This is a genomic window from Draconibacterium mangrovi, from assembly GCF_010586825.1.
Lineage (GTDB): Bacteria > Bacteroidota > Bacteroidia > Bacteroidales > Prolixibacteraceae > Draconibacterium > Draconibacterium mangrovi.
Genome location: NZ_JAAAGB010000004.1, coordinates 230,686 through 346,028 on the forward strand (window position 1 = coordinate 230,686; position 115,343 = coordinate 346,028).

At 40.7% G+C, this 115,343-nt stretch carries 75 protein-coding genes and 2 tRNA genes (2 of these 77 only partly in view); 42 read left to right on the forward strand and 35 right to left on the reverse strand.

Annotation, left to right across the window (positions count from 1 at the left end; all coding sequences use genetic code 11):
• The 3 genes from G4420_RS12665 to G4420_RS12675 form a co-directional block, all read left to right on the forward strand.
• Nucleotides 1-462, forward strand: the end of a protein-coding gene (locus G4420_RS12665) for a glycoside hydrolase family 9 protein (protein WP_163324004.1). The gene continues 1,992 nt to the left of window position 1, outside the view; 462 of the gene's 2,454 nt are visible here — the last part of the coding sequence; its start codon lies beyond the left edge, outside the window; the stop codon is at nucleotides 460-462.
• Nucleotides 463-491: 29 nt separating this feature from the next.
• The gene (locus G4420_RS12670) at nucleotides 492-2,333 is read left to right on the forward strand and encodes an MFS transporter (RefSeq protein WP_163324005.1); all 1,842 of its coding nucleotides are present in this window, start codon (nucleotides 492-494) and stop codon (nucleotides 2,331-2,333) included.
• A 747-nt stretch (nucleotides 2,334-3,080) separates the two neighbouring features.
• On the forward strand, nucleotides 3,081-5,303 hold the full coding sequence (locus G4420_RS12675) for a tetratricopeptide repeat protein (RefSeq protein ID WP_163324006.1): 2,223 nt from the start codon (nucleotides 3,081-3,083) through the stop codon (nucleotides 5,301-5,303).
• Nucleotides 5,304-5,415: 112 nt separating this feature from the next.
• On the opposite strand, the gene G4420_RS12680 is transcribed toward G4420_RS12675, so the two are convergent.
• Nucleotides 5,416-7,320: an AMP-dependent synthetase/ligase gene (locus G4420_RS12680; RefSeq protein WP_163324007.1), complete on the reverse strand. Its 1,905-nt coding sequence runs from the start codon at nucleotides 7,318-7,320 to the stop codon at nucleotides 5,416-5,418.
• 307 nt (nucleotides 7,321-7,627) lie between these two features.
• Nucleotides 7,628-8,665, reverse strand: a complete 1,038-nt coding sequence (locus tag G4420_RS12685; protein ID WP_163324008.1) for an aldose epimerase family protein — start codon at nucleotides 8,663-8,665, stop codon at nucleotides 7,628-7,630.
• A gap of 343 nt (nucleotides 8,666-9,008) precedes the next feature.
• Here G4420_RS12685 and G4420_RS12690 point away from each other — a divergent pair, with 343 nt between their 5' ends.
• The 8 genes from G4420_RS12690 to G4420_RS12725 all read left to right on the forward strand — a co-directional run bounded on the left by G4420_RS12690 (nucleotide 9,009) and on the right by G4420_RS12725 (nucleotide 15,733).
• Nucleotides 9,009-10,016 (forward strand): GntR family transcriptional regulator, encoded by a 1,008-nt coding sequence (locus G4420_RS12690; RefSeq protein WP_163324009.1) that lies wholly within the window; start codon nucleotides 9,009-9,011, stop codon nucleotides 10,014-10,016.
• Nucleotides 10,017-10,141: 125 nt separating this feature from the next.
• Nucleotides 10,142-11,431 carry a galactokinase gene (locus G4420_RS12695; protein WP_163324010.1) on the forward strand — a complete coding sequence of 430 codons (1,290 nt, stop codon included), beginning with the start codon at nucleotides 10,142-10,144 and terminating at the stop codon, nucleotides 11,429-11,431.
• 172 nt (nucleotides 11,432-11,603) lie between these two features.
• Nucleotides 11,604-12,647, forward strand: coding sequence for a UDP-glucose--hexose-1-phosphate uridylyltransferase (locus G4420_RS12700; RefSeq protein ID WP_163324011.1), 1,044 nt, complete (start codon nucleotides 11,604-11,606; stop codon nucleotides 12,645-12,647).
• A gap of 30 nt (nucleotides 12,648-12,677) precedes the next feature.
• A complete protein-coding gene (locus G4420_RS12705) occupies nucleotides 12,678-13,979 on the forward strand; it encodes an MFS transporter (RefSeq protein ID WP_163324012.1) in 1,302 nt (433 codons plus the stop codon).
• 168 nt (nucleotides 13,980-14,147) lie between these two features.
• The gene (locus G4420_RS12710; protein ID WP_163324013.1) at nucleotides 14,148-15,062 is read left to right on the forward strand and encodes a metallophosphoesterase; all 915 of its coding nucleotides are present in this window, start codon (nucleotides 14,148-14,150) and stop codon (nucleotides 15,060-15,062) included.
• 157 nt (nucleotides 15,063-15,219) lie between these two features.
• Nucleotides 15,220-15,293, forward strand: a tRNA-Asp gene (locus G4420_RS12715).
• A gap of 41 nt (nucleotides 15,294-15,334) precedes the next feature.
• A tRNA-Asp gene (locus G4420_RS12720) sits at nucleotides 15,335-15,408 on the forward strand.
• A gap of 67 nt (nucleotides 15,409-15,475) precedes the next feature.
• A complete protein-coding gene (locus G4420_RS12725; RefSeq protein ID WP_163324014.1) occupies nucleotides 15,476-15,733 on the forward strand; it encodes a hypothetical protein in 258 nt (85 codons plus the stop codon).
• A gap of 184 nt (nucleotides 15,734-15,917) precedes the next feature.
• On the opposite strand, the gene G4420_RS12730 is transcribed toward G4420_RS12725, so the two are convergent.
• From G4420_RS12730 to G4420_RS12755, 6 genes are all read right to left on the reverse strand, one after another.
• Nucleotides 15,918-17,972 (reverse strand): DUF2264 domain-containing protein, encoded by a 2,055-nt coding sequence (locus G4420_RS12730; protein WP_163324015.1) that lies wholly within the window; start codon nucleotides 17,970-17,972, stop codon nucleotides 15,918-15,920.
• 306 nt (nucleotides 17,973-18,278) lie between these two features.
• Nucleotides 18,279-20,171 (reverse strand): RagB/SusD family nutrient uptake outer membrane protein, encoded by a 1,893-nt coding sequence (locus G4420_RS12735; protein WP_204273677.1) that lies wholly within the window; start codon nucleotides 20,169-20,171, stop codon nucleotides 18,279-18,281.
• Between the two features lie 12 nt (nucleotides 20,172-20,183).
• Complete coding sequence (locus G4420_RS12740) at nucleotides 20,184-23,318, reverse strand: SusC/RagA family TonB-linked outer membrane protein (protein ID WP_204273678.1); 3,135 nt, start codon at nucleotides 23,316-23,318, stop codon at nucleotides 20,184-20,186.
• A 393-nt stretch (nucleotides 23,319-23,711) separates the two neighbouring features.
• Nucleotides 23,712-24,623, reverse strand: a complete 912-nt coding sequence (locus G4420_RS12745; protein ID WP_163324017.1) for a ThuA domain-containing protein — start codon at nucleotides 24,621-24,623, stop codon at nucleotides 23,712-23,714.
• A gap of 121 nt (nucleotides 24,624-24,744) precedes the next feature.
• Nucleotides 24,745-26,109 (reverse strand): Gfo/Idh/MocA family protein, encoded by a 1,365-nt coding sequence (locus tag G4420_RS12750; protein ID WP_163324018.1) that lies wholly within the window; start codon nucleotides 26,107-26,109, stop codon nucleotides 24,745-24,747.
• Between the two features lie 30 nt (nucleotides 26,110-26,139).
• The gene (locus tag G4420_RS12755; RefSeq protein WP_163324019.1) at nucleotides 26,140-27,381 is read right to left on the reverse strand and encodes a DUF6807 domain-containing protein; all 1,242 of its coding nucleotides are present in this window, start codon (nucleotides 27,379-27,381) and stop codon (nucleotides 26,140-26,142) included.
• 361 nt (nucleotides 27,382-27,742) lie between these two features.
• On the opposite strand from G4420_RS12755, the gene G4420_RS12760 reads away from it, so the two are divergent.
• Complete coding sequence (locus tag G4420_RS12760) at nucleotides 27,743-28,612, forward strand: AraC family transcriptional regulator (RefSeq protein ID WP_163324020.1); 870 nt, start codon at nucleotides 27,743-27,745, stop codon at nucleotides 28,610-28,612.
• A 133-nt stretch (nucleotides 28,613-28,745) separates the two neighbouring features.
• Here the strand turns inward: G4420_RS12760 and G4420_RS12765 are convergent, their stop codons facing one another.
• Nucleotides 28,746-29,915, reverse strand: coding sequence for a Gfo/Idh/MocA family protein (locus G4420_RS12765; RefSeq protein WP_163324021.1), 1,170 nt, complete (start codon nucleotides 29,913-29,915; stop codon nucleotides 28,746-28,748).
• A gap of 471 nt (nucleotides 29,916-30,386) precedes the next feature.
• On the opposite strand from G4420_RS12765, the gene G4420_RS12770 reads away from it, so the two are divergent.
• The 5 genes from G4420_RS12770 to G4420_RS12790 all read left to right on the forward strand — a co-directional run bounded on the left by G4420_RS12770 (nucleotide 30,387) and on the right by G4420_RS12790 (nucleotide 36,270).
• Nucleotides 30,387-31,928 carry a Gfo/Idh/MocA family protein gene (locus G4420_RS12770; protein ID WP_163324022.1) on the forward strand — a complete coding sequence of 514 codons (1,542 nt, stop codon included), beginning with the start codon at nucleotides 30,387-30,389 and terminating at the stop codon, nucleotides 31,926-31,928.
• Nucleotides 31,929-32,190: 262 nt separating this feature from the next.
• On the forward strand, nucleotides 32,191-32,853 hold the full coding sequence (locus tag G4420_RS12775) for a porin family protein (protein WP_163324023.1): 663 nt from the start codon (nucleotides 32,191-32,193) through the stop codon (nucleotides 32,851-32,853).
• A 29-nt stretch (nucleotides 32,854-32,882) separates the two neighbouring features.
• Nucleotides 32,883-33,764, forward strand: coding sequence for an AraC family transcriptional regulator (locus G4420_RS12780; RefSeq protein WP_163324024.1), 882 nt, complete (start codon nucleotides 32,883-32,885; stop codon nucleotides 33,762-33,764).
• 234 nt (nucleotides 33,765-33,998) lie between these two features.
• Nucleotides 33,999-35,474 carry a ketol-acid reductoisomerase gene (gene ilvC, locus G4420_RS12785; RefSeq protein WP_163324025.1) on the forward strand — a complete coding sequence of 492 codons (1,476 nt, stop codon included), beginning with the start codon at nucleotides 33,999-34,001 and terminating at the stop codon, nucleotides 35,472-35,474.
• Between the two features lie 118 nt (nucleotides 35,475-35,592).
• Nucleotides 35,593-36,270, forward strand: coding sequence for a 3-keto-disaccharide hydrolase (locus G4420_RS12790; protein WP_163324026.1), 678 nt, complete (start codon nucleotides 35,593-35,595; stop codon nucleotides 36,268-36,270).
• A gap of 3 nt (nucleotides 36,271-36,273) precedes the next feature.
• Here the strand turns inward: G4420_RS12790 and G4420_RS12795 are convergent, their stop codons facing one another.
• The 4 genes from G4420_RS12795 to G4420_RS12810 form a co-directional block, all read right to left on the reverse strand.
• Complete coding sequence (locus G4420_RS12795) at nucleotides 36,274-37,515, reverse strand: DEAD/DEAH box helicase (protein ID WP_163324027.1); 1,242 nt, start codon at nucleotides 37,513-37,515, stop codon at nucleotides 36,274-36,276.
• Nucleotides 37,516-37,765: 250 nt separating this feature from the next.
• Nucleotides 37,766-38,179 (reverse strand): threonyl-tRNA synthetase editing domain-containing protein, encoded by a 414-nt coding sequence (locus G4420_RS12800; RefSeq protein WP_163324028.1) that lies wholly within the window; start codon nucleotides 38,177-38,179, stop codon nucleotides 37,766-37,768.
• Between the two features lie 144 nt (nucleotides 38,180-38,323).
• A complete protein-coding gene (locus tag G4420_RS12805; RefSeq protein WP_163324029.1) occupies nucleotides 38,324-38,797 on the reverse strand; it encodes a heme-binding domain-containing protein in 474 nt (157 codons plus the stop codon).
• Between the two features lies 1 nt (nucleotide 38,798).
• On the reverse strand, nucleotides 38,799-39,179 hold the full coding sequence (locus G4420_RS12810; protein WP_163324031.1) for a heme-binding domain-containing protein: 381 nt from the start codon (nucleotides 39,177-39,179) through the stop codon (nucleotides 38,799-38,801).
• A gap of 250 nt (nucleotides 39,180-39,429) precedes the next feature.
• On the opposite strand from G4420_RS12810, the gene G4420_RS12815 reads away from it, so the two are divergent.
• Nucleotides 39,430-41,610: a T9SS type A sorting domain-containing protein gene (locus tag G4420_RS12815; protein ID WP_163324033.1), complete on the forward strand. Its 2,181-nt coding sequence runs from the start codon at nucleotides 39,430-39,432 to the stop codon at nucleotides 41,608-41,610.
• 3 nt (nucleotides 41,611-41,613) lie between these two features.
• Here G4420_RS12815 and G4420_RS12820 read toward each other — a convergent pair whose 3' ends face one another.
• The 3 genes from G4420_RS12820 to G4420_RS12830 form a co-directional block, all read right to left on the reverse strand.
• Entirely contained in the window at nucleotides 41,614-43,266 is a 1,653-nt protein-coding gene (locus G4420_RS12820) for a mechanosensitive ion channel family protein (protein ID WP_163324035.1), read from the reverse strand.
• Between the two features lie 88 nt (nucleotides 43,267-43,354).
• Nucleotides 43,355-43,828 carry a phosphoribosyl-AMP cyclohydrolase gene (locus G4420_RS12825; RefSeq protein WP_163324036.1) on the reverse strand — a complete coding sequence of 158 codons (474 nt, stop codon included), beginning with the start codon at nucleotides 43,826-43,828 and terminating at the stop codon, nucleotides 43,355-43,357.
• Between the two features lie 41 nt (nucleotides 43,829-43,869).
• Entirely contained in the window at nucleotides 43,870-45,264 is a 1,395-nt protein-coding gene (locus G4420_RS12830) for a thioredoxin-like domain-containing protein (protein ID WP_163324038.1), read from the reverse strand.
• Nucleotides 45,265-45,377: 113 nt separating this feature from the next.
• On the opposite strand from G4420_RS12830, the gene G4420_RS12835 reads away from it, so the two are divergent.
• A complete protein-coding gene (locus G4420_RS12835; protein ID WP_163324040.1) occupies nucleotides 45,378-46,280 on the forward strand; it encodes a glycosyltransferase in 903 nt (300 codons plus the stop codon).
• A 44-nt stretch (nucleotides 46,281-46,324) separates the two neighbouring features.
• On the opposite strand, the gene G4420_RS12840 is transcribed toward G4420_RS12835, so the two are convergent.
• From G4420_RS12840 to G4420_RS12860, 5 genes are all read right to left on the reverse strand, one after another.
• Nucleotides 46,325-47,368 (reverse strand): DUF4097 family beta strand repeat-containing protein, encoded by a 1,044-nt coding sequence (locus tag G4420_RS12840; RefSeq protein ID WP_163324042.1) that lies wholly within the window; start codon nucleotides 47,366-47,368, stop codon nucleotides 46,325-46,327.
• A 54-nt stretch (nucleotides 47,369-47,422) separates the two neighbouring features.
• Nucleotides 47,423-48,019, reverse strand: a complete 597-nt coding sequence (locus tag G4420_RS12845) for a hypothetical protein (protein WP_163324044.1) — start codon at nucleotides 48,017-48,019, stop codon at nucleotides 47,423-47,425.
• 4 nt (nucleotides 48,020-48,023) lie between these two features.
• Nucleotides 48,024-48,578, reverse strand: coding sequence for an RNA polymerase sigma factor (locus tag G4420_RS12850; protein WP_163324045.1), 555 nt, complete (start codon nucleotides 48,576-48,578; stop codon nucleotides 48,024-48,026).
• 250 nt (nucleotides 48,579-48,828) lie between these two features.
• A complete protein-coding gene (locus G4420_RS12855) occupies nucleotides 48,829-49,524 on the reverse strand; it encodes a hypothetical protein (protein WP_163324047.1) in 696 nt (231 codons plus the stop codon).
• A gap of 24 nt (nucleotides 49,525-49,548) precedes the next feature.
• The gene (locus tag G4420_RS12860; protein WP_163324049.1) at nucleotides 49,549-50,250 is read right to left on the reverse strand and encodes an aspartate/glutamate racemase family protein; all 702 of its coding nucleotides are present in this window, start codon (nucleotides 50,248-50,250) and stop codon (nucleotides 49,549-49,551) included.
• An 86-nt stretch (nucleotides 50,251-50,336) separates the two neighbouring features.
• On the opposite strand from G4420_RS12860, the gene G4420_RS12865 reads away from it, so the two are divergent.
• From G4420_RS12865 to G4420_RS12875, 3 genes are all read left to right on the forward strand, one after another.
• Nucleotides 50,337-52,313, forward strand: a complete 1,977-nt coding sequence (locus G4420_RS12865; RefSeq protein WP_163324051.1) for a peptidase U32 family protein — start codon at nucleotides 50,337-50,339, stop codon at nucleotides 52,311-52,313.
• 423 nt (nucleotides 52,314-52,736) lie between these two features.
• Nucleotides 52,737-53,057 carry a hypothetical protein gene (locus tag G4420_RS12870; protein ID WP_163324053.1) on the forward strand — a complete coding sequence of 107 codons (321 nt, stop codon included), beginning with the start codon at nucleotides 52,737-52,739 and terminating at the stop codon, nucleotides 53,055-53,057.
• Between the two features lie 87 nt (nucleotides 53,058-53,144).
• Complete coding sequence (locus tag G4420_RS12875) at nucleotides 53,145-54,395, forward strand: hypothetical protein (RefSeq protein ID WP_163324055.1); 1,251 nt, start codon at nucleotides 53,145-53,147, stop codon at nucleotides 54,393-54,395.
• 512 nt (nucleotides 54,396-54,907) lie between these two features.
• Here G4420_RS12875 and rho read toward each other — a convergent pair.
• The 8 genes from rho to G4420_RS12915 form a co-directional block, all read right to left on the reverse strand.
• Entirely contained in the window at nucleotides 54,908-56,812 is a 1,905-nt protein-coding gene (rho, locus tag G4420_RS12880) for a transcription termination factor Rho (RefSeq protein WP_163324057.1), read from the reverse strand.
• 337 nt (nucleotides 56,813-57,149) lie between these two features.
• Nucleotides 57,150-57,743 (reverse strand): class I SAM-dependent methyltransferase, encoded by a 594-nt coding sequence (locus tag G4420_RS12885; RefSeq protein ID WP_163324059.1) that lies wholly within the window; start codon nucleotides 57,741-57,743, stop codon nucleotides 57,150-57,152.
• 157 nt (nucleotides 57,744-57,900) lie between these two features.
• Nucleotides 57,901-58,587, reverse strand: coding sequence for a TonB-dependent receptor plug domain-containing protein (locus G4420_RS12890; RefSeq protein WP_163324060.1), 687 nt, complete (start codon nucleotides 58,585-58,587; stop codon nucleotides 57,901-57,903).
• A gap of 227 nt (nucleotides 58,588-58,814) precedes the next feature.
• Nucleotides 58,815-59,741, reverse strand: a complete 927-nt coding sequence (locus tag G4420_RS12895; protein WP_163324062.1) for a hypothetical protein — start codon at nucleotides 59,739-59,741, stop codon at nucleotides 58,815-58,817.
• 485 nt (nucleotides 59,742-60,226) lie between these two features.
• Nucleotides 60,227-62,725, reverse strand: a complete 2,499-nt coding sequence (locus G4420_RS12900) for a PKD domain-containing protein (RefSeq protein ID WP_163324064.1) — start codon at nucleotides 62,723-62,725, stop codon at nucleotides 60,227-60,229.
• Between the two features lie 262 nt (nucleotides 62,726-62,987).
• A complete protein-coding gene (locus G4420_RS12905) occupies nucleotides 62,988-63,941 on the reverse strand; it encodes a hypothetical protein (RefSeq protein ID WP_163324066.1) in 954 nt (317 codons plus the stop codon).
• Nucleotides 63,942-64,264: 323 nt separating this feature from the next.
• Nucleotides 64,265-67,186, reverse strand: a complete 2,922-nt coding sequence (locus G4420_RS12910; protein ID WP_163324067.1) for an FAD-binding and (Fe-S)-binding domain-containing protein — start codon at nucleotides 67,184-67,186, stop codon at nucleotides 64,265-64,267.
• Between the two features lie 89 nt (nucleotides 67,187-67,275).
• On the reverse strand, nucleotides 67,276-68,331 hold the full coding sequence (locus G4420_RS12915; protein WP_163324069.1) for a zinc-dependent alcohol dehydrogenase: 1,056 nt from the start codon (nucleotides 68,329-68,331) through the stop codon (nucleotides 67,276-67,278).
• 257 nt (nucleotides 68,332-68,588) lie between these two features.
• Between G4420_RS12915 and G4420_RS12920 the strand changes: the two genes are divergently transcribed.
• From G4420_RS12920 to G4420_RS12930, 3 genes are all read left to right on the forward strand, one after another.
• Complete coding sequence (locus tag G4420_RS12920) at nucleotides 68,589-69,674, forward strand: DUF6588 family protein (RefSeq protein ID WP_163324071.1); 1,086 nt, start codon at nucleotides 68,589-68,591, stop codon at nucleotides 69,672-69,674.
• Between the two features lie 398 nt (nucleotides 69,675-70,072).
• Nucleotides 70,073-70,669 (forward strand): hypothetical protein, encoded by a 597-nt coding sequence (locus G4420_RS12925; protein ID WP_163324073.1) that lies wholly within the window; start codon nucleotides 70,073-70,075, stop codon nucleotides 70,667-70,669.
• A gap of 45 nt (nucleotides 70,670-70,714) precedes the next feature.
• Entirely contained in the window at nucleotides 70,715-71,155 is a 441-nt protein-coding gene (locus G4420_RS12930; protein WP_163324075.1) for a hypothetical protein, read from the forward strand.
• Between the two features lie 222 nt (nucleotides 71,156-71,377).
• Here G4420_RS12930 and G4420_RS12935 read toward each other — a convergent pair whose 3' ends face one another.
• The 5 genes from G4420_RS12935 to acs all read right to left on the reverse strand — a co-directional run bounded on the left by G4420_RS12935 (nucleotide 71,378) and on the right by acs (nucleotide 79,866).
• Nucleotides 71,378-72,505: a hypothetical protein gene (locus tag G4420_RS12935; RefSeq protein ID WP_163324076.1), complete on the reverse strand. Its 1,128-nt coding sequence runs from the start codon at nucleotides 72,503-72,505 to the stop codon at nucleotides 71,378-71,380.
• A gap of 153 nt (nucleotides 72,506-72,658) precedes the next feature.
• Entirely contained in the window at nucleotides 72,659-73,426 is a 768-nt protein-coding gene (locus G4420_RS12940; RefSeq protein ID WP_163324078.1) for an SIR2 family NAD-dependent protein deacylase, read from the reverse strand.
• 67 nt (nucleotides 73,427-73,493) lie between these two features.
• Entirely contained in the window at nucleotides 73,494-76,187 is a 2,694-nt protein-coding gene (locus G4420_RS12945; RefSeq protein ID WP_163324080.1) for a bifunctional acetate--CoA ligase family protein/GNAT family N-acetyltransferase, read from the reverse strand.
• A 300-nt stretch (nucleotides 76,188-76,487) separates the two neighbouring features.
• Entirely contained in the window at nucleotides 76,488-77,783 is a 1,296-nt protein-coding gene (locus tag G4420_RS12950; RefSeq protein WP_163324082.1) for an L-lactate MFS transporter, read from the reverse strand.
• Between the two features lie 160 nt (nucleotides 77,784-77,943).
• Nucleotides 77,944-79,866 carry an acetate--CoA ligase gene (gene acs, locus G4420_RS12955; RefSeq protein ID WP_163324084.1) on the reverse strand — a complete coding sequence of 641 codons (1,923 nt, stop codon included), beginning with the start codon at nucleotides 79,864-79,866 and terminating at the stop codon, nucleotides 77,944-77,946.
• A 627-nt stretch (nucleotides 79,867-80,493) separates the two neighbouring features.
• On the opposite strand from acs, the gene G4420_RS12960 reads away from it, so the two are divergent.
• Both G4420_RS12960 and buk read left to right on the forward strand, forming a co-directional pair.
• Nucleotides 80,494-81,414, forward strand: coding sequence for a phosphate acyltransferase (locus G4420_RS12960; RefSeq protein ID WP_163324086.1), 921 nt, complete (start codon nucleotides 80,494-80,496; stop codon nucleotides 81,412-81,414).
• An 8-nt stretch (nucleotides 81,415-81,422) separates the two neighbouring features.
• On the forward strand, nucleotides 81,423-82,502 hold the full coding sequence (buk, locus tag G4420_RS12965) for a butyrate kinase (RefSeq protein ID WP_163324088.1): 1,080 nt from the start codon (nucleotides 81,423-81,425) through the stop codon (nucleotides 82,500-82,502).
• A 66-nt stretch (nucleotides 82,503-82,568) separates the two neighbouring features.
• Here the strand turns inward: buk and G4420_RS12970 are convergent, their stop codons facing one another.
• On the reverse strand, nucleotides 82,569-86,606 hold the full coding sequence (locus tag G4420_RS12970) for a hybrid sensor histidine kinase/response regulator transcription factor (protein WP_163324090.1): 4,038 nt from the start codon (nucleotides 86,604-86,606) through the stop codon (nucleotides 82,569-82,571).
• A gap of 496 nt (nucleotides 86,607-87,102) precedes the next feature.
• Between G4420_RS12970 and G4420_RS12975 the strand changes: the two genes are divergently transcribed.
• From G4420_RS12975 to G4420_RS13045, 15 genes are all read left to right on the forward strand, one after another.
• Nucleotides 87,103-88,287, forward strand: coding sequence for a glycoside hydrolase family 88 protein (locus G4420_RS12975; RefSeq protein ID WP_163324091.1), 1,185 nt, complete (start codon nucleotides 87,103-87,105; stop codon nucleotides 88,285-88,287).
• Nucleotides 88,288-88,341: 54 nt separating this feature from the next.
• The gene (locus tag G4420_RS12980; RefSeq protein ID WP_163324093.1) at nucleotides 88,342-91,527 is read left to right on the forward strand and encodes a SusC/RagA family TonB-linked outer membrane protein; all 3,186 of its coding nucleotides are present in this window, start codon (nucleotides 88,342-88,344) and stop codon (nucleotides 91,525-91,527) included.
• 21 nt (nucleotides 91,528-91,548) lie between these two features.
• The gene (locus G4420_RS12985) at nucleotides 91,549-93,351 is read left to right on the forward strand and encodes a RagB/SusD family nutrient uptake outer membrane protein (protein ID WP_163324095.1); all 1,803 of its coding nucleotides are present in this window, start codon (nucleotides 91,549-91,551) and stop codon (nucleotides 93,349-93,351) included.
• Nucleotides 93,352-93,586: 235 nt separating this feature from the next.
• Nucleotides 93,587-95,449: a heparinase II/III domain-containing protein gene (locus tag G4420_RS12990; protein ID WP_163324097.1), complete on the forward strand. Its 1,863-nt coding sequence runs from the start codon at nucleotides 93,587-93,589 to the stop codon at nucleotides 95,447-95,449.
• Nucleotides 95,450-95,545: 96 nt separating this feature from the next.
• Nucleotides 95,546-97,759, forward strand: a complete 2,214-nt coding sequence (locus G4420_RS12995; protein WP_163324098.1) for a polysaccharide lyase family 8 super-sandwich domain-containing protein — start codon at nucleotides 95,546-95,548, stop codon at nucleotides 97,757-97,759.
• A gap of 30 nt (nucleotides 97,760-97,789) precedes the next feature.
• Entirely contained in the window at nucleotides 97,790-99,265 is a 1,476-nt protein-coding gene (locus tag G4420_RS13000; protein ID WP_163324100.1) for a sulfatase, read from the forward strand.
• On the forward strand, nucleotides 99,262-100,494 hold the full coding sequence (locus G4420_RS13005; protein WP_163324102.1) for an alginate lyase family protein: 1,233 nt from the start codon (nucleotides 99,262-99,264) through the stop codon (nucleotides 100,492-100,494). Before G4420_RS13000 ends, G4420_RS13005 begins: the two co-directional genes overlap by 4 nt.
• A gap of 3 nt (nucleotides 100,495-100,497) precedes the next feature.
• Complete coding sequence (locus G4420_RS13010; RefSeq protein WP_163324103.1) at nucleotides 100,498-101,898, forward strand: BNR repeat-containing protein; 1,401 nt, start codon at nucleotides 100,498-100,500, stop codon at nucleotides 101,896-101,898.
• Between the two features lie 27 nt (nucleotides 101,899-101,925).
• Nucleotides 101,926-103,974 (forward strand): alginate lyase family protein, encoded by a 2,049-nt coding sequence (locus tag G4420_RS13015; protein WP_163324105.1) that lies wholly within the window; start codon nucleotides 101,926-101,928, stop codon nucleotides 103,972-103,974.
• Nucleotides 103,975-104,064: 90 nt separating this feature from the next.
• Nucleotides 104,065-106,179: a polysaccharide lyase 8 family protein gene (locus G4420_RS13020; protein ID WP_163324107.1), complete on the forward strand. Its 2,115-nt coding sequence runs from the start codon at nucleotides 104,065-104,067 to the stop codon at nucleotides 106,177-106,179.
• Between the two features lie 2 nt (nucleotides 106,180-106,181).
• Nucleotides 106,182-107,570 (forward strand): BNR-4 repeat-containing protein, encoded by a 1,389-nt coding sequence (locus G4420_RS13025; RefSeq protein ID WP_163324109.1) that lies wholly within the window; start codon nucleotides 106,182-106,184, stop codon nucleotides 107,568-107,570.
• A 20-nt stretch (nucleotides 107,571-107,590) separates the two neighbouring features.
• On the forward strand, nucleotides 107,591-111,073 hold the full coding sequence (locus G4420_RS13030) for an alpha-L-rhamnosidase-related protein (protein WP_204273679.1): 3,483 nt from the start codon (nucleotides 107,591-107,593) through the stop codon (nucleotides 111,071-111,073).
• Nucleotides 111,074-111,141: 68 nt separating this feature from the next.
• The gene (locus G4420_RS13035; protein WP_163324112.1) at nucleotides 111,142-113,070 is read left to right on the forward strand and encodes a heparinase II/III domain-containing protein; all 1,929 of its coding nucleotides are present in this window, start codon (nucleotides 111,142-111,144) and stop codon (nucleotides 113,068-113,070) included.
• A gap of 23 nt (nucleotides 113,071-113,093) precedes the next feature.
• Nucleotides 113,094-114,296 carry an alginate lyase family protein gene (locus tag G4420_RS13040; RefSeq protein ID WP_204273680.1) on the forward strand — a complete coding sequence of 401 codons (1,203 nt, stop codon included), beginning with the start codon at nucleotides 113,094-113,096 and terminating at the stop codon, nucleotides 114,294-114,296.
• A gap of 216 nt (nucleotides 114,297-114,512) precedes the next feature.
• On the forward strand, nucleotides 114,513-115,343 hold the 5' portion of the coding sequence (locus G4420_RS13045) for a mannose-1-phosphate guanylyltransferase (RefSeq protein WP_163324114.1). 249 nt of this gene lie beyond the right edge of the window; only the first 831 of its 1,080 coding nucleotides appear in the window; the start codon lies at nucleotides 114,513-114,515; the stop codon falls past the right edge of the window.

A 115,343-nucleotide genomic window follows, 5' to 3' on the forward strand; every position in this document is an offset into this window, starting at 1 on the left:
GGGGCACATTCCGATAAACACCTCTTATATTGCGATTGGTCGAAACGGGATTCGTTGCTGGTTGACCGAACTACTTTTGAGCAGGATTTGAAAGAAAACTACAAGGCTTTACAGCAACACGGTATCAACAGCGAAAATGCAAACTGGTTTCTGCCGCCGTACGAATGGTACAATTCAGCAACGGTAAACTGGGCTTCAGCAATGGGATTAGGCACCATCAGTTTTACGCCCGGAATAAGAAGCAATGCCGATTATACAACGCCCGATATGGCGAATTATATGTCTTCCGATAAAATCTTTAAAAGCATTTTACAGGTAGAGGAGGAACAAGGCTTAAACGGGGCAATTATGCTGATTCATCCCGGAACGGAAGAAAAAAGAACAGATAAATTTTATCTTCGTTTGGAAGAATTGATAGAAACATTACAGGCAAAAGGATATCGTTTTGAACGATTGCCGTAGAACTCAAAAAATAAAACCGATCAACTAAAATGGCTAAAACAAAAACTCAACGCAATCCCTGGTTTTGGATTCCCACACTCTATTTTGCAGAAGGATTACCCTACGTAATTGTAATGACCCTCTCGGTGATTATGTACAAACGACTGGGTATTTCAAACACCGACATTGCTTTATACACCAGCTGGCTGTATTTGCCATGGGTGATAAAACCGCTGTGGAGTCCGATTGTGGATTTGCTGAAAACCAAACGTTTTTGGATTGTGATCATGCAATTGGTGGTTGGCGTTGGGCTGGCCGGTGTGGCATTTACCATTCCTGTCAGTAATTTTTTTCAGTATACTTTGGCGTTTTTCTGGTTGCTGGCTTTTAGTTCGGCAACGCACGATATTGCCGCCGATGGTTTTTATATGCTGGGCTTGTCGCAGGGCGATCAGTCGTTTTTTGTGGGCATCAGAAGCACCTTCTACCGCTTTGCCATGCTTACAGGGCAGGGGCTTTTGGTAATTGTTGCAGGAGCTTTGGAAACTGCAACAGGTTTGGAACCGCTGGAGGTAAATGTTACCGCCCAGAATATTCCGGTTCAGGAAATTTCGTTTAATCCTGAAAGTTATCAGCAACTGCACGAAGCTGGCGATATTTATTTTGTGTCGGAGAATGAGGTGAAAGTGCCTATTGGTCTGCTAACAAAAGAGCAGGCGGCTGACATTAAAAGCAAGGTGGACGAATGGAACATCAATAATAACTTTTATGCCAGCGAAACTCCGGTAGCTACAAAAGATGCCGGTTGGTGGACACGAAAAGTGTCAACTCCATTAAAAGAGACGTTAAAAGAGAAATTCAATAAAGAAACGGTTGACCGGAGTTCGGAGGTAGGTAACCTTGCAATCATTCCAATTCAGCTTTCAACAATACCTGCAGCCGGCGAAGAGGTAGTGCTGAATTTTGGTTACGAAAAAGGTGACGCCAGTATAAAACTGGTACAGACTTATCGTTATGTGTTTAACGATACGAACTGGGATAAACCTGCTTTTGCCGTTGTTCAACTCGATCCGAAACTGAAAAAAGCCACGCAGGCTACTTTTGTGGGGCGCTCGGGGAATATCCGCTTTTCCTGGTTGGTGGTTATGGTTTGTATTGCCGTTTTGTTTGTGGCGTTTTCGCTGTATCACCGTTTTGCTTTGCCATATCCGGCAAGCGATGTATCCAACAAAACCGTAGGCAAAAGTGTAATGGGCGAGTTCTTCGAAACCTTTGCTGCTTTTTTCCGCAAAAAAGAAATTGTGTCGATAATGCTGTTCCTGTTATTGTACCGACTGGCCGAATCGCAGCTGGTAAAAATGGCCTCGCCGTTTTTGCTCGATGCCCGCGAAGCAGGTGGACTGGGACTTACAACCGGAGATTTGGGATTGGTGTACGGAACAGCCGGAATGATCGCACTCACCATTGGCGGAATTTTAGGCGGTATTGTAGCCTCGCGCAAAGGACTAAAACACTGGCTGTGGTGGATGGCACTGGCCATTAACCTGCCTAACCTTTGTTATTTGCTGCTGTCGTTTTTAAACCCCACATCGTTGTGGTGGATTTCAGCGGCAGTCGTTATCGAGCAGTTTGGTTACGGTTTTGGATTTACGGCTTATATGCTCTTCTCCATCTACGTTTCGGAAGGGAAACATAAAACTGCACATTACGCTATTACAACCGGTTTTATGGCACTGGGAATGATGATTCCAGGAATGCTGAGTGGCTGGTTGCAGGAAATAATCGGCTACCAGAGTTTCTTTGTTTGGGTGATGATCTGCACCATCCCGATTTTCCTAGTACTGCCGTTTATTAAAGTCGATCCTAAGTTTGGGATTAAGGAGAAGGATTAATTTCCCTGTTTTTTATAGGCGCTAAACGGTTTAAAACCGCTAAGCGCATGGTTTGCAGAACAGAAGTTTCGTAAGGGATGTCATCTCTCTGAGTTTTATTTAGAAAGATGACATCCTTGTTTGCGCCAGAAATGGTGAGTTTTGTCCTGAAAGGAAAGCTAATTTGAGCCCAGGGCATCGCCCTGGGGATATTCGAGAAGTGATATCGGGCTGAAAGCCCGGCTTATTAATTTGCCCTTTCAGGGCGATGGGAAAACAGGCTGTCGGTTTCACAAGGCGTCCCATTCGCTTTGCCGTTGGGTTCAACTAAATTGAGCTTTCAGCCCGCAGTGTTTCTGTATAAGTTTTTTAAGAGAGATGGCATTCTTTCTTTCCTTCCTGTAAGGATTTTGCTAATCCTGCAGACTTTCTACCCATCCTGTAGGTTATTTATCCACCCTGCAAGGTTCAAAGTCGTCCTGCAAGGGGGTGCCCCTTTCCTGCGGCGCAGGACAGCGAAATAATGTTGCAGGACGCCCAAAAGTGCTGCAGGATTTCGAAAAACCATCGCAGGACGCCTGGATATGTCGCAGGATTCTGCAAAAGTGGTGCAGGACGATAGTAAAAGTTAGCAGGACGGGAAATAATCCCGCAGGCCGCCCTTTTTTGAAACTTTGTCAGCCCCAAAGCCCGTTTTACGCCAAATCCGCCGATAACAATTCTTGGAAAGCTTTTTGATTATCTATGGTCTTTGTAACTTTGATAAGCATGAACGACAAAGATCTTAAAATAAAATACGATACTATCTGTCAGTATTTGGCTGAGCGGAAATTAAAACCTGCTTTCGATCTGCTGGAAAATCTGATCCGTGAAAGTGGTTTGCTCATTCACCTCGATGAATGGCGCAACCTGGAGCAGAACTACAGCTACATGTTAAAATATACGGTTGAAGGAATTCAGGATCCGGAGCGTCAAAAAGTATATCGGAAGCTGATTGTTTCGGTTTTTGAGCTGTGCGACAAAATTTACGATGAGCTGAGATTGAAAATGTCGTCGTCGGTTACTTACGAGAAAAAACGCGGATTTAAAACAACACTTCAGTTTCATACGCTATTAGATGAGCTGGAAGATTTTTACCTGCAGGAGCAACTTGTTTCGCTGGTTGACGATGCCGAGGTACAACGATCATCGAAGCGAATCAGTGCGCGCGACCATCAGCAAAAAATGGTGACTTTGTTTTATTTCGTATGGTTTCAGAATGAATTAAATGATGAGCACCGTACATTTTTAAAGTCCTTTTTAAACAGCGATCTGATTGAAAAATCATACAAGTCGTTTATCGTTTCAGCGCTGCTGATGAGTTTGTTGCGATATTTCGATGAGGCCAAATTTTCGGTGCTTTTTGATGCCTACGAACACGAAATGCCTGAAATCAATCAGCGGGCAATTGTAGGATTGCTCATCGGCTTTTACCGTTACGACAGTCGTTTGGGGTATTACCCGTCGATTACCGGCCGGCTGACATTGCTGAACGAAAATCCCGAATTCAAACAAAATCTGGAGCAGGTGATTATTCAGCTCATCAGAAGTAAGGAGACGGAAAAAATTCAGAAGAAGATCACCGACGAGATTATGCCGGAAATGATAAAGATAAGTCCGAATCTGAAGGACAAAATCAATCTTGACAGTTTGATGGATGATTCGCTAGGCGACGATGAAAATCCGGAGTGGGAAAAGATTTTTGAGGATTCGCCGGGTCTGATGAATAAAATGGAGGAGTTCTCGGAACTTCAGATGGAAGGAGCCGATGTGTTTATGAGTTCGTTTGCCATGCTGAAAATGTTCCCGTTTTTTAGCGAATTTACCAATTGGTTTATGCCATTCTATATCAAAAATCCGGAGATCGATTTTGTAGTAAATCGCGCCGATTCGGCTACCGATCAGTTTCTGAAAGCCATTGCTACGGCTCCGGTGTTGTGTAATTCGGATAAATATTCGTTCTGCTTTAGTTTACAAAATATCCCGGCTGAAAACCGCGAGTTTATGGCTGAAGGACTAAAAGCTGAAATGCAGCAGTTTGATGAACTGCAAAGCGATGAGGTGTTGACTGATCCGGGTAAAAAGGCGGCTTATATTTCAAATCTGTACATTCAGGATTTGTATCGCTTTTTTAAATTACATCCGCGCAAAACCGATTTTGAAGATATTTTCAACTGGCGTTTCGATTTTCATAACAAACAAGTGCTTGGCGAAACGCTGAAAGAAGATGCAAACATTGTTCGGAATATTGCTGAATACTATTTCTTGAAAAACTATTATAACGAGGCCGCCGAAGTTTTTAATTACCTGCTGAGTGAGGAGAAAAGCGGGGAGTTGTTCCAAAAACTGGGTTACTGCTTCCAAAAGCTGGGCGATTTTGAACTAGCGTTGAAAGCGTATAAAAGTGCCGAGTTGTTTGAGCTTAATAAGAAGTGGAACCTGAATAAAATTGCATTGTGTTACCGCAATTTAAAACAGCCGAAAAAAGCCCTGGAGTACTACCGCGAGGTGGAACTGCTGGATGAGGAGAATTTAAATGTTCAGCTGAATATTGGCCATTGTTTGCTGGAGCTGGATCGTTTTGAGGAGGCTTTAAAAACCTATTTTAAAGTGGAATACCTGATGCCGGATAACAAAAAGGTTTGGAAGCCTATTGGCTGGTGTTCATTGGTGTCCGGTAAGTTTGAGCAGGCAGAGAAATACTTTGCAAAACTGATTGACGACAGTCCAAACAAACACGACCTCATGAATATGGGACATGTGCAGTGGTGTTTGGGCAAACGAAAAGAGGCGCTGGATTATTACAAGCAGTCGATTGTAAAGACTGAATTTACCGAGAGCGAGTTTTTCGAGGTTTTCCACGAAGATTTACATTATTTAATTGGATTGGGAATTGATAAGGATGATGTACCAATCATGCTTGATCAGCTGCGGTATTTTGTTGAAGAATAGGGGAGAATATAGAATGATGATTAACGAATGCTGATTTTAGATTTAAGAGAAAGACCGTTCGTATTTCTCAATCGTCAATCGCCATTCGTTAATCGAAAATTCATCATTCAATTTATTTCATCCAGTTTTTCATCGCCTCAATATTCATCTCGTTAACGATGTTTTTTGCCCCGGATGTGTACAGAAATTCCAACTCTTTGGCAAAGTGTGCTGTTACTTTATCACGAACCATTTTCATGGTGGCGTTCAGCATTTTATTTTCGGTTGTAAATGCTTCGGGTAAAATAGCAACTGTTGCCGGTAGCCAGCGCTCGGGGAACTCTCCCTGGTACTTACCGCCTTTTTTGTATTCGTTAATTTCTTTCTGAATAATTTCTATTGCTGCAGTTGCCGCGTCATAGCTTCCTTTTTCAATGCCATGGCGTTTAAGTTCGCGGTTTATGGCTTCCATTTCTGGCACAATCATTCCAACAGTATATGGATTTTGGTTGTTGTAAAGCATTACCTGCTGAATATATGGCGATTGGTCAACCAGTGCTTCTTCTATGCCTTCCGGGCTGTATTTTTCACCATCGTTACCAATCAGCAAACTTTTAAAACGCCCCAGAACATAAAGAAAGTCGTCTTTGCCCATGTAACCCATATCTCCGGTGTGCAACCAACCGTCTTTCAGACTTTCAGCAGTGGCGGTAGGGTTATTCCAGTAACCTTTCATAACGTTGTCGCCTTTAATCACAATTTCGCCTTTTTCGCCAGCCGGAAGTTCGTTACCGTTATCGTCAAGAATTTTTATTTCGAGATTTTTCACAAGTTTACCCGATGAGCCAAAAACTACGTCGTGCGGAACGTTCGACGAAATAACCGGAGCTGCTTCGGTAAGACCATAACCCTGACAAATGGGAAGCCCCACAGCATAGAAAAAGCGTTGCAATTCAACGTCGAGCAGGGCACCTCCGCCGATAAAGAATTTCAGGTTTCCACCAAAACCATCGCGTACTTTGGCAAACAGAATCTCGTCGAATAGCCAATACAGCGGTTTCAGGAAAAATCGCCAGCCTTTGCCACGGTTGTTGCCATAGCCATTGTGTGCATACGCAACTTTAAGGGCAAACTGAAAAACTTTATACAGGAATTCTCCTTTTTTGCGAATACCCGCTTCAATATTTTTTCTGAACGTTTTTGAATAAGCTGGTACGCTCATCATTAGCGTTGGCTTAATCTCCTGAATGTTTTTTGGAATATTTCGAAGCGTTTCCATTGGCGAGTTGCCAATTTCAACCGATGCAATACTGGCACCTTTGTACATAAACACATACAAACAGGTGGTGTGTGCAAATGCGTGATCCCATGGCAAAATGGCTAATGTAATCCATTCGGATTGTAAATCGAGAAGTGAATTGGATTGTACCACGTTGGCCGCATAATTCAAGTGGGTAAGCATAATTCCTTTCGGATCGGCCGTGGTTCCGGAGGTGTATGAGATGTTTGCCACATCATCAGGCTCAATTCCTTTCCAAACCTGTTCTGTCAGCTCGGTATTTTCTTTTCTGAATTTTGCTCCGGCAGCCAATAATTCCTTGTAATCAATATCATTTTCCCCCGGGTTCTCTTTGCCGTCGATGTAAACTACTTTCTCCAGTTCCGGCAATTCATCGCGAATCTCCTCTACTTTTGCAGCATGTAGTTTTGAAACAAATATGTACTTACTTCCACTGTGTTTTATACGGAAAGCCAGCTCGTTGTTTTGCAAACGAATAGAAAGCGGAACGTTAATACCACCAGCGTAAAGCATACCCAGTTCGCTGATGATCCAATCGTTGCGGCCATCGGCGATTAATGCAGCACGGTCACCTTTTTTAAAACCCAATTGAATTAATCCTGCTGCCAGGTCTAGCACCTTCTCGCGGGTTTGTTTGTATGTAGTGGGCTGGTATTCGCCATTTGTCTTTTCCCAGAGATATGGATTATCAGGGTAGTTAGCAACAGCGGTTTCAAATAACGCAACAATGGTTTTCATAAGTTAATAATTGTATTAAAAAGATCCCGGTCAGACCTTCTATTCATATTCACACAAAATGTTCTTATTCAAAAATAGAAAAAATACCGTTATACCAAATTTGTTTCAAGGTGAGCCTTAAATTGTTTTGAATATTTTGTGCTTAAGCAAGGCGAAAAATTGAGCCATAGCCTTAGTTACGGCGATATTTTTCAACGAAGCATAAGCGCAAAAGAACGAAAGAATACGATTTGCATTGAGATAATTTTGGTAATAAGTGGTTTTATTCGGTGCAGATCAAAAAAAAATGCCCTTTCGGGCATTTCCTTTATTCGGTAATAAATTTATAAATCGTTTTCTGATCGTAAAGTTCTCCCGGCTTTAAAAATGTAGTTGGAAATTTTGGGTGATGTACCGAGTCGGGGTAGTGTTGCGTTTCCAATGCAATGCCCGAGAAGCTGCCGAACTTCTTTTTACCCTCGATGGTAAACTCCGGAATCCAATAGCCGGTATAAACCTGCATTCCCGGTTGGGTGGTATATACTTCTACTTTGCGTCCGCTTTTTGCTTCGCTAAGTGTTCCTGCCATAATCAGATCGCCATCTTCGTTGTCAAAAACAAAGTTGTCGTCGTAACCCATTTCCAGCCCGCCGGCATTAATCTTTTTAGGCGAGGTAAAATCGAAAGCAGTTCCAACCACCGGAAGAATCTTTCCGGTTGGAATTTGCTCTACCATATCAGTTATTTTTGTAGCGCTTAACTCCAACTCGTGGTTCAGAATGTTCTCTTTTCCACCGGTTAAGTTGAAATAAGTGTGGTTTGTCAGGTTAACCACGGTTGTTTTGTCTGTTTCGGCGTAATACTGAATGGCCAGGTCATTTTCTTCGTTCAGTGTATAAATACAGGTCACTTTTAAATTGCCCGGGTAGTTTTCTTCCCCGTCAACACTCAGGTAGCTCAATTTTACGCCAACTTCGTTTTCCGATTCAATAACCTCGGCATCAAATAATTTTTTGTCAAATCCTTCCAATCCTCCATGCAAATGGTTGGGGCCATTGTTAATCGCCATTTCGTAGGTTTTGCCTTCAATTTCAAGGTGCCCTTTGGCAATGCGGTTTCCGAACCTGCCAATAATGGCTCCGAAATACGGATAGCCTGCCAGGTATTCGTCACTTTGGTAGGTTTCCAGTTTGTCGAAACCACACACAATATTATCTATCGAACCATTTTTATTTGGCATATCAATAGCTGTAATAATTGCCCCGTAGTTGGTTATTTTAATTTTAATGTTATCGTTGCTAAGCGTAAAAAGCTGGGCTTCGCGTCCGTCTTTTAACGTTCCGAATGGTGTTGCAGTTATTTTCATTTTAATATTTTATTTTTTTTGAGAAGCCGGTAATCTCCGGTCTTCATATTTTGATTTTATCCTACTAAATTAGTTAGTGCTATTTTACTCTTTTTTCCTGAATTTTCAATCAAAGTTAGTAAAGCCAGACATTATATTTTAGTTTTGGTTAAAATAGTGGTTTTAATGTCTGTAAACAATTGTAGCGTGATATACGCGTGCTTAGTATACAGACCTACTTCTATCGGAAAATTTTGAAAGGACAAAAATGCAAAAATCAACAATTTAACTGGTAGGTACTGGTGGTGTTTTAAAACATCATTTTGTAATAAAAAACTACTATTTTTGTGAAAAGCTTAACTAAATGCCAAGAAGAAGAGTAATTTCGATTAACGCCAAATCATCGGTGCCGAAATATCGCCAGATAATAGATTCGGTGCTAAATTCAATTGAAAAACGACATTTAAAGAAGGGAGATAAAGTTCCGTCGATAAATCAGATATGTTCAGAATTTAATCTTAGTCGCGATACGGTGATGTTTGCCTTTAACGAGCTAAAAGCGAAAGGCATATTAAAAAGTCAACCCGGAAAAGGGTATTATATAGCCAGTACCGAGATAAAAGTTGAAGAGCGTGTTTTTGTATTGTTCGATGAGCTGAATGCATTTAAAGAAGACCTGTATAATTCGTTGATCAATTCACTAAGAGGCAAGGCTACGGTTGAGGTGTATTTTCACCATTTTAACTACAAGGTATTTAAAAACCTGATCACGGAAAGTATCGGGAATTATACATCGTATTTAATTATGCCGGCTACTTTCGATAATACGGGGCATTTATTATCGAAACTGCCGCAAGACCGAGTTTATATTATCGACCGCTTAAAGCCCGAATTATCAAAATACCCGGTGGTTTACCAGGATTTTGAACAGGATTTTTACGACGCTCTGGTAGAAGGGAAGGAGATGATTGAGAAATATCGAAAACTGGTGTTTGTAAACCCGGGAGGGAAAGAACCTGCTGAACGATCGGAAGGATTTCGCAGGTTTTGCGAGGAAAATAATATTAGGTACGAGATCGTAAAATCGCTTATCGGCGTAAAACCTTCGTTATGGGAAGCTTACTTTCTGATATCAGACCGCGACCTGGTGGAAATGGTGAAGATTGCCAAATACTGCAAGTTTAAACTGGGAAAAAAATTTGGTGTAGTTTCCTTTAACGATACCATGTTAAAAGAAGTGGTTTCAGGGGGGATTACAACCATTTCGACGGACTTTACTGAAATGGGAAAAATGCTTGCCAATATGGTTGTAATGCGCGACAAATCGCAGGTTCGAAACAAAGCTCGAATGATTGTCAGAAATAGTTTATAAATGTTAAATCTGTTGTGCAACATCTTTTTGAGGTGTTTGTAGGCGGCTTTAAAAACTATATTTGTACCCACCAGTACCTACCAGTTGAAAAATAGAAATTAAAGTATATAAATCAATAACAGATTATGACTAAGATTAGCACATTAAATGAGAAAATTAACGGAGGAGATAATCCGTTATTCAAGGAGTTATACGGCAGTGATGTTGCCGAATTAAAAGTTCAGGCAGATCGTTATGCCGAGCTGATGGGGGAGTTTGAAAAAACTTTTGGAACTGATGATGTTTCATTATATAGTTCTCCGGGGCGTACAGAAATTGGCGGAAACCACACCGACCATAACTACGGACGTGTTTTAGCAGGTGCCGTAAACCTCGATAATATTGCAGTAGCAGCGCAAAACGGAACAAATACCGTACGTATTAAGTCGGCCGGTTATCCTCAATTTGAAGTAGAGTTGAGCGATTTTCAACCCAACGAAGATGAGTTCTATACATCAACTTCGCTGGTGAAAGGTATTGCTGCCAAAATGAAAGAGAACGGTTACGAGATTGGTGGTTTCGATGCCTGTATTGAAGGGCGTGTACCAAAAGGATCGGGTTTGAGTTCATCTGCATCATTTGAAGTGTTGATCGGGGCTATTTTTAACCAACTTTTCAACGACGGGAAAATGGATGCTGTTGAAAATGCAATCATCGGTCAGTGGAGCGAAAACAACTATTTCGGAAAACCATGTGGTTTAATGGATCAAACAGCATGTTCGGTTGGGGGATTGATTACTATAGATTTTAAAGATCCGGCCAATCCAATTGTTAAAGAAGTTGATTTTGATTTTGTGTCAACCGGCTTTTCATTGGTAATTACCGATGTTGGTGGTGGCCACGACGATCCTGCTTCTCAGGCTGAATATGCATCACTTCCAACTGAAATGAAATCGGTTGCTGCTGAGTTAGGTGCAAATGTTCTTCGCGAAGTTACTTTGGAGCAGATCGTAGAAAAAATTCCTGAAATCAGGGAAAAAACAGGTGATCGTGCAATTCTTCGTGCTTACCACTTCCAGGGCGACAATGCACGTGTTGTAAAACAGGTTGAGGCTTTGGAGAACAATGATTTTAAAGCTTTCCTTGAAATGGTTGTTGAGTCGGGTTACAGCTCGTACATGTACAACCAGAATATTTTTGATGTCGTTCATAAAGACGAACAAGTGGTTTCGCTCGGACTTGCATTAAGTGAAATGGTGCTGAAAGGCAGCGGAGCATGGCGTGTTCACGGTGGTGGATTTGGTGGAACTATTCAGGCATTTGTACCACAAGAAAAACTGGATGAATACGTAGAAGTTTTAGAACATGTTTACGGAAAAGGCACTTGTCATAAATTGTTTATTCGCTCTAAAGGTTCGATTAAGCTTGACTTGTAGGCTATCCTGCTAAGTAGATTATGACAAAAAGATAGTGCGAAAAAAAACAGCTTAATTGTGCACTATTTCAATTGATATTTTAACTTTGAGGCCGAATATTTGACTTATCCCGATTCTTGAGTCGGGATAAGTTAGTTTTTCGACCTAAATTATAACTGACATAATAAATCAGATGAGTTTTAACATAGAAGACCATCCGCATAAAAGATATAACCCATTAAATGGCGATTGGATTCTTGTGTCGCCACACAGGGCCAAAAGGCCCTGGCAGGGACAGGTTGAAAAACCGGTTGTTGAAGAACGACCAAAGTACGATCCGAATTGTTACCTCTGCGCAGGTAACGAAAGAGCCGGAGGAAAAGTTAATCCCGATTATAAAGGAACCTTTGTTTTTACCAACGATTTTAGTGCTTTACTTACCAATACTCCAGAGGGAGGTATTGATGATGGCGAACTGTTTCAGGCGCAAAGCGAAAGTGGCATTTGTAAAGTAATTTGCTTTAGCGAAGATCACAGCCTTACTATTCCAGAAATGGAAGTTGTTGATATTCGCAATGTGGTTGATTTATGGTGTGAGCAATATGCTGAACTGGGTGAAAATCCAAATATCAACTATGTGCAGATATTTGAGAATAAAGGCGCCATTATGGGATGTTCAAATCCGCATCCGCACGGGCAGATCTGGTCATCGAAAGGCATTCCTACCGAACCGGCAAAAGAAAGTAAAACACAAAAAGCATATTTCGATAAACATGGAAAAACCATGTTGGTCGATTATGTAAATGCAGAACTGGAAAAGAAAGAGCGTGTGCTCGATCAGAATGATTCGTTTGTGGCATTAATTCCGTTTTGGGCAGTTTGGCCGTTCGAGGCCATGATTATCAGTAAACGTCCGGTTAAGAATATTTTGGAACTGACGGAAGCTGAGCGCACCGATTTGGCAGATATTTACAAAAAGCTAACCGTAATGTACGATAACCTTTTTGAAACATCGTTTGCTTATTCGGCTGGTTTGCACCAGGCACCAACCGATGGCGAAGACCATCCGGAATGGCATTTACACATGCATTTTTACCCACCTTTATTGCGCTCGGCGAGCGTTAAAAAGTTTATGGTTGGTTACGAAATGCTTGGAACTCCGCAACGCGATATCACTGCGGAAGGAGCAGCCAAAAGATTGCGTGATTTGCCTAAAACTCACTTTAAAAAGAATTAATTATTAATTACTTAAATCAATAAAATTATTATGGAAGCTAAAAAACAAAATTACACAGTGCCTATTATCATGATGATCCTGCTGTTTGGTATGATTGCATTCGTTACCAACCTTGCAGCTCCAATGGGTGTTGTGCTTAAGTCTCAATTCGGTGCAAGTAACTTTCAGGGAATGTTGGGTAATGCCGCAAACTTTATTGCTTATGCAGTAATGGGAATTCCCGGTGGTCTTTTGCTTCAGCGAATTGGATATAAAAAGACTGCTTTAATTGCAATTGCAGTTGGATTTGTTGGTGTTGGAATTCAATATTTATCGGGTCATGCAAGTGAATCAATGGCATTTACTGTGTACCTGATCGGTGCATTCGTAGCAGGTTTCTCAATGACTTTGTTAAACACTGTTGTAAACCCAATGCTTAATACCCTTGGTGGTGAAGGTAATAAAGGAAACCAGTTAATTCAGGTTGGAGGTTCATTCAACTCAGTAATGGCGACTTTTACTCCTGCCTTTGTAGGTATTTTAATTGGATCTCAGGTAGCTAGTGCCCGTATAACCGACATTTTCCCGGTGATGTACATCGCACTTGGTATTTTTGCTTTGGCTTTCTTTGTTCTAATGGCAGTTAACATTCCTGAGCCTCACGTTAGTGCTGCATCAGAATCAATAAAAAGTCTGATGGCAGGCGCTATGCAATTCCGTCACTTCATTTTCGGTGCTATCGGAATTTTTGTTTACGTAGGTGTTGAAGTAGGAGTACCGGGAACACTTATTTTCTGGTTGACTGATCCGGGTGCCGCTTTTGGTATGGATGCAGGTACCGCAGGTTCTGTGGCTGGTACTTATTGGTTACTAATGCTTGTCGGCCGATTGATCGGTGCATCTATTGGTAGCAAAGTGTCGAGTAAAACGATGTTAACGTTTGCTTCATTCGTGGGTATGATTTTAGTTCTTTTAGCTATTCTTCTGCCTACATCTACTGTGGTAAGTATGCCGGTATTCCAGGTGCAAGGTAGTTCATTGTCATTTGTGTTCGCACAAGTACCAATTAACGCTATGTTACTTGTTCTTGTAGGTTTGTGTACATCAATTATGTGGGGTGGTATATTTAACCTTGCTGTTGAAGGTTTGGGTAAATATGTTGCAGCAGCAGCAGGTATCTTTATGACACTTGTAGTAGGTGGTGGATTGCTTCCTTTGGTACAGAATGCTGTTGCCGACGGAATCGGATTCCAGCCTTCGTTCTGGGTACCATTCTTAGGATTGGCTTACTTGTTCTTCTACGCAGTAGTTGGCAGTAAAGTAACTAAACGCGCCGAAAGCGTTAAACTTTAAAGACTATTAAAACCTCACTTGTTGGGGATTTAAATATCAATTCGGGATCATCCCGGAAAGCCATCCGTTAGCTGACGGATGGCTTTTTTTATGTCTTGGTAAAAGAAGTTTCGAAAAGTAAGGTGTTGCATGCACTTTTTTTTATTTTCGCATCACTTAATCACTACTATGTACGACATTATAGGAGATGTTCATGGATATGCAGCCCAGCTAAAAAAGCTACTGACAGAAATGGGCTACCAGAAAACGAATGGTAGTTATTCGCATCCTACCAGAAAAGCAATTTTTGTGGGCGATTTTATCAACCGAGGGCCTGAGATCAGAAAAACAATTCGAATCATTAAGGCGATGGTTGATAACGGCCATGCTTATGCTGTGCTTGGTAATCACGAACTCAATGCTATTATTTATCACCTGAAAGACAAACAGGGAAGATCAATTATATCAAAACCGAGTAAATACTTCTTATCGCTTTTTAAAACCATCAACGAGTATTCGTCGGGATCAAAAGAACTGAATGAACAGTTGCGATGGATGCGTACTTTGCCACTTTATCTCGATTTGGGCGAAATCAGGGTGGTGCACGCCTGTTGGTGTGAGGATGCTATTAAAGTTGCCGATTCACTGTATGAAGATGGCAGAATAAGAAAGAGTGTGTTTCGTAAGGTATATAAGAAATCAAGTTCAGATGAAGCACAAAGTGTGTGGCGGCTTACAAAAGGTGTTTACCTGAAATTACCGCCCGATCTAAGGGTGATGAATAATAAAGGTGTTTCGCCCCGTTCGTTCCGAATTCGCTGGTGGGATAATCTGGAAGGAAAAACATTTAAAGACGCTTCGTTTGAAAGTAAGTTCACGATGCCATCGTATACTATTCCTCCTGAAATTGTTCCGGAGACCTTTCCTTACCCCGATGATGCGCCAATTGTTTTCTTCGGACACTATTGCCGGGGGGCCGGACCGCACATAATAAAACACAATGTTTGTTGCGTTGATTCGTGTGTTGCGGGTACAAAAACACTTTTGGCCTATCGGTGGAGTGGTGAAAAGGAGCTATATATGAATCATTTAGTGAAATTATAGAATTCTATTACTCTGTATCTGGCTGATATTCAGTGAAGTAAAGAAAAAATCAAAAAATTATTTTTTTGTATTGCAGGTAAAAAAAGAAAGTATATATTTGCATCACCTTTGCAAAGGGTACCAAGCCCGAAAAAAGGTAAAAGTTCTAAAAAAAAACGGTGGCGTAGTTCAGTTGGTTAGAATATCGGCCTGTCACGCCGAGGGTCGCGAGTTCGAGTCTCGTCGTCACCGCTTGTTTTTTTTTGACAAAAAAGTTTAGAACATCAATTTTTGGTGGCGTAGTTCAGTTGGTTAGAATATCGGCCTGTCACGCCGAGGGTCGCGAGTTCGAGTCTCGTCGTCACCGCAAAAGCAGCTCATAAGGCTGCTTTTTTTGTTATGAAATATACGTCTACATCATCTATTCTCAGGGAATGGATTCAGAGCTCTGGCAGATGGACAATGAGTTGGAGATTAAAGTTTCGAATATGATGGCCAATCGTATAATTTGTATGGATAATACAGGTGAGAATTATAAAAAATTCTACAATATAATCTTTGCAGCAAACAAGCGTGAAAACATTATCGAAGACGGACTTTTTACAGCCGCAAATTGGGATCCGATGATTTCTGGCTTTATGGGGCCCGTTAGTTTAACTCCGGTAATAAAAAATGACGTGCAAATCAGATGACAAATAACTTATTTGCCATTCAAAAATTAAGTTGCGAAGGCAATTCTCAAGATTTGAGATTAACAGAAATAGTTCATAAGTGGTTCTTTTTTCAATCTCAAAAACTCAATTAATTTCAAACGACATAAAAACTTCGTATGGCTTTTGGGAGTTAGAGGTCATATTCTGGAAAATGTTAATACGCTTAACACGTTTTTTTCCCATCAATATCTTTAAAATCCACATGGTATTTTTCGTCGTTATTAAGTGTAATTGTTGCTCCAAGTGGCGACATAGTTGCTGTTATTTCATTTATCTCAATATTTTTAACCGGCATTAATTCTTCTGCTGTCCACTCGCTGTTATCTGTTTTATGCAACAGGGCAGTAATCATCAATTCCATGGGTGGATTTTTTTGCAGCCGTTTTTTGTAGGCAAAAATAACGGTACTTTGATCGGCTTCAGCATTCTTGTTTTTATGGGTCATCCAGTCCAGCTTATCCCATCCCCTGTAGTTAATCATTGCAACCTGCCGGCCATCTATTTTTGCTGTAATTATTTGGTTGCCATTCAATTCAAATGATTTTATCTCCGCTTTTTTACCGGCAAGGTGAGGAAGTCCAAAATGGCCCAAAGTTAGTTCGTATTCGAAGGCCAAACGTGATCTGTCAACCCGTATAACGCCACCAGATATGGTAATATCGGCCAGGTCAATAATGTACCCAACGCCATTGTTAGGAGGACGACGCATAATGGCTTGACGGTATAGAATGTTGTTTTCAACACCATTAAAGAGCATATTCTGCGAAGTGGTGTATCGTTGGTTTTCTTCTGAATCGTTATCAACCGTTAGTCCGGTTAAATAGAAGTTTACATCATCGCCTCTAAGATCTCTCGGGTCCTGACTACGGAAACTGTATTCCATAGATGTTCCCCCGTGTGGGTTTTGATCTTCCCAGGGGAAGTGCGTATTGTAAGTAAGTTTTGAATAATTGGGATCATCGTAATAAACTTTTCCCGGAATAATTTCCGAAGTTCCTGTTTTTCCATGATTTACCAGTACCAGACCGGGGTGCTTAAGAACTACTTTGTTGGATTTGTCGCCCAATGTTTCCCACATTCCTTCGTTTTCGGTTGCCGTCCAAAACGGCGAATCTTCAGGTAGTGCCAGACAAATAAAAGGTAAGAACATAAGAAACGGACTGCCAGAGCAGCTATAATTTTGAACCATATACTCCTTCTGACCATAAAAGCCCAAACTTGGTACATCGTTGCAAAAGAATTCTTCGCGGCTAACAAACTGTAACAGCGATCCGGAACATAGTCGTCTGGCCCATCCGGCATCAAGTTCGGTTTGTTCTTTTAGCATAAAAGCAACAGGAAAAGCACCGGAAACCCAGGTGCGATAACAAATGCTTCTCGACCACATATTTATATAACCGTTACGCCCAAAGAAACTGGTAATACATTTCATGAGTTTTTTGGCCGATTCTTCTATAATAGTCCCAATCTCAGGGTAATAATCGTCACCAAAAGTTCTGTTCCAAATAGTTGTATACACAATGAACAGGCTAATGGAATAGTAATTATAGGTTTGTTCGAGGTACCAACCATCGCCTGAGTGATAAGAAGCTACCCAAAGCAAATGGCTTTTAAGCAGATCGTCATCGATAGGGTAGCCATGTTTTTTTAAGAAAGAGAGTGTTACAATATTAAAGATTCGCCAATTGTTTTGCGTCGTTCTGTGGTGGGCCCATTTAGTAATACATTCAAGCATATCATTTTTTTCCGATTCGCTGTATAGCGACCAAACCGAATCAGGCAAAAGCAGAAGGGTTTTAAATAAACCGCCAAATTCGCAGGTGAACTGATAATTTGAATCGGGCAAATCTTCAGGCAAGGGTAGCGAATTGGAATTGCCGGAAGTAAAAGTACGATAGAAATGCAACTTATAATAATCACGCAGTTTTATATTATTGATTTCTACCTCAGGATCCACATGAATTAGTGGCCCTGCCAATGTGAAAGTTCTTTCCAGTGCTTCAAATTCAGCCGAACGATAACGCCAATCCGGCGCATTAGGCTGGGGGTAAGTTTTTCCGGGAATTATAGGAAAAGTTAGCGGTGTTTCTATCGAATCAACATATTTGAAAGCCCGGGTCAGCATATATTTGGCTAACTCAATGTAATGCTCTCTGGTCATTCCTGTGTAAGGACTCCGGGTAAAATCTGGATTTTCTATTTTAAAGGCGTTAGTCATCGAGAGTGATTTTAATTTTTATGAGTTTCAATTCTTTATGCTCCTGATTAGATATTCATTTCCTTGAATACAAATTAGAATTTTGCATATGCGGCAATATTAGCTGTACAGAGGATATTGTAAATGGTATTGATTAACCTATTACAATAAGTTAATTCTTCCATTAATGCGTGTATAAATGAACGATGCGATTAGATTGGATTGGATAGCTTTTTGGGGTAAGCGCCGTCCGTCGGACGACGAACAGCGCTTTTAGATTAAATCTAACTAAACTTTCACATTCAATGAATGCAAAATCTACTTTTTCTATTCAGTTGCATTTGGATCAACAATGATTCCTTCACCTTCACCATCTTGCCAGTAAACCGGTTCTCGGTAATTTTCTTCACCAGGGTAACCTTTGTTTTGATTAATTACACCCATAGTGTTTGAATTAATAGCAGAAGCAGGTATAGGCCAGAGTGCAATCCATGGTGCAGCGCGGTAGGTGTAGTGAGGTGCCACCACATTGTCGCGATAAAAACTATTTTTCTCCATTACACGGTCATACCAGAAATTGTCCTCTGTAAAATTACTCATGTTGTATGTTTTTCCGTTATAACAGGTTTTACCACTTTCTGCTAACATGAATGCCATACGGGTAATTTCAGATTTACGTGGTTCTTCGTAGTACAATTCACGTGCACGCTCATCCAGGATAGTTCCCAAATTTATTTGGTCAGCAGAATAAGGTGCAGCATTGGCACGTGTACGAACAGCATTTAAATCATCTGCAGCTTTTTGTGATTCTCCTTTCCAGAAATAAGCTTCGGCTCGTAATAAGTAGGTTTCTGCCAATCGGTAGCAGTACCAGTCTCCATTACCGCCGTCAGGAGTATTGTCAGTTGGATCAGCAACATATAATTTGTAATGAGGCCATCCAAACCACGAACGAATGGTATCAGTACAAAGGATTCCACCGGCATCGTTATACAACTGTAGGTTCTTTCCATAGTAGTCGTCGTTTTTGTTTTTTAAGTCCGGATTGTTGTATACCATGTCTTCCATATTCATCCAGTTGCCAGGTGCATGACGATAATCATTCGGATCGTCCCAGTTTCCGGTATGGCTATAAGGCGTTTGGCGACAACGGCCAATTCCACGACCGTAAGTTGTAACGTTATCAATTTCAACCAACTGACCACTAACTTTACTACCCAGTGGTTTATCTGACATTCCGTTATTACCATTAGGTGTTTTAATGTTTTTAGGCCAAAAGGGAACATTCTGGCGCATCATACTTATACGCTCGCTGGCTCCATCTTCAGTTAACTCTTCCCGCGATGTTAACAAATAAATTCTTTCGCGGTTTTCGGCTATCGACTTGTTAGGTACCTGGTGTAAATCCCAGGTTACGTTTTTTTCCGGGTCATCTTTATCAATTCCGAAACGATCAGTCATCAAATGATGGTAACCATCGTCAATAACAGCGCTGGCAGAAGCAACCGCATCGTCGTATTCGTGCAAAGCAAGGTTTATTTTTGTCAACAGGTGATTACAGGCAGCTTTGTTAATGTCGCCAATAGGTACTCCATCAGCCTCTGTTTTTACCCACTGTGCAGCAAAGTCCATGTCCTTTTTGATCTTACGCAAAATGCTTTCGCGTGTACAAGTATAAAAGTCCAGTTTCGGAGCAGTTACTTCTTCCAATAATAGAGGCACGTCGCCAAATTGTTGGGTTAGCCGGTAATATACCCGCGCCCTGTGGAAATAAGCTTTTCCCAATATATTGTTTCGATCAGCTTCACTATCCCATTCCGCAACATCGATGCGCGAAATCACCGTATTGGCATATTTAATCCGGTAGTAACCTTCCTGCCAATACCATCCAATTCGGTTGTAATCGGTACCATTCAAGTTTGCATCAGGTAAAATCTGTGCAGGTAAATCCATAGCCGGTCCCGATTTGTCAGTGGTTCCTTCCACCGCCACATCCGAAAAGATATTTTCCGTAATCATTGGGTTACCATCGCCGTAGTACTCATGACGGGCATTTCGTAAACAGGCTACCAATGCCGCATTTAAACCGTCTTCGTTGACAAAGGTATTTTCGGGAGCATAAAATGATAGTGGTTTAGGCTCCAGAAATTCTTCAGAACAACCGGACCACATTAAAACCATTACCAGGGTTACAATTGAAATTATATTAATCTTTTTCATTGTCTTCATCTTTTAAAGTGTAAGGTTCAGTTTAAGTGTATAAGTCGATGGAGTAAAACCCCATGTAGAGTTTCTTTCCGGATCCATCCACGACCAAGACGTAAATACATACGGATTGGATGCTACAAAAGATATCATGCAGCGATCAACCTGAATGCGTTCTAACAGGTTCTCAGGCACATTATACGATAACGATACATTGTCGATACGCAGGAACGAATTGTTTTCGTAAACTGTAAATCCTGATTCATAACTTTCAACACTTGCCCATTTATTATTTGGGTTCTCAGGTGTCCAGTAAGGAACATTAAAAGAAGAACCTCTGTCATAAAATACGTCGTTATTACGTAAATGGTTGTTGGCTGTTTTATATCCGGTATAAGCATACATTTTGATCGAAGCTGCCCAGTTTCTCCAGCTGAAATCATTTCTTAAGTTCCAACGCCAGGGTGGTCTTGAATATCCCTGGAATACCTTATCATCATTGGTATAATAACCGTCAGGTGCATCCGGAACTCCGTCTCCGTCAGTATCTTCGGTTAATTGGTCAATAATTTTATAATCACCAGGTTTACGCGAATATTTGGCTGCCTCTTCTGCTTCATCCAGTTGCCAAATTCCATCGGTTTTGTAATTCCAGATTTCATCTAATGCATGGCCAATAAACCATCCGTTAGTCGGGTCGTCCAATTCATTGCCATCTTCGTCGTAGTCGCCATAAAGGCTAACAATCTCATTCCGGTTAAAAGACACTGCAACATTGGTATTCCATTCGAAGTCGTTTTTCTGTATGTTAATCGACGTTAACGAGAGTTCGAATCCGCGGTTGTTAATTTGCCCTAAATTGGAGAATACACTGCTATATCCTGTAATAGAAGGTAATTTACGTGGAATAAGAAGATCAGTTGTTTCCATCAGGTACGTTTCAATATTACCTCTTAAACGGCCGTCAAAAGTTGAAAAATCGATACCAAAGTTGTAAGCAGTTGTTCTTTCCCATTTGAGATCGGCATTGGCCATACGGTTTGCATACAATTGCGATACATAACCTGCAGTTCCATCGGTTTGTAATACGTATTTACCTGTTGCCAGTGACGACATGGCATCGTAAGTACCAACTCCGCGGTTACCATTGTCTCCGTATGATAGCCGTAATTTAAACATGTCCATCCATTCAACATTAAAGAAGTCTTCTTCGCTAACGGTCCAGGCAAATGCAGCCGATCCAAAGTTGGCACGAGGATTAGCTTGTCCAAATGCCGAGTAACCATCGCGACGCCAGGCACCTGTAAAAAGGTAACGCCCTTTATAGATATAATTCAAACGTGCCATTAGGGCATCAGCTGTGCTGTAAGTGTCGTTACTCGAGATTTCTACGTCTTCGGTAGCTGCCTGCATACGGTGATAACCTAATACATCACTGGGCTGGAATTGACGACGTACCATATAACTACGCCAATATAGATTTTTTTCAGCATTTTGAAGGAAAGTAAAATCGAAAGAGTGATCTCCATACGTTTTGTTCCATTTCAAAATGTTGTTTAATTGCCATTGGAAACGTTTTGTGTGTCTTCTGCGTGCAATACCACCTTCTTTTCCCCAGTCAGGGTGTTCCGAAGAATCGTGTCTGTACCATTCTTCCCAAGAAAATCGTGGAATAAACTCAGAAGTGAAGCTAAATCCGTAAGGTAAGGTTAACTGTGCATATAGTTTACTATATAAGTTCGTATACTTATCAACCTGATCCTGGTGTACAAGATTCAACCATGGGTTACGCGATGCAGAAATGTTACCTGTTGGAGCGTATTCCAATACGTCGGTAAAATTACCTTCGGCATCTCTTTCATACATTTGCGAGTATGGAGTAACTTGTCCCCAGTTGTCGCTTGCAACCACATTACTTTGGTCTCTAACAGAGAATTGTGTATTGGTTCCTACTTTTAACCAATCGTTTACTTTTGCTTCAAGGTTCATGCGCGAACGATAGGTTTCGAATTCTTCGTTGTAACGAATACCTTCGTTGTTCGTGTATCCCATCGACCAATAATAATTTACATTACTGGTTGCACCACTTAAACTTATATTATAGTCCTGGCGCAATCCGGTTTGATACAAAATGTCTTTCCAGTTTTCCTGATAACCACTTTTGTAGTTGGCAATTTCCAGAGGATATAAGCCTAAACGGTTCAACCAAATCTGGTCGATATCAGCAACGGAACCTGAGCCATCATATTCTTTCCAGGTCTGTAAATCAACACCAGCATCATCCGGATGTCTGTAGTACCCTGGTTTATCAATTTGGTGTCTTTCTTTGTTTTCGAAACCAGCAATACGCCAGTCAAGAAATTGGTCACCAGTCATCCAGTCGAGTGCAGTGTGTGCAATTACGGCTACACCCACACTGGCACTTGCAGTAATCATTGGCTTACCAACTTTACCTTTTTTGGTTGTAATAATGATAACACCATTCGAAGCCCTTGATCCGTAAATCGCAGCCGATGATGCATCCTTTAAAATGTCGAAAGCCTGAATGTCGTTTGGATTGATATCGGCAAGGTCGCCGTTATAAATCATTCCGTCAACAACAATTAACGGGGCATTTGCACTTCGTTGATCAGCTGCATCAGAACGTACGGAGGTTTCACCACGAATAAGCATGTCGCTTGCGCTGCTTACTCCTTTTGCACTGCTGCTAAAGCTTACATTTAAGCCGGGAACTGCACCGCGAAGTACATCGGTCATGTTCGAACTTGATTCTTTTTCAAGTTTTTCGGCATTTACTTGTGTAACAGCTCCGGTTAAGTCTTTTTTCTTCACAGTACCGTAGCCAATGGCAACTACCTCTTCGAGTCCGATAACATCGGCCTCCATTTTTACATCAATCAGTGTACGGTTACCAATTTCAACTTCCTGGGTTTTCATTCCAACAAACGAAAACAGCAGAGTATTTTCCTGTTCCGGTACTTCCAGTGAATAAGTTCCATCAGCAATGGAAATTGTTCCGGCAACAGTTCCTTTTACTATAATGGTCACTCCCGGTATTGGAACGTCATCGGGACCAGTTACAGTACCTGTAATGGTTTTTTGTGCCAAGGCACTACCTGCCGTAATGAACAATACGGCTAAAAACAATAGTGTTTTTTGCATAAGATTTAAGTTTTAGTTAAAAAAAATAGTATGGGAAATAGTTTCTTTCTATAGAATTTATTTAAGTCTTAGTTTTGTATGAATTCAATTCGCTGACTAGCGATTCAAGTGAAGAAAAGATCGTTTCATTTTTCATAATTAAGTAGTTTAGTTAATACGTCTTCTAATTAGTTCAGTTTTAGTTAATCATGCAATCGATTGCAGCGTCGGTCAAGTTAAAATAAAAATATTTACTATGCTAATAGTCATTTAGCAAAGTGTGATGTTTAATTTGCAAATAAGTAATTGCTGTAACTTATTTTAAATTTATAAACGTCTGTATATGAGTGACTAATAAATATATCCTGCCTTTTTTTATTGTATGCAGATTGTTTTTGCCTAATAAAATGGCACTTACAAATCAATAGGTGAGTCATCACATTTCAAATCACCCAAAACATACTGTGCTCCGTCCAAGTAGAATTTAAGTAAATGTTCATCCTCAAAGCTTTGTGCATTATGCGATGGTGAAACATAAAACACACGGCCTTTCCCATGTTTTTTTATCCAAGAAACATAACGAATGTTTTCTTCTATTGGTTTTCTTTTCCCTTCAAGTTTGTCAGTATCCATATATAGAAGTGGTTTGAAGTTCTTCTGATCGTATGCTTTATTGAATAAGTAAGGTTCATCAACATGTACAAATGGTTTTCCTTCAAAGGCTTTTGCCAGCGGATGATTTGGGTCGCACAATTCTAAACTGATTTCTTGTTGGCGGGGGTGGTAATCAAAGCTTCCACCAACCATTTCGCTAAAGGGCATTGAGTTGTTTTGCATAACAATGGCACCATGCGTAACCATTAAACCACCACCTTTTTTTACAAAGTTGATCAGGTTGGCTTCCAATTCTGCTGCTTTTGCTTTCTTTTCTTCATCGTCCATACTTGTATCTATATCCAGACAATCCAGGATAAGATCGCGTCGCGGACCAATTGAACAGGCGCTGTTTAACACAACCGCATCGTAGTTTTGCAGGTTGTTTTTCTCAAAACAAAATACATCTTTGGTTATTCTTACTTCGTAAGCGCCGGTTTTTTGACCCAGAACTTTAATTACCTGGGTGGTATGTGGAATAACCCAGTGGTCGAAACCTGTAAACCGGTCGAATATTAATACCTTCCTTGTTTTTTGAGGTTGAACTTCTGCTTTAGCGGGAGCAATTTTCTCGATTTTCTGCACCCATTCGGGAGTACAGTCAAACTGTTTCTGGGCATTTACTGCAGTTACGCCAAGTATAAGCAGTAGTGTTGCTATTATTCTTGTCATTATTTCGCTGAATTATGTTGGGCTGAAGCCCATGTTCTTGTAATTTATGATTCACCCCGGAAATAATCTCGGGGTGAATAAATTTCTATCATATTGGGATTATTAGTCCTTAATCGATTTTTTATCTTTTAACATAACTGGTTCCGTATGGATAGCGTTGCGGACGGCTTAACATTGAATTTGCCAGGTCGTTGTTTTTAAATCGTTCTATAGCCGGATCCCATTCAAGTACTCCCGGAATTTGCATTGCGATGTCGCTGATCAAACAGATGGTACAAGTGCGGTGACTTATTTCTGCAGGAGAAATTGGAGTTTTACGCGATTGAATACAGTCTAACCAGTTTCCGTGTTGTTCGTGACTAACATAGAGTTTGGTTTCGTCGTCGCCAATTACCGATTTTAAAATATCTTCGCTACTGGCATCCAGTGCTTTTGTCGAACCTGCAGGAATCGGATCAGATGGTGTTGCACGGTATGCACCACGGGTAACAAAAACCCATCCATCTTCGCCCTCAAAACGAATACCATTTGGATAACCACCACTGGTAAATACGGTTGCTCCGTTTGCGTATTCCTGTTTAACCATAAAATCACCATGAACATTCCAGTCGCCCGATTTTGGGAATTGTGCAACAGCTTCTACTGAAATAGGTCCGGTATGTTCGGTATCCATACCCCATGCCGCAATATCATAGTGGTGTTGGCCCCAACCGGTAATCATTCCGGCACCGTAACTTCGGTTACGCAACCAACCCGGACGGCTGTAATCGTGTTGCGGATGAACCATTTTTTCTTTGTATTCCACTTCTGGAGTTGAGCCCAACCACATATCGAAATTGAATGTTGAAGGAACCGGGCTTGTTTCGAAAACCGGGCCGCCTGGATCACCGGGAAGACCAATTTTTACGGTATGAATTTTCCCAATTCGACCGTTACGTACCAGTTCGGCCGCACGAAGGAATTGCGAAGAAGAACGCTGCTGGGTGCCTACCTGGAGAACTGTTCCCTGGCGGTTAACTATGTCGCTTAATAAACGGCCTTCTTCCACAGTTAACGATGTTGGTTTCTGCAGGTAAATATCTTTACCGGCTAATGCTGCTTCAATGGCAGGTTGCGAGTGCCAGTGGTCTGGAGTACTAATTACAACCGCGTCAATATCTTTATCAGCCAGCATGTCCTTGTAATTGGCATACATTTTAACTTCAACACTGGTTCCTTTTTTCTTGTAATAGTCTTCCACCAGTTTTTTTCCTTTTTCCATACGAATGCTGTCTAAGTCTGAAACAGCAATCATACGGGCGACATCGTGTTGCATGGTGCCTGGCATATCGTGGGTTACCGCAATACGTCCACAGCCAATCTGACCTATATTGATTTTGTTACTGGGGGCTGATGCGCCAAAAACGGAGGAAGGTACAATTGTCGGTATTACCATTGCACCGGCTGTTGTAGTTGCCGCATTTCTTAAAAATACTCTTCGTTTCATATTTAAGTTTTATTGGTTATAGTAATTTGACTAATTTAAGCTGGTTATTGGGATACTCGCAAAACTGTTCCAGTATTTCTCTGCTGTTTCGGCATCAAGCTCGCCGTCAAAAATAAGCATACGGTATTTTAAGGTATACGTTTGCTTTGGCTTCAGCTGCCAGTCATCATGTCGTATCGGGACGAATTCGAAATACATATCACCCCGGCCTCCATTTGCATCAAGAGGCCAAACACGCATTGGCTCCGGATGCATTCTGTTTGAAGGATGGCTCATAAACAGAATTCCTGAACGGCCTTCATCAACATCAGACTGGCCTTCTACCAAACACCAGCGGGCATATGAACCGTCTGCATCAACTCTTGTTTTTCCATCAGATGTGAGAACGGTACAATTGTCTTTGTGCCAGCTTTCTGTTGCGCGGAAACCAATTCCTCCTCCATAGCGATATGCATCAAGCATAATTCCGTTTTTTAGCGGGCTGTTTAACGAAGTGGTGTAGTCAACCATCCAAACATCTTTGCCAATATTCCAGGCGCGTACATCCAGAATTTCATTCATAGCAATTTGATCTTCACCACGAGCTCCAAAATCAATATGTTGTTGTAAAACTTTGAATCCGCTATATATTGCTCCTTCTGATTCTGACAGAAAACCAGCAAACTTAACCGTTCCCTGTCCGCCTTTCAGGTTCCAAAAATCGACAGATCTGTCATCGATGTGCGTTTTTGTCCATGGCCCCCATATGCCGTAATGGTGGTAATGATCGGGCGCCTGAATACGCGTAAGGACTTTTCCTCCGGGTGAGCTTAACGGATGGATGTAGCCAGAGCGTTTATAGAGTGGATCAATGCCATCGGGGGGGAAAGTAACAGCATGTCTGTATTTCAGTATGAGATTTTCACCTTTTTGCAAACTGAGATCTTTGTGATCACGTTTTAATGTTATAGGTGTATTAGTGTTTGCCGACTTCTCTTCTGCTTTTAACAGAAACTTGCAAACAGTTCCTTTTTTAGTTTCTCCATTTAACAAAAACCAAAGACGCGCCGAATGTCCTGTTTCAAGCTGGCAGGGAATAGGATTTTCTTTACCATCGATTATTTCATACAGTACGAGTGAATTATTATCGGTGTTGTAATTTATGCCATTTAAAGAAAAAGATACAGGAGTGTTTAAACAGTCTTCCGAAAATTCGATGCTGAATTCGGTAAGCGGTTGAGCAAATAATGTTTGAGATAGCAGAAGGAGTGTACTTAATAATACAGTTTTCATTGCAGTCAGTTTTATTAGTAAATAAAGTTGAACGAACTATTAAGCTCGTTGAATTAAATTTCTTCCGAAATTACTTCTCCGGACCTAACTTTTAAAAGGTGGTTTTAAAAGCAAATTTAAGTTCTGTTTATCGACGAAAATTTGAATTGTGAGGGCAAATAAAACTGCTTAAATATATTTGTAAAGTACGTATATTGCCAGCTGATGGCAAAGAGTAACATCGTTCATAAGTCATAAGTTAGGTTCTAAGTTCTAGCAGTAAATCTACATTTTTTCATGATTCAGATATAGTACTAATTTTGCAAGTGTTTGTATTTGTTTTGCAAATTTGTATTTTTAGCATCAATCTAACGGCCAGACTATGAAATTGATGCACGAACAAATTGATTTTCCCGGGAAATCAGTTGTTAAAGTAAAAGTACAAGAAAAAGAGAGGTTTACATACCCCTGGCATTTTCATTCGGAGTACGAAATTGTTTATGTGTTGGAAGGAATTGGGACACGTTTTGTCGCCGACAGTATTGAAGAATTTTCGTCGGGTGACTTTGTTCTAATGGCAAGTAATTTGCCTCATTTCTGGAAATCTGAAACAGCTCTTTATAAAGGAAATTCTTCCAAACGTTTAAAGTATATTGTAATACAATTTCCAAATGAGTTTTTTCGGGAAGCCATGGCAGATTATCCTGAGTTTTATAAGATTAAAGAGCTTTTAAAAAGATCGGGCAGGGGAATAAGCTTTACAAAAGAGTTTGCAGATAAAGCCCGAAAGAAAGTGATGAAGGTAGCCCGTTCTGATGGATTTGACCGCTTATCTCACATGCTTCAGTTATTACAGTTTATGGCTAAGTCAAATGAGTATTATTTATTAGCCGGGCAGTATTATCAGTTAGAAAGGCATAATTTTACAAGCGATCGGTTAACAAAAGTTATTCATTATTTAAATACAAATTACTTAGGTAAAGTTGAGCTAAAAAATGTTGCAGCTGTAGCAAATATGCACCCTTCAGCATTTTGTCGTTATTTCAAGGAAAATTCAGGTAAGTCGCTCTCCGAATTTATCAGTGAAATACGAATTGGATATGCGTGTAGATTGCTCTTGGAGGGAAAAATGACAGTGTCACAGATTTGTTTTGAGAGTGGATTTAATAATATTTCGAATTTTAACCGGGCGTTTAAAAAGAATACCGGCTATACACCTTCTTCTTATTTTGAGGAATTTCAACGAAAATAATTTTATTCGAGTGATACCTCAAGGAGAATTACTGCTGTGAAATTTATCAAACCCAATTCAATCTATTACTGAATTGGGTTTGATAAATTTCATCGTGGAGTTCCAAAGTTTTAGTATGCAAAAATAATACAACTTATACATTAATCTTCTTTGCCATTTTTTGGGCGGTTAAAGCCAATTCAGTGGCCAGGAAACAGTGGTTTTGCGTCATCGCTGTTTCAGTACGATGGACTACATCATTAACCAATTGTTCTCCGTATGGCAAATATACCTGCGAGCAGTCGAAATATTTCATTTCCTTTTTATTTACCAGAAATAAATGATTATCACCTTTTCTACCAGATATGTCAACATATTTTCTCAGCTCAATATAACCTTCAGTTCCAAGAATAAATGTTCTGCCGTCGCCCCAGGTTGGTAAACCTTCGGGGGTAAACCAATCTATTCGTATATATCCTGTAGCGTGGTCGCTTTTAACACTCATATCCCCAAAGTCCTGATAGTTGGGGTAATCTTTGGTATTAAAATTAGCTATTTGAGAAAAATTAACATCGGCCTTTTTAGAATTGGTGTAGTATAAAAACTGATCGCATTGATGGGAGCCGATATCGGTAAGTATACCTCCAGCTTTCTCCGGATAAAAGAACCAGTCGGGACGGGATTCAGGTCGCATGCGATGAGGTCCGAGTCCTATTGTTTGAACCACTTTGCCGATAGCACCTTGCTGAACTAATTCTCCGGCTTTTACCGATGCCGGATTTCCAAGTCTCTCACTGTACATTATAGAATAGATCCTGCCGGTTTCCTTTTGCACTTTTTTTACCTCATTAAACTGTTTAAAGGTAGTAATGCCGGGTTTATCCGACATGTAATCCTTTCCGGCTTTCATGACGCGAATTCCAAGGGGGGCCCTCTCTACCGGAATGATCGAACTTGCTACCAGCTGGATGGATTTATCTTCGAGAATCTCTTCTTCGCTTTTTGCAACTTTTACATCCGGAAACCGAGCCGTGAATTGCTTTAATAAGTCGGGCTCTTTTACGTAAACCGAAACCAATTTGCCGCCAACTTGTAACAACGCACCAACCATACCATAAATATGTCCGTGATTTATACCAATTACTGCAAAGTTTATTGATTCTTTTGGAGCAGGTCGATTTTCAGGCTTTAGGATAATTTCTTCGGGGTGATAAGAGGAGTGTAGACCGTTGCCGTAAATGTCATAAGGTAAAAGAGAAGCAGCAGTAATTCCCGCTGCCGATGCAAATGATCGCTGAATGAAATTTCTCCGGTTAAAATTCATAATTCAGGTTTTTAAGTTTTATTGAATAGTTAAACTTACAATATTTTTGGAATATTGGGTTAAATGCAAATGAATATCGTTTGTGCACTCTATTTGATTCGTTGCATAAGGCATTTATCATTCACTAAACAACATCGAATAAAATAGTGGTGGAACGAGTTTTGTCGTCACCGCAAAGGCAGCCCATAAGGCTGCTTTTTTGTTATTGAAATACTTGTCGAATCCAATACTTTCATACCTCTTCATATAATATAAAAGCTTCAGCCAATTTGATTGAAAGCCGTCCTGCTGGCAAGTAAAACGAAAACTTGGGAAATGAATTAATAATAATCTGTCAGCAGATATTGAATTAAATTAAAATAGGAAAATGTTTTTTTACTATCATGTCTGACTTATTGTTTTAGATTTTCTGATACATTTTATTTCAATCGGATTATATTTAGCACCATAAATCAACTAAATTTTTAATAGATGGATAAATCAGATCAATTACCTAGACGTGATTTTATAAAATCAACTGCAATTGTAACCACGGCAGCGGCCGTTTCCGGAGCACTTATTTCAGGATGTACTGAAAAAGACAAAGGGGCAACTGCTATTTCAAACAATGAAAAAAGAGAATGGGAGAAAGGCAAATTAAATATTGCTGTTGTTGGCGTTGGCATGGGATGGGGAAATATGAGACAGAGTGCCGACGAAAATATCGTGGCAGTTTGTGATGTAGACCTGGGCAGACTCGGAGGAAGAATTGAAAGCTTTATAAAAGATTATCCGAACAAACCAGTTCCTTATCAATATCAGAGTTATGTTCAGATGTTCGAGGAAAAAGGCGATGAAATTGATGCTGTGATTATTGCGACTCCCGATCACACACACGCGAAAATTACCCTCGAAGCCATGAAGCGAGGCAAGCACGTATATTGTCAGAAACCGCTAACTCACACAGTTTACGAATCGAGGATGCTGACGAAAGCGGCCGAAAAATATAATAATGTGGTAACGCAAATGGGTAACCAGGGAGCATCTGGTGATGATACAGCCTGGGTTTGCGAAGCTATTTGGAGTGGAGATATTGGTGAGGTGAAGGAAGTTCATGCCTGGACCAACCGTCCTATTTGGCCACAACGTTTAAACCGCCCCGAAGAAACACCGGCTGTGCCTAATGGTTTGAATTGGGATTTGTGGCTAGGACCTGCTCCTGCGCGTCCGTATTCACCTCAATATCATCCGTGGAACTGGCGTGGCTGGTTCGATTTTGGAACCGGCGCTCTTGGCGATATGGCTTGTCACATCTTAGATGTGGTTATGCGTGGTTTACGTCTACAATATCCAACAGGAGTTCAGGCTACCTCTTCTAAATGGACTGTTGAATCACCTGCTGAGTCGGAAAAGGTTACTTTCTATTTCCCTGAAAGAGAAAAATACCGCAATGTTGATATGCCCGAAGTAAGTGTAACCTGGTATGATGGTGGCTTAAAACCCGATCGCCCTTTCGAGTTGGAAGATGGAGAAATGATGGGGGATAACGATGGCGGAGTTTTGTTTATCGGAACAAAAGGAAAGATAATGTGTGGATGTTATGGTAAAAACGCAAAACGTTTACCATCGAAAGAATTTAAAGATTATTCTCCGGAAATAAATGAACGTTTGGTGCCAGGCGGAATCGATGGACACGAGAAAGACTGGATCAGGGCTTGTAAAGAAAATCCTGAAGAACGAGTGCAACCTAAATCTCATTTTGGTTATGCCGGGCCGTTTAACGAGGTTGTTGTTATGGGAACAGTGGCACCTCGCTTATCTTTCCTTGAACGCATATTGAAATGGGATGGAGAAAATATGAAATTCACAAATATTAGTTCTGATGATAAAGTTAGATTACCAAAATTTGTGAAATTGGATACGAGCAGCGGAATTCCAAGATATCAATCAGAATATGAGATTGTAAATGCATTGGAATATGCAAAAGGTCTGATTGATATAAAACCTCGCCCGGGCTGGGAATTGGAGCTATAAGTCAGTTTCGGTGCTCCTATTATTAAATGAATAATTTTTAAAGAGGGTATAGCCATTTGCGGCTAAACCCTTTTTTTATGCCAAGAAGAATTTACAATAACTGGCTAAAGTAAAAAGGAAACAAGAAAACTCTTTTAACCTTGAACTTTAACGATTGTCTAACCGGAAATCGCATGGTATGGAAATTAGGCACTTTCTCAGCTTTCCATAAAATTTTATATCTTTCGCCTAGTATTTATAAACCCACTTTAAGTTAATTACCATGAAAAGAACCGCTTCGCTTTTTTTTATTGCATTATTATTGCTTTGCTCCGCCAGTGTTATGGCACAATATCCTTCTGTTACTTTCTTTGGAGGTGCAAATATGGCCACCACTGATATGAAATTTGGAACGGGAGAAACCGATGCCGAAGATTCGTATAAGGCTTTGTACGGAATGAATATTGGCGCACTATACGAATATGTGTTAAACAAAGATAAATCCCAGGAATTCGCTGTGGAAGGCGGTTTGATTTTTGAAAATAAGGGTTTTCACAGAAAACCGACAGGCACACAAATTATCGATAACAAAACAAGATTGTACTTTATTGATGTTCCGTTGTATGTGAAATATCTGCATCGGTTCAGGAGCAGAAATAAATTATACTTTGGAGCCGGTCCTTTTGTCGGAATGGGATTGTTTGGTAATGCAGATCTCTCCAATGATTCAGGATCACTTAATTTCGGGAATGATCCCATCGAAGATGATTTTAAAAGACTGGATTATGGTGTTACCGGAAAAGTAGGTTTCCTGTTTTTAAACGGCTTAAATATGTGTGTGTCGTATGATTATGGTTTTGCCGATATTAAACCCCTCGAGAATCAGGAAGCAAAAACAAAGGTTTTACGTTTATCGCTTGGTTATACCATAAGATTAGACGATTAGAATTAAACAGGTGCAACATTTAAAATTAAGTGAAAGCAGGTTCTGAAAATTTACCGGTATACAGCTTACACAATTTTAGTTCGGAAGAACGTGCAAGCCAGCAGTTTCAGGTAGAAGTATTTGACGCCAACCGGCATTTTGCTGTAAAGTACCCGCATCGTCACGATTTTTTTGAAGTGTTGTACCTCCAGAAAGGAAGCGGCTCGCACGTTATCGACGGAAATAAATACGATATCGAGCCGCCCTGTATATTTTTTATGTCGCCAGGACAGGCACACAAAATTGAGTTTTCGCACGATATCGATGGTTTCATTTTTATTTTCACCGCTGATTTTTACCTCCTCAATCAACGAAATCCAAATCGTTTAATCGAGTTCCCTTTCTTTTTTACCATTCGGCAGGATAACCCGCCACTGGTTTTAAAGGATGAGAATGATAAACTTTTTTTGGAGAGTTTGTTTAAAAAAGGTGTTAACGAGATTCGCCGGCCCGAAGGTTATTCCATTGATATTTTACGATCAGCACTTGATCTTATTTTAACAACCTGTGCATCGCTTTATCCTTACGATAAGAATCGTTGGAAAGGAAAAGGACACATTGTAGTAAAAAAATTCTTTCAGTTGTTGGAAGAGCATTTTCACGAAAACCTTTCGGTAGCGCAATATGCCGATATTATGGCGCTAACTCCAAATCATTTAACTCAAACCGTAAACCAGCTGACCGGAAAAACTTCGTCGCAGATTATTAAATCGAAACAAATTATAGAGATCAAACGCCTGCTGGTCCACACTAACCTCAGTGTTTCCGAAATTGCTGTAAAAATGAACTTCCCCGATCAGAGTTACTTTGCCAAATTCTTTAAACGCGAAGTAGGTCTTTCTCCTCTTCAGTTTCGTTCGCAATCACTCTGAATGGGGTAAAATTCCATATGTTTAACATTGTTTAAGCCGTTGAAAATTAGTAGTGTAATTTTAATCCTTAAGACAGAGTTAAAACCCAAATCCATGAAAATTACCTAAAAATCATGTAATTTTACATTTCAGGCTAACAGAAATTTTGTTGCTTTGTATTCAGGTTCGTGCATTTGGGTATGAACAACAGTGATACAGCTTAAAAGTATATTAATTGTAAAAAAATAAAGGATCATGGAAAATTATTTCAATACATTGCCGCTTCGTCTTCAGTTAGACCAGTTGGGAAAATGCGACTTTATGGATGAGTCGGAATTTGCAGACGGAGTTGAAAAACTGAAAGGAAAACAGATTGTGGTATTGGGTTGTGGAGCACAGGGTTTGCACCAGGGTTTGAACCTTCGCGACAGCGGATTGAACGTGGCTTATGCATTACGTCAGACTGCCATCGACGAAAAACGTGCATCGTATGTAAATGCTACTGAAAACGGTTTTGAAGTAGGTACTTTCGAAGAACTGGTGCCTAAGGCCGACCTGGTATTGAATCTTACACCAGATAAACAACACACTCCGGTAGTAAACAAGGTGGTTCCTTTAATGAAAAAAGGTGCTTGTCTGGCTTACTCACACGGTTTTAACATTGTTGAAGAAGGAATGCAGATTCGCGACGATATTACCGTAATTATGGTGGCTCCAAAATCTCCGGGTTCTGAAGTTCGTGCCGAGTACCTGCGTGGATTCGGTGTACCTACATTGATTGCTGTTCACCGCGAAAACGATCCGAATGGTGATGGTTTGGAAATTGCAAAAGCTTATGCAGTTGGAACAGGCGGTCATAAAGCAGGTGTATTGCTTTCGTCGTTTGTTGCCGAAGTAAAATCAGACCTAATGGGCGAGCAAACTATCCTATGCGGATTGCTGCAAACCGGTTCTATTTTGTGTTTCGACAAAATGGTTGAAAAAGGAATTGATGCCGGTTATGCATCAAAACTGATTCAGTACGGATGGGAAACAATTACCGAAGCACTGAAGCTTGGGGGAATTACCAACATGATGGATCGCTTGTCGAATCCGGCAAAAATTGAAGCTTACAAACTTTCTGAGGAACTTAAAGAAATTATGCGTCCGTTGTTTGAAAAACATATGGATGATATTATGTCGGGAGAATTCTCGTCGACTATGATGGTAGACTGGGCGAACGACGATAAAAACCTGTTGGGATGGCGTGCTGCTACCGGCGAAACTGCTTTTGAGAAAACTCCGGCTGGCGACGTTGAAATTAGCGAGCAGGAATATTTCGACAACGGTACTTTAATGGTAGCCCTTGTAAAATCGGGTGTTGAGCTGGCATTTGAAGTGATGACAGAATCGGGAATTAAAGAAGAATCGGCTTATTACGAGTCATTACACGAAACTCCGCTTATTGCCAACACCATTGCACGTAAAAAACTGTTCGAAATGAATCGTACAATTTCAGATACTGCAGAATATGGTTGTTACCTTTTCGATCACGCTTGTAAGCCGTTACTGGCCGACTTCATGAAAAAAATTGATACCGATGTTATTGGTAAGAATTTCAACGAAAGAAAAAGTGCTCATGTTGATAACAAAGAGTTGATTGAAATTAACGACGAAATTCGTTACCACGATGTGGAAATTATTGGTGCCGAATTGCGCGAGGCTATGGAATCAATGAAATCGATTATCTAAGAAGATTATTCTTGAAATAATAAAAACAGACGATCATATAAATTCGAAGCTGGCTCTGCCTTTTAGGTGGGGCCAGTTTTTTGTAGTGCGCTTCATCTTTTGTAATTTTAAATAAAAAATGGCACGTTCAGGACTTATTTATCTGTGTTGCATATTGGCTTTTTCAACGCTGTTTACATCTTGTGGAAATACGGACAAGAATAACAGTAAACAAATCAAATACCATACTCCAAACATTCCTGAGGGCTGGGAGGCTTTATTCAACGGGAATACGCTGGAGAATTGGGAAATAACCTCATTCGGAACCGAAGGGCCTGTAAAAATCTCGGAGGGAAGCATTGTTATTAATTACGGCGATGGTTGCAGTGGAATTACCTGGACGGACACTTTCCCTAAAGTAAATTACGAAGTGCAGCTGGAAGCCCGCAAAATGGTTGGTAATGACTTTTTCTGTGGAATGACTTTCCCGGTTTACAACGAGTTTTGCTCGTTGATCGTAGGAGGGTGGGGAGGTCCCGTGGTAGGCTTAAGCAGTATTGATGGTGTTGATGCTTCGGAGAACGAAACACAGGTGCTAAAAAACTTTGAAAAGGAGGTGTGGTACACCATTCGGCTGCAGGTAACAGAAACTACAATTCGCGTCTGGATTGATGATGAAAAGCTGGTGGATTTCAGTTATGCCGGTCACAAATTGAGTATCCGGCCGGAAGTTTCGCTTTCAAAACCGTTCGGAATTTGCACCTGGATGACAACCGCCGAGCTGCGTAATATAGCCATGCGAAAAATAGAAAGTTAGGAACTACTTTTTCTTTTTCTTCTTCTTTTTCACCTCTTTTAATTCGCGTTCGTTTTCGCGCATTAGTTTTTGCCAGTTGTAATCAGTGTCTTTGGTAAAATCAAGTGTTTCTTTGTAAAGGTTTTTGTCAATCTCCAAACGATGAATGTCTTTGCCCAAAAAGCTTTCAATTTCATCCAGAATTTCACGTTCTTCTTCACTACAAAACGAAACCGCTTTTCCTTTTTGGTTGCCGCGGCCTGTTCGTCCTACACGGTGTACGTAGTTTTCAGCCACTTCCGGCAGGTCGTAATTCACCACAAAATCAACGTTCGGGATATCAATTCCGCGGGCACTAACATCAGTAGCAATAAGCAATTTAAGCGCACCGCTTTTAAAACGTTGCATGGTTTCATCGCGTTCCGCCTGATCTTTGTCGCTATGTATGGTGTCGCTTTCAATTTCAACACGTTCCATCGCTTTTTTCACGCGCTCGGCACGTACTTTTGTTCGTACAAAAGCCAGAATTTTTGCTTGCGGATTTTCACCCACAAGCCGTTCCATGAAAGCTCTTTTGTCATCCATTTCAATAAAAGCCACCTGGTGCTCGATGGTTTTTGCTACCGGGTCTTTGGGCGAAATCTGTATGCGAATAGGATTGCTAACCAGTGAATAAGCAAGCTTTTTAATCTTTTTATTAATGGTTGCCGAGAAAAACAAAGTTTGTCGCTTTTGAGGAAGAAAACGTATCAGATCGTTGATGTCTTTTATAAAACCAAGATCTAGCATGTGGTCGGCTTCGTCCAAAATCAGTGTTTTTACACCTTGCAGTTTTAGGTGTCCCTGGCTAACCAAGTCGAACAACCGACCTGGAGTAGCAACCAAAACATCGGTACCACTTTTTAAACGGTCGATTTGAGGATCCTGATCAACACCTCCAATAATTACGGTAGTTTTTACTCCCGTATTTTTTGAAATGGAAACAAACACTTCGCTGATCTGTTTGGCCAGTTCATGTGTTGGAGCCATAACAAGGCAACTTATTCCCTGAACATGTTGATTTAACTTAGCCTGTTGAATGTTGTGAATTACCGGAATAGCAAATGCCGCGGTCTTCCCGGTTCCTGTTTGGGCAATGGCCAAAACATCTTCGCCTCTTAATACCGGCGGAATAGCTTTAAACTGAATGTCGGTAGGACGACGGAATCCGTTCTTTGACAGGTTGGTTTTTATAGTGTTGGATATCGAATAATCCTCAAATTTCATGTAAATATATTTTCGGCAAAGATAACTGAATTTATTCAGCAGCAGCTAAAAACAATTATTATGAGATTTGAGTGCTGAGAGGAGGGATTGAAGGAGATTGAAAAATTGATAAACTGTAAAATTGTAAGATTGTGATCTGAGACTGAATACTGAAAACTTTGCTTCCTTATGCTATTCGTCGGGGGATTCCAACAAAGCTGTTCTCAACTTTTTACTTTAAACTTTGTCCTATTACCTTTTTCCTTTGCTGTTATAGCGTTGCCCAAATGCGAGCCAACGAAAATCCAGGCGCTTTAATATTCAGATCGAGAAAATAACCAAATGGTGTTTGTGCCGTTGTAAAATCGGCGTTTTGCAGTCGTTTTTCAGCCAGATTGAAAAGTTCTTTGGTAAAATCAACCGATGCTTTCGATTCGGAAAGGTGTGCAAACGAGTGAAGAATCACACTTTTACAATCGTTTTTTCGTGCTGTCCATTTCAGGTGATTAACCAGTTTTTTCTCCCGGCTTTTCACGTCTTTTTCTTCGTCGCTTTCTTCAACCTGAATAAAGGCTAAAATCGAATTTGAAAATTGGGCCCCCTCCGTAATATCTTCAACTTCCTCCAGGTTTTTCTCTGCCGGCTGATACGAAAACTCATCAACATACATTACCAATACTTTCATACTATTAAAACTGTTTTTTTTTAAAGGTATAGTATGGAACTCGCATGAATTTTAATCATCCTCTTGAGGATAAACAATTGACATGCTCGTTTCATTTCTTCGGTTTTGGGTAAAGATAATATTTGTAAGAGTTATAGTAAAAACTTAATCACCGGCAGCATTAGCAAGTAATTCTTCAGCCAGTTTTGTGGTCCAGTCGCAAAGTTCGGCAATTTGTTCGTCGTTTAATTTTGCTTTTGTGTGAATGGCCCGGTACGATTTTAACGGCATGGATTTTCGTTCTGTTTCCTGGCAAATTTTTTCCAGTATCGTAATCTTTTCAAAAATATCCATGCTTCCCCATTCCGAAAAGTTAAGCTCGGATTTTCCTTCTGAAATATGATCGGCTACCATCCAGGAAACGGGAGCAATGTGGTTATACCACCAGTAGCCCGTATGGTTCGAGTGGCAATCCAAACAGGAGGTTGATAGCAGCGTTTGAATATTTTCAGGTACTTCTACCTGGTTGAAAATATGATTGCTGCTTACTCCTTCGTTATTTTTTTCGGGTTGAAAAAACTGGATAACGATAAAAGCAAGCAGCAATATTATGATTACAAATCGAAGTATTCGGCGCATATTACATTCCTTTTACCAATGCCTCTGCTTCTTTTTTCGACCAATCCAATAACAATTGTTTATGATCATCACTTAAAGCTTTGTCCGGAAATCTTTCCAAAAACTTTTTGGGAGGCATTTCATTTTTTTCAAGCACTTCACCAATTTCTTTGTAAGTACTAATCATTTTAATTTTCGAAAGACTGTCGAGTTTATTAAAATCAAGCTCCTTTTTCCCGTCTTCATTCCGTGAGTCGGTATTGTGGCATCCAAAACACGAATTCTGAATTACTTCTTTAACATCATCGGGCATGGCTTGGGTCTTTGTTGGTTTATTGGTGCCCAATGCAACCAAACTAAGAACAAAAAAGAGTGTAACGAAAATTGATAATGACTTTTTCATCTGTTTAAATTTTTAATTTTTTAAGGTAATTCGTCAGTTGACGGAGATTTCGAATGAGATTTTGTCACGTTGTTTGGTATGAATTCCATCTCACTTTCATTTCAAAATTTTTATAATAGTTACGGTTATGTGCAATATAAAACACAATACTTGAGTTTTTGTTGAAAAGTTACGTGATTGATTTGAATTGATTAAAAAATAAGTAATTTTCGCGGTAGTAATTTATTTATCCTGCAAAAACCTTTTAAGAATGCGTTGGTATATTCCAATTTTAACAGTACTCATTTTTATATGTAATTCGGTAAGTGCACAGTTGTCGGAAGGAGGATTTCCTTTGCAGGTTGTTACTTTAAAAAGTTCCGACAGGGCGTTTATAAAAATGCCGTTGTTAAAACAAAGTGTTATTGAGGCTGCAATGGCAGCAAATAAAACATCCGATGCGCAGTTAAAGGCATTAACTTTTGCGCATGCTTTTAATGTCGATTTTAGCCCGTCAAATTCAGGTGTGTGGTATTCAACCAACGCCGGTTTTAATGTTTGGCGCATTACCATTTCTTCAGAAAATGCTTATTCGCTCAATCTTATTTTCGATGATTTTGAGTTAAACAACAAGGGGCGTTTATTTATTTACAACGAACAAAATAACCATTACCTTGGTGCCTTTACCGCACGAAACAATAAACCTTCGCATAAATTTGCAGTGGCACCGGTTGCCGGCGATGAAATTACCGTGCAATACGAGGTTCCCGAAGACGAAGGAACGCCGGATGATTTTAGAATAACCCGCGTTAACCACGACTTTATGGGTATTCTGAAGTTTGATCGTCGGCCTATTCAGGGGAAAACAGCCGGAGATTGTAATATTGATGTGAACTGCGAAATTGGCGACCGCTGGAACCAATTAAAAGATGCCGTTTGCCGTTTAATTGTTGATGGACGAGAAGTATGTACGGGTACACTACTGAATAATACTGCTGAAGACAAAAAGCCTTATGTTTTGTCGGCATCGCATTGTTACGACAAATGGGAATATGCCAAGACCACAGTTTACACTTTTAATTACGAAAGCCCTTATTGTGCTCCTTTGGATGGCGACCCCATTCATTCGCTTTCAGGAGCGATTATGAAAGCCCATTATGATAGTCTGGATTTTGCATTGGTAGAATTAGACGATCTGCCACCGCCCGATTTCCGACCGTATTATGCCGGCTGGGACCGATCGTCGGCAATACCCGATTCATCAGTAAGTATTCACCATCCGCAGGGAGATATTAAAAAGATATCTTTTGATAATGATGCCCCTGATATTCAGACATTTACGTCATCAACGATTAAAAATCCAAGATACGGCTCGTTTAATATATTGCGTTGGGACGGTGGAGTTACAGAAGTGGGTTCTTCAGGAGGTGCGTTGTTTAATATGAAAGAACAGGTTATTGGCACTTTATCAGGAGGTGCTGCGTATTGCGGAAACCCGGTGAATGATTATTTTGCCCGTTTTGCAATGCAATGGGATTATAGTTCCGACACAACAAAACAATTAAAATATTGGCTTGATCCCCTGGGAACAGGCGCTACGGAGTTAAACGGAAAACAATTTAATACCAACGAGGATTTGTGTAACGCTTTTACAAATTTGACCGATACGGATGAGCATGGAAATATTGCTCTAACCGTTTCAGGTGAAACTAAAGGCTATTGGGGAGGAACCAATTCGTTGGGAATAACTGAAATTGTTGAACACTTTAACATTTATGGTAATGAAATTCTGGATGGTGTTTCGTTTGGTGTTGGAAAACTGGTTACCAATAATAACAACAGCCGAATAACAGTGAAAGTGTATGAGGGCGATTCGTATCCCGAATATCTGCTGTACAGCAAACAGGTAACAATTGATAACTGGGCTGAAGATGCCATGAACTTTGTAAGTTTTAATCAGATGGTTGAGCCTGCCGGCGATTTTTTTGTTGGTTTTGAATTGAGTGACATTAATACTGCCGATACCTTTGCCATCTATCAATCGTTGCGCGAGTATGAAGATGCCACAAACCATCTCTACGTAAAGCAAAACGGAAGCTGGGAAAGTTTTACATCGCTGAATCCCCAAAACTACGCCATGGTTAATGTTATTGAACTGGTTGCTTGTAATTACAGTCTGCTAACTGATACTCCAACCGTAGAGCAACCAAAAAACGTTTGGGTATATCCAAACCCAACCGCCGGAGAGCTAAACCTGGAGTCGGATAAAGAGATTGAGCCGGAGAATGTTGTGGTGTATAATTTAATTGGGCAGGAAATTAAAACTTCAGTTGTAAAGACAGATAAATTCCGTATAAAACTCAATCTTCATGGAAAAACAGCCGGTGTTTATTTTGTGCGTTTTCCCTATGGAAATACATTTGTTACCCGAAAAATCTCGTTCGTACCGTGATAATTATTTCTGTCCTGTGGCTTTTTTTATGACCTCGCCAACCGGATCGGATGGAGGGTTTTCGTTTTTCTGCTGAGGAATTGTAGAGGCATTGCCATCTCGGAAAGCCGAGTAATGCGGCGATAATATTTCTACTCCGGCTTTATTAAATTCATTCAAAATACTTTTATTGAGCTCTGAATAAAAATGCGCCATTTTTCCGGCTTGTTTGGTGTAAACATTTAGTTCGTATTCCACATAAAAATCGCTAAGGCTTTTTTGAAGTACAAAAGGTTTAAAATCGCGGGTTAGGTTTTTGGTGTTTTTTGCCGCGTCGAGCAATAGTTTTATTACCGTGTCGGCAGGAACATCGTAGCCTATGGTTACGTTAGGGTGAATAATTATCCCCAGCTGACTGGCATTTTTTGTATAATTCCACAAATGCGTATTTATAATGGTGGCGTTGGGGATGGTAACATCTTCGTTTTTAATTGTTTTGATGCGGGTCACCAACAGGTTTTTTTCAACGATATCGCCCATGGTGTCGCCAATTTTTACCCGGTCGCCAATTTGAAACGGCCGCATATAAGTGATTACAATTCCGGCAACGATATTGGCAATGGCCGAAGTGGATCCGAGCGTGAAAATTACCCCAACAAAAATGGATACGCCCTGAAAAGCTTTTGAAGAAGGAAGGTATTGTACAATAAAAACAGCGGTGATAATGTAGATAACGATTTTAACCAGGTTAAAAGTTGGCTTGGCCCAATCGCTGTGAAATCCCTTAATCCGCAACTTTCCTGTTTCAAGCTCCCGAACCACCACTGAAAGTATTTTTAAGAGATAACGAGTGATAATGATGATGACAAAAATGGAAAACAGATTGGGGATAAAACTTACAAAATCGTTGGCAATTTTCTTTACCGGATCGGCAAGATAACCATAGAATTTATCTGCTAAATCTCTGGTCCAGGGTAAAAAACTAAATAAAAAGGGCAGGTATAAAAACAGTACCAATAGCACTAGTGCAAACTTTACTACCTTCGAAATAAGCAGAAAAATGTTTCCGCCTTTACTTGGCAGAAGGTATTTTAAAAAACTCTTTCTTTTTTGTTTTAATCCCTTTTCGTAATGTTCCAGCTTAATGTTTAGTGCTGTAAACAATCTATTGATCAGGAATATAATCAGGACTAATCCTCCTAAAGCTAAGAGCGTATACAATGCCCGTAACAGCCAGTATGTTAGCTCATTTCTCTCGGATGCTTTGTTAAATGCAAGTTTTATATTTTCAAGATATTCATTGGCCACATCACTTTTTGTTTTTCCAAAGAATGCGGCATCTGCCTCACTCACGCTGGCTAACGGAAGCTCGTCATAAGAAATTATTGAATAATTGTTTTTCTCAGTAATTGAAAATAAATCTCCATCAATCTGAAAACTGGCCATGGTCGTTTCCAATCTTTCAATTATCATGGCAGCTCTTTCTGCAGGAGAATACGGCCCCAGATTGGCGTATACTGGAAATAGGGTATCGGAATTAAAAACTACGTAAGCAACCTCTGCTTTTTGCAAATTTTTGTCGGCAGCAGAATTAGGAATGGAATCACGTACTTCAGTTTGAGAAAATACCTGAAGAAAAAATGTTACAAGGGCAATGAGGATAACAGCTTTTCGCATGATCTGGATTTTAGATGCTAAAAGTTACGACAAAATTTCCAATCATCGAAAGGGGGAAACTGCGTAAAAGTTATGTTTTAAGATTTACCTATTCCGGCTTAAAAGGAAACGAAGAATGATGTAGATTCAGCTTTAACGAGTTGTCGGCAGCTCTGAAAAATCCCATTGTATATTCTACCTTTGTTTCGGCTCCGTTAGTATCATTAAAAAAGTAGTTTCCCATAATGATTGCCTGTTTAAAATTGGCTATAAAACCATGTACCTCAAAACGTACCTTTTCCCAGGGCTGAAGTGCAAATCCCAGGTCTTCCGGGAAATTGTCGTTTCCACCAACAAAGTAAGAAAGCGCCTCTTCTTTGCTTGCCCTGAATTGTGGGTCGGTAGCTTTTGTAGGCTTAAAAAGTACTTTGCTTTCGCCGTAACCATACAAATCGTCAATGTGCTCTTTTGCGGCTTTCACATAGTCGCCTTTTGCAGTGTAAATTTTACCAATGCGAATAATGCCGTTACCCCAGTCGTACTGTCTTTTTAAAATATCTTCTTTACTGAATTGTTCATTCATTTTTCTACAATTTTTATTCAAGTTAACAGCTTTTTATAAGCTTAGTTCAATTCAAGCGGAATAATTTCTTTTAATTGTTCGACGGTCATTTTTTTACCGATGATTTTTTTGTTTTCATCGAGCAGGTAAATGGCTGGTGTTTTTCGGGCATCGTACTTTATTTTAAAACGCGATATATGTTGCGGATCCCAAACATTTATCCAGTCGAACATATCGTGTTTCGCTAAAAATTCAGTCCATTCTTCCTTGTCGTCCATCGAGTAAATGGCATATACCTTCAGTCCTTTATCCTTGTTGGGCAGGTATACTTCTTTGTAAAATTCAGGTACAAAAACCTTACAATGCGAACAGTTGGGCTCGTAAATGAGAACAACTGTTAACTTCGAATCTATTTGATGCAGGTTAATAAATTCGTCATCAAAACTTTCCAGTGTGAGGTCGGGACCAATTTCTCCTATCAGGTTATCTTGCATAAAAAGTACATTCTCTCGAATGGTCTCAAGCGATTCTTCTGTTGCCCAAAATGCTTCGCCGTTTAAGTAATAGTCGCGGGCAATATCAACAAAAAGGGCGTCCATACCCATGATATTACTGTTAATGCTGCTGTTCAGGAAAAAAGACGTGACAAACTGAAACAAACGTTTATTTGGTTTCACATCTTCAATAAATTGGTAAACATAAGGCTTCACCGAATCATAGCCCGGATACAACACTTTGTTGAACCAGTTTTCAAGTTTAGTCTTATAGAAAGGAGTGAACAGATAACGTTCGTCGGTATAATCGAAATAATCCCAAAAATGTTCTTTCTGATAGTTGAATTGAGCCAATAGCAGCAAAGAATCGTTTTCCTGAATTTCTTTTGGCAACGTTGATTCATCAAGTTTGGGAACGTAATTCGCCGTTAAAAATTTGTAGAGAAACGAGTCGGGGAACTTTTTATCAATCATTGCCCAATAATCGTACATTTCGTTGTTCAAAGCCTCGCGTTGTTGAGCTATTTTTTCTCTTTCTGCGGCATCGGCATTTTGGTAGGTATTGCTTAAAGAGGCACTCTGTTGTTGCAGGTTTGCCAGAAAAATCATGTAATCGACAAAAGCTTCAGATTCGGGTGCTCCTTCTATTTTAGCATTCTTACCCTCATAGGAGGAATTGCTTATTTTAAAATACTGGTCGGCACCCAACAGAAAATCAAAATGGTGGTCTTTATTAACCAGTATTTTATACAATCCTTGCGATAAAATACTGTCGCCTGTAAATACGCCTTTCCCTTTTGCATCAAGTATTGCAGAGTCGGCCGCATATATTTTTCCGAGGTAATGATACGCCAGTTGAACCGTTTTGTTGGGAGCTCCGTCAAGCTGCACTTCAATATTATAGTGTTGTGCGCTAAGTCGGAAACTAAAGAACAGAATAAACAGAAATACGAATCGAATCATAAGCAATTTCAGATAAAGTCTTAAAAATAGAATAATTCCACGAAATGTCATTTCTACAGTATAATTGTTTTAAACCCGAAATATTGTAAATTCAGGGCCTGTAAAAAGAAACTATGCTTTCGGTAAACATCCCGGTATATAACATTGAAGTGGTGGATTTGGTAAACGACCTACACCAACAGGCTACACGTTTAGACATTGATTTTGAGATAAGAGTGTACGACGATGGTTCGGATGAGATATTTAAGTCGTTGAACCGCATTCTTAAAAGTAAGTCTAATGTTGTGTATATCGAGATGGAGAAAAACCTTGGCAGAGCCGGAGTTCGTAACAAAATGGGAGCCGACTCTGTGTTTGACTGGTTACTGTTTATTGATGCCGATTCGAAAGTTATAAGCGCTGATTATTTAAAAAATTATCTCGAAAACCGGAACGAGAGTCGGGTGTTGTGCGGTGGAACAGCTTATGCGAAAGAAAAACCGGCAGATCAGGAAAAGCTGCTTCGATGGACTTACGGAACAAAACGTGAGGCGGTAACGGCAGCAGTTCGTAACCGAAACAAAGGATTTATTATTACCTCTAACAACTTCTTTATTGCGAAGGAACTTTTTGATCGGGTGAACTTTCGGGAAGAATTACTCGAATACGGACACGAAGATACCTTACTGGGCTACGACTTGTTTTGTGCCGGAGTAGAGATCTTTCATATCGATAATCCGCTGGAACATACCGGCCTTGAAAGTGCGCAGGCATTTTTGAAAAAGAGCTGTATGGCGCTCGAGAACCTGAAAAAAATAGGAGAGGAACTGCTTGATGGCGACCAAATGTTTTACCGCCAGGTAAACTTCTTGCGGAAATATAAACGGATAACTTTTTTTATTCCATCGCGAACTGTCGGGCGGCTATTCAGAAAATATCGTGACAAAATGGAAGAGAATTTAAAAGGTGCCCGTCCATCGTTATTGGTTTTCGATTTGTATAAGCTGGGTTACTATGCAGGCATAAAAAACCGCTGACAAATATTGCCAACGGTTTGAAAATATGTTGTATAGTCTAAACGTTATTCATCCAGTTTAATATCGCCGTAACGGCTTACAACCGTAACTTTGCCGCCCTCTTCCGAACCAACTTTTCCAACAACCGTGTTTTTGTGGTTATCTTTGATACGGTTTCCTGCAAATTCATCTTCAGGGTATGAAATACCGCAGTAATCGCAGTCGGCATCAAGTGAATAACTGGCATCGTCGAGTCCCAGTGAAATTTGTCCGTAGCTGTTGGTAATGTCGATAAACTCGAAGTCGGCCCCAACTTCGTCTACTTTAATGCCTCCGTAACCCGATTCAACTTTTAAGCTTTTCGCCAATTCTCCAATTTTAATATTGGTGTACTTAATTTCTGCTACCAGCGACTCCAGTTCTTCAAATTTAAATTTATCATATTTCGATTCGATTATTACCGATTTACATTCTTCAACGCTTATGTTCGAGTATTTCGATTCGATATTTAACGAAGAAGCTTCTTCAATATCAAGAGGCGAGTAGCTCACATCAACATCCATGTGCGAAACCTGGCCAATATTTGCGTTTCCGTAGGCCAGCGATAAGCTGAGCGAGCCACTTTCGGGTGTAGTGAGTTCGTAAGCGGTAAAGTTACCGTATTTACAAATGAACTCGCCGTTTCCGGTAAGCCGGGCAACAATGGTGTTACCGTACTTGTTGTTGATTTTCAGATCTTTGTCGGAAGGAATATTTACTTCGTAATCGATACTAAACTGTCGGTTACTTTTAAAGTTCTTTTCAATTTCTGTAACCGCTTTTACGGCACTTCCCGTTTTTCTGATATACACTTCCAGCATATCCAATAAATCATCAGCCTTATTCTCGTTAGGTGCATCAACGGTTATTGTTACATGAATAACTACCGAGTCGCCGGTTGAATTATTAATTTTTACTTCGCCAAAGCGGTTGTCGATTTCCAGTGACGAAACCTCATTGTTTAACCATGATTCATGGTACTCTTTTGTTTTTTCCTCTGCAAATACTGTTGTTCCGGCGGCTAAAACGCCGATAATAAACAGTGCTGCAATTCTTTTTAATGCCTTCATTTTATTCTGGTTTTAATTTTTAATACTAATTCTTTCCAGCCAATTTGTTTTGTATTATATGGCCGTTGTCTCCAGTTCAAATTCTTGTGTTTTCTGTTGTACTTCTTCTAATTTGGTAATGATTATATTGATTACACTAAGCTTAGCCTGATAATATTCTAACATGGCGTTTATTACACGCTCGTCGTTTGGGGTGGCTGTTAAATCCTTCTGCAGGTTTTGGTAAAGTGTTTCAAACTCAGCCAACTCATTGTTCATCATATTTTGTTCGTCTTCCGAAATCAAACCTTCTTCAATCCATTTATTCCATTGCTCCATACCGGTGTTTATCGAGTTGGTGTAATAATATTCAACTTCCTGGTATTCCGGCGAAATAGATGCAAGAGTAACGCTTGCCGATTCTGTTTTCGAATCAAAAATTCCCTGATTGTTTGGCGAAAAATAGATAAACGCCTGGTTGGTTGCCAAAAATACAAACACAACAGCGGCAGCAACTTTCAGAATCATATTCAGACTTATCGTTCTTTTCTTTTTATGTTGCTCGTTAAGTTTTGCCTCAAATCGTGCAAAGTGGCCTTCCATTGGTTCGTTATCATTTAACGTTTCAATGTTCTCCAGTATCAGTTTTTCTATGTTATCTCTTTTTTCCATAATCTTAATTGTATGAAAATATTTCCTTCCCTCTTAATATCTCTCGTAACTTATTTTTAGCTCTCAGCAGCTGGGTTCTCGAAGCTGAATTCGATATGCCCAAAATCTGGCTGATCTCTTCGTGGTCGTACCCTTCAATCAGGTAAAGACTTAACACAACCCGGTAGCCGTCAGATAGTTCCTGTATCGCCTGTTTTAACACCCGGGCGTCCAGCTCGCATGTATCCATCCGGCTATCGGCAATTTCTGTGGTACGTTCGTTTACCTCTTCAAATTGTACTTTTCGTTTCTTTAAATAATCCAATGAACGGTTTACAACAATACGCTTTAACCAAGCCCCGAAACTTACTTCGCCTTTGTAGGTGCCAATCTTTTTAAATGCACTTAAAAAGGCCTCCTGCATTACATCTTCGGCTTCCATCTGATCATTTACGATCCGCAGGCTTACACTGAACATGGCTTTGTAATAAAGCTTGTACAGCTGGAATTGTGCCTTCTGGCTTCCTTCCTTACACTGATCGATGATCTCCTGATGAATATTTTTATAAAGTGTATTCAATCTTTTATTTTTCTGATTCAATGACGACGGCAATATTTCAATGTTGCATACCTTACGGAAATATTCTTTGTTTTTCGGTATTTTTTGCGAAATGTATTGGGGATTTACTGAATATCAAGGTGTTTAGAAGGTACTTTTCAGCTAAAAATTATGAAGCAGAGATAGATTTAACAACGAGCTGAAAATGGTTTAAGGAATTAGTTGTGAGCATCGAGCATCAAGTATCCAGTATCCAGTATCCAGTCTACAGCTACAACGAATTATAGTATTCAACCAATTCTATCAGTTTGTCTGCCTTACCCGGTTTTATTTTATTCTCTCTTATAAAATCTTCAATTTGATCTTGATGATCGGTGAAGAAATTCTGTAAATCCTTTTTCGATTCAATTTTAACAGCAGCTTGCTGGTTTAATCGCAAGTAATAAGAATCGGGACGTTTTATAAATTTTGCCGGTTCCGGTTCTTTATACGCAGCGGCTTCTTTAGGTTTTTGGTAAAGCACTTCAGGCCGGGCATATAAACTAACTTTGCCTTCGGTTAAAAGAATGAAATAGGCACGTTTTACTTTGTTGCCCAGTTTATACGGAATATTAGAAAAAGTATTTTCACCAACTACGGCTTTCTCAACAATTTCAGGTGCGGCTATGGCCAGGATCTGCTCGTCGGGTGTTTGAAATTCCATTTCGTCGTTGAAAATATTGTAACGTAGCGGAATATCGTTGTACTGAATTTTTTGGTACGTATAAATGGTGCCAGGTATAAATTCATCGTTTAAATAGGGCGATCCTTCAATATCGCTTTCAGTAAGCCTGTTCCTGTGTTCTCCCTTCGAGATTTTGTTCAGCTCAAAAAAGTCGATAGCATTTCGCAAGTCATAGATACTTTGGGCGTAGAGTCCGGCAGAAGAAAATAATAGAATAACGAATAGGGAGATGTACTTTTTCATGGCTAATAGTTTATTCGGTTAATATTAACGATTTTCATCTGATGTTGCAAATTCGGCAATGGCTTTCGCATGTAGCTCAAGGGTGTTGAACAGCGGTTGTTCAAAGTCATCCTGACTGACCAGTAGAGGTATTTCAGTGCATCCCAAAATCATACCTTCGGCACCTTTCTCGGACAGTTTATTCATAATTTCCAGGAAGCCGGTTTTGGTTTCCGGAAGAAAAATTTCTTTCAGTAGTTCGTTCATAATGGAGGAGTGGATAAATTCCCGTTCCGGTTTTTCGGGCACAATTACCTCGATGTTGTGCCTGCCCAATCGTGTTTTATAGAAGTCGAGTTCCATGGTTTCGCGTGTTCCCAGTAAACCAACTTTGCTAATTCCTTTTGCTTTTATGGCAGCGGCTGTTGCATCGGCAATGTGTAAAATTGGAACATCAATTTCTGTTTGTAGCTGCTCGTAGGTAAAATGAAGCGTGTTGGCACAAAGGGCTACAAAATCGACACCCGCATTACAAAGCGTTTCGCTTGCTTTTTTAACGATGGAATAAACACCTTCACGGTCGTTTTGCTGGTTGCAGGCATAAATGTCGCCATAATTTACCGAGTACAAAATAATCTCAGGAAAGGTTAATCCACCCTGGTTTTTGTTGACGGTTTCGTTAATGATTTTGTAGTATTCCTGTGATGATACCCAGCCGGTTCCTCCTACCAATCCAATTTTCTTCATTTGTCATAATTTTCTTCTTCTCAAAAGTGCTAATTTATTTGAGATAGTTAAAATTTATTATTGCTAATTTTGCGCGAAAATAGATTATGCAAAAACCGGAACTTCTTTTACCTGTTGGAAATCCAGAATCGTTTTATGCTGCATTGCGCGGTGGGGCCGACGCAATTTTCCTGGGATTAAAACAATTTAACGCCCGTGGAAGGGCAAAGAATTTTACCAACGGGCAATTGGTTACCATTCTTGAAGAAACCAAAAAGAAGAACATCCAGGTTTACATTACCCTGAATACGGTGATCAAAAACAATGAAATTCCGGAGTTGCTTGATTACCTGAATTTTTTGAATCAGGTTGGCGTTAACGGAGTGATCATTCAGGATTGGGGCGTTTTTTATATTGCACGTACCTATTTCCCGAAATTGGTGCTGCATGCCAGCACACAAATGGCCATTCATAATTCAACCGGAGCTAATTATGCCCATAAAAAAGGGATAGAGCGAGTGGTTCTGGCCCGCGAACTCACTTTGCGCGAACTCAGCAAAATATGCAAAAAGAGTAAGGTCGAAACCGAAGTATTTATACATGGTGCGCTGTGTTATTCTTTCTCGGGGATGTGTCTCTACAGCAGTTATGCCGGGGGTAGGGGAGCCAACCGCGGACTTTGTACCCAACCTTGCCGACGCACTTACACGGCCCAAAATGCACAGCAGTATCTTTTTAATTTGAAGGATAACCAGCAAATTGATTTAGTCGACCGTTTTACAAAAATGGGAGTAACCAGTTTAAAAGTTGAAGGGCGTATGAAATCGGGTGAATACACTTACCGCGTGGCACAGGCATACCGAACTGCACTCGACGAACCCAATCAAATGGAAAAGGCCAAGGAGCTTTTGTCGCTCGATTTTGGACGCGAGAAAACAGCCTATTTTATGGGTAAAGATGTAAACGAGGCCATTTCTGAAAAAACGGTGGCCGGCGTCTTTCTTGGCAAAGTTGAGCAGATAAAAGGACAGGATATCTGGTTAAGCTCGCAAATGACCATTGAATCGGGATTTCGTTTGCGTTTTCATATTCCGGGTACTGAAAAGCAGGAAACAGTAAAGGTACGCGAAGTAGCCGAAGAGAATGGGTTGTTTAAAGTTCATTCGGGCGGAAAACAGGTAAAACCCAACAGCGAAGTTTATTTGTCGGGGATTAGTGATGTTAAGTTCCCCTCGAAGCTCGATGATACAAATACTCAATTTAAGCAGTTGAAATACGGACAGAAACAAAAGATATTAGGTGATTTAAAAGGCAGGGAAAATGGCCGCAAAGAAGAGTTTTACTTTCGTGTAAACTCAATGGAGTGGCTAAAAAAGATGAACCTGAACGAAATGGAAGGTTTGTTTCTTGCCTTTTCAAAAATTACCTGGAGCCGCTTTGATCCGGAAGTACCTTTTATTCAAAAATTTAAAGAGAAGATCTACATCGAACTACCGAAGTTTATTCAGCAGGATGCTTTGCAGTTTTACCGCGAGTTAATTACCAAAATGGTAAAATGCGGACTGCGCAACTTTGTAATCAGTCATATTTCGCAGCTGGATTTGATTCCGCCAAAGTGCCGCATTATTGCCAACGAAAATGTATATGTTTTTAACGATGCAGCAGCGTGTTTTGTAAAAAACGAAGGTGTGAGTATGTTTTCCTATCCGCAGGAAATTGATTTTGAAACCCTGTTTTCACTATCGCACAAAGATGGGATTGTACCGGTTTATTTCTATCCCGAACTTTTCCATTCGCGAATGCCAATAGCCATGAAAGAAGGCAATGATGAGCTGGTGGATGATATGAACATTAAGTTGCAACGCTTCCGCCGCAATGGAATTACTTCGATTGTTCCGCAGGTTCCGGTTTCCATTTCGCAATCTAAAAACAAATTGAAAAATAGTGGCTTCTACCGGTTTTTAATTGATTTAAGTTACGAGCCGGTTTCAAAACACCGGGCAAAAACTGTTAAAAGCCGTATTCTTCGTTCGGAGCAAATTCAACCATCGAATACCTTTAACTTTAATAAGGGATTGAAATAGCCCCCTTTTATCTATTCTGACATATTACTTGTACTGAAAAGCGACTCCCCATCATCTCCACACCTGAAGATAGTAGTCCGCACCCAGCCACTGGTATATAAATTCCCATACTACCCGGTTACATAACTATTGTAAACTGATGGAGCAGGGGATGTAGTTAGCTAGAACACCATATCTCCTGATGTCATATTTACTATAAAAAAGTTGTTCTATAGCATTTTTCTTGAAATGCTGAACATAAAACCGTAATTTGTAAACGAAATACCTGAGAGCACCATTTATTCAGAAAGAAAATTTACAAAAGCCCGACCAAGCTCAACGTGTTTCCATAATAGACAATAAAAACCACCTGTGCCATGGTAAGCAATACAGGTGGTAGTATTAATAAACCAAAATTATTAACAGTCTAAATTTAGAAAAATTATGACAACACTAAATGAAAAAGAGAAACGCGATTTTGCTACGCAAGTAGCAGTAATTACAGAACAAAATGCACAACAGCTTATCGATGCCGGTTTCGATCCTGCCACCCGGGTAGGTGGTTTACGAAGCAAAATAACCGAAGCCGATGAAGCTGAAGGACGCCAGAAAGATGCACAAGCGGCGGCACTTGATGCCACCAAAGCTTCTAACGAGGCACTTGCAAGCATGTATGCTGACGCATCAGCTTTCGTAAAATTAATAGAAGGATTGTTAGGGAAAGACAACAGCCTGGTACGTAAACTGAAACAATTAAGAAGCTGATAGATCTGCTCAGTTTCCCATATTTAAGCTAACAAAACCGTGTTGCTTATAAAGCGCACGGTTTTCTTTTCCAAAAAAACACTAAAAATGGCCCGCAAAAAGAATAACCGAAAGAAAAAGCCTGCACAACAAGCAAATGGCGGTTACAAAAAGTTTATCAGAGAGTTATACGATACTTTACGTCTGGCTGGAATAGACCAGATGTGGGACGAAAATACTGATGCTGACAAACATCTGATGTATAGTATGCGAATACGTATTCAGAATCCGGTGGCATGCAACGAATTGGTAAGTTCTGCCGAGCTCAAACGAATTGCAATGCAAACTAAAAGATACTATAGAGAGCCCACAGTTGAGCGAAAGAAGGACAAGTTTTCAGCTTATCAGCTCATGTTACTCTATTGTTATCTTGCTGTTAGGGAACAGGTGATTGCACGAAATCTGGGGAATAAAAACGATCCCGTGGTTTTAGAGCGAAGAGAACACAAGAATAAAATGCTGGATCAATTCGGGATAAACTGCATACTTGGTCATTTCAGAATAATGATTCAACTGGGTAGCCCCGATTATAAATATTTTGGTTTAGCCCTGCGGCATGCTGCAATTTATAAAGAAAACCCAAGTATGGAAATGGTGCCCGATATTTATGGAATTCCGGCAGAAAAGAAAATAATCTGCCTGGATGGCCATAAACGACCGGCTTATCGTTTAGGGAAACCCGACGGCATGGAGATTTTTACATGGAGCGTTACTGCTGCCAATATTCTTGGTGACGCTTATACCGGAGATAAGGAAAAACTCGATATTTATATTCAGTCTCATGCTTTGAAACGAATGGCACAACGGTTGGACTTGCTGAAACGCCCTGCCATAAACTATGCATTGTGGGAAAATACCATTACTATCACCAGCTTCGTTCATCATCGCGGAAAATTACTGTTGCCCGTAAAAATATACGACATTAAAATTGGCTATCTGGTAGCCGAGGTGGTCGACGATGTGTTACTGTTTAAAACCTTCCTGTTTATTACCCATAATTTTACGCCCGAAGGCGATACTTTGCGCCGCATAACGGGTTTGGGGAAAGAAGATATCAGCTATTGGAAGATCGACCGGCTGAGTACTTTTGTAAACCTCGATACCGGAAAATATCGGGCCCTAACTGAGTTGTTTGAACAGGCCGGTCTTGCCGATATTTTTCAGTTAAAAGACAAAGATTTTGATGTGGAACAAATGCAGGAAGCCAATCTTGATGGACTAATGCGTTATATCCAGCGCGGAAAGAATGCCGACACCATACAAAAGCAGGAATTTGAAGCCCTCTTACAAAACGCCTGATCAACTGCCCCGGTTTTAGTTTCAAAAATCAGGGATAGCAACATTCTATCCAACACCGGCAAACCCATAGCCCTGTTTTTTGCCCCGAAAAACAGGGAGATGTAATACATCTTTTCGGATATTGCCTCAAAAAACAAGGATAGCAACATCCTATCCATAGCTGGTAACACTAAATCCTTGGATATCGACACCATATCCAAGGATGCGCTTTAAAAAAGAGGGCTGGAGACATTCTGGCTTTGGATATTATCATCCTATCCAAGAATATCATCGCCATATCTTGGGATATGGTGGCTGTAGCTATTGATTTTATTGGGTTTTGGAGGTGAATAGTCATGGAGGATACTTCTTTGAGTATCACTGTCGACTGTTGCGCTTTTGTTTGAAAAAATATAGAATAGGAAATAGGATGTCATCTTTCAAAAAGATGACATCCTTTTGCATAACTTTCAGGCAACAAAAAAGCAGGTCCGAAACCGAACCTGCTTTTTCTATATTGTTGTTTTTACACTCTATCCATCGTTCATCGATGCAAGGAATTCTTCGATACTTGCTGTACGCATCAATCTCGTTTTCATAAACTCCATTGCTTCCAAGGCGTTCATATCGCCAAGGTAGTTGCGCAAAATCCAAAGTTTGTCGAGAACTTCTTTCGAGAATAAAAGGTCTTCGCGACGGGTACTCGATGTTGGAATATCCACAGAAGGGAAAATACGTTTGTTCGACAATTTTCGGTCGAGTTGCAGCTCCATGTTACCTGTACCTTTAAACTCTTCAAAAATAACCTCGTCCATTTTCGATCCGGTTTCGGTAAGTGCCGTTGCCATAATCGTTAATGAACCACCTTCTTCAATGTTTCGTGCCGCACCAAAGAAACGTTTTGGTTTATGCAGTGCGTTGGCGTCAACACCACCCGAAAGTACTTTACCCGATGCCGGTTGAACAGTGTTATATGCACGGGCCAAACGTGTAATCGAGTCTAGCAGGATAACCACATCGTGGCCACATTCAGTTAAACGTTTTGCTTTTTCCAGTACAATATTTGCCACTTTTACGTGTTTGTCAGCCGGCTCATCAAAAGTTGATGCAATTACTTCGGCATGTACGCTGCGTGCCATATCAGTAACCTCTTCCGGACGTTCGTCGATCAATAACACGATCATATAAACTTCAGGGTGGTTGGCTGCAATGGCGTTGGCAATCTCTTTTAATAATACGGTTTTACCGGTTTTTGGTTGGGCAACAATCAAACCACGCTGCCCTTTACCAATTGGCGCAAACATATCAACCACACGTGTTGAAATATTGTCGTGCCCATTTCCGGTAAGGTTGAATTTCTCATCGGGGAATAAAGGAGTCAGGTGATCGAAAGGTACGCGGTCGCGAATATATTCCGGGCTACGTCCGTTAATCTCCAGTACTTTAATCAATGGGAAATATTTTTCACCTTCTTTTGGCGGGCGAACTGTTCCTTTTACGGTATCGCCGGTTTTTAAACCAAAAAGTTTAATCTGCGACTGCGATACATAAATATCGTCGGGCGAGTTCAAATAATTGAAATCCGATGAACGTAAGAAACCATAACCGTCGGCCAAAATCTCCAGTACGCCGGTGTTGGTAATAATACCTTCAAACTCGAACTGACGTTGTTTTTGGCGATTTCCTTGCTGCTGACCTTGTTGTTGACCTTGCTGCTGGCTTTGTTGTTGACCTTGCTGCTGGTTTCTGTTCTGCGGTCTTTGACGGTCTTCTTTTCCGCCGGTATTTTGTCTTGGCTGATTCTGCTGATTTTGTTGATGTCTTTGCTGACCACCACGTTGTTGCGGTTGCTCTTTAGCTTGTGGAGCCTTAACTTCAGGTTTTTGTTGCTCTTGATTCTTTTCCTGAGCTTGTGGTTTATCCTGAGCTTTCGGTTTATCCTGAGTTTGTGGTTTTTGCTGTTGTTGCTGAGGAGCTGATATTGTTTCCTCCGGTTTGGCAGCTGCTTCAATATTTTGTTGCTTTGGTGCTGCAGCAGATTTATCCTTGGTAAAACCTTTTATTATGGCTTTTATCTGGTCCTGACGCGTTTGAACTTTATCGTCAATTTTGTCGCCATGTTTCTTTTTCGGACCTGATCCCACTTTTTCACGTTTTACAGTCTCCACTCTTTGGCGAGGACGTTTTGAACGGCGTGGTTCATCGTCATCCTGAGTGATTCTGTCGGATTGATTTTTACGATTACCGGCTCCTCCTTTTTCATCTTTAGGAGCATTCTTTGGGCCTTTGTTTTCAGCTTCAAGAACAGCCTGGGTATCTAAAATTTTATAAATAAGATCCTGTTTCTTGTAGGATTCTACACGTTTAATATTGAGATCTTTAGCGATCTCTTTTAATTCAGGAACAAGTTTCTTGTTCAGTTCTAAAATATCATACATTATACTATTGTTATAACTTTTCTCGATTAATAATTGTTGAAAAAATTCTTGGAACAATTGACGAGGAGGGTGATTTTCTTTTGAAATCGTGTGCAAGTATAAATAAATACCTGCTTGTAAACAAAAAATTGAAACTCTTTTTTCTTCCTCTTTCTTATTTTTAAGTAAAATTAAAACTTTTGGTTCGTTCGTAAAAATATATTTCCAAAAAATGATTCAATTTGCTCAGTAGAAAGTTCTGATTGTAAATACTATACGTTTAAGACAGCTAAATTGTTTAATTTTATTTAAAGGAGTTTTTTTTAGTGGTTTATAATGTGGCCGAAAATCGAGGTTACTACTTAATTCCTTTTAACCTGATAATTGACGCAATACCGCTATGATAAAGGCCTTCATCCAGTTCTATATCGGTTTTATGTGTTGTTAGTGAACAAAAATTTATAAAGTCATTTTTTAATTCTTTTTCATCGAAAAGGAAGCCGATATCTTTAGGGCCACCGGTATTTCTGTTTATTTGTTCTTTCGAAAAACCTTCAAGAATTAGTGTGCCTCCAGGTTTTAGGTACGACGCTAATTTTTGGTGAACTTTGTTACGCATATTTTCCGGCATATGTGCATATGTCAAACAAATACAATCAAAATACTCCTTTTCAAATTCGGCATTTTCATAATCAGTTACCTGGTAGCGGATAGAAGTATTATGTTTATCAGCTAGAAGCAGTGCTTTTCTTTTTCCTTCACTACTGGGATCAAAAGCTGTTACATCCCATCCTAATGTTGCTGCAAAAACTGCGTTTCGTCCTTCGCCTTCTGCCGGAAACAACACCTTCCCCGGTTGTAGTTTTGGCAATTCTTTTTTCACAAAATCGTTAGGCGCTTCTCCGTATGCATATTCTGTTGCGCTGTATCTATTATTCCAGAAATTGTTCATTGTTACTGTTTAATGTTGTATAAACAAATTACATTAAAAGAGGTTTATCCATGAAGAATGCGTAATCATCCAGGTTATAAGTCGATGATTTTTGTATGTGTTAAGAGAGTTCAATAAAGGAAATATATTCGAGAAAAATTGATTTTGGGCCAACCAACTATTTATCCTCGTCGCCTTTTTTTGTTTCGATGAGAACAACTCCGTTTGCTCCCCTTGAACCATAAATAGCAGAACCCCCATCTTTTAAGATATCGATACTTTTTACTGTATGTGGGGGGAGCATACCTAATATACTGCCTTCCCGCTCAATTCCATCCACAACAATTAATGCAGCATTACTGCCACCCATCGTATTATTCCCGCGGATTATAATTTCATCACCAACTACCTGCACGCCCGAAAACTTTCCTCTTATCAGCTCATACATATCTGCGTAATTTGAGAAATTATCATGGTCGTCTCTCAAACTAGAAATTGCGTTGAGTTTATCTTCATCCAGTACATGTCCATAACCAATAGCCAGAGATTTTCCTTCTTCGCCCGGCTTAAGGTGTAAATTAACAGCAACAAACTTTGTGTTTTCTTCTAGTTTAACATTTTGTTTATTAAATCCGTGGGCAAAAAAGCTTAATTTATCTTTAATATTACAGGCAACTGAAAATCTTCCAAGGGTATCTGTTTTAACTACTTGTTTGGTACTTTTTACCTGAACTTCCACCCCAGATAAAGGGATATTTTCGAAAGTAGTTACTTTGCCATGAATACTTCTATCCTGAGCACTAATGCTATTTACAATGCAAAGACAAACTAAGAATACTAGTTGTGTGAAAAAACGGTTAGCCATGGTTTATTGGTTTTAGTATTTTTTTGAAATCGAATTAAAATTAATGTAAAAAATTGAATTAAATCTCTGATTTGCAAAAAATATGAGATGGGTAATATCCAGATATGAAAGAATTTTTTAGACAAAAAGTTCTCCGGCAATTAACAATGTCCGGTTCATACCTGGATGATTGTAACAAGGGTAGTTTGGAGGTGTTTTAAGTCGTAATGTACGATATATTGTCCTTTTCAATTATCTGTGGTACAATACTGAACATTGAGTTCTACTGCATAATAATTGTATTTCGTTAAAGGACCATAGTAATAATACATAGGAGGATATGGAGCTAATGGATTTCCGCTATATACCTCGAAAGCTTTGCCTCCGGGCTTATTATAACCCGTGATAACAACCTCCGGGGTGTTACCGGAAAACATCCAGGCCTGATCGAAAAAAAACCTGATCTGTTGATCGATATACGAAACCGTACCGATGATTTCTCCATTATCAGCAACCATGTTTTCAATTTCTTTATTTATGTCGTAATAATAGGTACCATTAATCATTTCGCCACAAAATGCTAAATGAGGGAAACAGCCTCCTCCACCAACAGGGGTGTAGGTAGAATAGGAAATTGCATAATTGGGCATTTCATCAAGATATTCTCCTTTGCTCCATGCTGATTCAATGTATCCTGTATTTGCGTTAATTACCACGGCATGAGCAAAAAGGTAAAGTTCGGTTCCTTCCCCGAAATCGTAATCTAAAGCAATTTCTTCTTTCGAAATAATGAACAGGTATTCAGTTTGGCCGGATAATTTATACGGGAACTTACCAGGAATTGGCCTGTTTTTGATATTGGAAGGAACTTCACCGGGATCGGTGCCTACCCAAAGCTGTACTTCTTCAATATTAAAATCTGAATTACCTGCAATTTTTACTGTTAAAGTATTCGCATCGTTGCTTACCCTCATTGTACCAACCTGTTCCTCATTTTTAATTTGAAGCGCAAATTGTTCTTCAATAACTCCACTTTTTAAATAGGATCCTTCTGTGATGAAACCTGTCTCCATGTACTCAATTTCTTCCTTTGAGTTCATCAGATCTACATCTATACAACCTCCCAAAAATGTACTTATTAGTACAAATATTCCGAATAATACCTTTGCTTTCATCGATTTAATTTTTGTTGTGTTTTTCAATAAGCACCTGTCCTTTAGAAGAGCCGGTTAATACGACTCTTTCTAATTATTAAAAGGGTTTGATAAAAATTCGGAAGTTGCTGTCGGATTAGAAGTATTACTTCCAACAGAAGTCTTTTGAAGCGTCCAAAAACCAAAGACTTTTTTCCTTCTTGATCTCTCTCCACACTCGAACTTGTCGATGTGTAATGTCCAGCATGTCAAGGGCAATATATCCTTTTTGTAAATAGTTGGTATTCAATTCTGTTTAAAAGTTTTTAACGATTAACCCCGAAACCTTTAGCAATATTTGTTAAAAACTCGCCAAGTGCGTTACTGCCGTGTAATAGAGGACTTTGAGAAAATTAAGCGAAAAAGCATTTATTTGGGTAAAATCCGGTGCTCAAAGTCGGTGCAATTCAATTCAATGAACATAAAAAGGCATAATTGCCTATGCCTTTTTATGCTTTCCTTATTTTTTATTCATGGATAATTTTTCCATTGATCACTTCATCGTTAAATTGAACCCGATAAAAAAGCAGGGAAGGAAGTTTATTATCTGCTTGGTATTCAATTCTGTAATTTTTACCTGACACGATGTTTTGATCAAACAACACATCAAGTTTCCGTCCTGAAACATCAAAGAGCTCGATTATACATGCTGCATTCTCTTCACGCGAGAATTCAAAATAAAGTTTATCGGTAAACGGGTTCGGGTACACGTTGATGTGAGGAGAGCTGATGCTTTGCGTCAAAATTTGTGCACTTTTAGCCGTGCAGTCAGTTACAGGCCCCTCAAATATATAACCAGCGGTATTAATAGCTGAAATTGTTAAACACATCGAAACATTTCCTTTAAACTCCGGAGATTCAAATAACACCGATCCGTTACCGTCGGTAGTTTGAGTTTGAGACTGGGCGCCATCAAAATTCCCTGTTATGGTTGCTCCTGAAACTACCGGACTGGTGGTAACGGTAACCGCATACTTTTTGCTTCCTTTTGATACATTTATCGTTTCCCAGGTGCCGAATGTAGCTGTTATTACCGGATCGCCAGGAGTTGTATTTTCGTTAACAGTAATGGTTTTTGTAATATTATCGCTTCCAGAATTATTACTAACCGTTAGAGATACATCGTAGATACCGGGACTTACAAAGGTGAATTCAGGATTTTGTGCAGTTGATGTTCCAAGGCCTCCAAAATTCCAGTTCCATGATGTTGGTGAGTTTGTACTTTGGTCGGTAAACACAACTGTTAGCGGTGCATCTCCTGAAGTTGTGGATGCATCGAAATCGGCAACAGGCGCTACTCCTCCTGTTAATGATCCCCATTCCTGTTCGCACATTACAACCGGTGCCGACATTCCGTTTGCAACATAAGCATTCCAAAAAATATTACCTGCTTGGTTGGTTGTATTTTCGTCGCGAAGGAATTTTGCAAATTCAAGAGAAACGGTTTGATAGAGTAAACGGGCTTTTACAAAAGCTGTATTTGCCGGTATTTCATAGCTTGTTGCATCATAATTCTGGTTATCGTTGTATGAATAAGCAACAACGGGCGATTGAATATCGATCAGTTCCTGATTGGTGGCACCACGCGGAGGAATTCGGTTGTCTTTCAATACCTTATTATTCAGTACAAAATGAAAGGATTCGCCTGTTTCCGGATCTCCCCAAACACCGGCAGCCTCTTCAACAAGGTCTGTCATTCCCAAATGAATCTCATAGATTTTAGCATCAACGGTATTCAATTCAGCTGTTTCATAATTATATGCTCCTGATTCAAACAGAATATTACCGTTTGCATCATACGCCTGAAGGTTGACCCAAATCCGTCTTCCTTCAGGGTAGCCCGAAGGTAATTTATGACCGGTGTTATTGGTGATTGTTACTTTGGCAACGTTGTTTGTTACTGATAAATCCATTGTTGCGGCATTCTGTAACATAAAAAGTGCACGTTCTTTTCCGGCCATTAAAGCATCTCTGTCTACTTCATCCGGATAAAGATCATAAATCAGATCCGGAATAAATGTATTGCCTCCGGTCATGTCATGAAGAGGTAAATCATTTCTGTAAATTGTGCCGCGTTTATTCGCTGCATATCCTGATACATCAGCCATATGACAATCCTGGCAGGTGGAAACGCCCTCACTAAACTTATTTCCGCCAAATGCAGTTCCTGTTACCGGTCCATTGGCGAAATCACTGATCGTCCATTCACTGTAAGTTCTTTCAACGGGAAGCATGTTCTGGCTTAGAAAACCATCAGATGTTGTGGGATCTCCTCCAAAAACAGGATTTCCATCTTTGTCAATTGCCGGACTACTAACATCATGACAAGTACCACAAATGGCTGATTCACTGTGGAAAGGAGAGTAGAGCATCTGGTGTTTTGCTGCGGCATCAATGAAGGGACCGCGTTTGGCGTTTCCATCGTGTGCCACGTACATTCCGTTTCCCGATTGTGGCGGAATCATGGTTATTTTCGCTAAATATTCCTGATCAGAAGGATAAGTATTATTCGTGTACTCAGTATTCCCCGTAAAGGGATTCAAGCCTAATTCCGCCGGTTTTACCAGTTTATGGCAGAAATCACACTGCACGCCTTCTCTGTCGTTGTTATTGAGCGCTGAACCATCTGTAGGGGTGGAACGTCCATTCAACCAACCGTCAGGTGCATGGCAGCGAATGCATAAGTCTCCCGAGCCCGGTGCATCTTGTTCCGCAATGGCCATACAGGCATAAAACAGCGGATCGCGGGCAGCCTGGGCCATCATGCTTCCCCGCCAGTTAAATGCGGGTTCTACGGCCTTGTCGTAACCACCGTGGCAGTTGTCACATTTATCAGGATGTTCTAAATTGCCTGAGTCGCCAGGTTGTGATCCCGGCATAAAAAAGTCCTCAATAGAAGTTCCAACTGATGCAATAATCACTATGGAAAGAGTGATGATTATTAATAGTAAAACTGATTTTTTCATGGTGATACGGTTTGGTTTATGTAATTCTCTAACTATGATGATATGTTACGAAAAGGCGAGGGGTTTGTTCTTGATTTATAGTGTTTTATTGAAAATTTGGAATTGATCCAGATAAGAATAGTTAAATGGATAATAATGGAAGTTATGAATTGACGAGGTGCTAGGGACTTCGGTTACGACAAAAATAAAACCGCTGAAGCAAGCCTCAACGGTTTTAGAATATTTTATCAAATCAACTTTAGTTAGGTCATTTTCTATTTTGTTAATTAGAACAGCCGGTGTAAACGATATTTGAAAGGTCACCTTTTATTGAATAACCGATTACTGTTTCATCAATATCCGGTGTACTCGGATCGTCTTCAGTCGTTATTACTTGCTCTCCATCGATTGCAATAATTTTTGTGTCAGTCCAAATAACCGCTTGTTCGTCTTTAGCATTGACAGAACCACAATCAGGTACAAAGCTAAATTCAAATGTGGTTGGTTCGCTGGCTTTACAGCTAATTTCTCCTGTCCAGGTAAAATTTGTTTGGTTTTTAGGATTATTTACTGAATAAGTTTTTCCATCGGGAGCTTCGTACTCCTCATTTTCATTTAATGCCAAATTTTCAACTTGTGGAAACGTAAAACGAAGAGTTACCTCTGCTTCCGAGTCATGGTTATAGCTGAAGGTGATGTTCATGTTATCAGATGTCACATAACCAAAACTAGCATCATCACAACTTTTACATGTTTCCGTAAGTGTCTGGTTATAACTTACTTCCTGAACTTGGGTACTACTCTCAATTTTAAGACCAAAAGAAATATCCTGGCAATAGGTCCAATCGCCAAGCATAGTTAATGGTAGTGAGAATACTAATTTATCACCTTGACTTTCCGGTTCGTTCGTGTCATATTTGATCCCTTTTCCATTGTCTTTGTTTCTATACGGAAAGGAAACTTTTGTGTCGGTGGATAAAGTAATTTCTTCGGATGATGAGATTTCAATATAAAGGTTAAAATCGTCATTCCAGCTGGTAACATTGAAAGAACCATTATTCTTTCCCCAGCTAAAATCGTAGTCGTACTCGTAAGGTGCTTCGAAACAACAACTACTCGCACTTTTTAGCATCAATCCTTCTTCAGAATTTGTGAGTGTTTCGTCTTTCTGGCAACTCCAGAAAATGCCGGCAGCTGAAAGTAAAGTCAACACGGCCATGTAAACCAATTTTTTCATCTTTTTTTGTTTTTGAGTTTATAAAAATTAACAAGTATTTGTCCAATATTCGATTCGATAAACCCTAGTAATAAGGTTTTTAAGGCGTGATCAAGATAATAGTATTATTGTTAATTAAGGTTGATGCCCTGTCCGAATTTGAGATTATGTTTCGCAATGAAAATTAATCTGAAATCTTAGGTATTCAGAGGCTACTCAAAAGAAAAAAATGATTTGCGTACTTGGCACAATTTTTATTATGTTTTGATTTGTTTCAAATTGGGATAAACTATTTTATTAAGCAATATAAAAATGACGATAATTCTGAGTCGATTTTCACAAAACTAAAGCAACGCACCGTAAAGCACCTCCACCGGATGCAAGGCCGCTTTCCCGGTTCCGTCTTTTATGTGATGGCGGCATGAAGTTCCCGGAGCAGAAATTATATAATCCTCTTTAGCCTTGCGCACGGCAGGGAAAAGCACCAACTCGCCAATTTGCATCGATAGCTCGTAATGTTCTTTTTCGTAGCCAAAAGAGCCCGCCATACCACAACAGCCCGATGGAATTTCTTTTACAAAATAGTTTTTGGGCAACGACAACATTTTTTTCGACGGTTCGGTTGAAGCAACTGCTTTTTGCTGGCAGTGTCCGTGCAATAAAATATGTTGTTCTTCTGTGGTAAAATCTGCTTCTGTAATATTTCCTTTTTCGATTTCGGCGGCAATAAATTCTTCAAAAAGAAGGGTGTTTTTTGCCAGCTTTTCAGCAGCCGGTTGCAGGTCTTTTTCTACCAATTCAGGGTATTCATCGCGGAAAGCAAGAATGGCAGAAGGTTCAATTCCAACCAATGGTGTTTCGTCGGTAATAATATCTTGTAACAGCTTGATATTTTCGGTAGCCACTTTTTTCGAAGTTCGCACCATTCCTTTCGAAAGGAAAGTTCGTCCGCTTTCTTTGGTTTGCGGAATTTTTACCTCGTAACCCAGTTTGGTTAACAGCAGAATGGCTTTAATACCAATATCGCTTTCGTTGTAATTGGTAAATTCATCGTTAAAAAGGTAAATTTTGCCTTTTGTTGCTGCCTCGGGTAAAGGAATTCCGTTTTCAACCCAGTGGTTTAAGGTAATTTTCGACAGTGCCGGAAGGGTACGTAAGGTTGAGAAACCAATGGCACTTTTTAACAGCGAAGTGCTCATCAAAAAGTTCGAAATGGGTCGGAAAACCATAGCCAGTTTGTTTAAACGTGGCAGGTAGCCAATTAATCGAGAGCGCATCGGAATGCCATGCAAATCGTAATAATTCTGCAGGAATTCTGCTTTTAATTTAGCCATATCCACATTACTCGGGCACTCGCTTTTACAGGCCTTACACGAGATACACAGGCTTAAAATATCATATATCTCCTGGTGGTCGAACAGGTTCTTTTTTTCGTTGTTGTACAAAAATTCGCGCAGAATATTGGCACGTCCGCGGGTGCTTTTGTCCTCGTCGCGGGTAGCCATAAAAGTAGGGCAGAGGGTGCCGCCAATCGCTTCACTTTTCCGGCAATCGCCCGATCCGTTACATTTTTCAATCGTGCGGAAATAGCCTTTGTTTTTCGTGAAATCAAAGTAGGTATCGGTTTCGGGAATAGCTTTGCCGGGAATCACACGCAGATTTTCGGTAATGGGGGGTGTATCAACAATTTTCCCCGGGTTAAAAATGTTATCCGGGTCCCAGGCTTTTTTTACCGATTTTACCATTTCGTAGCATCGGTCGCCCAGCATAAACGGGATAAATTTACCACGTACCCGTCCATCACCATGTTCGCCACTCATTGAGCCACGGTATTTTTTTACCAGCGCCGCTACCTCGTTCATCAAGGTATCAAATAGCTCTACATCTTTTGGATCTTTGAAGTTGATAAGCGGACGAAAGTGAATTTCGCCGGTGGCTATGTGGGCATAAAACACGCTGTCTAGTCCCAGTTTTTTCAAAACAACTTTTATATCAGCCACGTAGGCAGGTAGATGCTCGGGATGTACAGCCGTGTCTTCAATTCCTGGTACTCCTTTTCTGTCGCCCGGAATATTGGCCAGTAACCCAAGACCGGCCGTACGCAATGACCACACGCGTTTTATTTTATCGGCGCCGGTTACCAAAGGATAATGATAACCCAGTCCGGCTTCTATTAACTCTTTTTCAAGCGCAGCTGCCGTATCAGTTAATTCCTTTTCGGTTTCAAACGAAAATTCGATCATCAGCATCGCACCCGGATCGCCTTTTACAAAAAAGCGGTTTTTGGCTTGCTCGATGTTTTGTTTGGCTGCCTGCATTACCGGATCGTCCATTAATTCAATGGCCGTTGGTTTGTATTTCAGCGCTATGAGGTTGGCGTGTAACGATTCTTCCAGCGTTTCAAAATGCGCACAAACAAGCCCTTTGAATTTTGGAGGAAGTGGGATGACATTTAATTTAATTCTTGTTGAGAAAGCCAGTGTTCCTTCAGATCCGGCTAAAAGTTTACAGAAATTGAATTCTCCGCCACCTTCTGTAAACGGATCGGCATACATCAATTCATCAATGGCATAACCCATATTTCGTCGGGTGAGCATTGGATCGGGGAAATTCTTTTTGATTTCCTCCTGGTTCTCTTTGTTTGAAAGTAATTCATTGATATTTGTGTAAATTGCTTTCTCCAGTTTATTGGGATTACCATTTAATTTTTGCTGAAATTCTTCTTTACTCAGTGTCTTAAAAATCGTTTCCGAACCATCAGACAAAATCGCATCAACTTCCAAAACGTGCTCGCGCACACTGCCATAAACCAAAGAATGCAAACCACACGAATTATTTCCCAGCATTCCGCCAATAACACAACGGTTGGCTGTTGAGGTTTCGGGGCCAAACTGCATACCGTGTGGTGCTAAAAACTGGTTCAGTTCTGCCAACACAACACCGGGTTCAACAATTACATAATTCTCGTCTTTGTTGAAATCCAGAATTTTATTCATGTATTTCGAAACGTCGACAACAATTCCGTTTCCAACAACCTGCCCGGCCAATGAAGTTCCTGCTCCGCGCGGAATAATACTGGTATTGTTCTCGCATGCAAAGGCAATGATCTTTTTTATGTCGTCCTTGTTTTTGGGCTTGGTAACAGCCAGCGGCATTTCTTTGTATTGCGATGCATCGGTGGAGTAGAGCACCCGCTGTACGTTATCGATAAAAAGATCGCCCTCGAGTTGGGCCTTTAGTTGGTTGAATTTATTTGTAGTTGTCATATCAGTTTGAAAAAAACAAATTTAGTAAAATTTGTAACTTGTCATACAAATATTATGCGTTCTGTTTGTTAAAATTTACGATGCAATTTTTATTCAGCCGCGTTAAAATCAAGCAGGATTTTTATGTTTTCAGCAGGATTTTCCTTCAACAGCTCAAAACCTTTTTGCGTTTCTGAACCATGAAGAACCTGCGAAATAAGCGCCTCGGGTTTTAAACGGTTATTTTTCAGGTGCTCAATTGCTTCAGCAAATTCGCCATGGCTAACTCGCGAAGTAACAATGGTACCTTCTTTCCATATCAGTTCGCGAAAAACCACATCAGTAGGTTCGGCTGCCAGTCCCAGTACGCAAACTTTTCCTCCGCCAACAATCGATCGGATACAACCTGTTATTGGAATTATGCTGTTCGCAATGGCTTCAGGATGCCCAACCGCTTCAAAAGCAATGTCAACACCTTTGCCATCGGTTTCTTTTTTAATACGTTCAACCGGATCTTCCTTTTTGGCATTTATCGGCACAACATTATCGTAGTATTTGGGCCCGATTGCCAAACGTTCGTCAAGAATATCGACCATAAAAACCGTGTTATTGGTTACGGTGCGAACGGCTTGTAAAATACACAAACCAATTTTCCCCGATCCCCAAATAACAATGCTGTCGTTTTCCTGAACGTTTGCGCGGTTTTTAGCGTGGCAACCGATACTTAAAACCTCAACCAGCGCCACATGTTCGTCGGGAATATTGGCGGGCACTTTGTACAACATAGAAGGAGGCAGCGAAACGTATTCACAAAAACCACCGTCCATGTCAATACCGATGAGTTTTAAACCGGTACATGCCGGATAATGGCCTTTTAAACAGGCCGGGCATTTTCCGCACCAGATAATGGGATCGGGGGCAACTTTATCGCCTACCTGCCAGCCGCTAACACCTTCTCCCACTTCGCTTACAACGCCGCCAAACTCGTGCCCCATTATCAATGGGAGTGTTGTGCGTGGATGGAACTCACCGGTGTGAATGTGCTGATCGCTGCCGCAAATACAGCCAAAATTTACTTTTATTAAAACTTCTCCCGCATTGCAGGCCGGTTTTTCAATCTCTTTCCATTCAACCTGCCTGTATTTTGTAAGAACTGCTGCTTTCATTTTGATCGGTTTTTGTGTTGTCAAAGATAAAAGGAAAACCTTTGTCATTGGTTTTGAAATTGCGGTTTTCTGAGTATGGACCTCCAGAAAATCAATACTATGGATATCGTTTTCTTAATAAAAAATAGAGTAATTGATACCATTTCGTAAAATTCTCTGTTTATAGTATAAATAGGTATTTAGGTTAAGCGATATTTTAGTTTACTTACGTGTAGTGAAATATAGATTTACCGACTTGGAATTCTAACACAATTGTTATGAAAAAGATTTTTCTTGTTGCTCTGATAGCCCTGTCAGGCTTTAAATTTTCTCATGCCCAATCGGATGTAGCAAATATGTTACGATTTGGAATACATGATGCTAATCTGTTGATTGAGGCATACCTTGAACCTTATGGTAAAGGTCTTGGTGTTGGGATGAATAATTCATGGTACTATACTGCCGAAACACATAAGTTGTGGGGATTCGATCTGGCCTTTTCAGTTAGTGCGTTCAAAGTTCCGGGGGCAGATAAAACCTTCGACGTAAACGGGCTGGGATTGCAATATTTGTATGCGCAGAATGGCCAGAGTATAGCATCAACCGCTGCCGGTGGGGGTGATGGAGTAAGTCTGTATTTTGACGCCGACATTAATGGTCAGACCATACCGATAGAATATTTTTCTACGCCCGGTGGGAGCGATGTTGATGTTGTTCCGGTTCCTATTATTCAGGCTACATTTGGTTTGTTACCTAATACCGATGTAATTTTCCGTTACGTGCCCAAAGTAGAGTTTGAGATTGACAACGAAGACGCAGAGGCCGGACTATGGGGCCTGGGCTTTAAGCATAATATTCGCGAGTCGCTGCCGGTTATCAAACATTTGCCAATGGATGTTGCGCTGTTTGGGGCGTATTCGAATATCAGCGGTGAGTCAGGAATCGATTTCGACTATACTGCTTACGGTGTTCCAAACCCTGCAGGATATGTACAAGACCCAAATCAAAAAGGAGAATTTGCAACCAAAAATATGAAGTACGGCTTAATCGTTTCGAAAAAGCTTGCGGTAATTACATTTTTCGGCTCAGTTACCGGTAACTCCAGTAAAACTACATTTGATATTCTGGGAAAATACCCGGTTCCTGATCCAGCGAAATTGGGCACGGATTTTACAAACATAGAAGATTTATTGATAAATGCCATGACCGAGGAAGAAGACCCGATAGCCTTAAGTTATAAAGATAATTACATCGGAATTGATGCAGGTTTTCGCTTAAAGCTGGCATTTTTTAGTCTGTTTGGCTCCATCAGTAAAGCCAATTATGTAAGTTATAATGGCGGTATTAGTTTTGGATTCCGCTAGAGAAGAAATATTTACAGTACCACTATAAGTAAAGGGTGCCTCATATGGGCACCCTTTTTTATTGAGCAAGAACCGGCTACAGTTTGTCAAAAGATGATGAAAACATCCAAACTACTAACTCTGATAATCTGGTTAAGTAACAAGTTCCAATGGGCAATTAGGCAGTTCAAAAACTTATTGTAAGCCAACCTACATTTGATAAAGGATTTCAATTGACCAGTTGGTTGCTCTTACGAGAACTTGATAGTAAGGTCTTTGGTGCCAACATATAGGTCAAAGAATTGAACAATAGTTTCAAGTTTCGAACTATAATTTCTTAATGTTCTAATCTCTTTATTCAGAACTTGTTTGTGGATTAAATCAACTTCAATCCTCATGTTTAACTTAAAATTATTGATATGAAAACATTCAAACTTTTATTTCTGATTGGAATAGTATGCAGTTTACTGTCAGGCTGTAACAAAGATGAAGTAATTCCTGACAACGAAGAACTACTGAAAAGCGCTCAACCTGGAACAGTTACTTTGCCATTCGAGGCCAATTTTTTAGGCACTTATGTGGAAGAGTCGTATTACGGAGATGAAAATTATGCCTGCGAATTGCCCTACTACTGCCATGTAATTGTCGATTTTGTTGGAACCGCAACGCACCTTGGAAAGATCACAGGGACTTTTGATTTCTGTGCCTGTGGCCCTGATAGTCCTGATATACCGGGTTTGGATTGGGAATATGCTCCAACAGTAGTCGCCATGGAAGCTGCAAATGGTGATGTACTATTCATATCCTGTAGTGGAAATGTAATTGACGGACGCGCTGATGATCAACCGGAGTATGTGGTTTCACACTGGCGCGATGAGTTTGTAATTATCGGCGGAACAGGCCGCTTCGAAGGTGCCAGCGGGGGTGGAATGTCTGATGATTACAATACCAGTGTCGATTCAAATTCACATCATCACTGGACCGGTAAAATTATACTGGTGAAAGGAAATAGATAGCAGCTCCTTTATTAATGTTAACAATAAAAACTAAAAATTACGATTATGAAAACAAAAGTCTTTTTATTCATTTGCCTCTTTATTGGCATGGCCGTAACCACCAGTTCTGCTCAGGATAAAGCAAATAAATCTTCTCAGGGGTGGAATACCTATTCAGATCTTGCTATTCCTGTATTTTGTGATGGAGAGCTTGTTGATGTCCTATACGGCGATCTTGATTTTCATTATGTTATTCGGAGTTTTAAAAATGGTTTACCTTATGTTGAAACAGATCAACTGAAAGGTGAATTAGCAAGCCATGATACGGGAGAAAAGTTCAGATTCAGGAGAACTGATAAATGGGAAGCTACACTGAATTGGTCATGGACATGCACAATCTCTTATAATTTTATTGGCGACATGGGAACTATTTACTCAGGTAAGATATATCTTAATTATTCAGCAGATCCAATTCAACGTACCTTTGAACACTTGAACTGTCATTAAGAAAACAAATAGAACTATTCGTTCGGTCAATCGGTATCAGTTAAATGGAGATTCACGAACCGATGTATAAAATTGACCAAAACTACAACTGGAATCCAGTCTCGAATGATTTAATCCAAAGGATTTTAGCCATGTAGTTGGCTCCTCTTGCAAGGATTTTGCAGGAGGAGTTTTTGTTGATCAGGTGACTTCGGCTCACCTGTTCAATATTTTTAATGTTTCTTACCTGTACCGCCTGAAAAAGCTATTCAATTCCTCTGTAAGTTGTTTGTATATCGGCCTTGTAAACTCAATAAACAAATCCTGATGTGGTGGCAGGGGCACAGCTTTTTGTTGCGTAAGTGCGAATTGTGCATCACTTAAGGCCTGTTCGTCTCCGGCAAAAATGGCATATTGGTTAACCCAGTTAAAATTGCCGGGAATAAGGTTGTCGCGCAACAATTTGTCGTTCTGAAAATCAACAATGCGGTAGTTAAGGCGGCCACCCGAAATAACTTCATCGGTATACGTTTTCAATTTCGCATGGTAGGTTTTATTTACAAAGGTACTGTCGGTAAGCGGTACTTTTACCTTTTTGGTAAGGCTCTCTTCTTTTTCGCTGCGCACCAGGTTCCCCACCGAAAAATCGTAAAATTCCATGCGTACCACAAAGTCAGGGTTTAACTCAAAATTCTCGGCCTGTTTAGGCGAAAAAAAGTTTACAAAACCATGCGATGGGTATTGATTATTCAGGTATTCAAACACCTGGTTGTAAAAGAACTCTGAACTAAGTTCGTATACTTTTGTGCGTACCGTAACTGCCTCAACAACTACATTAACGGTTGCCAATTCTTTGGCAATGGCCATTTTTTCGTGGGTGTCTTTATAACCCTGTATCCATTGGTCAGCTCTGTCAAAATGAGTGTAGGCTGTTCGTGCACTTTCGCGTGTTTCCTGTTCCATAAAATGCAATCCGGCCTGGTAACGGTCTTCGGCCGCTTTTTCGTAGGCCATATTTAATTCCGAAGTGTACGTTTTCGGATCGGGAAATATTTTGCGTGCTGCCGGTGTACTTCTTATCTGGTCGCTCATGGCATTTACCCGATTCATTACTGAAATAGTTCGTTCCCATTTAAACGCTTCGTTTGATGTTAAAGTCAGATCAATTTCTTCCTGCGACCACTCAACGGCCATCGGATAGCCATCCTTTAATACTTTTAATGCGTTATCGTTGGTGGGGTTTGATTTTAGACGTTCAACAGCTTTTGAAATGGCCTGGTAGTAATCGCCACGTTGCAGCGCTTTTTTACCCGATGAACATGAAAATAATACAAGTGGGAGCAGTAGTACTAAAAGGTAAGTTTTTTTCATTTTTTTATAAAAACGGTTTGCACGGGCAAATATAGGATTTTAACAAAACCTAACGCTGATGATGCGGATTAATGTGATTCTCGCAGGTAAATTTCAGCGAATTTCAGCCAAATCAATGTCATCAACGTTCAACGTTTTCCTGATCCAGCGTATCTAGAGATACAATAAACGGCCCAGCTCGCTCATAGCCTCGGTGGCTTTCATTTCCAGGAAGATATCGGTAACGGTATTGGTAAAATGGGAGGGTCGAATGTTTATTTCGATGATTTTTGCTCCATTATTTTTGGCTACTACCGGGATTTCTGCAGCCGGCAAAACTTCAGCATTGGTACCGATTATCAGCAATACATCGGCTTTGGCAGCTTCTTCGAACGAACGTTTTTTTGCAAAAGCCGGAATGGGTTCGTTAAAAAAAACCATGTCGGGTTTTAAAATGCCCTTGCAAACAAAACAAGTGGGCGGGAGGTAATTCAGGTCGGCAAAACTCATGTCGTATTCCGAGCTGCATTCAGTACAAATTAACTGCCTGTATGTGCCATGCAGCTCGTAAACATACTTACTGCCGGCTTTTTGGTGAAGGTGGTCGATGTTTTGTGTGATAACGGTTTCAACAAAACTGCGCTCTTCCATTTTTGCCAGCATAATATGTGCAATATTGGGTTCGGCATCACCCAAACTGTCGTAAAATATCTCCTTTATTTTTTTCCACGATTGCAATGGTTTTTTCTGAAAATATTCAATTTCCAGAAATATGGGATGGGTAGTGTTCCATAATCCATTTTCTCCCCTGAACGGCGGAATTCCACTTTCAACAGAAATACCGGCACCGGTAAACGCCACAGCATATCTCGATTTTCGGATAAGATGCGAAGCCTGCCAGAGTTTATCGATCAGTGATTTTGTTAGTTTAGTAGAACTCATACAATTTAAAAACTCCCGGAAACGTTGCTGTTTACCGGGAGATAACAATATTTATGGTAAAAGGTTTTTAATCCAGTTCCAGATCCTTGTTTACCGTAACGGTTGTGTCTTCGTTAAAACGGATCTTAAAATTCAGTTTCCGGAAAACGGAGATCATCGGCTTATTGTCGCGGGTGGTTTCGGCCGCCAGCTTTTTGATTCCGCGCGATTTGGCAATTTCAAGACAGTAGCTGGTTAGTGTAAATCCAAGCTCTTTTTTCTGCCATTTATCGGTAATCAACACCGCGTATTCCATAATCTCCACATCGGGATCGGCAATTAATCGTCCAACACCGATCAGCTCTTTTTTGCCGTCTTCTTTTTCGTGTTCGGCAACAATGGCAATTTCGCGGTCGTAATCGATAAAGCAAAACTGCGAAGCCACCTCGTGCGAATCAAAATAAAAGTCGTAACGGAAACGATGGTAGATGGATTCTTTCGAACAACTTCCCAGCAATTCAAGCCACCTTGGTTCGTCTTCGGGCCGTATAGGGCGCAGCGTAATTGGCGTTCCATCGCGTAAAGTTGCTTCCTTTATAAGGCTTTCCGGGTACGGGCGCATTATCAGGTGCGAGTATTCTTTTACCGGAGTAGTCAGCAGTTCTTCGTCAACTACAATCCGGGCATCAAGCGCAATCACATCTTTTGGTGTAACAATAAGCGGATTAATGTCGAGCTCTTCAATTTCGGGGTAATCAGCAGCCAGGTACGACATGCGGATAAGTACCTCGATCAGTTTATCGATGTTTTTAGGTGCATCGCCACGCCAGCCTTTCAGCAGCGGATAAATTTTTAGCGAACGTAACATTTGACGAGCCAGGTGCTCGTTTAACGGAGGAAACTCCAGTCGCTGATCTTTAAATAATTCAGCAGTTGTACCACCCATGCCAACCAACATTACTGTTCCGAATACCGGGTCCTTTTTTGTCCCTACAATCAGTTCGATACCGTCTCTTGTATCCACCATTTTTTGCACGGTAACACCCTCGATTTTGGCTTCAGGGCGTTTTTCAGCTGCCATTTTTACCATGTTACGGAAAGTTGCCCGAACCATTTCTTCGTTCTCAATGTTCAGTGCAACACCGCCAACATCCGATTTATGGATGATATCGGGCGAATATATTTTCAGCACCACCGGATAACCTTTCTTTTCGGCAATTTTTACCGCTTCATCTTCGGTAGCCGCCGGGGTGGGGTGAGTAGTGTCGATACCATAATCGTTCACCAGCATTTTTGAATCGTCCTCGTTCAGAACTTTCGCTTTTGGGAATACCTGCGTAAGGTATTTCTGGCGAAGTTCGTTACGGTCGTACTGAAACGAAACAGGTACCTCACGCGGCGTTTCGTATAACATTTGCTGGTTTTCGGAATAATCAGAAAGTGTCATAAATGCACGGATGGCCTGTTCGGGTGCCGGGTAGTTCGATATACCATTTTGGTTGAGAATCTGAATGCCTTCGTGCATTGCTGCTCCTCCCAGCCACGATGTCATAATCGACTTTGTTGTATTTTTCGACATATTGGCAATTGCCTGCGCGGTGGCTGTTGGGTCGGTCATAGCCTGTGGGGTGAGCAGTACCAACACTGCATCAACTTCTTTATCTTCCAGAACAATTTCTGCCGCTCTGGCAAATCGTTCCGGTGTAGCATCTCCCAATACATCAACCGGGTTGCCGTGCGACCAAAATGAGGGCAGGTAATCGTTGAGTTTTTGCATGGTTTCTTCCGACAGTTTTACCAGACTGCCACCCATTGAAAGCAGCGAATCGGTAGCCATTACACCCGGACCACCGGCGTTTGTAACAATCGCCAGCCGGTTGCCTTTCGGAATACGTTTACGGCCTACCAGATCGGTAAAATCAAAGATGTTTCCAAATTCGAAGACTCGTGCCAAACCTGCTCTGCGAAATACGGCGTCGTAAACCGAATCCTCAGAAGCCATTGCCCCGGTATGCGATGCGGCAGCTGCAGCAGATTCGGGATAGCGACCTGATTTGTACACGATAATTGGTTTTTCGCGCGAAAAGGCCCTTGCTGCCGACATAAATGTGCGGGCATTTGCAATGGATTCCACATAAAGCACAATGGATTTGGTGTTCGGGTCCTGGCCGAAATAATCGATCAGATCGCCAAAACTTACGTCCATGGAATTACCGATTGAAACGAAATTGGAAAAGCCGATATTGGATTCGTACGCCCAGTCGAGAACTGAAGTACAAAGCGCACCCGATTGCGAAATAAATGCAACGTGTCCTTTTTTCGGCATGGCCGATGCGAAACTTACATTCATATTAAGTCCCGGCACCAGTATCCCCAGACAGTTGGGACCAACGATTCGCATATCGGGGAATTTGGCTTTTTCAGCTTTTACCTGCTCTTCCAGCTTTTTCCCTTCGTCACCTGCTTCCTTAAAACCGGCCGACATGATAATAACGCCGTGAATTCCGGCTTCGCCACAGTCCCGAACCAATTGAGGAACAGCATCTGCAGCGGTCATAATAACAGCCAGATCGGGTGTTTTAGGCAGGCTTTTTACATCGGGGTAACATGGAATTCCAAAAACAGCTTCGCGCCGCGGATTTACCGGGTAGACCACGCCGTTAAATCCTCCTCCCACTAAATTTCGTAAGGTGATCCCGCCAACACTGTCGGGATTATTTGAAACTCCAACCAGAGCAATTCGTTTTGGTCGGAAAATACTATCGAGTTTTTTTATAGCCATGTTTTTTCGCTTTTTGGTTTAAATCGGGTGTCAGTATTTTGTTGATTTTAATAGTTGACCGAAATCCGTCATAAATTTCATGAAAAAATACCAAGTTCTAAAATGTTCAGGAACAGGACTGTTATTTGATCTGCACGTGTAATGGTAATTGAATTAGCTAGTTACAGCTTTTGGGTGTAAAAGGCCGCGATAAACTATGCTGTAAAACAATAAGAAAATGCCGTGTTATATAGCATACAAAGGCTAAACCCAGTGTTTGCAAACAAAAAAAGCGTCATTGCCGACGCTTTTTCTGATTCACTATTTTGGTGGTTTCGTGAGTAAAATGATAACGCTTCCAATTAAACAGGCAACTCCGGCAATAATAAAAGGAGCCATCCAAACGACCGGACCGGATGATGCTGTTGCCGAATCTTTAAAATGACCGGCAAGTTGTGGGCCTGCAATTCCTGCAAAACCGTAGGCTGTAAACATCCAGCCATAGTTTTTTCCAACGGTGTTGTTACCAAAAAAATCGGCGGTAATGGCCGGGAACAGAGCAAAGTTTCCGCCAAAATTGAAGCCAATTATACAGGCACTGGCAATAAACCCCGAGGTTACACCAAAGCGAATAAAAATATGGTAGATCATCAGCATAATCACTCCCTGAAAAAGGGTCATAAAAAATATGGCTCGTTTTCGTCCGAGTTTATCGGATATCATTCCCCAAACAATTCGTCCCAAACCGTTAAAAATAGCGTACCATGCCATTGCTGTTCCTGTTATTACTCCTGCGTTTGTAATTCCGTTATATTCCAGTGCGTCTATTCCAAAAAGTTTTATGCAGTAAATTACCATCAGGCCGGCAAGGGCAGAAAAGATAAACACCACCCAAATGGCATAAAATTGTTTTGTGCGAAGCATGTGGCTGGAATCAAACTCAACGCCACCCGATGTTTTGGCGGTATGGTTAACAGGTGGCTCATAACCTTCGGGTTTGTAGCCTGCCGGTGGATTAACCATTACCAGAGAGCCCATAACGACCATGATAGCGAAGACAATTCCGTAAATAACAAATACACTTTGCACGCTGGGCAAACCAAAAGCGCTGCTGGTGTTTAACAGGCCGCCAAACCACGAACCAGCCAGTTTTACCCAAATGGTTGCGCCAAAACCAAAACCGGCTACGGCCAACCCGGTTATCAATCCTTTTTTATCGGGGAACCATTTTACGCCAACAGCAATTGGAACAACATAGGCTAGGCCGATTCCGGTACCTCCCAATACTCCAATAAACAGCAATTGAGCAAGAAATGAACTTCCAAATATTCCACCTAAAATATATCCGGCACCTAAAACAAGGCCGCCGGTTAATGCCACGATTGTTGGCCCTGATTTGGCTTGCCATTTTCCGGCAAAAACCATTACCACGGCAAATGTGGCCAGTCCAATAGAAAATACCCAGGCGGTTTGCGTGGCTGAGAAGCCATAGTCGCCGTTGGGTTCGGTTAATAATGCGGTAAATACCGACCAGGCGTAAATAGCGCCAAGAGCCAATTGTATAAGTATTGCTCCAACCACTACTGTCCATCGGTTAGTAATTTTTTGTCCTTTCATTTTTGTTTAGTTCTTTGGTTTTTTTTGAGGACTTCAAAACGAAAAAATGCTTCGCAAAAGGAACACTTCACAAGAAGTCCTGTCTGTCTGTTTAGTAATAAAAAAGGTTGAGAAACAAAACAGACACCTCCGAGAGAAGGTGCCTGTTTATTATTTAGAGTTATCGTTTAACTTCAACTTTTGCTCCGTCGATAATTTCTTCAACTACGCCCGGATCAAGTAAAGTAGATGTATCGCCAAGGTTGGTTGCATCGCCTTCTCCGATTTTCCGCAGAATGCGTCGCATAATTTTTCCTGACCTTGTTTTTGGAAGACCGCTAACGATCTGGATTTTATCGGGTTTGGCAATTGCCCCGATAAATTTATTTACGGTAGCCTTTATTTCTGCTTCAATATTATCAAGTTCAGCATCGGTCATATCTTCGCAAATAACATAAGCGTATATACCAGATCCTTTAATTTCATGCGGATAACCAACCACAGCCGATTCAACTACTTTCGGATGTTGGTTAATGGCATCTTCCACTTCGGCAGTACCAATGCGGTGTCCTGATACATTAATAACATCGTCGATACGGCCTATAATGCGGTAGTATCCTTCTTCATCACGTTTGGCGCCATCACCGGTTAGATAATATCCAGGGAAGGATGCAAAGTAAGTTTGGTAGCATCGTTGATGATCGCCCCAGGTGGTGCGTATCATGCCCGGCCAGGGATATTTAATGCAAAGAATTCCCTCGACGCTGTTGCCTTTCAATTCTTTTCCTTCGTGATCGAGCAACACCGGCTGAATTCCAGGGAGCGGCAAGGTTGCCAGAGACGGTTTGGTGGGTGTGATTCCGGCCAGCGGTGTGATCATTATTCCGCCGGTTTCGGTTTGCCACCAGGTATCTACAATCGGACAACGGGCTTTTCCTACCAGGTCGTGGTACCAACGCCAGGCTTCTTCGTTGATGGGTTCTCCAACGGTACCCAGAACTTTTAGCGAGCTCAGGTCGTGTTTGGTTACCCAATCATCACCTTGCGCCACCAGTGCACGAATGGCTGTTGGTGCGGTGTAAAATTGGTTAATTTTATATTTATCTACGATTTCCCAGAAACGCCCTGCGTCAGGCCATGTTGGCACACCTTCGAACATAACCGAAGTAGCTCCGCTTAACAGTGGCCCGTAAACAATGTACGAGTGGCCGGTTACCCAGCCAATATCGGCGGTACACCAGTAAATATCGCCGTCGCTGTACTGAAATACATTTTTAAAGGTGTATTCGGCATAAACCATATAACCGGCGGTGGTGTGTACAACTCCTTTTGGTTTGCCGGTAGAGCCTGATGTGTATAGGATGAACAGTACGTCTTCGGAATCCATTGTTTCTGCCTGGTTTTCGCAATCCACGTCAGCTATCAAATCGTGCCACCAAATGTCTCTTCCTTCTACCCACTTTATTTCTTCCTCGGTACGTTTTAAAACGACCTGTGTTTTTACCGAAGGACATTTTTCCACCGCTTCGTCGGCAATACTTTTTAACGGAATTGATTTTGTTCCGCGGAATCCACCGTCGGAAGTAATTACAACTTTGGCTTCTGCATCGTTAATACGATCGGCCAGTGCCGTTGCCGAGAATCCGGCAAAAACAATGGAGTGAATGGCTCCGATTCGGGCACAGGCCAGCATGGCAATGGCCAGCTCCGGCACCATGGGCAGATACAATGCAACACGGTCGCCTTTTTCAACGCCGATCTTTTTTAATCCGTTGGCAAATTGTTTTACTTTTTCGAACAACTCGCCGTAGGTCAGTTTAATTTCCTGTTCTTTCGGGTCGTTGGGTTCCCAAATAATCGCAACCTGGTCCTTTCGCATAAACATGTTACGCTCAAAAATATTCTCGGTAATGTTGAGTTTGCCATTCACAAACCAATTCACATCCGGGGCCCCATCCCCGTCAAATTTGTAATCGAGAACCTGGTCCCATTTTTTGCGCCAGTAATGGCTTTCGGCTATTTTTCCCCAAAAATTATCGGGGTCAGCCACACTTTCCTTGTACTTCTGAAAGTACTCGGCTAAACTTGTGATTTTATTTTCCATCGCAGCTATCTATTGGTTAATTAATAAAATGAATCGAGTATAATGGTGGCCCTGTAGGAACTACAGGAGCCCTTAAAAAATGCCTTGTGCGCGATATTTTCCCGGTAAAAATGTGTTTTTGCTTTTTGCAGGAAGATTTACTTCGGATGACTTGTCGAAGAAAATTGTAAAAACGAAGTATGGTCGATTTGAAATCAAGTTGAACATGTATAAACAACTTAATATTACAACGTTTGAAAATAGTATAAAATCTGTTATGATAGAAAGATTTTGATATATTGTAAAACACCATATTAATGATTGAAAAACATTGATTTACATTTGATTAAGACAAGTATTTTCCCTAATTTTAAAAGAATTCACTCTGTTTAAACACATATATATTTTGTAAGGTTCATAATCTGCTGAATTGAAATAATAATAAGCACAGATTTCCGGGACTAGTGAAAAAAGCAAAAACCAAGTTTTTAGGGGTAAAAAATTTCAGATTCTTATCAAATCGTAAGTCGCTGAATACTAATTCTAAGTTTAAAATTTATTTGGGTGGTTTACAACATAAAAATAGCTGAGAAAAGTTATCGGATGAGAACTTCAGGCATCGTAACTTCGTGCTAAAATTGCTAAACAATGAGTATAAACAATTTTACAGAACTTCTGGAAGTCGTAAAAAAGCAACCTCCGAAACGTGTTGTGGCAGTTAACGGTGTTGATGTAAGCACGTTGGAAGCCATGCACGATGCTGTTGAATTGGGGTTTGTAATACCGATAATAACCGGCGACAGAACGATTATTGAAGAATCGTGTAAAAAACTGGGAGTTAATAGCTCGGATTATCAGATCTACGATGCGAAATCAATTCGAGAAGCTACCGACATTGCGGTAGAACTTATTCATGAAGACAAGGCCGATGTGTTGATGAAAGGAATGGTATCGACCGATCAGTTTATGCGTGCTTTGCTTAGAAAAGAAAACAACCTGGTTCCGACAAAAGGTACATTAAGCCATGTTTCGGTAATGGATAATCCGAATTACCACAAATTGCTTGTTTTTAGTGATGCGGCTGTATTGCCTTATCCTGATCTGAAACAAAAGATCCTGATGACAAATTACCTAATTTGTGCGGCAAAATCGCTTGGTGTTGAGCAGCCAAAAGTTGCGGTAATTGCACCAACCGAGCAGATAATTATTTCCATTCAGTCGTGTATGGATGGCGCTACAATTGCCAAAATGTCGGAGCACGGCCAAATCGAAGGTGGTTTGGTTGATGGCCCCATGGCTCTTGATGTGGCCATTAATGCCGAGTCGGCCGAAGTAAAAGGTTTTACCTCGCCGGTTGCGGGAGATGCCGATTGTTTGCTGTTCCCAAATATTGATGCGGCCAACGTTTTTTATAAAACAAACTCTAAACTGGCTAAAGCCGAAATGGCGGGAATAATTGCCGGAGCGAAAGTGCCTGCCGTGGTATCATCGCGTGGCGATAGTAGAAAAACGAAGTTGAATTCTGTGGCACTTGCATCAATTGTAAGTTACCAGATAAGTAATACGTAAATCATTTTATGCATCAGGTTCTTGCCATAAATCCGGGGTCTACCTCCACAAAATTTGCTGTTTATAACGAAAAAGAATGTGTTTTTTCCAAAACCATCCGGCATCCGCTTGAGCAACTGCTACGCTATAAAAATATTATCGATCAGTTTGCTTTTCGGAAAGGTTTAATCATTGAAGCGTTGGTTGAAGAAGGAATTGAAGTGGATGCAATTAAATACATCATCGGCCGCGGCGGACTGACTTATCCCTTGGAATCGGGAGTTTACAAAGTAAATAATTTAATGCTCGACCACTTGCGCGAAGGAGTGATGGGGCATCATGCCAGTAATCTGGGAGCTATGCTGGCCGATTATATTGCCTTGCAAATTCCAGACGCAAAAGCTTTCATTGCCGATCCGGTAGTAACCGATGAAATGGATGATGTGGCTCGTTTTGCAGGTCATCCGCGTTTTCAGCGACAGTCGATCTTTCATGCACTAAACCAAAAAGCAACGGCACGTTTGCATGCCCAAAAAATTGGAAAGAATTACGATGAGATGCGTTTAATAATCTCTCACCTGGGTGGTGGTATTTCGGTAGGAGCGCATAAAAACGGTCGTGTTATCGATGTGAATAATGCGCTCGACGGGGAAGGTGCTTTTAGCCCGGAGCGATCGGGAACACTACCTGTTGGACAGGTAATTGACCTTTGTTTTAGCGGAAAAATGTCGCTGGAGCGAATTCGAAGAATGGTGGTTGGCGAAGGTGGATTTGTTGCTTACCTGGGCACAAACGACGCTTTGGAAGTGGAGAAGCGTGTTGAAAAAGGTGACGAAAAAGCAAAGTTGGTTCAGGAAGCTTTATTTTACCAGGTTTCCAAAATGATTGGTGAAATGGCCGTTGTACTCGAAGGTAAAGTCGACGGGATATTATTAACCGGAGGTTTGGCCTACAATAAACTTCTGGAAAACTATATCCGACATAAAGCGGGTTTTATTTCCGAAGTGTTTGTATATCCCGGAGAAGACGAACTGGAAGCACTGGCTGTCAATGCGCTTCGAGTTGCCAACGGAGAGGTTGTTGCCAAAGAGTATACTAAAAACAGCTAATTAGTTTTAATTGGCTGGTGGGGGCAAAACAGAAGAGTTTGACAACATAGTGTAACGCCGGCTTGCTTATAAATCTTTAATATATTCTTTTGGTGTTTTATTCAGTAGTTTTTTAAAACATTTTGAAAAGTAGGAATGACTGTTAAAGCCTGTTTTATAGGCGACTTCCTCAATGGTGAATTGTTTGGAAGCAAGTAGCGTTGCAGCTTTTTTCATTCGAACGATCATAATGTATTCCGAACTCGAATAGTTTGAAATTTGCTTGAGTTTCCGATGCAGCTGACTCCTGCTAAATCCAAGTTCGGTTGCCAGTTTTTCTACCGAAAAATTTTCATCTTCTATATTTTGCTCGATAATTAAATTTACTTTATTCAGAAAATAATTATCAAGGCTTCCCATCTCTACGGGCTGGTTTGAAATAAATTTCGGAACAAAACTTTTTCTCAGTCTTTTTCGCTGTTCCAGAAGGTTGTCAATTTGCGACAGAAGTAAATTTTCATCAAAAGGTTTGGCAATGTATGCATCGGCTCCGTTTGAAAGACCGGTTATTGTATTTTCTTCTGATGACAAGGCCGTTAACAGTATTATCGGAATATGGCTGGTTTCTATTTGCGATTTCAAAATATTACAAAACTCAAATCCATCCATAACAGGCATCATAACATCTGATATTACGAGATGAATATTTTGTGTTTTTAATATATCAAGGGCTTGTTTTCCGTTTTCGGCCCAAAGTATGGTATAATAATCCTTAAGAAAAGATATTAGAAATTTTCTGAGATCAACGTTGTCTTCAACAACCAACAGGTTTATATCTTCATTCACAACCTTTTCTTTTACAATTGCTTTCTCCTGGGGCTGCCACGAGTTAATGTTTTTTGCTATTGTTTGATTTTGATACATTATTTTTTGTGCCTTTTGTTTTGCCGGCAACTGAACTGAAAAACTCGTTCCTTCGCCGGGGGTACTTTGCACAATAATTGCTCCCCGGTGCATTAATGTATATTCCTTACAAAGATTAAGACCGATTCCTGAACTGTATTCGTTCGATTTATTTTTTTTCCCTTGTTCAAACCTTTCAAATACCTTGGGCAGGTCATCGCTTTCAATTCCTATTCCGCTGTCAATAACCTGAATGTCGACAAAATCTTCATTTTCAAGTTTGCCATAGCTTAATTGATTGGAGAAATAGTTGCTTCTTTGAATTTGATTATCATGAATTTCAACCGTTATCTTGCCGTTAACCGGTGTGAACTTAAAAGCGTTAGACAATAAGTTGTAAATAATTTTATCCAATTTTTCATCATCGGCTTCAATCAGGGTATTCTCGTTATTGTGATTGAATGCAAACTGAATATTTTTTTGTTTTGCTTCTTCCGAAAAGTTAAGGATTCGCTCCTGAACAAAGTTTACCAGCTCAATTTTTGTGATGTTCAGTTTCGTTTTTCCTTTTTCAACTTTTCTTAAATCCATAATCTGGTTAATAAGCTGAAGTAACCTGTTAGTGTTCCGCTTTATTGTTTTTAACTGCTCACGCTGTTCATCGCTCAGGTTTTCGGCTTCAATAAGTTTCTTCAACGGCCAGTTAATCAGTGTTAAAGGGGTTCTGAATTCGTGCGAAATGTTCGTAAAAAAGGTAAGTTTCATTTCGTGGAGTTGCTCCTCCTGTTCATACTTGATTTTTTCGATAAGAATGGTTTTTTTCAGTTTTACTCTTTCCCTCATGAAATTGTAGAAAGCCAACAGAATTAGAAATACGGCTATGGAGTAAAAAATTAAAGCCAGTTGCGATTTGTGCCAAAATTGTTTAATCTCAACAGGAAGTTGTGTTGGTATATCATTCCAGATACCATCATTGTTACAAGCTGTTACCTCGAAAATGTAATTACCCGCCGGCACATTAAAAAAAGTTGCTGTTCCATCAATATTTTCGCCTACCCATTCGTCGATATAATTGGTTAGCCGATACATAAATCTGTTTTTTTCAGGTAGGAGGTAGTTATCTGCCGAAAAGTGAAACTTAATACTTGTTTCCTGCGGATCTAATACCAGCTTGTTAAACTTGTGTCTAATGTTTTGTGATGGTATAACCTTTTGGTTATTTACCTCAACTTTGCTGATCAAAACATTAGGAGCCAGTTCATTCATTTTTATACTGCTGGGGCCCATTACCGTAAAACCATTTGTACCCCCAACATATAAGTTGTTCTTTGAATCATTAAAAATGGCTCCGGGATTAAATAAGTTTCCCTGAATTCCATCGGTAATTTCAAACTTTCTTACTTTATCTTTCTCTGTTTCATAAAGGAACAGCCCATCATTGGTAGTAATGCATATCGAGTTATCATGCCCTTCAATTATTCCATATACGTCATGTCCCTTCAGTAATCCTTTTGCCGTAAAATGACTTAGTTGGTTGGTTTCAGGATCGTAAATATATATTCCATTTGCCCTGGTTCCCATCCATATTCTGCCATCTGATAATTCAGTAACAAAATAAAATGCCGGGGTTATTGGGTTGAAATCCGCGAGATTATCGGTGCTAAAGCGTTTTATTTTGCCTGATGGTAAATGAACCTGAAACATTCCGTTAAGAGAAGCCAACCAAAGATTATTTTTGGAATCGAGAGCAATGTGACGAAAGGTTACGTTGTTTAATTGCACTAGCGGATAGGTGTTTGATTGATTTACAATTTCTTTTTTCTCAAAACTGTAAAAAAGTAAGCCACCTGCGCTTGAACCAATCCAAATACCTGAATCTGACTTACACAGAGCATACACCTGAATTCGTGGTAACGTTGATCTGTTTTCGGTGCCAAGTGAAAAATTTTTAAATTCAGTTTCGCCTTTTTCCCTGTAAAATAAGCCATTAAATGCCGATCCTACCCAAAGTCCTCCTTTATCGTCGGCACAAAGTGATTTGATATTAAGAATTCCACCGTTCTTTAGCACCTTGATTTTTTGAAAACTGTTAGATCGCTTATCAAATAAATTTAAACCATTCAATTCTGTACCAACATATAATTCTCCGTTTGTGGTTTGTGCAAACGAACTTACCATATTCGAGGATAGGGTGTTTGGAGCTAAAGAATGCCTGAACGTTTTAAATTTATTATCGGCGTGATGTAAATAGGCAATACCTCCCGACCAGGTGCTTATCCATAGTCCTCCCTGTTTGTCTTCGTATATATCATAGATTGAATTGTGTGGTAAACCGCTGTACTCTTCCTGGTCAAAACGGATTAAATTAGTGCCCGTATCCAGAAATAATCCAAAATACGATCCAATCCAAATCCGTCCGCGTGTATCTCTCCATATTTTTCGAATACTTGCCCGTTCAAAATTATATTGCGGATTTATTGGATAAGAATATTGAGAGATCAGGTTTCCGTTCATGTCGTACCTGCGCGCACCATGGGTATCAAATCCAACCAAAATCTGATCGTTGGTGGCAAAAATGGTTCGGGTAACAGACCCCGGCCCATCAATAATTTTTTCTGCTTTATTTTGATTTGCCGAAATCCGGTAAATGGTACCATCTTGCGTACCCAACCACAACCGGTTGGTATCATCAGTATAAAGTAACCTTGGTAACTTGTTTAAACCTTTTGATATCCTGATTAATTGGTTATGTTCAGCATTTAAATACCCAAAGAAATCCTGGTCGCTAATCCATAATTTTCCTTCTCCGTCGAGTGTAATTGAACTTATTTGTTTGCCAGCTGCTGTACCGTCTTCATAGGTGTAGTTAACAGTCTCAAAATTCTGATTTTTATGGTTGTATAAGCATAGGCCGGCATCGGTACTTACCCATACATTGTTTTTATTGTCGATTTCAATACCTGAAATACGGTTACTCGGAATGGAGTTTGGGTTGTTTGCCTGGTGATCAAAACGTATTACTTCTTTTGAATCATACCTTATTATCCCGTCAGAACTACCCATCCAGATATAACCCATCATATCTTGTGTAATATTATGTATGGCCTGAAAACTGTATCCGCCAGGAGGAGAAATTCTGCGAAATGTTATTTCGTCGATACTGGCATGCAGTTTAAATGAGTATATAAATAAAACAAGTACCAGAAAACATTTTGGTTTCATAAAAAGTCTTTTGCCGTTAGTTAGTAATAGCCAAAAATAAAACTTGTTGTCCTTAGTATCTAGCTCTTATGTTGCATTTATGCGACATCTGTAACTTTGTGCAACAAAATTTTTAAGAATTGCAACAGGACGACTAAATATTGAATTTGCTATTCGATAGCTTTGACTTACTAACTTACTGTAACTAATTCAATAACTATGAGAACCTGTTCTTTCCTTAAAGCCTTCAATTTAATACATATCAGTGTAAATATAAACACAAAGTATATTCACTCCACCTATACCAACTATTTATCTGTATACTATATAGTCTAGTTTAGTTTTATAAATAAATCTTCTCCCTGTATCAGGGATGAAGATTTATTTAATGGTTGATGAGTTCTTACCGATCTGATATGAAACAACCAGCAAAAAGAATAATTGAAACCCAGACAGTATATAACTGTCGTTTTCGGCCTGATTCAGTTTATGTCTTTCATAAAATAAATCTATTCATATGAATAAGCTCATTACATTACTTTTTTTAATCCTGAGTTTGGGATGTTCTAACCAACAAACAGGTGAAGGAGACAGAATAATCAAACATTTGGAGTCTCAGCTTGATTATGCTGTTAAAAATGCGGAGTCGTTAGCAACATCGGAGTTAATATCACCCCGAACTTCAGAAAACGGGAAATTGAAACTTGTAAAAACCAGGGATTGGACCAGTGGTTTCTTTTCGGGAAACCTGTGGATGATGTATAAATTAACCGGTGATGAGAAATGGAAAGAGACGGCACTTAAGTTTACTTTACCGCTTGAACAAGAAAAATGGAATGGGAATACCCACGATATGGGGTTTAAAATGTATTGTAGTTTCGGACAGGCCATAAAATATACTGACAATCCCGAATACCGCGAAATTCTTATTCAATCAGCCAAAACTTTATCAACCCGCTTTAATCCGGTGGTGGGTTGTATTCGTTCATGGGATCATAACAGCGACAAGTGGGATTACCCTGTAATAATCGATAATATGATGAATCTGGAATTATTACTGTGGGCTGCTAAAGAAACCGGAAATGAAAATTTTAAGGAAATTGCCATTAAACATGCTGAAACTACAATAAAGAACCATTTCAGGGAAAATTATTCCTCGTATCACGTAATAGATTATAATCCGCAAACCGGCGAGGTTCAACATAAAAATACGCACCAGGGCTATGCTGACGAAAGCGCATGGTCGCGCGGTCAGGCGTGGGGTTTGTATGGTTTTACTATGCTATATCGTGAAACTGGTAATAATGAATTTTTAAGGCAGGCCGAACGAATTGCTGATTTTATTCTAAGCCAGCCAGGTATAAAACAAGGTGAAATTCCTTACTGGGATTTTGATGCGCCCGGTATTCCTGATGAACCATTGGATGCTTCGGCAGGAGCCATAATTGCTTCTGCTTTATTTGAGCTAAGCACGTTTTCTGATAAACAAAGAGAATATGTGAGTGTTGCAAGAAATCTTCTGGCAACCCTTTCATCGGATAAATTTCTGGCACCCATTGGCGAGAATGAAGGATTTTTATTAAAACATTCAACAGGGCATAAACCGCATGATTCAGAAATTGATGAGCCTTTGGTGTATGCAGATTACTATTTTCTGGAAGCCATAATCCGAAACAGAGCTATAAAAGCCAAAGATGAATAGGCTGTATAATCGTAATTACTAAACCATTATTTATAATTAATTAAAACTATTTTTATGAAAAACAAAAATGGAAGTAAAAAAGTCCTGAGCTTTTTTTTACTGTGTTTCGTTTTCGTGACTGTTGGTTTTAGTGCTTATGCGCAAAAAACTGTTACGGGAACTGTAAAAGATGATGGCGGAATACCATTGCCGGGTGTTTCTGTAGTTATCAAAGGAACAACAACAGGTACTGCAACCGGAATCGATGGAGATTATTCTCTTGCCGGAGTAAGTGCTGATGCAACCCTTATTTTCTCCTTCGTGGGATTCGAAGCACAAGAAGTTGTAGTGGGAAGCCAATCTACTATTAATGTATCAATGGTAGCTTCTTCAATAGGTATTGAGGAGGTCGTAACTATTGGATACGGTACTCAGAAAAAAGCCAACCTAACCGGTTCGGTTGGAATGGCAACTGCCGAAACACTTGAAAATAGGCCGATCGTTTCTGCAGGCGAGGGATTACAAGGAGTAATTCCCAACCTGAATATTACCATCCGAAACGGAGATCCGACACGTACGGCTGATTTTAACGTTCGTGGTTTCGAATCAATCAACGGAGGTAGCCCTCTTGTGTTAATTGATGGAGTTCCAGGAAACATGGATAAGTTGAACCCGAACGACATTGAAAGTGTAACGGTATTAAAAGATGCTGCGGCGGGAGCCGTTTATGGTGCAAGGGCAGCATTTGGTGTAATCCTGGTTGAAACCAAACGCGGAAAACAAGGAAAAATGACCGTTACTTTATCAACCGAGCAATCGGCCACACAACCTATTTTCTTAATCGATCCGGTTACCGATCCGTATGATGCAGCAGCAGCATGGAACCTGGCAACTACCAGAACGAATGGTACACCTCGGTACGACGATGATTATATGGCTGGTTTTCTGGCCTGGAAAGAAAATCCAACCCTTGAAAACGAATGGGGTGTTGTTGACGGAAACCTGCGTCACTACGGATATACTGATTATATCGGTATGACAGTTGCCGACTGGTCGATGCAACAAAAGTACGATATGAATATTTCGGGAGCGACCCAAAATGCATCGTACTATGTATCTTTTGGTTTTCTTGATAAAAACGGTTGGAGAAATGTTGCCGACGAATACAATGATGACTATCAGCGTTACAACGTACTGTCGAAAGCCGATTTTAAAATAAACGACTGGATGTCGTTGGATGAGCAGATTACATGGAGTGCCGAACAAGATGCAGCTCCTCATTTTTATAATTGGGACGTAGACATTAATACAGTTGCGCGTGTGGCACCAAACCATGTTGTTACTTTCCCCGATCTTCCATATTATCTGGAGCCCGGAGATCACGATGACTTTTTGCCTTACATCGGACAATACATGTCAAGTTTGAATGCTTTACCTTACTGGGAACAGGGTGGTCGCGACACGGAAACCAAGCACCGTTTGATGCTAAAACAGGGGATCACTCTTACTCCTTTAAAAGGCTTGAGAGTTCGAGGCGATTTTGCATATACTACATATCATCGCCAACGTCAGGAAGTTCAAAGTAAAGTGGATATGGTGGAAGGTCTTGATCTGGCAAATATGAAATTTGTAAATGGTTTTAGTGGTGATGACTGGATCAGAAACTTCTCAAATTACGATCAGTATTACACCATGAATGCGTATGCTGAATATACTTACGAAGAATTGAAAGATCATTACATTAAAGCCATGGTTGGTTATAACCAGGAGTGGGGTAGGAATACTTATTTCCGGGCAATGAACAACACGCTCATCACTCCGTTAATTACCGACCTGAATGCTACAACCGGTATGCAACAAACCGAAGGTAGTAAATCGCATGTTTCATTACGTGGTGTATTTTATCGTTTAAACTATTCGTATAAAGACAGATATCTGCTTGAAGTAAATGGTCGTTACGACGGTACTTCACGTTTCCCGGAAGATGATCGTTTTGGATTCTTTCCGTCGTTTTCGGTAGGTTGGAGGCTTTCAAATGAAGGTTTTATGTCAGGCACAACCGATTGGTTGGATAATCTGAAATTACGTGCTTCATACGGTACATTGGGTAACCAGTTATTGGGTAACGGAAACGGTAATCTGTATCCTTACATTTCTACCATGGGATCAGGTATGTCGCCATATATGATGTCGGGTGGTGGTCGTACCCCTTATGTATCGGCAGCAGGTTTGGTTAGTCCTACACTTACCTGGGAAACTGTTGAAACCAAGAATTTTGGTTTAGATTTTACCATGTTGAATCAACGACTGGATGTATCGTTTGATTATTATCACCGTGATACAAAAGATATGTTAATGGATGTAGAATATCCATCATTATTGGGTACTGCTGCACCAAAATCGAATGCTGCCGACTTGCGTACCAAAGGTTGGGAATTAGCAGTTAACTGGCGCGATAGAATTGGTAACGACTGGAGTTATAGTTTTACTCTAGGACTTGCCGACAGCCAGGCTGAAATTACTAAATACGACAACCCTACAGGAGCCCTGTCAGAACATTATGTGGGTAAAAAAATGGGTGAAATCTGGGGATATACCACCGAAGGTATTTTCCAAACAGATGATGCAGTAGCAGCCCATGCCGATCAATCAAAAATTGGTTCGAACTGGAGAGCTGGTGATATAATGTATAAGGATTTAGATGGAGATGGTGAAATTTCATCAGGAAACAATACTTTGAGTGATCCGGGCGACCGCTCAATTATTGGGAACAATACAGCCAGATACAGTTTTGGTTTCACTCCTGATATTCAGTACAAAAACTGGGCTTTAACCATGTTCTTCCAGGGATTATTCAGGGATTACCTTCCGGGTAACGGAAACTGGAATGCATTCTATCCGTTTAATGCCGGTCATATCGAAAAATTCTACCTCACCGAAACATGGAGTGAAGACAATCCGAATGCTTACTTTGCTGCACCGCATCAGTCAACAAACGATAAAAAGAATATTCAGCCGCAATCGCGTTACGTACAAAATGCAGCTTACATTCGTTTGAAGAATATAACCTTGAGTTATAATGTTCCGCAAAGTTTGCTGAGCAAAGTAAAAATGAGCAATGCAATGATCTACGTATCAGGTATGAACCTTTGGGAAGCTACCGGAATGCATGCTCCACTTGATCCAGAACAGACTGCAACCGTTACGCAGGAATATTATTTTAACCGTGTTTATACATTGGGTGTAAAGGTTTCATTCTAATTACCAGTAAAAGAAGAAAAGATGAAAAAGAATATATTAAAACTTAGTTCAGTAGTTTTTACAACGCTGTTATTCTTCAGTTGTAATAATGACTTTTTGGAAAGATACCCGCTTGATGAAGTGAGTAACGAAACTTTCTGGAATACGGAAAACGATTTAATGGTATACAATAACAGTATATACGATCGGGCAAGAAACGACAATGACGTGCCAATTTTGATGGCGCACGATGATGGATTCGACAGTAACAATCAAAGCTTTTGGTACATTGACGAATTTTCGGATAACATTGCTCCACGACATTCAAGACACAACCGTTATCAGCAGGTGAGAGGCGGTGTTCATAATGTTTCATCCGGAGCACAAATGTATGGCTGGAGAGATGGCGGATGGGCATTTGTACGTGCCATTAACGTGTTTATGGATAATTATCCGAAAGCATTGGAAAATGGTGTATCCGAAGCCACTGTTAATAAATATGTGGGCGAAGCTCGTCTTTTCAGAGCTTGGTTTTATGCCGATAAAATTTCGAAATTCGGACGTGCACCATGGGTTGATCACGAGTTAAACATTGATTCGGAGGAGTTGTACGCCCCCCTGGATGATCGTGAAACAGTGATGACCAATGTACTGGCCGATTTAAATTATGCCTGTCAGTGGATGCCGGCACAATGGGGCGATGGAAATGACGGAGCTCCGGGGCGTTTAAACAAGTGGAATGCCTTATTGATTAAATCAAGAGTTTGTTTGTTTGAAGGAACATGGCGTAAGTATCATGGCTTGTCAGATGCAACCATGTGGTTACAGGAAGCAGCCAATGCGGCAAAAGAAATTATGGATGATGGTCCTTATGCTTTGTACGACACCAATGATCCTGAGAATGATTATCAGGCCATTCATAAAATGAAATCAGACCTTACCGGCGTTCCTGAAGTAATGTACTGGAGAAGGTATCAATTGGGTGTTTTCACTAACCACGTACAAAGTTATCACCGCGGTTATAATGGCGGAGCTACTAAAAGTATGGTTGAAGATTATTTGTGTACCGATGGACTTCCCATATCAACTTCTCCTGAGTATAAAGGTGATGCCAGTTTAAGAGATGTATTTGCCAACCGCGATCCGCGTTTACGTCAAACGGTTCTGCACCCCGATGATGCAGCACGCTGGCATTGGAATAATGGTGATGCTTTGCGTACTTATCCTCGTGTATCAGGAATGGGAGGACAAACTTCTGAAACCGGTTATTCCATCTGTAAAGTATACGAGCCTACAACTTCACATGCTTCTTATAATACTTCGGATACACCCGCTATTATAATGCGTTATGCTGAGGTATTGTTAAACTATGCAGAAGCGATGGCAGAACTCGGCACCTTGGATCAGGCCGGTTTGGATATGAGTATTAATCTGATACGCGACCGCGCCGGTATGCCCGACATGACTATGGATGTGCCCATGGACCCAAGGTATGCAAATGATGGTGTTTCTGCTTTAATTTCAGAAATTCGCCGCGAACGTCGTGTTGAATTGTTTATGGAAGGTTTTCGTTACGATGACCTGAGACGTTGGAAACAAGGTAAAAAACTCGAAAATCCTGATTTGGGAATGCGTTGGGATGATGCCAACAAAGCAGAGATCGATCCGGAGGGAAAAGCAACTGTAAAAACAACCCTGGTTAACGGTGTTCCATACATTGATGTATATCAGGGAACCGACTGGGCTGTACCTGTATTTGATGAAAACAAACATTATTTGTGGCCTATACCACTGAATGCAATTGCACAAAATCCGAATATTACACAAACTCCCGGCTGGGAGTAACGAAAGTTTTAGCTAATTAGTAAATTGATACCAAAGCCGTGGTTCGTCTGGTTACGGACACGGCTTGGTTTTCTTATTAAAAATACCGGAATACTGAATCATTTCAAATACGGTAACCAAAAGGAGGAAAACGATAGAGACTGAACATATTATGAAATAGAATACGGAAAAGGATAGGTCATTAAAAATGACTTCCTATTTTTATAGTTAATACCAACTAACAAAACCAACTAAAATGAAAACTAAAATACATCTTGCTATTTGTTTACTCTGCCTGGCAGTTATATGGTCGGCAGCAGCGCAGGAGAAGGAAGTTCCCTCGCTCGATAATCCCATATCAGTCCAGTATCTAAAAAAGAACCTTCGCAAATCGCAGCCGCGTTTGGTTTTAAATTCCCAAATAAAAAATAAGCTAAAAACAAAATTAAAAAACGATGAGCTTGTACAAAATATGTACAAAGCCATAAAACTGAATGCTGAAAGCATTTACGATGAACCTTTACTGGAAAGAGTTATGGTTGGTCGTCGTTTGTTGTCAACATCGCGCGAAATGTTATGGCGTGTAAATATGCTGGGAATGGTTTATCAAATGGAAAATGATGAGAAAGCATTAAATCGTTTAAATGAGGAAGTAATGGCTGTTTGCAATTTTTCGGATTGGAACCCATCACATTTTCTGGATGTGGCCGAAATGAGTATGGCCGTTGCTTTTGCCCTCGACTGGACGGAAGGAAAACTTCCACAATCAACCATTGAATTGGCACAAAACGCTTTAATTGAAAAAGGGATAGCTCCCAGCTGGCCTGAAAATGGAAATACTCCGGGCTGGGCATTTGGACACAACAACTGGAACCAGGTATGTAATGGCGGAATGATAGCCGCTTCTATAGCAATTGCAGAAAAAGACCCGGAACTCGCTGCCAAAACAATTAGCAGGGCTTTGGATGGTATGGTACAGGCTTTAAAGCAATATTCACCGGATGGGGTTTATCCTGAAGGTTCAACTTACTGGGGTTACGGCACCAGTTTTTCGGTGGTTACATCTGCCTTCCTGGAAAGCGCGTTCGGAAGCGACTTTGGTATTGCTGATTACCCTGCTTTTAAGGAGAGTGCAGTATTTCGGTATTTAATGAATACCCCATCGGGATGGTATTACAATTTTGCCGATTGCGGAGACAAAAGAGGCGCTGCCAGCGATGTTATTTTAGCCTGGTTTGCAAACAAAACAGGCAATTCTGAATTTTTCGAAGAAGAAAGGTTCCTGATGCCAGCAGAAGAAATGGGGAAACTATCCCGACTTGGTGGTGCAGCCTTGGTTTGGTTGTCGCAATACGAGGAGAAATCAGATGTACAAATACCCCTCGCGTGGAAAGGTGACGGTTCAAATCCTATTGTAGTTTTTAAAGGTGATGACGAGCACAATTACTATTTTGGCGGAAAAGGTGGCCGAGCAACCACAAGTCACGGAAACATGGATGCTGGTTCTTTTATTTTTGAATTGAACGGTGTACGTTGGGTTATCGATCCCGGCAACCAGGCTTACCACGAACTGGAGAAAACCGGATTTGATTTATGGGGAAGTTGTCAGGATTGTCAGCGCTGGACGCTGCTCACCAAAAATAATTTCGGACACAGCACCGTAACCGTAAACAATGAACTTTTTGTAAACGACGGACAGGCAACGCTTGAGCATTTCCAATCGGGCGAAAAACCACAGGCTACCTTTGATTTAACTGCAGTTTATGCCGGAAATGTTAACAGCGCAAAACGAACGTTTACAAAAGACAGCCCGGTTTCGGTAGTTATAGAAGATGAAATTGAGATTTCGGAAAAAACACAATTCATTACCTGGCAATTGATGACCACTGCAGATGTGGAATTTGTTAATGGTGGTGCCGTGTTAAAACAAGAAGGCAAAACTTTAAAACTTGAGAACCTTTCGCACCCGGAGTTGAGTTTGTCGCTTGTTTCGCTCTATCCGGCCCCTATGGAATTGGATCGCCAGATTGAAGGTTTAAAACGCATAGAACTAAGAATACCGGCCTGGATAATAGAGGAGGGTAAAACCGAAATTAAAATTAGGCTTGTGGAGAATTAGAAGAAAAATATTAAACGAGTCCTGAAAATTCAGGGCTCGTTTCCTGTTTGCTGATGGTCAAGCATGTAATATAGCTAATACAAACATTTTAAACGTATGAAAAGACTAACCGTAATACTACTATTCTTTTGCTGTGCTTCCTTTATGGCTTATGCGCAAAACGACATTCAAATTGTAAAAGATCGCATTTATAAGGAGCTAATGAAATCGGAGGTTGATGATGCACAAATAGAGACGCTGCTTCAAACCTTAAAAGATGATGGTACCTGGCCGGGAATTGACTACTCGAATGTTTCAAGAGAAGGTTTTGAGCACCGGCTTCATACGGCATATCTTGTTTCTTTGGCAAGTGCTTTTAAAAGCAAATCATCAGAATATTACAAAAAGAAAAAGGTAAAAGCCGCCATCGAACTGGGACTGAAAAATTGGGTTGAGCATGATTATTTTTGCGAAAACTGGTGGCACAATCAAATTGGAACGCCCAATTACTTGGTAACGCTAATGCTGATTATTGGAGATGAGCTCGACAAGGAATTGGTGAACAAAACTCAACCGATAATTGGTAGGGCACATATCAATGCCGGTGGTGCCCGACCGGGAGGAGACCGAATTAAAATTGCGGGCATTCAGGCAAAAAATTGTTTGTTTTTGGGCGACGATGAAAAATTTGATGAGGTAGTGCGTGTAATCGAAAATGAAATAAAGTATGTAGAATGGATAGGAGCAAAATACGGGTATGGCTTTCGGAAAATAGTTGGAGGATTTGAAAACCGGTCGTACGAAGGGCGTGGCATTCAGTTCGACAACAGCTTCCACCATCGTACTGACGGAGTGAACAATACATTGTCATATGGTTTAAGTTATGCAGCAGCATTTGCTGAATGGGCAGTCTATACTACCGGTACCAAATTTTCTTTTTCAGAAGAAAAACTTGACCAGCTAATTGATTACTTTTTGGATGGTATTTGCAAAACTTCGGTATTTGGAAAAGTTGCAGATGTTGGAGCCAAAAACCGCAGTATCAGCCGCGAAGGAGCTGTGAATCCATACGATGATGTTTTACCCTCGAAACTGATCTCGGTTTCAGATTACAGGCATAATGAGCTTCAGGAAATTATTGATGTTCGTAACAATAAGGCAAAGCCAACACTTGCGCATGCAACCTTTTATTGGGATTCAGAGCATTTTTCATTTCAACGGCCTGATTGGTTTGCCTCCGTGCGTATGTACTCTACCCGTAACTACAACATGGAGCAGCCCTACAACAGCGAGGGATTTTTAAACCATCACCGTGGCGACGGAACAAATCATATTTCAGTTTCTGCCGATGAGTACAAAGGTCTTGCTCCGGTTATGGACTACCAAAAAATTCCGGGAACAACAGTTATGCAAAAAGAAGAAATGCCCGGTGCCAATGAATTACAAAAACTCGGTTTAACCGATTTTGTTGGTGCTGCAACCGATGGAAAATATGGTGCCGTTGCTTTCGATTTTAAAAGTCCTCACGATCCGTTAATTGCCAGAAAAGCCTGGTTCTTTTTTGATAAGGAATATGTTTGTTTGGGAACCGGAATTTCTTGCTCAAACACAGAACTGCCGGTGGTAACAACATTAAATCAGTGTATTCTTCGTGGAGACGTAATTGTTGCTTCCGGAGGAAAAAGTTCTGTTATTGAGAAAGGCGAAACGGAATATGAAAATGTCGACTTGATCTATCATGATAAGCTTGCTTATGTTTTTCCTGAGCCAACAACGGTACAACTGAAAAACAATATTGCAAAAGGTTCCTGGTATCGTATTAACAGGCAAACCGATTCTCCGAAAGACGAAATCGAACGAGATGTTTTTGAACTTTATCTGGATCACGGCAAACGTCCGAGTGAAGCTAACTATCAATACATTGTAGTGCCGGCAACCAATCCGGAAGAGGTTCAGAATAATACATCAAAAAATAATATAACGGTTCTTCAAAATTCTCCTGCAGTGCAGGCGGTTTGGCAAAAAGAGCTGCAAATGTGCCAGGCTGTTTTTTACAGCGAAGGAACATTAGATGTGAATGACGATATTACGGTTGAATGCGGGAATCCGGGAGTGTTGATTGCAAAAACAGATGGGACGAAGATTACGGAAATTACCGTTTCTGATCCTGCCCGGAAGAATGCCAAAATGTTAGTTTCCATTCCCGGAAAAGTGAATGCTAAAGCAGAAAATCTTACTGTTTTATGGAATGAAGGTACCGGGATGAGTGATTTGCTTATCGATCTGCCAACAGGTAATTATGCCGGTAGTAGTGTAACAATTAAATTGTAACAAATGCCGATAGTAATTTTTTTAATTAAGATGAAGAACCGAATCATTTTTATCGTTATCCTGACAGTAATTTTTGGGATTGTTACTTCCTGCTCTGACAAAAGAGAGTCGCAACACCCGAATGTATTGTTTATTGCTGTTGATGATTTAAGACCCGAAATGAATTGTTACGGGAACAGTCAAATCGTATCGCCCAATATCGATCGCCTTGCCGAAAACGGAGTTCTGTTTCAACATGCATATTGTCAGCAGGCAATTTGTATGGCTTCGCGAGCCAGTATTTTTACCGGCTATTATGCAAATGCCAACCAAATATACAGTTGCCTTTCTGTTGATGATTTAATGCCGGAAGTTTTGACGATCAATGAATTCTTTAAAAAATCCGGTTATGATGTTTTTGGAATCGGGAAATTATACCACCATCAGGAAGATCACCTGAAACAATTTGGTGAAGGCTGGCTGGAAACTCAAAAACTGGCACAAGGCGAAACTAAGGGCAGGGGGTATCTTACTTCAGAGGCTCAGGCAACTTTAACACCAGAAGGAAGGGGGCCGGCCTGGGAGAGTGCTGAAGTTGAAGATAACGGGTACCGCGATGGATTTTATGCCGACTGGGTTGTGAACAAACTTAACGAACTTAAAACTTCTCAAAAACCCTTTTTCCTGGGTGTTGGTTTTCAGAAACCACATTTACCCTTTAACGCTCCAACAAAATATTGGGATTTATATGATCCGGAACAAATAGAAACTGCCAATAATCCTTTTTTCCCGGAAAATGGTTCGCTTTACGGTAAACACAATTTTGGCGAATTGCGCAACTATACAAATATTCCCGGAGGTAATTCTGATCTTTCCGAAGAGATGCAGTTAAAACTTATTCACGGCTACCAGGCCTGTGTGTCGTATACTGATGCCCAGATTGGAAAGGTGTTGGATGCACTGGAAGAAAATGGCTTGAAAGATAACACTGTAATCGTGCTTTGGGGCGATCATGGCTGGAAACTGGGAGAACACGGAATGTGGTGTAAACACACGGCTTTTGAAGTAGACACCAGGGGCCCTTTAATTATTTCTGCTCCTAATATCATGAAGAACGTAAAAACAAATGCGTTGGCTGAATATGTTGATGTTTTTCCGACTCTGGCTGATCTGTGTGGTTTCGAAATTCCTGTTCACCTGCAGGGAGAGAGTCTTTTACCGGTATTAACCGATCCTGACTCATCTGTGAAAGAGCAGGCATTTAGCATTTGGCCATCGTATCGGGGCGCAAGTAATGATAAATCGAAAAAGGTAATAGGGTATTCTGTTCGTACCCCAAAATACCGATATACCGAATGGATTCGAATTGACTCAGGCGAGGTTATGGATAAGGATTTGTTCGACCATGCAACAGATCCCGATGAAAACAGAAACGTAGTGAATGATAAAAAATACGAAGATGAAGTTCCTAAACTTTCTGAGTTGATAAGATATTTCCGCGAAAGAACTGAAAATATTGAGTTATGAAAAGGAATTTTTGTTTGCTATTAACAGCAATCATTCTGCTTTTCTCCGGCTGTAACGAAGAACAACCACAGCAGAAGAAAATCAGGTTTGGAGGCTGGGATTATGATTGGATACAAAAGGTGAAAAGTGATTTGAATACCGGTGGTGAAAAATTCCTTCCAGCCTACAATCAATTAATAAAGGATGCTGATGAAGCTCTTGAAGAGGGAGTCTTTTCAGTAACGTTTAAAAAGCTTATGCCACCGAGTGGTAATAAACATGATTACATGAGTATGGGGCCTTACTGGTGGCCCGATCCTGAAAAGGAAGACGGTATGCCGTATATTCGAAAAGACGGTGAGATCAATCCCGAACGAAATAACACAGACAGTCCCCAGTTGGCTGGTTTAATTAAGAATGTTCGTGCGTTAACCTTGGCCTGGTATTTTTCGGGTGAAATTACTTATGCTGAAAAGGCAGCGGCGTTGCTTAGGGTTTGGTTTTTGGATGAGGCGACCTTAATGAATCCTCATTTGGAATATGCGCAGGTCATTCCCGGTAGAACACCCGGACGGTTTATCGGGGTTATCGATGCAACTTCATTACAGGTTTTGGTTGATGCAATTGCTTTACTTGAAACATCAGGAGCGCTAACAACCGCCGAAAATGAAGGAATCAGATTATGGTTTGAACGGTATTTTAAGTGGCTGGTTGAAAGTGAACATGGAAAAAATGAAGATGCTTATAAAAACAATCATTCGGTGGCTTATGATCTTCAGTCATCGTCAATAGCTTATTTCTTGGGAGACGATGACTTTGTGGCCCGGAAAGTAAGAGAATTGCCACGCAGGAGAATTGATCCGATGATTGAAGAAGACGGACGGCAACCTGAAGAGTTGATCAGAACCAAGGCTTTTGGGTATTCGGTAGCAAATCTCGGAAACTTTTATCGTGTAGGAGAAAGAGGATTAGAGGTTGATGTGAATATTTTCAATTATGTGAATGTTAAAGGAGGATCGCTTCAAAAAGCTCTTGATTATTTAATTCAGTATATCGGCAAGGAGGAAGAGTGGCCCTATCAGCAAATTTCTGGGTGGGAACAAACTGAAAACAACCTGGGCTTAATCGTACGAAAAGCTGCAAGGATTTATGAGAATGAAGCCTATCATAGATTGTGGACAGATACTTTTTATGAAAGGTTGAAAACTGATTGGACATTGCTTGTTACTTCTGAATTTCAAAAAAAATAGAATATGCGTTATTATTCATTTATATTCTGGTTTACTGTTTTGTTTATTTGGGTGGCTTGTACGCCATCCAAAACAGAAAAAGACATTATTATCGACGAAACTGCGCAAAGCAAGTCGATTGTTCAAACCATAAAAATCGACAGTGTTTGGGCTGGTCATCCGGTTGGCTTTAGTTTATATACACATGGCAAGCGGCAGTACATTGCCTATTACAATGCTAACCGTAATATGGTAGTCGGGCAAAGGGATTTGACTGACGATCGTTTCGAGTTGCACACAATGCCGGCAACCACAAGAGAAGAATCCGGCGGAACCAGCACAGTTTTAGGATGGGATAGTCACAACTTTGTAACAATTGGTATCGACAAGGATGGCTACATACATCTTTCGGGAAACATGCACGTACACCCACTTACTTATTTTAGAAGCACTAAACCAAACGATATTACAACACTTGTTCAGGTATATGAAATGGTGGGAACCGAAGAAAACAGATGTACCTATCCGCATTTTATGCTGACCAAAGAAAACGAATTGCTGTTTCATTATCGCGATGGTGGCAGTGGAAACGGGAATGAAATTTATAATATTTATTCAACCGAAAACAAAAAATGGAAACGGCTTTTAGATACTCCATTAACCGATGGTCAGGGTTTAATGAACGCCTATCAATCGCAACCCACTGTGTTGAATGACGGGTGGTATCATGTATACTGGGTTTGGCGGGATACGCCTGACTGTTCTACCAATCATGATCTTTCGTATATGAAAAGCCCCGATCTGATTCATTGGCACAATGCCTTTGGAGAACCTTTGGAGCTGCCTGCAAGCATTGAAAAACGATCGGTGATTGTAGATCCGATTCCGGTAAAAGGTGGTATTATTAACCTGGCAGCAAAACTTTGTCTCGACGAAAAAAATAATCCTGTTTTTGTATACCATAAGTATGATCAGGACGGTAATCTTCAATTTTACATTGCACTTACAGAAAATGGAGAATGGACCCACAAACAGATAACTGACTGGGATTACAGATGGGAATTTTCAGGTAACGGGAGTATAAATACCGAAGTAAGCATAAAAGGTTTCAACAAGCGAAACGACGGATATTACGAAGTGGATTACTGGCATAAAAAATACGGAAATGGCACCCTGCTTTTAAACGATAGTTTTGATGCTATAGGCAAGGTTTTAAAAGCTGAATCGATGAACAGCGGTTTCGAACTTGAAGGAAGTTTTCCGGGGTTGGATATTCGCACAACGGGAGATTTGGGAAGTAGCAGTGAGGAAAATACATCTTACATACTAAAATGGGAAACCATTGGTCGTAACCGCGATCGTCCGCGAGAGAAACCGTGGCCCGAAGCAAGTTGGCTGTATTTGTATAAGTTGAAGGAAAATTAAAATGCTAATCAGATAGACAATAGATTTATGAACTTCAGGGAAAAAATAGCATTGGTTTTTATTTTGGCTGTAGTAAGCTTAAATTACTCATTTACACAAAAGTGGCAAGAGATTGAAACAGTGGATGACGTATGCAAGGCCTATCCGGATCAAATGAAAATAATGCTAAATCGGTTTGATTTGAACTATCCGGGACTGGAAAAAGTGAAAGCAGCATATAATTCAGGTGATTTAGTTGCCGCATGTACTCAACTGTTGGACTATTACAAAAACGGAGAAACGATACAATATCTGAGAAGGGAACAACCCGAAATCTCGCAAAGAACAGACGATCTTGCCGATACCATTTTAACTGATGTTTTTGTTGTTCAGAATGTGCGGGGCAAAGTACCATGGGGAGATGACGGGCATCGCGACTGGTATTACAAAGGGCCAAACAATGATGAAGAGTGGGCCTGGTTATCGAACCGACACAGCCAGATCAGCCACGTTTTTAACGTGTTCTTTGAAACCGGAAATCCAAAATGCCTTGAATATATCGACTTGTTCCTGCGCGATTTTATTATAAAAAGCATGCCTTATCCGCAGAAAAAAAGCGGCACCTCGGTGTGGCGTGGTTTGGAAGTTGCTGCCCGGGTAAAAGTTTGGTCGCTAATTTTTTACGGAACTTTAAATAATAAAGATTTTTCAGATGCTACCCGGCTGTTAATGTTAAGCAGCTTGGCCGATCATGCGCATTACAATCGTAATTTTCATGCTCAAAACAACTGGTTAACCATGGAGATTTCAGCATTGGCAACAGCTGCAACCAATTTCCCAGAGTACAAAAAATCGTCAGAATATTTGGAATATGCAGCCAATACCATTATCGAAAGTATGAAAGGACAAGTTTATCCCGATGGGGTACAAACCGAACTTACTTCGCACTATCACAACGTGGCTTTGCAGAATTTCGATCTGTTCAAAGAAATTTGTGATCGTGCCGATTATCAACTTCCAGGGTTTTTCAACAAAACCATCGAAAATATGTATCGTTATGCGGCTTTGATTATCCGCCCTGATGGCAATCGTATTTTAAATAACGACGGAGATTTGGGAAGCAATGTACCGCTGATATTAACGGGAGCAGAGAAATATAATAAGCCGGAATGGGAATATATTGCTACAAATGGTAGTTCAGGAAGCAAACCGGATGATGGTCCGTCGTACTTTTTCCCGTGGGCCGGACAACTGATTTCCCGAAGCGGTTTTGATAAAGATGCGCACTGGTCGTTTTTTGATGTTGGCCCCTGGGGAAGCGGGCATCAGCACAACGATATGCTCCACATTTCTGTTTCTGCCTTTGGCCGCGATCTGCTGGTTGATGCCGGACGTTTTGCATACAGAGGCGAAGTGGCTGATAAATTCAGAGGATACGCTAAAGGCACTCAGGGACATAATTCTGTTTTAATCGACGGGAAAGGGCAACAACCGGGAGTTAGTGTTGCCGAAACGGCTGTTTCAGATGATCTTTGGGCAATAACACCTGATTACGACTATGCATGTGGATCATTTGACAGGTATGAAGGTTTAAAAGAGGTGAAACACAAACGGGCGATAATGTATGTAAAAAATGAGTTTTGGGTAGTGGTTGACAGGATTGAAACCGATAAGCCCCGAGAAATTGAAACATTATGGCACTGGCACCCCGATTGTGAGGTTGAAGCAGATAAAAACGGTGTGCTAACTACAAAAAATGAAAAAGGAAACCTGCAGCTTATTCCTGTAGATAAAAATGATTGGAAAGTGGAGGAAATTGAAGGGCAGGAAAAACCTGAAATTCAAGGCTGGTACAGCGAGGAGTACAACAAGTTTTGTCCGAATAAAGCTTTTGTGTATTCAACAGACTACGGTAACGAAGAATGTTTTGTGTGGCTTTTGTTACCTTCGGAAAAAGAAGCCCCAAAAGTTGCTGCAACGATTATTTCAAGAGATTCAACCAAGGTAAAATTAGAGGTAACGAAAGAAAACAAAAAATGGGAATTGGATATTCCTTTCTCAGACAGCAAAAATGTAAGATTGAGTTTACCAAAATAACCGGTAGGATTTCATTGTTATCGTCCCCGGTTTCGGCCAGGGATCTTACCGGTTTTGGAGCCAGAATACGAACCAATTAAACCAAGAATAATGAATTACAGAAATTTAATTCTGATCCTTATCATGTTAGCAGGACTTTCATGCACACAGAACAAATCACCTGAATTATTTGATTTCACTGCCAACTACCCGGAAGAACTTCAGCAACTTCATCAAAATTTCATTACTTACCTGTTGAATGATGATTTGAATGTGGAAGAGGTGGAGAAACAATTAAACGATTTGCGGGAAGATGGTACCTGGCCTGATATAGATTATCCGAGTAAAACACGAGGCTATTGGTCACCCCGTTTTCATCTGGAGAGAATGTTGTTGATTGCCAGAGCATACCAAAATCCTGAAACCAGATTTTACCAGGACGCTGAAGTTTCAGCGAAAATCCATGCCGCGCTCAATCATTGGCTGAATAACGATTTTCAAAGTCCCAACTGGTGGCATCCGGTGATTGGAGTTCCTATGATATTAACGCCGACCTTGATTTTAATGGAACCGGAACTTACAGAAGAACAACTTCAAAAAGCAATGCCCATATTAAATCGGTGCGATATTGGCCGAACTGGTCAGAATAAAGTCTGGCAATCGGGTAATGTTCTTCTCCGGTCGATGTTGAACAGAGATGTTGAATTGATAATAAAAGCGGGCGCATCAATTCAGGAAGAGTTGATCGTAAGTACAGAGGAAGGCGTGCAGCCCGACTGGTCGTATCACCAGCACGGTCCGCAACTTCAGTTCGGAAATTATGGTCTTTCGTATGTTGGAGATATGATGAAGTGGATCTCAATTTTGAGGGGAACACCGTATAAGTTTGATGAAAGTAAAGTTGAAATTCTGCGCAATTACTTATTACAAGGGCAACAATGGGTGGTTTGGAAAAACGAAATGGATATCAGTGCCTGTGGGAGACAAATCGGACCGAATCAGCCACAGGTGAAAGCTGAGGCTTTGATAAGTGACTTTAAAAAGATGAATAAGCTTGATCCGAAGTACGCAGAGGAATATAAAAAGGCAGTTGATTACCGGAATCTAACGGGAAACAAACATTTTTGGCGTTCGGATATTCAGATAAAAAGAACACCGGACTACTATTTTTCTGTTAAAATGAGCTCGAACCGGGTGATCGGTGCCGAATCGTGTAACTCTGAAAATATTCAGGGGTATTACCTTGGCGATGGAGCCAGCTATTTGTATCAGTCGGGGGAGGAGTACAAAAACATCTTCCCTTTTTGGGATTGGAAAAAAATTCCGGGAGCTACTACGCTTCAGGATAAAAATCCACTTCCGGTATTAACTGCGCGGGGTTATCGTATTCCCAGCGATTTTGTGGGTGGCGTTTCCGATGGAGAAAACGGTATTGCGGTGCTTGATTACAACCGTTTGGGATTGGGTGTAAAAAAATCGTGGTTTATTTTCAACGATCAGATTGTGTGTTTGGGGGCCGGAGTAAATTCTACGGAAGGTTTGCCGGTTACAACCTCGGTGAATCAATCGTATTTAAATGGCGACGTGTTGGTAAAAACCAAAGAAAGAGAAAAACTAGCAGGGCAAGTTGAAGATCTGGTAAATCCTTCCTGGATTTTACACAACAACATTGGCTATGTTTTTCCGGAAGGAGGAAATTTAAGACTGGAAACAGAAGAGGTGGAAGGGAGATGGACCGAAGTTACCACACTGCTTTCAAAAGAAGTTATTTCAGCAAATATTTTCAAGCTGTGGTTTAATCACGGTGTAGATCCGACCAGCGGTTCGTATGCCTATATTTTAGTGCCAAATGCTACGAAAACAATTTTAGAGGAAATGGAAAAAAATCCGCCTCTTAAAATTACCAATACCAAAACAAAACAAGAGGTAGTTTCAAATGATGGAACGATTACCGGTGTTGTATTTTATGAAGCCGGGAAATCGGATTTGTTGAACGGAATTGAAGTGGATCAGCCATGCCTGTTGATGTTAAAAAATGAAAGTGATAAAATAACACTTTCCATATCTGATCCAACACAAAAACTGAGTGAAATAAATCTTGTTTTAAATGGCGAATTCAAAGGTGAGACCACCACGCCGCAGGATGGAAAAACCAAAGTAAAAGTCGTTCTTCCACAAAACGAATTCGCCGGAAAAACAGAAACAATAACTCTTCAAAAAATTTAGGAATGCTAAAACTGCTTACAATTATTTTATTTACCGCAATACTATTTACAGGCCATTCACAAAACGTGTCAAACAAAAAAATGGATGGTTATCGGGCCATCTGGTTCGAGCTGGGACAGAAATATGCTGATGGTGATAAATATTCGGGAGCACTGGGAACTTACACGGCCAAACATGTTCCGCTGGCTATCTACTCCGAAAAAGCAAACAAAACTTTTTTTGTGTACGGGGGAACTTCTTCAGAAGATGAACGCTACCTGCTTTGTATGATTGGTGAGTATGATCACAGCACCGGTATGGTTTCAAAACCAACTGTTGTCTACGATAAAAACGGTGTGAACGATCCGCACGACAATCCTTCGATTATGATTGATGATGAAGATTACATCTGGGTATTCGTAAGCGGCCGCGGCAGACTTCGAATGGGGTTTAAATACAGGAGCACAAAGCCTTTGAATATCGATGAGTTTGAAAAGATCACCGAAGAAGAAATGACCTATCCGCAACCCTGGAATACCGATTTGGGGTATTTTCATTTTTTCACAAAATATACAGGAGTTCGGAAATTGTATTTTGAATCAAGTCAAGACGGAGTAAATTGGACTGAAGATAAATTGCTGGCCGATATTCCGGTTTACAAAGGTGAAAAGTCGGGACATTATCAAACCAGTAATGTGTATAACGGAAAAGTGCTGGGTACGTTTTTTAACCGTCATCCCAACGGAATTGTAGACCGCAGAACTGATTTGTACTATGTGCAAACAGCAGATCTGGGGAAAACCTGGACTACTGTCGATGGAACAAAACTTGATATTCCGATTACAGAACAAAATTCGCCTGCTCGGGCCGTTGATTATGCATCGAAGAGTAAAAATGTTTATATGAAAGATATGGCTTTCGATGCGGCAGGAAACCCGGTTTGTTTGTATATAAGAAGTTACGGACACATGCCCGGTGCAATAAGCCAACCTTACGAATGGTGTGTTACCAAATGGAGCGGAGCACATTGGCAAACATATCGGGTAACGGAGTCGGATCACAACTACGATATGGGAAGTCTGTTTATACAAGGGAATACATGGAAGGTTGTAGGACCTACCGAACAAGGGCCACAAAAGTGGGGAGTTGGCGGAGAACTGGCTGTTTGGGTTTCGAATGATTCAGGGCAAAACTGGATTAAAGAACGCCAACTTACGGAAAACAGCGTAATTAGCCATTCTTACGTGCGAAAACCAGTAAATTATAAGGCTCCGTTTTGTTACTTTTGGGCCGATGGACATGCGCATGAGTTCAGCAAGTCTGAAATATTTTTTGGCGATTTTGATGGTAATATTTGGAAATTGCCATACCAAATGAAAGATGATTACGAAAAACCTGTAAAAGTTTACTAAACATGTTTAAAATTTCCTGGATGAAGTTGATTTTACTGATTGGATTATTTCTGAGCAGCGTCAACATCTTTGCACAAACAGCACAGAAGCCAAACATTATTTTTATTCTTACTGATGATCAGCGCTGGAGTGCCCTGGGGTATGCCGGGAATAAGATCATACAAACTCCGGAGATGGATAAACTGGCCGAAAGTGGGGCTTATTTTTCGCAGGCAATTGTAACAACTCCAATTTGTTCTGCAAGTCGAGCGAGTATTTTTAGCGGGGTACATGAACGCACGCATAAATACACTTTTCAAACCGGCCCGATACGTAAAGAATTAATGGAAACCGCCTATCCGAAGTTGTTAAAAGAAGCCGGGTATTATAATGGTTTTTTTGGTAAGTTCGGAGTGAATTTTGAGGGAAAAGAAAAGATGTTCGATGTAATTGAAGATTACGACCGTAACAACAGCTTTCCTGATTACCGGGGCTATTATTATAAAACACTGGATGGTGATACGGTTCACCTTACCCGTTATACAGGCCAGAAAGCCCTTGATTTTATCGATCAGGCTCCGGCGGAAAAACCTTTCTGTTTGTCGTTGAGTTTCAGCGCTCCACATGCCCATGATAATGCTCCCGAACAGTATTTCTGGCAGGAAGAACCCGGAAAGTTGTATAAAAATATGGAAATGCCTGCTCCTGAACTGGCCGACGATAAGGATTTCAATTCCTTGCCTGAAGCGGTTAGACAAGGTTTTAACCGCACGCGCTGGTACTGGCGATACGATACGCCCGAAAAATACCAACACAGTGTAAAAGGGTACTATCGAATGATTAATGGTATTGACCTGGAAATCGCAAAAATCAGGGAAAAATTAAAGGAGAAAGGACTTGAAAAAAATACAGTAGTTATTTTGATGGGCGATAACGGGCAGTTTTTGGGAGAACGACAACTTGCCGGGAAATGGCTGATGTACGATAATTCGGTACGAGTGCCAATGATTGTTTATGATCCGCGCGTGAAGAAACACCGCGATATATCGGAAATGGCGCTGAATATTGATATTCCCGCAACTATTCTCGATCTGGCCGGCATAAAAGCACCCGATATTTATCAGGGCAAGAGTCTGATCCCGGTAGTTTACGGTAATGAAAAAACGATGAATCGCGACACGGTTCTTATTGAACACCTTTGGGAATTTGCAAATATTCCTCCCAGCGAAGGAGTGCGAACAAAAGACTGGAAATACCTGCGCTACATCAATAATAAAACAGTTGAAGAATTGTATTCGCTGAAAGACGATCCAAAAGAAACAAGGAATTTGGTAAAGGATGCAAAGTATCAAAAAGTACTGCACGAATTACGGACAAAAAACGATGAGTTTGTTCAGCGATACAAAGGTCCTTTATCGGGAGTGCCGTTTGGATTAACAGTGGAACTGATTCGTGAACCGAAATTTACAAGGATTATCGACAGTAAACCCGAGTTTGGATGGATGATCCCCGAAGACGCGGTCACGCAGAAAGCTTACCAGGTGCTTCTAGCATCAACCAGAGAAAATATCGATAACAATATTGGCGATATTTGGGATAGTGGCCGGGTATCCGGAAATCAGTCGGCAAATGTTGAGCCTGACTGCGATCCGCTAAAAGAAAATCAAACTTATTTTTGGAAAGTACGGATTTATGACCTAGACAACCGCTTATCGGAATACTCGCCTGCGCAGGAGTTTACAACAGGAATATTTGGCGAAAAAATATCATCAGGTAACTGGTTTATGGTGGAACGGATAAAACCCGATGCTTTTAAAAAGAATACAGATGGAAGCTATTTTGCCGATTTTGGGAAAGCTGCTTTCGGAACGCTTCGTTTAAATTATTCGCCGAAAAATGTACAGAAACTGACCATTCGCTTAGGCGAGAAACTTTTAGATGGAAAAATTGATCGTGAACCCGGCGGTACCATTCGTTTTGCGGAATTACAACTAGATGTTAGGCCCGGATTATCAGAATACCAGATTGAACTTATTCCTGATGAACGAAATACCAAATCGGTTGCCGTGGCTTTGCCCGATTCATTTCCGGTGATAATGCCTTTCCGGTATGTTGAAATAGAAGGAGCTGAAGATTTGGAAGCCGGAGATTTAACAAAGGTAGCTTATTTTACTTATTTCAACGATCAAACAAGCTCGTTTACTTGTTCAAACGATATCTTAAATCAGGTATGGGATTTATGTAAATACTCGCAAAAAGCAACTTCATTTGCGGGTTACTATGTGGATGGTGATCGTGAACGAATACCGTATGAAGCCGATGCTTATCTGAATCAGTTGAGTCATTATTCGGTGGATAACGAATATGCCATTGCCCGCAAGACCATCGAATATTTTATGGATTTTCCCACATGGCCAACCGAATGGCAACTGCATGTGGCACTGCTTTTTTATCAGGATTACATGTACACCGGAAATACCGAGCTTATTGAAAAATATTACGAGCCGTTGAAATATAAAACACTAATGATGCTTGACGATGAGGATGGTTTTATTAGCACCAAATCGCCAAAACTGAGCGGTGAAGTTATGGCTCAGCTCGGATTTGCAGATACTACCCAACGTGTTCGCGATATTGTTGACTGGCCTCAGGCCGGAGGATGGGGAACAATGGGAGAAGACGATGGTTTTGTTTTTCGTCCGGTTAATACGGTCATTAATTCCATGTACTACCGAAATATGGAAATTATGGCTGAATTTGCGCAGTTATTGGGAAAAACCGAAGAAGCGCTCGATTTTAAACTAAGGGCTGCGAAAGTTAAAAAATCAATCAATCAAAAATTATACAACAAGGAAAAGGGATACTATACCGATGGAATCGGGACAGACCATGGTTCCGTACATGCCAACATGTTTCCTTTGGCCTTTGGTGTGGTTCCTGATGAGTACAGAGAATCAGTAGCCAATTATATGAAAACCCGCGGCATGGCATGCAGCGTATACGGCGCTCAGTATCTGATGGAAGCGGTTTATAATGCCGGAGCAGCTGATTATGGTCTGGAGCTAATGACTGCCACACACGATCGAAGTTGGTACAATATGATAAAAGTGGGATCAACCATTACAATGGAAGCCTGGGACATGAAGTACAAACCAAATTCCGACTGGAACCACGCCTGGGGAGCGGCTCCTGCAAACATTGTCGCACGGAACATGTGGGGAATTCAGCCCAAGACACCGGGATTTGGAGTGGCAACTATTCACCCTCAACTGGCTAATCTGGAATTTAGTTCCATTAAAGTGCCAACTGTAAAAGGCCCCATTAAAGGTGAATATGAAAAGGTAAATAATCGTTTATGGAAATATGTTATTGAGTTACCGGCAAATGTGGTTGGAGAGTTTACTGCTGATTTCCCTGAAAATACGGAGGTGAGTCTTAACGGGCAAACCGTGAATCTGTCGTTTGGATCAATGCGTCTGGCACCGGGAGAAAACGAAATTTTAATACGGATCAATTCCTTTTAAATCTGAAGGTTGAACGAGAATATTTGTCACAAGTATACGAACCATACAAAAACTAAAACCTGATAATCATGAAAAAACTATTTATTCTTTTTCTTTTCAGCAGCTTAGTTCTGAGCAGTTTTTCAAAAGAAAAAAGAGACATCCTTCAAAAAGAAGCAAGTGTAGTTGGAATAGAAAAAGTACTTATAGAGGATTTTTCAGACCTGGATTTTCCTACTTATAAAAGCAGAGATTTCTGGAATAATTTACCGGAGGAAATCCGGATGGCCTATATTAAGGAAGGAGAAGAATATCTTGATTATGATTGGCCGGTGGTTAAAGCAACCGATTATTTGGAGATAATTCGTTCGGGCGATCGTCGGCAAGAAGCCTATTCCGCACCACGCGCTGCATTAGTGGCTTCGGTTATGGCCGAGCTTACCGAAGGAAAAGGGCGTTTTATCGACCAGATAATTAACGGCGTTTGGTATTATAGCGAACAAACCTGGTGGGGATGGTCGGCGCATTTAACGTCGCAAAAAGCGCCACATGGTTTGCCCGATGCCGATGAACCAACTATTGATTTAGGCGTTGGCGAAATCTCCAATATCCTTTCGTGGACCTGGTTTTTGTTTAAAGATGAATTTGATAAGGTACATCCGCTCATCGCGAAACGCCTGAAAGATGAAATCATGAAAAAGGCGGTGATTCCGTACTACGAACGCAATGATTTCTGGTGGCAGGGGCTTGATGGAAGCCGCGATGTTAACAACTGGAATCCATGGACCAACCATAATATCCTGACTTCCATTTTAATTCTGGAAGACGATCAGGATAAGAAAATTGCCGGGGTGGACAAAGTGGTACGGTCGCTCGATCAGTTTATAAATGTTTACCCGAATGATGGCGGTTGCGATGAGGGCCCGTCGTACTGGGGCAGGGCAGGCGCTTCTCTTTATCAGAACCTCGATCTTTTAAAACGTGCTACCAATGGCAGATTCGATGTTTTCGATAATCAGCTCATCAGGAACATGGGGAATTATATTTATAAAGCCTACGTAAATTACCCGTATTTCGTGAATTTTGCCGATGCCGATGCTACAACTGGAGGCCGACCGCAGATAATTTACAGTTATGGAAAAGATATTGACGACCCTGTTATGCAGAAGTTTGGCGCATTTCTCGCCGAAAAACAAGACTGGGGAGTTAAACCTCCGGGAGGAAAAGTGGATGAGCAGATTGTGCAACTAATGTATTTGAAAGAGATTGCGGATGTAGAAGCTGAAAATGCATTGATCAGCGATTTCTGGCTGTCTGAAACACAAGTGGCAGGTGCCCGCGATATGGCTGGCTCAACCGATGGGTTTTACTTTGCAGCTAAAGGAGGACACAATGCTGAAAGCCACAACCACAACGATTTGGGATCTTTTGTTTTGTACTTTGATGGCAAACCCTGTTTGGTAGACATAGGCCGCGAAACCTATACCGCAAAAACGTTTAGCAGCAGAAGATATGAGATCTGGACCATGCAATCGGGCTATCATCAGTTGCCAAAAATAAATGGTGTTGATCAGAAAGAAGGCCGGAACTATGAAGCGAAGAATTCTACTTTTAGTGCCGATTCAAAAAAAGCAATATTTTCTACCGATATCGCCGGCGCCTATCCCGAAGACGCAAAAGTAAAAAAATGGGTGCGCACTTATCGTTTGGACAGGGGAAAGAAATTTACTGTATCAAATGATTACGTGCTGGAAGAACTAACAGATAAACCTACCAGCTTGAATTTTATCACATCAGGAACGGTAACCGATAACGGTGATGGAACTATCGATTTGGCTGGAGACGAGTTTACGCTTCAAATGAAATATGATACAAAACTTTTTACTCCTAAAGTTGAGGTGATTCCTGTAACCGATAAAGGTTTAAAAAGGTATTGGGATGTGATTACCCGAATCATTCTGGAGTACAAAAATCCGCAAATTAAAGGTAAAGATCAGGTAGTAATTACAAAGATCTAGTACAGTAATCCAATTCATTGTAAATGCAGCAACAAACCAATTATTATAAAGCAAACACAGGGATTTTGCTTCTCTTAGTTTGTATGTTCGGGCTATCCTGCTCGCAGAAAAAGCAAGTACCGTACATTGCAGAAGCAGAGCAGCAGTATATCATTAAAACGGCAACGGAATATTTAGACAGTTTGCCGCTCACCGTAACCGCTACTGTTTGTGAACGCAGCGCCGGCGGACCACACGATTTTTACTCCGAGGGCGACTACTGGTGGCCTGATACGGAAAATCCGGATGGGCCGTATATTCGCCGCGACGGTCAAACCAATCCCGACAATTTTGTTGCTCACCGGCTGGCGATGATTCGTTTTAGCCAGATTGTAGGACGTGAAACATCGGCTTATCTGCTCACCGGCGATAAGAGATGTGCAGAGGCGTCTCTAAAACATTTGGAAGCCTGGTTTGTAAATCCTGAAACCAGGATGAATCCAAGTTTACTTTATGTACAAGCCATAAAAGGACGGGTTACCGGACGAGGTATCGGAATTATCGATGCCATTCATTTGATTGAAGTAGCCCGCTCGGTTGAGATTCTGGAGCAAAACAGTGCTGTTGAACAGGAGAAAATTAATAAGATTAAGGCGTGGTTTGAGGAGTTTGTTCAGTGGTTGACCACTCACCCGTATGGTTTGGACGAAATGAATACCAAAAATAACCACGCCACTTGCTGGGTGATGCAGGTTGCTGCTTTTGCCCGGTTAACCGATAATGAAGAGGTACTGAAAATGTGCCGTGATCGTTTTAAGGAAATTCTGCTTCCAAATCAAATGGGAGAGAACGGATCGTTTCCATTGGAACTGGAACGTACCAAACCCTATGGATATTCATTGTTTAACCTCGACGCGTTTTTTACCACTGCTGAGATTCTGAGCGATGAAAACAACAATCTTTATGAATTTTGTACGGCAGACGGTAAAAACCTGGAGTTGGGAGCTGAATATTTGTTTCCCTTTGTTATGGACAAGAGCTCATGGCCTTTGCAACCCGATGTAATGTACTGGGACGAATGGCCGGTTCGGCATCCGTTTTTGCTGTTTGCCGGCAAAGCCTATCAGAAAAAGGAATACATTGAATTGTGGAAAACATTGGAAGGTTATCCTAAAACGCAGGAAGTGATCCGGAATTTACCCATTAGGAATCCGCTATTGTGGTTGCTTAGTGAACCGGTTCAATAAAGTTGATTTAGATTCGTTATTGAAGGATGTTCAACAAATTAAAGAACAAAAAGCCGCGAAATAGGATTCGAATTAGTCGTTGTGTTTAAAATTTAGTCACGGTGTAAGTAGCGCCTGAGAATTTTCTTAACAAAAAAATCAGCATAAATTACCGTTGTTTACTAGCGAAGTAATTTTAGATTCGTATTTTCATCCGTATTTTTAATTTTTAGTAATATGGATAAGATTTATACCCTGATCATGGCGGGTGGATCAGGAACACGATTCTGGCCACGCAGTAAAACGGCAAAACCAAAACAATACCTGAATATCTTTGGCGAACAATCGCTGCTTCAGGACACCATTGAACGATTTGCAACTTTCACAAAAAAAGAAAATATCTACATTGTTTCAAGTGCAACACAGGCACAAGTATTGGAGGAACAAACTCCGATGTTACCCAAAGAAAACCTGATTTACGAGCCGGTTGGCAGAAATACCTTGCCATGTATTGGTTTGGCGGCGATGTATGCCGAGCGCGAAGACCCTGACGGCGTAATGGTAGTTTCACCTTCGGATCATTTAATTACAAATACTGCTTTGTTTGAAGACACAGTTTTGGCCGCTGCCAAAATTGCTAACGAACGTGATGGTATTGTAACGCTTGGAATTACTCCAACATATCCGGCAACAGGTTATGGTTACGTACAAACTGCCGAAGATATTACCGGCAACGAAACAATAAAACAGTTTAAAGTGGAACGTTTTGTGGAAAAACCGGATGAAGCCACTGCAGCCGATTACCTGAAACAAGGCGGTTTTTACTGGAACAGCGGATTATTTGTTTTCAAAGTATCGGTTTTCCTGAAAGCGGTTCAAGAATTTGCCCCGAAGTTATATGCTGATTTACGCAAAATTCAGGCTGATTTGGGCAATCCTTCATATCCTGAAACGCTTGATACCATTTACCGCGCTGTTGAGAGCATTTCGGTTGATTACGGTATCATGGAGCACGCCAAAAACATTTACCTGGTTGAAGGAAATTTCGATTGGAATGACCTGGGGAGC

Bases quoted from the DNA above. Each gene is read 5' to 3' on its own strand.
- G4420_RS12670 (WP_163324005.1), top strand. From the start codon at position 492: ATGGCTAAAACAAAAACTCAACGCAATCCCTGGTTTTGGATTCCCACA.
- G4420_RS12675 (WP_163324006.1), top strand. From the start codon at position 3,081: ATGAACGACAAAGATCTTAAAATAAAATACGATACTATCTGTCAGTAT.
- G4420_RS12680 (WP_163324007.1), bottom strand. From the start codon at position 7,320: ATGAAAACCATTGTTGCGTTATTTGAAACCGCTGTTGCTAACTACCCT.
- G4420_RS12685 (WP_163324008.1), bottom strand. From the start codon at position 8,665: ATGAAAATAACTGCAACACCATTCGGAACGTTAAAAGACGGACGCGAA.
- G4420_RS12690 (WP_163324009.1), top strand. From the start codon at position 9,009: ATGCCAAGAAGAAGAGTAATTTCGATTAACGCCAAATCATCGGTGCCG.
- G4420_RS12695 (WP_163324010.1), top strand. From the start codon at position 10,142: ATGACTAAGATTAGCACATTAAATGAGAAAATTAACGGAGGAGATAAT.
- G4420_RS12700 (WP_163324011.1), top strand. From the start codon at position 11,604: ATGAGTTTTAACATAGAAGACCATCCGCATAAAAGATATAACCCATTA.
- G4420_RS12705 (WP_163324012.1), top strand. From the start codon at position 12,678: ATGGAAGCTAAAAAACAAAATTACACAGTGCCTATTATCATGATGATC.
- G4420_RS12710 (WP_163324013.1), top strand. From the start codon at position 14,148: ATGTACGACATTATAGGAGATGTTCATGGATATGCAGCCCAGCTAAAA.
- G4420_RS12725 (WP_163324014.1), top strand. From the start codon at position 15,476: ATGGATTCAGAGCTCTGGCAGATGGACAATGAGTTGGAGATTAAAGTT.
- G4420_RS12730 (WP_163324015.1), bottom strand. From the start codon at position 17,972: ATGACTAACGCCTTTAAAATAGAAAATCCAGATTTTACCCGGAGTCCT.
- G4420_RS12735 (WP_204273677.1), bottom strand. From the start codon at position 20,171: ATGAAAAAGATTAATATAATTTCAATTGTAACCCTGGTAATGGTTTTA.
- G4420_RS12740 (WP_204273678.1), bottom strand. From the start codon at position 23,318: ATGCAAAAAACACTATTGTTTTTAGCCGTATTGTTCATTACGGCAGGT.
- G4420_RS12745 (WP_163324017.1), bottom strand. From the start codon at position 24,623: ATGACAAGAATAATAGCAACACTACTGCTTATACTTGGCGTAACTGCA.
- G4420_RS12750 (WP_163324018.1), bottom strand. From the start codon at position 26,109: ATGAAACGAAGAGTATTTTTAAGAAATGCGGCAACTACAACAGCCGGT.
- G4420_RS12755 (WP_163324019.1), bottom strand. From the start codon at position 27,381: ATGAAAACTGTATTATTAAGTACACTCCTTCTGCTATCTCAAACATTA.
- G4420_RS12760 (WP_163324020.1), top strand. From the start codon at position 27,743: ATGAAATTGATGCACGAACAAATTGATTTTCCCGGGAAATCAGTTGTT.
- G4420_RS12765 (WP_163324021.1), bottom strand. From the start codon at position 29,915: ATGAATTTTAACCGGAGAAATTTCATTCAGCGATCATTTGCATCGGCA.
- G4420_RS12770 (WP_163324022.1), top strand. From the start codon at position 30,387: ATGGATAAATCAGATCAATTACCTAGACGTGATTTTATAAAATCAACT.
- G4420_RS12775 (WP_163324023.1), top strand. From the start codon at position 32,191: ATGAAAAGAACCGCTTCGCTTTTTTTTATTGCATTATTATTGCTTTGC.
- ilvC (WP_163324025.1), top strand. From the start codon at position 33,999: ATGGAAAATTATTTCAATACATTGCCGCTTCGTCTTCAGTTAGACCAG.
- G4420_RS12790 (WP_163324026.1), top strand. From the start codon at position 35,593: ATGGCACGTTCAGGACTTATTTATCTGTGTTGCATATTGGCTTTTTCA.
- G4420_RS12795 (WP_163324027.1), bottom strand. From the start codon at position 37,515: ATGAAATTTGAGGATTATTCGATATCCAACACTATAAAAACCAACCTG.
- G4420_RS12800 (WP_163324028.1), bottom strand. From the start codon at position 38,179: ATGAAAGTATTGGTAATGTATGTTGATGAGTTTTCGTATCAGCCGGCA.
- G4420_RS12805 (WP_163324029.1), bottom strand. From the start codon at position 38,797: ATGCGCCGAATACTTCGATTTGTAATCATAATATTGCTGCTTGCTTTT.
- G4420_RS12810 (WP_163324031.1), bottom strand. From the start codon at position 39,179: ATGAAAAAGTCATTATCAATTTTCGTTACACTCTTTTTTGTTCTTAGT.
- G4420_RS12815 (WP_163324033.1), top strand. From the start codon at position 39,430: ATGCGTTGGTATATTCCAATTTTAACAGTACTCATTTTTATATGTAAT.
- G4420_RS12820 (WP_163324035.1), bottom strand. From the start codon at position 43,266: ATGCGAAAAGCTGTTATCCTCATTGCCCTTGTAACATTTTTTCTTCAG.
- G4420_RS12825 (WP_163324036.1), bottom strand. From the start codon at position 43,828: ATGAATGAACAATTCAGTAAAGAAGATATTTTAAAAAGACAGTACGAC.
- G4420_RS12830 (WP_163324038.1), bottom strand. From the start codon at position 45,264: ATGATTCGATTCGTATTTCTGTTTATTCTGTTCTTTAGTTTCCGACTT.
- G4420_RS12835 (WP_163324040.1), top strand. From the start codon at position 45,378: ATGCTTTCGGTAAACATCCCGGTATATAACATTGAAGTGGTGGATTTG.
- G4420_RS12840 (WP_163324042.1), bottom strand. From the start codon at position 47,368: ATGAAGGCATTAAAAAGAATTGCAGCACTGTTTATTATCGGCGTTTTA.
- G4420_RS12845 (WP_163324044.1), bottom strand. From the start codon at position 48,019: ATGGAAAAAAGAGATAACATAGAAAAACTGATACTGGAGAACATTGAA.
- G4420_RS12855 (WP_163324047.1), bottom strand. From the start codon at position 49,524: ATGAAAAAGTACATCTCCCTATTCGTTATTCTATTATTTTCTTCTGCC.
- G4420_RS12860 (WP_163324049.1), bottom strand. From the start codon at position 50,250: ATGAAGAAAATTGGATTGGTAGGAGGAACCGGCTGGGTATCATCACAG.
- G4420_RS12865 (WP_163324051.1), top strand. From the start codon at position 50,337: ATGCAAAAACCGGAACTTCTTTTACCTGTTGGAAATCCAGAATCGTTT.
- G4420_RS12870 (WP_163324053.1), top strand. From the start codon at position 52,737: ATGACAACACTAAATGAAAAAGAGAAACGCGATTTTGCTACGCAAGTA.
- G4420_RS12875 (WP_163324055.1), top strand. From the start codon at position 53,145: ATGGCCCGCAAAAAGAATAACCGAAAGAAAAAGCCTGCACAACAAGCA.
- rho (WP_163324057.1), bottom strand. From the start codon at position 56,812: ATGTATGATATTTTAGAACTGAACAAGAAACTTGTTCCTGAATTAAAA.
- G4420_RS12885 (WP_163324059.1), bottom strand. From the start codon at position 57,743: ATGAACAATTTCTGGAATAATAGATACAGCGCAACAGAATATGCATAC.
- G4420_RS12890 (WP_163324060.1), bottom strand. From the start codon at position 58,587: ATGGCTAACCGTTTTTTCACACAACTAGTATTCTTAGTTTGTCTTTGC.
- G4420_RS12895 (WP_163324062.1), bottom strand. From the start codon at position 59,741: ATGAAAGCAAAGGTATTATTCGGAATATTTGTACTAATAAGTACATTT.
- G4420_RS12900 (WP_163324064.1), bottom strand. From the start codon at position 62,725: ATGAAAAAATCAGTTTTACTATTAATAATCATCACTCTTTCCATAGTG.
- G4420_RS12905 (WP_163324066.1), bottom strand. From the start codon at position 63,941: ATGAAAAAATTGGTTTACATGGCCGTGTTGACTTTACTTTCAGCTGCC.
- G4420_RS12910 (WP_163324067.1), bottom strand. From the start codon at position 67,186: ATGACAACTACAAATAAATTCAACCAACTAAAGGCCCAACTCGAGGGC.
- G4420_RS12915 (WP_163324069.1), bottom strand. From the start codon at position 68,331: ATGAAAGCAGCAGTTCTTACAAAATACAGGCAGGTTGAATGGAAAGAG.
- G4420_RS12920 (WP_163324071.1), top strand. From the start codon at position 68,589: ATGAAAAAGATTTTTCTTGTTGCTCTGATAGCCCTGTCAGGCTTTAAA.
- G4420_RS12925 (WP_163324073.1), top strand. From the start codon at position 70,073: ATGAAAACATTCAAACTTTTATTTCTGATTGGAATAGTATGCAGTTTA.
- G4420_RS12930 (WP_163324075.1), top strand. From the start codon at position 70,715: ATGAAAACAAAAGTCTTTTTATTCATTTGCCTCTTTATTGGCATGGCC.
- G4420_RS12935 (WP_163324076.1), bottom strand. From the start codon at position 72,505: ATGAAAAAAACTTACCTTTTAGTACTACTGCTCCCACTTGTATTATTT.
- G4420_RS12940 (WP_163324078.1), bottom strand. From the start codon at position 73,426: ATGAGTTCTACTAAACTAACAAAATCACTGATCGATAAACTCTGGCAG.
- G4420_RS12945 (WP_163324080.1), bottom strand. From the start codon at position 76,187: ATGGCTATAAAAAAACTCGATAGTATTTTCCGACCAAAACGAATTGCT.
- G4420_RS12950 (WP_163324082.1), bottom strand. From the start codon at position 77,783: ATGAAAGGACAAAAAATTACTAACCGATGGACAGTAGTGGTTGGAGCA.
- acs (WP_163324084.1), bottom strand. From the start codon at position 79,866: ATGGAAAATAAAATCACAAGTTTAGCCGAGTACTTTCAGAAGTACAAG.
- G4420_RS12960 (WP_163324086.1), top strand. From the start codon at position 80,494: ATGAGTATAAACAATTTTACAGAACTTCTGGAAGTCGTAAAAAAGCAA.
- buk (WP_163324088.1), top strand. From the start codon at position 81,423: ATGCATCAGGTTCTTGCCATAAATCCGGGGTCTACCTCCACAAAATTT.
- G4420_RS12970 (WP_163324090.1), bottom strand. From the start codon at position 86,606: ATGAAACCAAAATGTTTTCTGGTACTTGTTTTATTTATATACTCATTT.
- G4420_RS12975 (WP_163324091.1), top strand. From the start codon at position 87,103: ATGAATAAGCTCATTACATTACTTTTTTTAATCCTGAGTTTGGGATGT.
- G4420_RS12980 (WP_163324093.1), top strand. From the start codon at position 88,342: ATGAAAAACAAAAATGGAAGTAAAAAAGTCCTGAGCTTTTTTTTACTG.
- G4420_RS12985 (WP_163324095.1), top strand. From the start codon at position 91,549: ATGAAAAAGAATATATTAAAACTTAGTTCAGTAGTTTTTACAACGCTG.
- G4420_RS12990 (WP_163324097.1), top strand. From the start codon at position 93,587: ATGAAAACTAAAATACATCTTGCTATTTGTTTACTCTGCCTGGCAGTT.
- G4420_RS12995 (WP_163324098.1), top strand. From the start codon at position 95,546: ATGAAAAGACTAACCGTAATACTACTATTCTTTTGCTGTGCTTCCTTT.
- G4420_RS13000 (WP_163324100.1), top strand. From the start codon at position 97,790: ATGAAGAACCGAATCATTTTTATCGTTATCCTGACAGTAATTTTTGGG.
- G4420_RS13005 (WP_163324102.1), top strand. From the start codon at position 99,262: ATGAAAAGGAATTTTTGTTTGCTATTAACAGCAATCATTCTGCTTTTC.
- G4420_RS13010 (WP_163324103.1), top strand. From the start codon at position 100,498: ATGCGTTATTATTCATTTATATTCTGGTTTACTGTTTTGTTTATTTGG.
- G4420_RS13015 (WP_163324105.1), top strand. From the start codon at position 101,926: ATGAACTTCAGGGAAAAAATAGCATTGGTTTTTATTTTGGCTGTAGTA.
- G4420_RS13020 (WP_163324107.1), top strand. From the start codon at position 104,065: ATGAATTACAGAAATTTAATTCTGATCCTTATCATGTTAGCAGGACTT.
- G4420_RS13025 (WP_163324109.1), top strand. From the start codon at position 106,182: ATGCTAAAACTGCTTACAATTATTTTATTTACCGCAATACTATTTACA.
- G4420_RS13030 (WP_204273679.1), top strand. From the start codon at position 107,591: ATGAAGTTGATTTTACTGATTGGATTATTTCTGAGCAGCGTCAACATC.
- G4420_RS13035 (WP_163324112.1), top strand. From the start codon at position 111,142: ATGAAAAAACTATTTATTCTTTTTCTTTTCAGCAGCTTAGTTCTGAGC.
- G4420_RS13040 (WP_204273680.1), top strand. From the start codon at position 113,094: ATGCAGCAACAAACCAATTATTATAAAGCAAACACAGGGATTTTGCTT.